Origin of the sequence: Methylobacterium amylolyticum, assembly GCF_030700245.1 — a bacterium.
Classification (GTDB): Bacteria; Pseudomonadota; Alphaproteobacteria; order Rhizobiales; family Beijerinckiaceae; genus Methylobacterium.
In genome coordinates, this window is sequence record NZ_JAUYZI010000008.1 from 1 (window position 1) to 112,236 (window position 112,236).

General features: G+C 72.6%; 102 protein-coding genes and 3 tRNA genes (1 of these 105 only partly in view). 58 read left to right on the forward strand and 47 right to left on the reverse strand.

Annotated elements, in window-relative coordinates:
• Positions 1–446 (reverse strand): OPT family oligopeptide transporter (locus tag Q8W71_RS07895; protein WP_305524800.1); only part of this gene is annotated, 446 nt, incomplete at its 3' end.
• A 107-nt stretch (positions 447–553) separates the two neighbouring features.
• Between Q8W71_RS07895 and Q8W71_RS07900 the strand changes: the two genes are divergently transcribed.
• From Q8W71_RS07900 to Q8W71_RS07920, 5 genes are all read left to right on the forward strand, one after another.
• The gene (locus tag Q8W71_RS07900; RefSeq protein WP_370875362.1) at positions 554–1,138 is read left to right on the forward strand and encodes a DUF1989 domain-containing protein; all 585 of its coding nucleotides are present in this window, start codon (positions 554–556) and stop codon (positions 1,136–1,138) included.
• A gap of 272 nt (positions 1,139–1,410) precedes the next feature.
• Entirely contained in the window at positions 1,411–2,166 is a 756-nt protein-coding gene (gene gntA, locus Q8W71_RS07905) for a guanitoxin biosynthesis heme-dependent pre-guanitoxin N-hydroxylase GntA (RefSeq protein WP_305524801.1), read from the forward strand.
• Positions 2,167–2,180: 14 nt separating this feature from the next.
• Complete coding sequence (locus Q8W71_RS07910) at positions 2,181–3,134, forward strand: class I SAM-dependent methyltransferase (protein WP_305524802.1); 954 nt, start codon at positions 2,181–2,183, stop codon at positions 3,132–3,134.
• A gap of 11 nt (positions 3,135–3,145) precedes the next feature.
• Positions 3,146–4,153, forward strand: coding sequence for an L-histidine N(alpha)-methyltransferase (gene egtD / locus Q8W71_RS07915; protein WP_370875363.1), 1,008 nt, complete (start codon positions 3,146–3,148; stop codon positions 4,151–4,153).
• Between the two features lie 98 nt (positions 4,154–4,251).
• Positions 4,252–4,488 carry a hypothetical protein gene (locus Q8W71_RS07920; protein WP_305524803.1) on the forward strand — a complete coding sequence of 79 codons (237 nt, stop codon included), beginning with the start codon at positions 4,252–4,254 and terminating at the stop codon, positions 4,486–4,488.
• 657 nt (positions 4,489–5,145) lie between these two features.
• On the opposite strand, the gene Q8W71_RS07925 is transcribed toward Q8W71_RS07920, so the two are convergent.
• The 3 genes from Q8W71_RS07925 to aroA all read right to left on the reverse strand — a co-directional run bounded on the left by Q8W71_RS07925 (position 5,146) and on the right by aroA (position 7,272).
• A tRNA-Lys gene (locus tag Q8W71_RS07925) sits at positions 5,146–5,221 on the reverse strand.
• 60 nt (positions 5,222–5,281) lie between these two features.
• Positions 5,282–5,920, reverse strand: a complete 639-nt coding sequence (gene cmk, locus Q8W71_RS07930; RefSeq protein WP_305524804.1) for a (d)CMP kinase — start codon at positions 5,918–5,920, stop codon at positions 5,282–5,284.
• 2 nt (positions 5,921–5,922) lie between these two features.
• Positions 5,923–7,272 carry a 3-phosphoshikimate 1-carboxyvinyltransferase gene (gene aroA / locus Q8W71_RS07935; protein WP_305524805.1) on the reverse strand — a complete coding sequence of 450 codons (1,350 nt, stop codon included), beginning with the start codon at positions 7,270–7,272 and terminating at the stop codon, positions 5,923–5,925.
• 264 nt (positions 7,273–7,536) lie between these two features.
• Here aroA and Q8W71_RS07940 point away from each other — a divergent pair, with 264 nt between their 5' ends.
• The 3 genes from Q8W71_RS07940 (at position 7,537) to Q8W71_RS07950 (ending at position 8,332) form a co-directional block, all read left to right on the forward strand.
• A complete protein-coding gene (locus tag Q8W71_RS07940; protein WP_305524806.1) occupies positions 7,537–7,929 on the forward strand; it encodes a TIGR02300 family protein in 393 nt (130 codons plus the stop codon).
• 127 nt (positions 7,930–8,056) lie between these two features.
• Positions 8,057–8,132: transfer RNA gene (locus Q8W71_RS07945), tRNA-Ala, on the forward strand.
• Between the two features lie 124 nt (positions 8,133–8,256).
• Positions 8,257–8,332, forward strand: a tRNA-Ala gene (locus Q8W71_RS07950).
• 272 nt (positions 8,333–8,604) lie between these two features.
• Here Q8W71_RS07950 and Q8W71_RS07955 read toward each other — a convergent pair.
• From Q8W71_RS07955 to Q8W71_RS07965, 3 genes are all read right to left on the reverse strand, one after another.
• Positions 8,605–10,179, reverse strand: a complete 1,575-nt coding sequence (locus Q8W71_RS07955) for an aldehyde dehydrogenase (NADP(+)) (protein ID WP_305524807.1) — start codon at positions 10,177–10,179, stop codon at positions 8,605–8,607.
• 99 nt (positions 10,180–10,278) lie between these two features.
• On the reverse strand, positions 10,279–11,952 hold the full coding sequence (locus Q8W71_RS07960) for a thiamine pyrophosphate-binding protein (RefSeq protein WP_305524808.1): 1,674 nt from the start codon (positions 11,950–11,952) through the stop codon (positions 10,279–10,281).
• A gap of 115 nt (positions 11,953–12,067) precedes the next feature.
• Positions 12,068–12,754 (reverse strand): GntR family transcriptional regulator, encoded by a 687-nt coding sequence (locus tag Q8W71_RS07965; RefSeq protein ID WP_305524809.1) that lies wholly within the window; start codon positions 12,752–12,754, stop codon positions 12,068–12,070.
• Positions 12,755–12,949: 195 nt separating this feature from the next.
• Between Q8W71_RS07965 and Q8W71_RS07970 the strand changes: the two genes are divergently transcribed.
• The 8 genes from Q8W71_RS07970 to Q8W71_RS08005 all read left to right on the forward strand — a co-directional run bounded on the left by Q8W71_RS07970 (position 12,950) and on the right by Q8W71_RS08005 (position 20,974).
• A complete protein-coding gene (locus tag Q8W71_RS07970) occupies positions 12,950–13,672 on the forward strand; it encodes a ribonuclease activity regulator RraA (protein ID WP_305524810.1) in 723 nt (240 codons plus the stop codon).
• Between the two features lie 138 nt (positions 13,673–13,810).
• Positions 13,811–15,175, forward strand: a complete 1,365-nt coding sequence (locus Q8W71_RS07975; protein ID WP_305524811.1) for an MFS transporter — start codon at positions 13,811–13,813, stop codon at positions 15,173–15,175.
• Between the two features lie 76 nt (positions 15,176–15,251).
• Positions 15,252–16,982, forward strand: coding sequence for an L-arabinonate dehydratase (gene araD / locus Q8W71_RS07980; RefSeq protein WP_305524812.1), 1,731 nt, complete (start codon positions 15,252–15,254; stop codon positions 16,980–16,982).
• 36 nt (positions 16,983–17,018) lie between these two features.
• A complete protein-coding gene (locus Q8W71_RS07985; RefSeq protein ID WP_305524813.1) occupies positions 17,019–18,119 on the forward strand; it encodes an SMP-30/gluconolactonase/LRE family protein in 1,101 nt (366 codons plus the stop codon).
• Positions 18,120–18,186: 67 nt separating this feature from the next.
• A complete protein-coding gene (locus tag Q8W71_RS07990; RefSeq protein WP_305524815.1) occupies positions 18,187–19,101 on the forward strand; it encodes a dihydrodipicolinate synthase family protein in 915 nt (304 codons plus the stop codon).
• Between the two features lie 218 nt (positions 19,102–19,319).
• Positions 19,320–19,673: a PilZ domain-containing protein gene (locus Q8W71_RS07995; protein ID WP_305524816.1), complete on the forward strand. Its 354-nt coding sequence runs from the start codon at positions 19,320–19,322 to the stop codon at positions 19,671–19,673.
• Between the two features lie 293 nt (positions 19,674–19,966).
• The gene (locus Q8W71_RS08000; RefSeq protein ID WP_370875364.1) at positions 19,967–20,530 is read left to right on the forward strand and encodes a hypothetical protein; all 564 of its coding nucleotides are present in this window, start codon (positions 19,967–19,969) and stop codon (positions 20,528–20,530) included.
• Between the two features lie 21 nt (positions 20,531–20,551).
• A complete protein-coding gene (locus Q8W71_RS08005; RefSeq protein ID WP_305524817.1) occupies positions 20,552–20,974 on the forward strand; it encodes a DUF2147 domain-containing protein in 423 nt (140 codons plus the stop codon).
• A 22-nt stretch (positions 20,975–20,996) separates the two neighbouring features.
• Here the strand turns inward: Q8W71_RS08005 and alaS are convergent, their stop codons facing one another.
• Positions 20,997–23,678, reverse strand: coding sequence for an alanine--tRNA ligase (alaS, locus tag Q8W71_RS08010; protein WP_305524818.1), 2,682 nt, complete (start codon positions 23,676–23,678; stop codon positions 20,997–20,999).
• A 221-nt stretch (positions 23,679–23,899) separates the two neighbouring features.
• Here alaS and Q8W71_RS08015 point away from each other — a divergent pair, with 221 nt between their 5' ends.
• The 6 genes from Q8W71_RS08015 to Q8W71_RS08040 all read left to right on the forward strand — a co-directional run bounded on the left by Q8W71_RS08015 (position 23,900) and on the right by Q8W71_RS08040 (position 29,420).
• The gene (locus tag Q8W71_RS08015; RefSeq protein WP_305524819.1) at positions 23,900–25,066 is read left to right on the forward strand and encodes a transglycosylase SLT domain-containing protein; all 1,167 of its coding nucleotides are present in this window, start codon (positions 23,900–23,902) and stop codon (positions 25,064–25,066) included.
• A 122-nt stretch (positions 25,067–25,188) separates the two neighbouring features.
• A complete protein-coding gene (locus Q8W71_RS08020; protein WP_370875365.1) occupies positions 25,189–25,788 on the forward strand; it encodes a response regulator in 600 nt (199 codons plus the stop codon).
• A 56-nt stretch (positions 25,789–25,844) separates the two neighbouring features.
• On the forward strand, positions 25,845–26,813 hold the full coding sequence (locus tag Q8W71_RS08025) for a transglutaminase family protein (RefSeq protein WP_305524820.1): 969 nt from the start codon (positions 25,845–25,847) through the stop codon (positions 26,811–26,813).
• 56 nt (positions 26,814–26,869) lie between these two features.
• Positions 26,870–27,688 (forward strand): transglutaminase-like domain-containing protein, encoded by an 819-nt coding sequence (locus Q8W71_RS08030; protein ID WP_305524821.1) that lies wholly within the window; start codon positions 26,870–26,872, stop codon positions 27,686–27,688.
• A 10-nt stretch (positions 27,689–27,698) separates the two neighbouring features.
• Positions 27,699–28,628: an isoaspartyl peptidase/L-asparaginase family protein gene (locus Q8W71_RS08035; protein WP_305524822.1), complete on the forward strand. Its 930-nt coding sequence runs from the start codon at positions 27,699–27,701 to the stop codon at positions 28,626–28,628.
• Between the two features lie 132 nt (positions 28,629–28,760).
• Positions 28,761–29,420: a L,D-transpeptidase gene (locus Q8W71_RS08040; RefSeq protein WP_305524823.1), complete on the forward strand. Its 660-nt coding sequence runs from the start codon at positions 28,761–28,763 to the stop codon at positions 29,418–29,420.
• A gap of 69 nt (positions 29,421–29,489) precedes the next feature.
• On the opposite strand, the gene Q8W71_RS08045 is transcribed toward Q8W71_RS08040, so the two are convergent.
• Both Q8W71_RS08045 and Q8W71_RS08050 read right to left on the reverse strand, forming a co-directional pair.
• The gene (locus Q8W71_RS08045; protein ID WP_305524824.1) at positions 29,490–29,834 is read right to left on the reverse strand and encodes a hypothetical protein; all 345 of its coding nucleotides are present in this window, start codon (positions 29,832–29,834) and stop codon (positions 29,490–29,492) included.
• A 133-nt stretch (positions 29,835–29,967) separates the two neighbouring features.
• Positions 29,968–30,456 (reverse strand): phasin, encoded by a 489-nt coding sequence (locus Q8W71_RS08050; RefSeq protein ID WP_305524825.1) that lies wholly within the window; start codon positions 30,454–30,456, stop codon positions 29,968–29,970.
• A gap of 232 nt (positions 30,457–30,688) precedes the next feature.
• On the opposite strand from Q8W71_RS08050, the gene Q8W71_RS08055 reads away from it, so the two are divergent.
• From Q8W71_RS08055 to Q8W71_RS08075, 5 genes are all read left to right on the forward strand, one after another.
• Positions 30,689–33,277 (forward strand): PAS domain-containing protein, encoded by a 2,589-nt coding sequence (locus Q8W71_RS08055; protein ID WP_305524826.1) that lies wholly within the window; start codon positions 30,689–30,691, stop codon positions 33,275–33,277.
• Positions 33,278–33,641: 364 nt separating this feature from the next.
• Complete coding sequence (gene acs, locus Q8W71_RS08060; protein WP_305524827.1) at positions 33,642–35,591, forward strand: acetate--CoA ligase; 1,950 nt, start codon at positions 33,642–33,644, stop codon at positions 35,589–35,591.
• Between the two features lie 113 nt (positions 35,592–35,704).
• Complete coding sequence (locus Q8W71_RS08065; protein WP_305524828.1) at positions 35,705–36,076, forward strand: DUF485 domain-containing protein; 372 nt, start codon at positions 35,705–35,707, stop codon at positions 36,074–36,076.
• A complete protein-coding gene (locus tag Q8W71_RS08070) occupies positions 36,073–37,755 on the forward strand; it encodes a cation acetate symporter (RefSeq protein ID WP_305524829.1) in 1,683 nt (560 codons plus the stop codon). Before Q8W71_RS08065 ends, Q8W71_RS08070 begins: the two co-directional genes overlap by 4 nt.
• Before the next feature lie 242 nt (positions 37,756–37,997).
• Positions 37,998–39,731 (forward strand): MFS transporter, encoded by a 1,734-nt coding sequence (locus Q8W71_RS08075; protein ID WP_305524830.1) that lies wholly within the window; start codon positions 37,998–38,000, stop codon positions 39,729–39,731.
• Between the two features lie 127 nt (positions 39,732–39,858).
• Here the strand turns inward: Q8W71_RS08075 and purH are convergent, their stop codons facing one another.
• The 6 genes from purH to Q8W71_RS08105 all read right to left on the reverse strand — a co-directional run bounded on the left by purH (position 39,859) and on the right by Q8W71_RS08105 (position 46,241).
• Positions 39,859–41,457, reverse strand: a complete 1,599-nt coding sequence (purH, locus tag Q8W71_RS08080) for a bifunctional phosphoribosylaminoimidazolecarboxamide formyltransferase/IMP cyclohydrolase (protein ID WP_305524831.1) — start codon at positions 41,455–41,457, stop codon at positions 39,859–39,861.
• 85 nt (positions 41,458–41,542) lie between these two features.
• A complete protein-coding gene (locus tag Q8W71_RS08085) occupies positions 41,543–41,950 on the reverse strand; it encodes a hypothetical protein (RefSeq protein WP_305524832.1) in 408 nt (135 codons plus the stop codon).
• A 9-nt stretch (positions 41,951–41,959) separates the two neighbouring features.
• Positions 41,960–42,406: a c-type cytochrome gene (locus tag Q8W71_RS08090; RefSeq protein WP_305524833.1), complete on the reverse strand. Its 447-nt coding sequence runs from the start codon at positions 42,404–42,406 to the stop codon at positions 41,960–41,962.
• Between the two features lie 4 nt (positions 42,407–42,410).
• Positions 42,411–43,220: a prephenate dehydrogenase/arogenate dehydrogenase family protein gene (locus Q8W71_RS08095; RefSeq protein WP_305524834.1), complete on the reverse strand. Its 810-nt coding sequence runs from the start codon at positions 43,218–43,220 to the stop codon at positions 42,411–42,413.
• Between the two features lie 189 nt (positions 43,221–43,409).
• Positions 43,410–45,155 carry a heparinase II/III family protein gene (locus Q8W71_RS08100; protein WP_305524835.1) on the reverse strand — a complete coding sequence of 582 codons (1,746 nt, stop codon included), beginning with the start codon at positions 45,153–45,155 and terminating at the stop codon, positions 43,410–43,412.
• Positions 45,156–45,326: 171 nt separating this feature from the next.
• A complete protein-coding gene (locus tag Q8W71_RS08105; protein ID WP_305524932.1) occupies positions 45,327–46,241 on the reverse strand; it encodes a metal ABC transporter solute-binding protein, Zn/Mn family in 915 nt (304 codons plus the stop codon).
• 191 nt (positions 46,242–46,432) lie between these two features.
• Here Q8W71_RS08105 and Q8W71_RS08110 point away from each other — a divergent pair, with 191 nt between their 5' ends.
• A complete protein-coding gene (locus Q8W71_RS08110) occupies positions 46,433–46,990 on the forward strand; it encodes a Spy/CpxP family protein refolding chaperone (protein WP_305524836.1) in 558 nt (185 codons plus the stop codon).
• Between the two features lie 104 nt (positions 46,991–47,094).
• Entirely contained in the window at positions 47,095–48,870 is a 1,776-nt protein-coding gene (locus Q8W71_RS08115) for an ABC transporter ATP-binding protein (RefSeq protein WP_305524837.1), read from the forward strand.
• Between the two features lie 96 nt (positions 48,871–48,966).
• Here Q8W71_RS08115 and Q8W71_RS08120 read toward each other — a convergent pair whose 3' ends face one another.
• Positions 48,967–49,884, reverse strand: coding sequence for a dioxygenase family protein (locus Q8W71_RS08120; protein WP_370875366.1), 918 nt, complete (start codon positions 49,882–49,884; stop codon positions 48,967–48,969).
• A gap of 147 nt (positions 49,885–50,031) precedes the next feature.
• Here Q8W71_RS08120 and Q8W71_RS08125 point away from each other — a divergent pair, with 147 nt between their 5' ends.
• From Q8W71_RS08125 to Q8W71_RS08150, 6 genes are all read left to right on the forward strand, one after another.
• A complete protein-coding gene (locus Q8W71_RS08125) occupies positions 50,032–51,120 on the forward strand; it encodes a branched-chain amino acid aminotransferase (protein ID WP_305524838.1) in 1,089 nt (362 codons plus the stop codon).
• Between the two features lie 155 nt (positions 51,121–51,275).
• On the forward strand, positions 51,276–52,370 hold the full coding sequence (locus tag Q8W71_RS08130) for an ABC transporter ATP-binding protein (RefSeq protein WP_305524839.1): 1,095 nt from the start codon (positions 51,276–51,278) through the stop codon (positions 52,368–52,370).
• Between the two features lie 126 nt (positions 52,371–52,496).
• A complete protein-coding gene (locus Q8W71_RS08135; RefSeq protein ID WP_305524934.1) occupies positions 52,497–53,495 on the forward strand; it encodes an extracellular solute-binding protein in 999 nt (332 codons plus the stop codon).
• A gap of 64 nt (positions 53,496–53,559) precedes the next feature.
• Positions 53,560–55,200, forward strand: coding sequence for an ABC transporter permease (locus tag Q8W71_RS08140; protein ID WP_305524840.1), 1,641 nt, complete (start codon positions 53,560–53,562; stop codon positions 55,198–55,200).
• Positions 55,201–55,356: 156 nt separating this feature from the next.
• On the forward strand, positions 55,357–56,010 hold the full coding sequence (locus Q8W71_RS08145) for an ABC transporter ATP-binding protein (protein ID WP_305524841.1): 654 nt from the start codon (positions 55,357–55,359) through the stop codon (positions 56,008–56,010).
• Positions 56,011–56,155: 145 nt separating this feature from the next.
• On the forward strand, positions 56,156–57,397 hold the full coding sequence (locus Q8W71_RS08150; RefSeq protein WP_305524842.1) for a capsule biosynthesis protein: 1,242 nt from the start codon (positions 56,156–56,158) through the stop codon (positions 57,395–57,397).
• Positions 57,398–57,436: 39 nt separating this feature from the next.
• On the opposite strand, the gene Q8W71_RS08155 is transcribed toward Q8W71_RS08150, so the two are convergent.
• On the reverse strand, positions 57,437–58,093 hold the full coding sequence (locus Q8W71_RS08155) for a hypothetical protein (RefSeq protein WP_305524843.1): 657 nt from the start codon (positions 58,091–58,093) through the stop codon (positions 57,437–57,439).
• Between the two features lie 150 nt (positions 58,094–58,243).
• Between Q8W71_RS08155 and flhA the strand changes: the two genes are divergently transcribed.
• Positions 58,244–60,382 carry a flagellar biosynthesis protein FlhA gene (flhA, locus tag Q8W71_RS08160; RefSeq protein WP_305524844.1) on the forward strand — a complete coding sequence of 713 codons (2,139 nt, stop codon included), beginning with the start codon at positions 58,244–58,246 and terminating at the stop codon, positions 60,380–60,382.
• Here flhA and Q8W71_RS08165 read toward each other — a convergent pair.
• The 5 genes from Q8W71_RS08165 to fliI form a co-directional block, all read right to left on the reverse strand.
• Positions 60,294–60,815, reverse strand: coding sequence for a hypothetical protein (locus tag Q8W71_RS08165; RefSeq protein ID WP_305524845.1), 522 nt, complete (start codon positions 60,813–60,815; stop codon positions 60,294–60,296). The genes flhA and Q8W71_RS08165 overlap by 89 nt on opposite strands.
• Entirely contained in the window at positions 60,812–61,375 is a 564-nt protein-coding gene (locus Q8W71_RS08170; RefSeq protein ID WP_305524846.1) for a hypothetical protein, read from the reverse strand. Before Q8W71_RS08170 ends, Q8W71_RS08165 begins: the two co-directional genes overlap by 4 nt.
• Positions 61,376–61,388: 13 nt before the next feature.
• Positions 61,389–62,456 carry a lysylphosphatidylglycerol synthase domain-containing protein gene (locus tag Q8W71_RS08175; RefSeq protein ID WP_305524847.1) on the reverse strand — a complete coding sequence of 356 codons (1,068 nt, stop codon included), beginning with the start codon at positions 62,454–62,456 and terminating at the stop codon, positions 61,389–61,391.
• A gap of 142 nt (positions 62,457–62,598) precedes the next feature.
• Positions 62,599–63,006, reverse strand: a complete 408-nt coding sequence (fliJ, locus tag Q8W71_RS08180) for a flagellar export protein FliJ (protein WP_305524848.1) — start codon at positions 63,004–63,006, stop codon at positions 62,599–62,601.
• A gap of 60 nt (positions 63,007–63,066) precedes the next feature.
• Positions 63,067–64,431: a flagellar protein export ATPase FliI gene (gene fliI, locus Q8W71_RS08185; protein WP_305524849.1), complete on the reverse strand. Its 1,365-nt coding sequence runs from the start codon at positions 64,429–64,431 to the stop codon at positions 63,067–63,069.
• A gap of 425 nt (positions 64,432–64,856) precedes the next feature.
• Between fliI and ctrA the strand changes: the two genes are divergently transcribed.
• A complete protein-coding gene (gene ctrA / locus Q8W71_RS08190; RefSeq protein WP_243904606.1) occupies positions 64,857–65,558 on the forward strand; it encodes a response regulator transcription factor CtrA in 702 nt (233 codons plus the stop codon).
• 106 nt (positions 65,559–65,664) lie between these two features.
• Here the strand turns inward: ctrA and Q8W71_RS08195 are convergent, their stop codons facing one another.
• The 3 genes from Q8W71_RS08195 to cysS form a co-directional block, all read right to left on the reverse strand.
• Positions 65,665–66,426 (reverse strand): trypsin-like serine protease, encoded by a 762-nt coding sequence (locus tag Q8W71_RS08195; RefSeq protein ID WP_305524850.1) that lies wholly within the window; start codon positions 66,424–66,426, stop codon positions 65,665–65,667.
• A gap of 88 nt (positions 66,427–66,514) precedes the next feature.
• Positions 66,515–67,129 (reverse strand): hypothetical protein, encoded by a 615-nt coding sequence (locus Q8W71_RS08200; protein WP_305524851.1) that lies wholly within the window; start codon positions 67,127–67,129, stop codon positions 66,515–66,517.
• Positions 67,126–68,520, reverse strand: a complete 1,395-nt coding sequence (cysS, locus tag Q8W71_RS08205; RefSeq protein WP_305524852.1) for a cysteine--tRNA ligase — start codon at positions 68,518–68,520, stop codon at positions 67,126–67,128. Before cysS ends, Q8W71_RS08200 begins: the two co-directional genes overlap by 4 nt.
• 324 nt (positions 68,521–68,844) lie before the next feature.
• On the opposite strand from cysS, the gene Q8W71_RS08210 reads away from it, so the two are divergent.
• Positions 68,845–69,204: a hypothetical protein gene (locus tag Q8W71_RS08210; protein WP_305524853.1), complete on the forward strand. Its 360-nt coding sequence runs from the start codon at positions 68,845–68,847 to the stop codon at positions 69,202–69,204.
• 99 nt (positions 69,205–69,303) lie between these two features.
• Here Q8W71_RS08210 and Q8W71_RS08215 read toward each other — a convergent pair whose 3' ends face one another.
• A complete protein-coding gene (locus Q8W71_RS08215) occupies positions 69,304–69,825 on the reverse strand; it encodes a CreA family protein (protein WP_305524854.1) in 522 nt (173 codons plus the stop codon).
• 140 nt (positions 69,826–69,965) lie between these two features.
• Between Q8W71_RS08215 and Q8W71_RS08220 the strand changes: the two genes are divergently transcribed.
• The 5 genes from Q8W71_RS08220 to Q8W71_RS08240 all read left to right on the forward strand — a co-directional run bounded on the left by Q8W71_RS08220 (position 69,966) and on the right by Q8W71_RS08240 (position 76,779).
• A complete protein-coding gene (locus Q8W71_RS08220) occupies positions 69,966–71,057 on the forward strand; it encodes a DUF2865 domain-containing protein (protein ID WP_305524855.1) in 1,092 nt (363 codons plus the stop codon).
• A 68-nt stretch (positions 71,058–71,125) separates the two neighbouring features.
• Positions 71,126–73,180, forward strand: coding sequence for an OmpA family protein (locus Q8W71_RS08225; protein WP_305524856.1), 2,055 nt, complete (start codon positions 71,126–71,128; stop codon positions 73,178–73,180).
• 225 nt (positions 73,181–73,405) lie between these two features.
• Positions 73,406–74,617, forward strand: a complete 1,212-nt coding sequence (locus Q8W71_RS08230; protein ID WP_305524857.1) for an MFS transporter — start codon at positions 73,406–73,408, stop codon at positions 74,615–74,617.
• Between the two features lie 8 nt (positions 74,618–74,625).
• Complete coding sequence (locus tag Q8W71_RS08235) at positions 74,626–75,393, forward strand: class I SAM-dependent methyltransferase (protein WP_305524858.1); 768 nt, start codon at positions 74,626–74,628, stop codon at positions 75,391–75,393.
• 105 nt (positions 75,394–75,498) lie between these two features.
• A complete protein-coding gene (locus Q8W71_RS08240; protein ID WP_305524859.1) occupies positions 75,499–76,779 on the forward strand; it encodes a hemolysin family protein in 1,281 nt (426 codons plus the stop codon).
• A gap of 3 nt (positions 76,780–76,782) precedes the next feature.
• On the opposite strand, the gene gltX is transcribed toward Q8W71_RS08240, so the two are convergent.
• A complete protein-coding gene (gltX, locus tag Q8W71_RS08245; RefSeq protein WP_305524860.1) occupies positions 76,783–78,135 on the reverse strand; it encodes a glutamate--tRNA ligase in 1,353 nt (450 codons plus the stop codon).
• A gap of 174 nt (positions 78,136–78,309) precedes the next feature.
• Between gltX and Q8W71_RS08250 the strand changes: the two genes are divergently transcribed.
• Both Q8W71_RS08250 and Q8W71_RS08255 read left to right on the forward strand, forming a co-directional pair.
• The gene (locus Q8W71_RS08250; protein WP_305524861.1) at positions 78,310–78,636 is read left to right on the forward strand and encodes a hypothetical protein; all 327 of its coding nucleotides are present in this window, start codon (positions 78,310–78,312) and stop codon (positions 78,634–78,636) included.
• 99 nt (positions 78,637–78,735) lie between these two features.
• On the forward strand, positions 78,736–80,007 hold the full coding sequence (locus Q8W71_RS08255; RefSeq protein WP_305524862.1) for an NAD(P)/FAD-dependent oxidoreductase: 1,272 nt from the start codon (positions 78,736–78,738) through the stop codon (positions 80,005–80,007).
• A gap of 4 nt (positions 80,008–80,011) precedes the next feature.
• Here the strand turns inward: Q8W71_RS08255 and Q8W71_RS08260 are convergent, their stop codons facing one another.
• The 6 genes from Q8W71_RS08260 to Q8W71_RS08285 all read right to left on the reverse strand — a co-directional run bounded on the left by Q8W71_RS08260 (position 80,012) and on the right by Q8W71_RS08285 (position 85,299).
• A complete protein-coding gene (locus tag Q8W71_RS08260; RefSeq protein ID WP_305524863.1) occupies positions 80,012–80,485 on the reverse strand; it encodes a hypothetical protein in 474 nt (157 codons plus the stop codon).
• Complete coding sequence (locus Q8W71_RS08265) at positions 80,482–80,886, reverse strand: hypothetical protein (RefSeq protein WP_305524864.1); 405 nt, start codon at positions 80,884–80,886, stop codon at positions 80,482–80,484. The genes Q8W71_RS08260 and Q8W71_RS08265 overlap by 4 nt, the downstream gene beginning before the upstream one ends.
• Positions 80,887–80,995: 109 nt before the next feature.
• Complete coding sequence (gene dksA, locus Q8W71_RS08270; RefSeq protein WP_305524865.1) at positions 80,996–81,415, reverse strand: RNA polymerase-binding protein DksA; 420 nt, start codon at positions 81,413–81,415, stop codon at positions 80,996–80,998.
• Between the two features lie 157 nt (positions 81,416–81,572).
• Positions 81,573–82,589: a hypothetical protein gene (locus tag Q8W71_RS08275; protein WP_305524866.1), complete on the reverse strand. Its 1,017-nt coding sequence runs from the start codon at positions 82,587–82,589 to the stop codon at positions 81,573–81,575.
• 2 nt (positions 82,590–82,591) lie between these two features.
• Complete coding sequence (locus Q8W71_RS08280; RefSeq protein WP_305524867.1) at positions 82,592–83,965, reverse strand: MBOAT family O-acyltransferase; 1,374 nt, start codon at positions 83,963–83,965, stop codon at positions 82,592–82,594.
• An 86-nt stretch (positions 83,966–84,051) separates the two neighbouring features.
• Positions 84,052–85,299, reverse strand: coding sequence for an Hsp70 family protein (locus tag Q8W71_RS08285; protein WP_305524868.1), 1,248 nt, complete (start codon positions 85,297–85,299; stop codon positions 84,052–84,054).
• A gap of 146 nt (positions 85,300–85,445) precedes the next feature.
• Between Q8W71_RS08285 and Q8W71_RS08290 the strand changes: the two genes are divergently transcribed.
• Entirely contained in the window at positions 85,446–86,936 is a 1,491-nt protein-coding gene (locus tag Q8W71_RS08290; RefSeq protein ID WP_305524869.1) for a helicase HerA domain-containing protein, read from the forward strand.
• A gap of 7 nt (positions 86,937–86,943) precedes the next feature.
• On the opposite strand, the gene Q8W71_RS08295 is transcribed toward Q8W71_RS08290, so the two are convergent.
• Positions 86,944–87,369: a flagellar assembly protein FliX gene (locus Q8W71_RS08295; protein ID WP_305524870.1), complete on the reverse strand. Its 426-nt coding sequence runs from the start codon at positions 87,367–87,369 to the stop codon at positions 86,944–86,946.
• A gap of 222 nt (positions 87,370–87,591) precedes the next feature.
• Here Q8W71_RS08295 and Q8W71_RS08300 point away from each other — a divergent pair, with 222 nt between their 5' ends.
• From Q8W71_RS08300 to Q8W71_RS08310, 3 genes are read left to right on the forward strand one after another with little or no spacing between them, the layout of a single operon-like run.
• Positions 87,592–88,725 (forward strand): flagellar basal body P-ring protein FlgI, encoded by a 1,134-nt coding sequence (locus Q8W71_RS08300; protein WP_305524871.1) that lies wholly within the window; start codon positions 87,592–87,594, stop codon positions 88,723–88,725.
• 12 nt (positions 88,726–88,737) lie between these two features.
• Entirely contained in the window at positions 88,738–89,106 is a 369-nt protein-coding gene (locus tag Q8W71_RS08305) for a rod-binding protein (protein ID WP_305524872.1), read from the forward strand.
• Positions 89,093–89,566 carry a hypothetical protein gene (locus Q8W71_RS08310; RefSeq protein WP_305524873.1) on the forward strand — a complete coding sequence of 158 codons (474 nt, stop codon included), beginning with the start codon at positions 89,093–89,095 and terminating at the stop codon, positions 89,564–89,566. The genes Q8W71_RS08305 and Q8W71_RS08310 overlap by 14 nt, the downstream gene beginning before the upstream one ends.
• A 71-nt stretch (positions 89,567–89,637) precedes the next feature.
• Here the strand turns inward: Q8W71_RS08310 and Q8W71_RS08315 are convergent, their stop codons facing one another.
• From Q8W71_RS08315 to Q8W71_RS08335, 5 genes are all read right to left on the reverse strand, one after another.
• Complete coding sequence (locus Q8W71_RS08315; RefSeq protein ID WP_305524874.1) at positions 89,638–89,949, reverse strand: hypothetical protein; 312 nt, start codon at positions 89,947–89,949, stop codon at positions 89,638–89,640.
• 11 nt (positions 89,950–89,960) lie between these two features.
• Positions 89,961–90,221, reverse strand: a complete 261-nt coding sequence (locus Q8W71_RS08320; protein ID WP_305524875.1) for a hypothetical protein — start codon at positions 90,219–90,221, stop codon at positions 89,961–89,963.
• A 294-nt stretch (positions 90,222–90,515) separates the two neighbouring features.
• The gene (locus Q8W71_RS08325) at positions 90,516–92,372 is read right to left on the reverse strand and encodes a hypothetical protein (protein ID WP_305524876.1); all 1,857 of its coding nucleotides are present in this window, start codon (positions 92,370–92,372) and stop codon (positions 90,516–90,518) included.
• A 2-nt stretch (positions 92,373–92,374) separates the two neighbouring features.
• Positions 92,375–94,327 carry a flagellar hook-associated protein FlgK gene (gene flgK / locus Q8W71_RS08330; protein WP_305524877.1) on the reverse strand — a complete coding sequence of 651 codons (1,953 nt, stop codon included), beginning with the start codon at positions 94,325–94,327 and terminating at the stop codon, positions 92,375–92,377.
• 163 nt (positions 94,328–94,490) lie between these two features.
• Positions 94,491–95,885: a flagellar hook protein FlgE gene (locus Q8W71_RS08335; protein WP_305524878.1), complete on the reverse strand. Its 1,395-nt coding sequence runs from the start codon at positions 95,883–95,885 to the stop codon at positions 94,491–94,493.
• A 275-nt stretch (positions 95,886–96,160) separates the two neighbouring features.
• On the opposite strand from Q8W71_RS08335, the gene Q8W71_RS08340 reads away from it, so the two are divergent.
• Together Q8W71_RS08340 and Q8W71_RS08345 are read left to right on the forward strand one after the other, a co-directional pair.
• Positions 96,161–96,628, forward strand: coding sequence for a BLUF domain-containing protein (locus tag Q8W71_RS08340; protein WP_305524879.1), 468 nt, complete (start codon positions 96,161–96,163; stop codon positions 96,626–96,628).
• Between the two features lie 6 nt (positions 96,629–96,634).
• A complete protein-coding gene (locus Q8W71_RS08345) occupies positions 96,635–97,096 on the forward strand; it encodes a response regulator (RefSeq protein ID WP_305524880.1) in 462 nt (153 codons plus the stop codon).
• Positions 97,097–97,126: 30 nt separating this feature from the next.
• Here Q8W71_RS08345 and Q8W71_RS08350 read toward each other — a convergent pair whose 3' ends face one another.
• The 3 genes from Q8W71_RS08350 to Q8W71_RS08360 all read right to left on the reverse strand — a co-directional run bounded on the left by Q8W71_RS08350 (position 97,127) and on the right by Q8W71_RS08360 (position 100,935).
• Positions 97,127–97,939, reverse strand: coding sequence for a DUF2189 domain-containing protein (locus Q8W71_RS08350; RefSeq protein ID WP_305524881.1), 813 nt, complete (start codon positions 97,937–97,939; stop codon positions 97,127–97,129).
• A gap of 251 nt (positions 97,940–98,190) precedes the next feature.
• Positions 98,191–99,804, reverse strand: a complete 1,614-nt coding sequence (locus Q8W71_RS08355) for a peptide chain release factor 3 (protein WP_305524882.1) — start codon at positions 99,802–99,804, stop codon at positions 98,191–98,193.
• A gap of 72 nt (positions 99,805–99,876) precedes the next feature.
• Positions 99,877–100,935, reverse strand: a complete 1,059-nt coding sequence (locus Q8W71_RS08360) for a threonine aldolase family protein (protein WP_305524883.1) — start codon at positions 100,933–100,935, stop codon at positions 99,877–99,879.
• Positions 100,936–101,156: 221 nt separating this feature from the next.
• Between Q8W71_RS08360 and rpsU the strand changes: the two genes are divergently transcribed.
• The 4 genes from rpsU to Q8W71_RS08380 all read left to right on the forward strand — a co-directional run bounded on the left by rpsU (position 101,157) and on the right by Q8W71_RS08380 (position 103,309).
• Entirely contained in the window at positions 101,157–101,495 is a 339-nt protein-coding gene (gene rpsU / locus Q8W71_RS08365) for a 30S ribosomal protein S21 (RefSeq protein ID WP_305524884.1), read from the forward strand.
• 207 nt (positions 101,496–101,702) lie between these two features.
• Positions 101,703–102,176, forward strand: coding sequence for a tellurite resistance TerB family protein (locus Q8W71_RS08370; protein WP_305524885.1), 474 nt, complete (start codon positions 101,703–101,705; stop codon positions 102,174–102,176).
• A 15-nt stretch (positions 102,177–102,191) separates the two neighbouring features.
• Positions 102,192–102,593 carry a CidA/LrgA family protein gene (locus tag Q8W71_RS08375; protein ID WP_305524886.1) on the forward strand — a complete coding sequence of 134 codons (402 nt, stop codon included), beginning with the start codon at positions 102,192–102,194 and terminating at the stop codon, positions 102,591–102,593.
• Positions 102,593–103,309 (forward strand): LrgB family protein, encoded by a 717-nt coding sequence (locus tag Q8W71_RS08380; protein WP_305524887.1) that lies wholly within the window; start codon positions 102,593–102,595, stop codon positions 103,307–103,309. The genes Q8W71_RS08375 and Q8W71_RS08380 overlap by 1 nt, the downstream gene beginning before the upstream one ends.
• Before the next feature lie 52 nt (positions 103,310–103,361).
• Here the strand turns inward: Q8W71_RS08380 and Q8W71_RS08385 are convergent, their stop codons facing one another.
• A complete protein-coding gene (locus Q8W71_RS08385) occupies positions 103,362–104,459 on the reverse strand; it encodes an NAD(P)/FAD-dependent oxidoreductase (protein WP_305524888.1) in 1,098 nt (365 codons plus the stop codon).
• Positions 104,460–104,822: 363 nt separating this feature from the next.
• Between Q8W71_RS08385 and Q8W71_RS08390 the strand changes: the two genes are divergently transcribed.
• Positions 104,823–105,230 carry a Ros/MucR family transcriptional regulator gene (locus tag Q8W71_RS08390; RefSeq protein WP_305524889.1) on the forward strand — a complete coding sequence of 136 codons (408 nt, stop codon included), beginning with the start codon at positions 104,823–104,825 and terminating at the stop codon, positions 105,228–105,230.
• A 39-nt stretch (positions 105,231–105,269) separates the two neighbouring features.
• Here the strand turns inward: Q8W71_RS08390 and Q8W71_RS08395 are convergent, their stop codons facing one another.
• Positions 105,270–107,930 carry an MGH1-like glycoside hydrolase domain-containing protein gene (locus tag Q8W71_RS08395; protein ID WP_305524890.1) on the reverse strand — a complete coding sequence of 887 codons (2,661 nt, stop codon included), beginning with the start codon at positions 107,928–107,930 and terminating at the stop codon, positions 105,270–105,272.
• A 230-nt stretch (positions 107,931–108,160) separates the two neighbouring features.
• Here Q8W71_RS08395 and Q8W71_RS08400 point away from each other — a divergent pair, with 230 nt between their 5' ends.
• The gene (locus tag Q8W71_RS08400) at positions 108,161–109,318 is read left to right on the forward strand and encodes a GGDEF domain-containing protein (protein WP_305524891.1); all 1,158 of its coding nucleotides are present in this window, start codon (positions 108,161–108,163) and stop codon (positions 109,316–109,318) included.
• A 33-nt stretch (positions 109,319–109,351) separates the two neighbouring features.
• Here Q8W71_RS08400 and Q8W71_RS08405 read toward each other — a convergent pair whose 3' ends face one another.
• Positions 109,352–110,824: a methyl-accepting chemotaxis protein gene (locus Q8W71_RS08405; RefSeq protein ID WP_305524935.1), complete on the reverse strand. Its 1,473-nt coding sequence runs from the start codon at positions 110,822–110,824 to the stop codon at positions 109,352–109,354.
• Between the two features lie 333 nt (positions 110,825–111,157).
• Between Q8W71_RS08405 and Q8W71_RS08410 the strand changes: the two genes are divergently transcribed.
• Positions 111,158–111,364, forward strand: a complete 207-nt coding sequence (locus Q8W71_RS08410; protein WP_305524892.1) for a SlyX family protein — start codon at positions 111,158–111,160, stop codon at positions 111,362–111,364.
• Positions 111,365–111,398: 34 nt separating this feature from the next.
• Here the strand turns inward: Q8W71_RS08410 and Q8W71_RS08415 are convergent, their stop codons facing one another.
• Positions 111,399–112,236, reverse strand: the 3' portion of a protein-coding gene (locus Q8W71_RS08415; protein WP_305524893.1) for an NAD-dependent succinate-semialdehyde dehydrogenase. It continues 596 nt past the right edge of the window; only the last 838 of its 1,434 coding nucleotides appear in the window; its start codon lies beyond the right edge, outside the window; it ends in the stop codon at positions 111,399–111,401.

Here is a 112,236-nt window from a genome sequence, read left to right on the forward strand (position 1 = left end):
ACCTCGGCGGCGGCGACGCCCTCGGGGTAGGGCAGGTCGGCCTCGACGACCAGCGCGCGGCGCAGGGGGATCGAGAACGCCACCCCCAGCCAGCCGCCGATCAGGCAGACGAGGCTCGTCTCCCAGAACGGGAAACCGTGCCAGTGGCCGATCAGCACGAGGCCGGGCAGCACCAGGATGACGTTGCACAGCGTGCCCGCCGCCGAGGCCTGGGTCTGGACGATGTTGGTCTCCAGGACCCCCGCCCCGCCCACCGCCCGCAGCGCCCCCATCGCGATCAGAGCCGCCGGGATCGAGGACGAGAACGTCATCCCCGTCTTCAGACCCATGTAGACGTTGGCCGCCATGAACACGACGGTGATCAGTGCGCCCAGCACGATCCCGCGCGCGGTCAGTTCCGGATCACGCCGGGCGTGCCGGGCCGTCCTCGGTGTGCGGGCATCCATCGGCAGCCTTCCTCGTCGCCCGGGAAACCGCGCGAGGGCCACGGGATTTCCGGGACGTACCGCCGCGCCCGGCCGCGGCCCCCACCTCATCGCGAATCGAGTCTGAGATGCGCCACACCATCCCGCCCCGCTCCGGTGCGGCCTTCACGCTCGACAGCGGCCAGCACCTGACGGTGATCGACCCAGAGGGCGAGCAGGTCGCCGACTTACTCGCCTTCGCCCGCCACGACATCGACGAGGTGATCTCCTCCGGGCGCAGCCTCGACTACGCGAGCCGCCTGTTCCTCACGACCGGCGACGCGCTCTACTCCAATCGCAGCACGGTGCTGCTGCGCATCGTCGAGGACACGGTCGGGCGCCACGACTTCCTGCTGACGCCGTGCTCCGCCGACACCTTCCGCATCATCTACGGGGACGAGCACCCGCATCGCGGCTGTTTCGGCAACCTCGCCCACGCGCTGGAATCCTACGGGATCGCACCGGACCGGATTCCAGTGGCGTTCAACGTGTTCATGAATGTCGCGGTGGACGGGCAGACCGGCGCGCTCGAAGTCCGCCCGCCGCTCAGCCGGGCCGGGGATCGCATCGTGTTCCGGGCCGAGACCGACCTGATCATCGGCCTCACTGCCTGCTCGGCGCTCCAATCGAACAACTACGCATTCAAGCCGATCCAGTACGAGATTTCGTCTTAGCGCTCTCCGGACCGGCCGTGAAAAGCAATGGCCCGCGACCGGCCGAGTCCAGAGGCGTGACGTGACTCCCGATCCCTCATCCACAACATGTGTTGTTCCCAGCTTGCGGTCGAGAGACGCGGGAACAACGCATGCTGGCGGTCGGTTCTGCGGACGAAATCCCGGACCGACATGATCCCGGATCCGCGCCCGGACCGTCACAGGCCCTGGCGAAGCCCACTCCCCTGCGCGCGGGTCCACTCGGCCCGCGCCTCCCCGCACTGCGAGTTCTGATGCGTCTTCCGAACGACGACAGCCGGCATCCGCTGGCCGAGCGCTTCCGGACCTTCATCCGACACACCCCCTTCCCCTGCGTCGGCGCCAAGTCCGCCCTCTCGCGCGGCCAGCTCCGGACGATCGTCGCCCGCGACATCGGATCCGGGTGGGACGACACCCGCATCTACCCGGCGCTGCTCGCCTTTATCTGCCGCTACCGGGAGCAGCCCGACCTGTTCCAGAGCTTCGCGGTGATCTTCGAGGGGCCGCGCAGCCTGTCCGAGGAGGCTTTCGAGGCGGCGCTCTGGGAGCGGGTCCAGTCCCTGTCGGACAAGGACGGCTGCCTCGGCCAGGACCCCGATCCCCGCGTGGCCGCCGACCCGGAGGACCCGCACTTCTCGCTGAGCCTCGGCGGCGAGGGCTTCTTCATCGTCGGGCTGCACCCGGGCGCCAGCCGCCGCGCCCGCCGGTTCGAGGCGCCGGTGCTCGTGTTCAACCTCCACGACCAGTTCGCGCGCCTGCGGGCGGAGGGGCGCTACGAGCGCCTGCGCGACTCGATCGTCGAGCGGGACGTGAGTTGGACCGGCTCGGCCAACCCGATGCTCGCCCAGCACGGGCAGAGCTCCGCGGCCCGGCAGTTCAGCGGGCGGGCGGTCTCGGAAGACTGGGTCTGCCCGTTCCAGCGCCGAGACGCGGCGGCGGCGTGGGACGCGCAGCAGGTCGCCGCCGACCTGCGCTCGGGCGCCTTCGTGGCCGGCGGCATGGACGGCTGAGGGGAGATCGGACCATGACGCGGGCGATCCCCTTCCCGGACCGGGACGACGACGCGCTCCTCGCGCTGATCCGGGCGGTGCGCGAGACCGGCTACGGCTTCACCACCGTCACCCCGGCGACCCACGCCCGGGTGAATACCCGACCGGCGAACGCCGAGGCGCGGGCGCTGCGCGACGTGTTCGGCTGGAGCCGGCTGTTCCGGCCGGGCCTGCTCCCGGACGGGCTCGTGGGCCTGATGGAGGCGGCCGGCGCGCTGACCCGCGAGGGCGACCTGCTGCGGGCCGGGATCCGGCTGTCGAGCCTCGACGGCGAGTTGTTCGCCCACTCCGCCTACCCGCCGAGCGCGGCCGACGCGGTGTTCTTCGGCCCCGATACGGTCCGCTTCGTCGGGGCGGTGCTGGAGCACCTCGCGGGGCGGGCGCGGCCGGTGCGCCGGGCAATCGATATCGGCTGCGGCTCGGGCGCGGCCGGGATCACGGTCGCCAAGCGCGCCTCAGGGGCCGCGGTGACGCTCGTCGACATCAACCCCGCCGCGCTCCGCGCCGCGGGGGTCAACGCCCGGCTCGCCGGCACCGACGGGGTCGATCTGCGCCGCAGCGACCTGCTGTGCGGCGTCGACGGGGATTTCGACCTGATCGTCTCGAACCCGCCGTTCATGGTCGATGCCGCGGGGCGCGCATACCGGCACGGGGGCGGCCCCCTCGGCGCGGGCCTCTCGCTGAAGGTGGTCGAGGCGGCCGCCGACCGCCTCGCGCCGGGCGGCAGCCTCGTGCTGTTCACCGGCGCCGCGATCGTGGCGGGCGACGATCCGTTCCGCGAGGCGGCCGGGGAGACGTGCGACCGCGCCGGGCTCGACTGGACCTACCGGGAGTTCGACCCGGACGCCTACGGCGAGGAACTGGACGACCCGGCCTACGCGGCGGCCGAGCGCATCGCCCTCGTCGTGCTGACGGCGACGCGGCCGTGAGCGGGGCAACCATGACCGAGGCAGCCATGACCGGCGCTCCCGAGAGCGCTTCGACGGAGGCGGCCGCCCATGCGCGGGAGGAAGCCGAGCGGGCGGAGTTCCTGCGCGACGCGCTCGCGGGCCTGAGCGGAGAGCCGAAGACCATCCCGGGCAAGTACCTCTGGGACGCGCGCGGCTCCGACCTGTTCGACCGGATCTGCGGCACCGCCGACTACTACCCGACCCGGCAGGAGATGGCGTTGCTGCCCCGCGCGGCCGCCGAGGCCGTCGCCGCAATCGGCCCCGGCGCCACGGTGGTGGAGTTCGGCGCCGGCGCGAGCCGCAAGATCCGCGTCCTGCTCGACGCGCTGGAGCGCCCCGAGGCCTACATCGCCCTCGACATCTCGGGCGCCTACCTGGAGGCCGCGGTCGCGCGGCTCGCGCCGGACTATCCCGGCGTGGCAATGACCCCGTTCTGCGCCGACTACACCCGGCCGGTGCGGCTGCCGGTGGACCTCGCGGGGCGGCCGGTGCTCGGCTTCTACCCGGGCACCAGCATCGGCAACTTCGCCCCCGACGAGGCGGAACGGTTCATGGCCCGCGCCCGGGAGACCCTGGGCCCGAGCCTGTTCCTGATCGGCACCGACGCCACGCAGGATCCCGAGCGCCTGCGACGGGCCTATGGCGGGGCGGACGGGCTGATGGCTGCCTTCCACGGCAACCTGCTGCACCGCCTGAGACGGGACCTCGGCGCCGAACTCGACCCGGACGCCTTCGCCCACACGCTGCGCATCGGCGGCGATCCGCTGCGCGTCGAGGCCCATCTCGCGGCGCGCGATCCCACGACGATCCGCCTCGGCGACACCCGGATCGCCTTCGCGGCCGGCGAGAGCCTGCGCACCGACCTCTCTCACAAATACGCGCCCGAGGCGTTCCGGGCCCTCGCCGTCCGGGCGGGCTGGACTCCGGTCGCCACCGTGGCCGAGGCCGGCGGCAGCTTCTGCCTGCACCTGCTCCGGACCGGCCCGGCGCGGGACTGAGCCTCTTCAAGCGGCGGAGAATTAACCGGCGATGGAGGGATCGCCCGGCCCCGGCCCGCGTTTCATGGGATCCGTCGGGCACCCGCAGGAGGATCGCCGTGGGTCTGGCCGCCTTCGTGTTCTTCGTCGTTCCCTGGATGATCTTCGCGGCGTGGCTGTTCCGCCTGCCGGACGCCCTGCGGCTCGGCGTCCCGCCGACCCCATGGCGGCCGCTCACCGATTATCCCGACCCGCCGCGCGACCAGCGCACGATGGAAAGCCCCCACAACCGGCCGCACGAGGCCGGGTCGAGTTCGGCCGATATGGACAAGCACCGCCCACTCGAGATCGCGTGACGGGCAAGCCGCGCGCGTCGGTCTTCCTCATCCCACGCGGCGCAAAATCCATTCACCGACGCTCGACGCATCGACCCGTGCCCGGATCTCCGGCGACACGGGTTTGACGCGGCGGCGCTCTGCGCGCGGACCGATGGTCAGCGCGGCGCGGGCGAGGCAACGGCCCCCGCGACGATCGCGGACAGGGCCAGGGCGAGCGCCCCGAGGAAGACGAGCGTGGTCACGTTGGAGGCCCCTGATCCCGGCGCCCTGTCGGCGCCGATCCCGCGCGGCAGTCGGATTTGCTTGAGCGCCGGCGGTTAACGCCTGGTTAAACCGGGTGCATTGATTGGGCTGAACAGCCAGGGGATTTGTTTCCGACGTTGTGGGTCGATCCCCGGCACGACGGCGCGGACGGGGATCTCCGTGCATCCGACGCGGTGCATAGGGCGCTGTCCGTCGCATGCACGACACCGACCTCGATCGCATCGATGCCCGGCCATACGCCGCTACGCGCAGCCATGCTGACGCGCAGCCTCGCCGTCATCGCGAACGACAGCGAAGCGCCCCGGGGCAGCGAGCGCTTTTCGGAGATTGGCGATGCCCTCGGTTGCTTTGCTACGCGCGCAAAGACGACCCCGAACGATCACGATGCACTCAATCGAAGAAAGTCTGATTTGGTGAGCGCGCTGGGACTCGAACCCAGGACCTACAGATTAAAAGTCCGTTGCTCTACCAACTGAGCTACGCGCTCGCGCCCGGCCCGCGGCGCGGGGGGCGACGGGGACCGCAATAGGGGAGCGGCGGGAGGGGGTCAACCGATCCGGGCGCGGGCGTCCTCGACGAGGGTGAGGGCCCGGGCGAAGGCGGCCTCGGCGTCGAGGTCGGTGGTGTCGAGCCGCACCGCGTCCTCGGCCATCCGCAGGGGGGCTGCGGCGCGGCCGGCGTCGCGGGCGTCGCGGGCCTCGATGTCGGCGCGGATCGCCTCCAGCGTCGCGGCCTCGCCGCGGCCGGCGAGTTCGCGGTGGCGGCGGCGGGCGCGCTCGGCCGACGAGGCAGTGATGAACAGCTTCACCGGCGCGTCCGGGCAGACCACGGTGCCGATGTCGCGGCCGTCGAGGACGGCGCCGGCCGGGTCGGCGGCGAAGCGGCGCTGCCACGCCAGCAGCGCGGCGCGCACCTCCGGCACCGCCGAGACCCGGGAGGCCGCCTCGCCCATCGCCCGGTCCCGCAGGCGCGGGTCGTCGAGCGAGCCGGCGTCGAGGGCGGCGGCGGCGCCGGCCGCCGCGCCGGCATCGTTCAGGGATGTCCCGGCATCGACCAGCGCCAGCGCCACCGCGCGGTAGAGCAGGCCGGTGTCGAGGTGGGGCAGGCGGTAATGGGCGGCGAGGCGTTTGGCGAGCGTCCCCTTGCCCGAGGCGGCCGGGCCGTCGATGGCGATGACGAGGCGCATCCTCAGCCTCCGATCCGTCCGCCGAGCGCCCGCATCGTCGGCAGGAAGCTCGGGAAGCTGGTGGCGATCATCGCGCCGTCGTCGACCGTGACCGGCGCCCGCGCGGCGAGCCCGAGCACGAGGAACGCCATGGCGATGCGGTGGTCGAGATGGGTGGCGACCGTGCCGCCGCCGGGCGGCGGTTCGCCGCGCCCCTCGACGACGAGGTCGTCGCCCTCGATCCGGTGGATCACGCCGTTCACGGCGAGGCCGGCCGCCACCGCGGCGAGCCGATCGCTCTCCTTGACGCGCAACTCGTGCAGGCCGTTCATCCGGGTCGGGCCCTCCGCGAAGGCCGCGGCCACCGCCAGCACGGGATACTCGTCGATCATCGCGGGCGCGCGCTCGGCCGGCACCTCGACCCCGGTGAGGCGGCTCGCGCGCACCCTCAGATCGGCCACCGTCTCGCCGCCCTCCTCGCGCTCGGCCACCCGCTCGATGTCGGCGCCCATCTCCAGCAGCGTGGTGATGAGGCCGGTGCGCAGCGAGTTCATCATCACCCCCTCGATGGTCACCTCCGACCCGGGGGTGATCAGCGCCGCCACCAGCGGGAAGGCCGCCGAGGACGGATCGGCCGGCACCACCACGTCGGTGCCGCGCAGGGTCGGCTGGCCGGCGAGGGACACCTTCCGGCCGTGGCCGCCGGGACCGTGCGGCTCCACGGTGACCGTGGCGCCGAACAGGCGCAGCATCCGCTCGGTGTGGTCGCGGGTCGCCTGCGCCTCGATCACCGTGGTGGTGCCCGGGGCGTTGAGCCCGGCGAGCAGCACCGCCGACTTGATCTGCGCCGAGGCCGCGGGCGTCTCGTAGGTGATCGGGATCGCTTCCTTGAGGCCGCGCAGCGTCAGCGGCACCCGGCCGCCCTCGGCCTCGGCGAGCACCTGCGCGCCCATCCGGCTCAGGGGATCGAGGATGCGGCGCATGGGCCGCGAGCGCAGCGAGGCGTCGCCGTCGAAGGTCGCGGTGACCGGCTGGCCGCCGACCACGCCCATCATCAGCCGCGAGCCGGTGCCGGCATTGCCGAAATCGAGGGTCTCGGCCGGGTCGCAGAGCCCGCCGATGCCGACACCGCGCACCCGCCAGCGACCCTCGCCGAGGCGCTCGACATCCGCACCGAGCGCCCGCGCCGCGGCGGCGGTGCGCAGCACGTCGTCGCCTTCCAAGAGGCCCTCGACCCGGGTCTCGCCGAGGCTCAGCAGGCCGAGGATCATTGCCCGGTGCGAGATCGACTTGTCGCCCGGCGGGCGCAGACGCCCGCGCAAGGGGGCGCCCGGCGCGGCGGTCAGGGGTTCGGGGGTCGAGGCGTGCGACACGGGCGGGTCCGTCCGGTTCTTCTCCGGCCCGCGCGAGTCGCGTCCGGATCGAGCCGGGCCTGTCGGCGGGAGGGATGGGTCGGCCGGGCGGTTATCACGGGCGCCGCCCCGCGTCATCCGGCGCGCCGACGAAGCCGCGGGCCGGCGCCAAACCGCGGCAGAATCGGCCCGAAATGCCCCGCGCGTCGCTCGATTGACAGGGGCGCCGGCCGCGACTAACGGGGCCCCTCCCCCGAACGCTGTATCGACGACGAGGTGTCCCCCGTGGCCCGACCGGAACTCGGCTTGAAGCGCCAGTGCATGAGCTGCGGCGCGAAGTTCTACGACCTCGCCCGCGATCCCGCCGTCTGCCCGAAATGCGGGGCGACCTACCAGCAGGCGGCCGTGAGCCGCGTCGCCGCCCCCGTGCTCGCGCGCGGCCCGGCGCCGGCCGCAAGCGACGACGAGGACGAGACGGACGAGAAGGGGCCGGAGCTGGTCTCCCTCGACGAGGTCGAAGCGGCCGAGGACGAGGCGGATCCGACGCCGGACGACGAGAGCGGCGAGGACAGCGACTCGGGCGGCGACGACGACACCTTCCTCGAGGAGGAGGATGCGGGCGACGACGACGTGTCCGATCTGATCGACGGGGACATCGAGTCGGACGAGGAGGGCTGAGGCGCCCGCCCGGACCGCAAAAAGGGGGTTGAGTCCCGGCCGCGAGCCGCCTATAGAACCGCCCGCACCGGTCGCCTGAGGCGGCCGATGCAGCGCTCGCGGTAACCCAAACCGCGGCGGACAATGTGGGGCCTTAGCTCAGCTGGGAGAGCGCTTCCATGGCATGGAAGAGGTCATCGGTTCGATCCCGTTAGGCTCCACCATTCTTCTTTCGACAGCGTTCCAGGCTTCGATGCACCGTTCAGGGTGACGCAGACTTGTTGCGAGACCGGTCGCCCGAGGCGGCCGATACGACGCCCGCGGGACCCGAACCGCGGCGGACAATGTGGGGCCTTAGCTCAGCTGGGAGAGCGCTTCCATGGCATGGAAGAGGTCATCGGTTCGATCCCGTTAGGCTCCACCAGTCTATTCCGAAGGACACGAAGGGCGCGGGATCCGGCCTGCGCAGTCTCGCCGAACGGGATCGTGCCGTCCCAGGATTTCGACCGAAGGATTCGCCGCCGCTCCCGTCTTTGCGAGCGGAGCGAAGCAACCCAGGCGCGCCACGGTCTGCGAGCGCGCGCTGTCCTGGGTCGCTTCGCCTGCGGCTCGCGATGATGGCGGCGGCGGGGAGTCCAGCCACCCGCCGCACAAAGCTCCTGCCTCTCTTCGACCTCCGCGCAAACCCGAAAACAATCAGCCGCCGAGCTTGCCGTCGACGCGGCGCGGGACGCCCAGCGGGTTGTCCTGGCGGAGCGCCGCCGGCAGCAGCGCATCGGGCAGGTCCTGGTAGCAGACCGGACGCAGGAAGCGCTGGATCGCGAGGCTGCCGACCGACGTGGTGCGCCCGTCCGAGGTCGCGGGATAGGGCCCGCCGTGCACCATGGCATGGCCGACCTCGACGCCCGTGCCGAAGCCGTTGACGAGGATGCGTCCGACCTTGCGCTCCAAGAGCGGCAACAACTCCCGGGCGGCCGCGTGGTCGCCGTCGTCGATGTGGAGCGCGGCCGTGAGCTGACCCTCCAGCCGCTCCAGCACCGCGCGGATCTCGCCCGCGTCCCGGCAGCGCACCACCAGCGAGGCCGCGCCGAACACCTCCTCCGCCAGATGCGGGTCGGACAGGAACGCCCCGGCCGTGGTGGCGAACAGGGTCGGCTGGCCCTGGTTGTCGCCCCCTGCCTTGCCGCGGGCGAGCGTCTCGACGGCGGAATTGCCCTCAAGCGCCGCGACCCCGGCGCAGTAGGCCCGGTGGATGCCCGGCGTCAGCATCGTCTGCGCGGCCACGCCCGCCAGGGCCTCGGAGGCACCGGCCAGGAACGCGTCGAGGCCCTTCCCCTCCACCGCCAGGATCAGGCCGGGATTGGTGCAGAACTGACCGGAGCCGAGCGTCAGCGCCGCCACGAACGCCTTGCCGATCTCGGCGCCGCGGGCGGCGAGGGCTGCGGGGAACAGGACAACCGGGTTGATCGAGCTCATCTCGGCGTAGACCGGGATCGGCACGCTGCGCTCGGCGGCGATCTTCATCAGCGCCGTGCCGCCGCCCCGCGAGCCGGTGAAGCCGACCGCCGCGATGCGCGGGTCGGCCACCAGCGCCTGGCCGACCTCGATGCCGGCGTCGAGGAGCAGCGAGAACACCCCCGCCGGCAGGCCGCTCGCGGCCACGGCCTTCGCCACCGCGCGGCCGACGAGTTCCGAGGTTCCGGGATGGGCGGGATGCGCCTTGGCCACCACCGGACAGCCGGCGGCGAGCGCCGAGGCGGTGTCGCCGCCCGCCACCGAGAAGGCGAGCGGGAAGTTCGAGGCGCCGAACACCGCCACCGGGCCGACCGCGATGGTGCGCAGGCGCAGGTCCGGCCGGGGCAGCGGCTTGCGCTCGGGCAGGGCCGGGTCGACGCGGGCTTCGAGGAAGCCGCCGTCGCGCACGACGGCCGCGAACATGCGCAACTGCCCGACCGTGCGGCCGCGCTCGCCCTCCAGTCGCGGGCGCGGCAGGCCGCTCTCGGCCATGCAGCGCTCGATCAGCGCGTCGCCGAGCGCGCCGATCTCGTCGGCGACCCGCTCCAGGAAGGCGGCGCGGGTTTCGAGGTCGGTCTCGCGGTACGCGTCGAGCGCCTCGTGCGCGAGCGCGCAGGCCCGCTCGACCTGATCGGGCGTCGCCGAGGTGAAGCCCGGGGCGATGGACCGGCCGCTCGCCGCCTCCACCGCCTGCCAGGGCTCGCCGCCGCCGGGCAGGGTCTCCGAGCCGATCAGGTTCTCGCCGCGCAGGTCCATTGGGGGTACTCCGTCGAGGAATGCGGCCGCCGGCACCGTCCGGCCGGGGCCGCTCACGCTATCGCTTCAGGGCACGCGCGGGTTCAGCCGCGCGGGCGTTCAGCCCCGAGCCTTAGCCAGGGCCTCGTCGCGGATCGCGTCGAGGGTGCGGGTCGGGGTCAGCGCCTGCGGGTCGACGCGGCAGTGCAGCAGCGCCGGCAGGCCGGATTCCAGCGCCCGCTCGAAGGCCGGGGCGAAGTCGGCGGTGCGCCCCACCCGCTCGCCGTGGCCGCCGAAGGCCGCCGCCAGGGCCGCGAAGTCGGGGTTGCGCAGGGTCGTCGCCGAGACGCGGCCGGGATACTCGCGCTCCTGATGCATGCGGATCGTGCCGTACATCCCGTTGTCGAGCACCACGACGACCAGCGCGACGCCGTACTGCACGGCGGTGGCGAATTCCTGGATGCACATCATCACGTCACCGTCGCCGGCGAGCGCCACCACGATCCGCTCCGGGTGGATCCGCTTGGCCATCACCGCGGCGGGCAGGCCGTAGCCCATCGAGCCGGAAGTCGGTGCGAGCTGCGTGCCGAAGCCGCGGAAGCGATAGTAGCGGTGGATCCAGGTGGCGAAGTTGCCGGCGCCGTTGCAGATCACCGCGTCGGCGGGCAACCGGCCGCGCAGCCACGCCACCGCCTCGCCGTACTGGAAGGCGCCGGGCTGGGGCCCGGGCGTCTCGGTCCAGGCGCGGAAGGCGGCGTGCGCCGTCTCCGCCCGGCCGGCGCCGGCCGCGCCGGCGGGCTCCAGGGCGGCGAGCGCCGCGCAGAACGGGCCGGGGGCCGACTGGATCGCCAGATCCGGCTGGTAGACGCGGCCGAGTTCGTCCGCGTCCGGGTAGACGTGGACCAGCGGCACGCCGGGATTGGGGATGCCCAGGAGCCCGTAGGATTGCGAGGGCATCTCGGACAGCCGGCCGCCGATCAGGATCAGCAGGTCGGAGCCGCGGATCCGCTCAACCAGGGCCGGGTTCGGGCCGATACCGAGTTCGCCCGCGTAGTTCGGGTGGTCGGAGGAGAACAGCCCGGCGCGGCGGAAGGAGTTGGCCACCGGCACGTCGAAGCGCTCGGCGAAGGCCGCGAGGTTTGTCCGGTCGGCCTCGCGCCAGCGGCTGCCGCCGATCAGCAGCAGCGGCGCGCGCGCGGCGCGCAGCAGCGTCTCCAGCCGCGCGAGGTCGGCGGGCGCGGGCGCCGGCTCGGCCGGCTCGACCCGGGGCGCGTCGGGGACCGCCACGAGATCGTCCAGCATGTCCTCGGGCAGCGCCACCACCACCGGGCCCGGCCGGCCTTGCATCGCCACGCGGAAGGCGCGGGCGACGATCTCGGGGATCCGGTCGGCCTCGTCGATCTCCACCGCCCACTTGGCGAAGTCGGAGAAGCTCTGGCGGTAATCGACCTCCTGAAACGCCTCGCGACCACGCATCCGGCGGGCGATCTGCCCAACGAACAGGATCATCGGCGTCGAGTCCTGCTTGGCGATGTGCACGCCCGCAGATGCGTTGGTGGCGCCGGGGCCGCGGGTGACGAAGCAGATCCCCGGCCGCCCGGTGAGCTTGCCGGCGGCCTCGGCCATGATCGACGCGCCGCCCTCCTGGCGGCAGACGATCACGTCGACGGCGGCGTCGTGCAGGGCGTCGAGCACCGCGAGGTAGCTCTCGCCGGGCACGCAACTGAGCCGGTCGACGCCCTGGATCACGAGCTGATCGACGAGCACCTGGGCGCCCGTGCGCGTCTCCGCCATGCCGTCCCTCCCGTGCCGCGCCTGGGACGCGACTGATATGTCAGGCCAGATACTGGTGCGCGGCGGCGCTCTGTCAAACCTTTTTCTCGACCCGGAGCCGCGACCGGGGGCAGCCTCAGATCAACGGCCGGCGGTCGAGCGCCTGCCGGGTGAGCGCGTCGAGGAAGACGAACAGGCGCTCGATGCCGGCCACCGCCCGGGCCTCGTCCCGGGTGGCGATCCCCTCGATCACCTCGGCATGGCAGCGGGCGCTCTCGGCGAAGCGGTCGGTCGGCTCGTAGCTGTACCAGAAGCGGCGGGACTGGGCGTGCAGCGCCGCCATCGTCGCGGCGAGCGTGCCGTTGTGGGCGGCTCGGTTGGCCGCCTCGTGCAGGTCGCGCTTGGCCCGGAAATACACCTCCCGGTCGCGGCCCTCGGCGACCTCGGACAGGGCGGCGGAGCAGATTCGGAGGCGGGCGATGTCGGCCTCGCCGCCCCGGCGGATCGCGCAGCGGGTCACCGTCTCGTCCAGCGGCCGGCGCACCTCCAGCAGTTCGAGGTGGCGGATCACGTCGACATTCGTCACCAGCACCCCCCTGCGCGGGTGCACCTCGACGAAGCCGATCGCCTTGAGCCGGGCCAGCGCCTCGCGGATCGGGGTACGGCCCAGCGCCAGCTCGGCCACGAGGTCGCTCTCCGACACCATGGCGCCGGGGGCGAGTCGGCGGCTGACGATCATCGCCTCGATCGCGTCGTAGGCCGTCTCGGCGAGCGAGGGCGGCCGCTTGCGGCCGGCCGCGACCTCACCGGCGGTCACTGTCACTGCCCACGCCTCCCCCTCTACAGACACCCCGCAGATGTCGCTGCCGACGACACTTTCGTCAACGACGCGTGTTGACAACCCGATCGGACCGTCCGCCTAATCGCGTCGTGACATATCAGAACGCGACAAGAGCCGGAACCGCTCGATGTCGCGCTGTCGGCCGCCGCAGCGCCGACGATCAGGAGGAAGACGCCCATGAGCCTGCGCCCGGAGACGCGCGACAAGCTGAAGGCCATCGCCACGCCGACGCTGATGACCGCGCTCTACAAGCGGGGCCTGCGCAACCAGTTCATCCAGAACGTCTATCGCATCAACACCCGGGTGACGGGGACGATGGTCGGCGAGGCGTTCACCCTGCGCTACATGCCGGCGCGCGAGGACCGCAACCCGATCACCATCTTCCGCGAGCGCACCCACCCGCAGCGCGTCGCGGTGGAACAGTGCCCGCCCGGCGCGGTGCTGGTGATGGACAGCCGCAAGGACCCGCGCGCGGCGTCGGCCGGCTCGATCCTGATCTCGCGGTTGCAGGTGCGCGGCTGCGCGGGCGTGGTGAGCGACGGCGGCTTCCGCGACTCGGGCGAGATCGCGCAACTCGACATGCCCTGCTACCACAGCCGGCCCTCGGCCCCGACCAACCTAACCCTCCACGAGGCGATCGACATCAACGTGCCGATCGGCTGCGGCGACGCCCCGGTCTTCCCGGGCGACGTGATCGTCGGCGACGCGGACGGCTGCGTGGTGCTCCCCGCCCACATCGCCGACGAGCTCGCCGACGAGTGCACCGAGATGACGGCGTTCGAGGACTTCGTCACCGAGCAGGTGCTCAAGGGCGACCGCTCGATCATCGGTCTCTACCCCTCCACCGACGAGGGCGTGCCGGCCGAGTTCGCGGCGTGGCGCAAGGAGAAGGGGCGCTGAGCGCGCCCGTCTCCTGGCAGATCAGCCGGCGCCCGCACCCGGCGGCGTGAACAGATCGCGGCGGCCGCGTGACGCCGCCGTGCCCGTCGCCCGGCGCGGCCCGCGGGCGGGATCCAGAACAGATTCGGAGGACGTCCCATGGCAGCGGTGATTCCGGCGGTCGCTCCGGCGCCCGAGATCGAGACGCGCACGGTCAAGAAGGTCTCGTGGCGGCTGCTGCCGCTGATCGTGGTGATCTACTTCGTCGCCTACATGGACCGCACCAACGTCGGCTTCGCCTCGTTCGGGCTGACGAAGGAGTTCGGCTTCTCGGCGACGCTGTTCGGCTGGGGCGCGGGGATCTTCTTCCTCGGCTACTTCTTCTTCGAGGTGCCGAGCAACATCCTCCTGGAGAAGACCGGCGCGCGGGTCTGGATCGCGCGGATCATGATCACCTGGGGCCTGATCGCCGGCGGCATGGCGTTCATCCAGGGGCCGGTGAGCTTCCTGGTGATGCGCTTCCTGCTCGGCGTCGCCGAGGCCGGGTTCTTCCCGGGCATGATCCTGTACTTCACCTACTGGTTCCCGAAGAAGTACCGGGCACGGGTGATCGCGGCGCTGTTCCTCGCGGTGCCGGGCTCGAACGCGCTCACGGCCGTGATCTCCGGGGCGCTGCTGTCGATGGACGGCATCCTCGGTTTCCACGGCTGGCAGTGGCTGTTCATGGTCGAGGCGGCCCCCGCGGTGCTGCTCGCCTTCGTCGTGCTCGCGAAGATGACCGACCGGCCGGCCAAGGCGACGTGGCTCCAGGCCGACGAGCGGCAGTGGCTGGAGGAGACGCTGGAGGCCGAGCGCCAGAGCAAGGTGAAGACGCACGGCCACTTCACCCTGCGGCAGGCGCTCACCGACCGGCGGGTGCTGACGCTCTCGGCGATCTACTTCACCATCGTCACCGCCACCTACGGCATCACCTTCTTCATGCCGATCATCCTCAAGAGCCTGAAGCTCTCGGATTTCGGCACCGGGCTCGCCACCGCCGTGCCCTACGTGATCGGCACGATCGGCATGGTCTCGTGGAGCTGGTCGTCGGACAAGCGCAACGAGCGGCGCTGGCACTTCGTCATCGCCGCGGTGATCGCCGCGGTCGGCCTGATCGCCTCCGGGCCGCTGCTCGGCAGCTTCCTGGCGCTCATCGCGATGAGCGTCGCCACGATCGGCCTCTACGGCACCAAGCCCGCCTTCTGGCCGCTGCCGGCGGAGTTCCTGTCGGGGCCCGCCGCGGCCGGCGGCATCGCGCTGATCAACTCGATCGGCAACCTCGGCGGCTTCGTCGGGCCCTACGTGCTCGGCTACCTCAAGGACGCCACCGGCGGTTACGAGGCGGGGCTGTACTTCCTCGCCGCGATGGCCCTGGCGTCGGGCGTCATCGCCTTCTTCGCGGTGCGCCCGGCCGCGGAGGCGATCACGCCGGATCTCGGCCAGGACGGCCCGCTCGGCTCGCGGCCGGCCCGGCCGAACGCCTGAACGCGGCCCGCCGCCAACGCACGCGCGCCCCGGCCCCGCCGGCCGGGCGCCCTCGGACACGGTCCTGGAGACGGTGATGACCGCACGCAAGAAGACCCTGGCGGACCTGCGCAGCCAGCGCTGGTTCGGCGCCACCGACCTGCGCAGCTTCGGCCACCGCTCGCGCATGCTGCAGATGGGCTACGAGCGCGAGGATTTCAGCGACAAGCCGGTGATCGGCATCATCAACACCTGGAGCGACATCAACCCCTGCCACCAGCACTTCAAGGCCCGCGTCGAGCACGTGAAGCGCGGCGTCTGGCAGGCGGGCGGATTCCCGATCGAGCTGCCGGCGCTGTCGCTGTCGGAGAACTTCGTCAAGCCGACGACGATGCTCTACCGCAACTTCCTGGCGATGGAGGTCGAGGAGTTGCTGCGCCAGCACCCGGTCGACGGCGCGGTGCTGATGGGCGGCTGCGACAAGACCACCCCCGGCACGGTGATGGGCGCCATCTCGATGGACCTGCCGTTCGTCTACCTGCCGGCCGGCCCGATGATGCGTGGGCACTTCGGCGGCACGATCCTCGGCTCGGGCTCGGACGTGTGGAAGTACTACGCCGAGAAGGAGGCGGGCACGATCACCACGCAGCAGTGGAACGACATGGAGGCGGGCATCGCCCGCTCGGCCGGCACCTGCATGACCATGGGCACCGCCTCGACCATGACCTCGATCACCGAGGCGATGGGCCTGTCGCTGCCGGGCGCCGCCTCGATCCCCGCCGCCGACGCCGATCACCCGCGCATGGCCGGCGCCTGCGGGCGGCGCATCGTCGAGATGGTCTGGGAGGACCTGAAGCCGTCCGACATCATCGACCGGCGCTCGATCGACAACGCGCTCGTCGTGCACAACGCGCTCGCCGGCTCGACCAACGCGATGATCCACCTCGTGGCGATGGCCGGCCGCGCGGGCTTCCCCGTCAAGCTTACCGAGTTCGACGACTTCGCCCAGAAGGTGCCGGTGATCTGCAACCTTCGGCCATCGGGTCAGTACCTGATGGAGGATTTCCACATCGCCGGCGGCATCCGGGCGCTGATGCTGAACCTCGCGCCGCTGCTGCACCTCGATGCGCGCTCGGTGACCGGCGGCACGGTCGGCGACGGCCTGGCCGGCATCAAGGTGTTCAACGACGACGTGATCCGGCCGCTGGACAAGCCGATCGTCTCGCTCGGCGGCACCGCCATCCTCTACGGCAACCTCGCCCCGGACGGCTGCGTGATCAAGCCGCCGGCCGCCGACCCGCGCTTCCTCAACCACACCGGCCCGGCGCTGGTGTTCGACGACTACGACGCGATGAGCGCGGCGGTGAACGACCTCGACCTCGACGTGACCCCCGACCACATCCTCGTCCTGCGCAACGCCGGCCCGGTCGGCGGCCCCGGCATGCCGGAATGGGGGATGCTGCCGCTGCCGAAGAAGCTCCTGCGGCAGGGCATCCGCGACATGCTGCGCATCTCCGACGCACGCATGAGCGGCACCAGCTACGGCGCCTGCATCCTGCACGTCTCGCCGGAATCGGCGGTGGGCGGGCCGCTCGCCGCCGTGCGCAACGGCGACCTGATCACCGTCAACGTCGCCGAGCGCAAAATCCATCTGCACGTGGACGACGCCGAGATCGCCGCGCGAGTGAAGGCGTTCAAGGGGCCGGACCGCGCCTATCCCCGGGGCTACAACCGCCTGTTCGCCCAGCACGTGCGGCAGGCGCACGAAGGCGCAGACTTCGATTTCCTCGAAGGCAAGGGCGGCATCCCGGAGCCGGAGATCCACTGAGGACCGGCCGATCCGGTGCATGGGGGAGGATACGGCATGATCGTCACGCGGCGCAGCGTTCTCGGGGGTCTCGGCGCGGGTCTGGGCGCGGGCCTCGGCGCGGCGGCGGGGGGCCGCGCCGCGGCGCAGTCGTTCCCGTTCCGGCCGAACCAGCGCTACCCCGACCCGGCGGTCGAGATCCTCGATCCGAGCTTCGCGAAGTACCGGATCTACAGCAGCACCCTGGAGCAGGTCGCCACCGGCATGCGCTGGGCCGAGGGGCCGGCCTACTTCCCCGAGGGCGGCTACCTGCTGTTCAGCGACATCCCCAACAACCGGATCATGAAGTTCGACGAGCGGGACGGCAGCGTCTCGGTGTTCCGCGAGCCGTCGAACTACGCCAACGGCAACACCCGCGACCGGCAGGGGCGGCTGATCACCTGCGAGCACTCGGTGACCCGCCGCGTCACCCGCACCGAGCCGGACGGGACGCTCACGGTGGTGGCCGACGCCTACGAGGGCAAGCGCCTCAATGCGCCGAACGACGTGGTCGTGAAATCGGACGACACGATCTGGTTCACCGATCCACTGTTCGGCATCAACGGCACCTGGGAGGGCTTCAAGGCCAAGCCCGAGCAGGCGACCACCAACGTCTACCGCATCGGCGCGGGCGGCAAGCTGACCGCAGTGATCACCGACCTCGTCAATCCGAACGGGCTCGCCTTCTCCCCGGATGAGTCGAAGCTCTACGTCGTCGAGTGGAAGGGCACGCCCAACCGCAGCATCTGGAGCTACGACGTCGGAGCCGACGGGACGGTATCCAACAAGACCAAGCTGATCGACGCCGCCGACCAGGGGGCGCTCGACGGCTTCAAGGTCGACCGCGACGGCAACCTGTGGTGCGGCTGGGGCTCAAACGGCCTCCTGAACGAGCAGCCGACCGAGATCGGCGACCGCAAGGTCTATACGCTTCGCGGCAAGCCCGAGGATCTCGACGGGGTGAAGATCTTCAACCCGCAGGGCAAGCCGATCGGCTTCATCCGCCTGCCCGAGCGCTGCCCGAACCTGTGCTTCGGCGGCCCGAAGGGCAACCGCCTGTACATGGCGTCCTCGCACTCGCTCTACGCCCTCTACGTCGAAGCCCACGGCGCTGCCTGAGGGCGCCGCGCCGGCCGGTCCGGGGCGCGTCCCCGAACCGTCCGAGCTCACACCACGGAGACCCGACATGACAGCGATCGATCCCCGGCTCGCCAAGGCGCTGACCGGCATCTCCGGCATCCTCGTGACGCCGTTCGACGCGAACGACCGGGTGGCGCCGGACCGGCTCCGGCCGATCATCGACCGGGCCGTGGACGCGGGCGTCCACATCCTCGTGGCCAACGGCAACACCGGCGAGTTCTACGGCCTGACCACCGACGAGGCCGAGACGATGGTGAAGGCGGTGGCCGAGCAGATCGCCGGCCGGGTGCCGCTGCTCGGCGGCGTCGGCCGCAGCATCAACGACGCGAAGCGCCTCGCGAAGGCCTCGCGGGCGGCCGGCGCCTCGGCGCTCATGGTCCACCAGCCGCCGGACCCGTTCGTCTCACCCCGCGGCGTGGTCGAGTACGTCAAGCGCGTGGCCGAGGCCGGCGACGGGCTGCCGCTGATGCTCTACCTGCGCAACGACGGCATCGGCCTGTCCGCGATCGAGGCGCTGTGCCGGGTCGAGGGCGTGGCCGGCGTGAAGTGGGCCGCCCCGACGCCGCTGAAGCTCGCCGAGGCGATCCGGCGGTGCAGCCCGGACATCGTCTGGGTGGGCGGGCTGGCCGAGACCTGGGCGCCCCCGCTCTGCGCGGTGGGGGCGCGGGGCTTCACCTCTGGGCTGATCAACGTGTGGCCGGAGCACTCGGTCGCGATCCACGCGGCGCTGGAGGCCGGTGACTACCCGAAGGCCAACGCGCTGATCGCGACGATGCAGGCCTTCGAGGAGATCCGCGCCGAGGAGCAGAACGGCACCAACGTGACCGCGGTGAAGGCGGCGCTGGCGGCGATCGGCCAGGATTGCGGCCCGACGCGCCCGCCCTCCGCGTGGCCGCTCACCGAGGCGCAGACCGCGACCATGCGGACGATGCTCGCCGAGTGGGGCCTCACCAAGGGCTGACGCTCCGGGCGCGGCGGCCACCGGCCGCGCCCGGCTTCCCGCAGCGACGGCGACGCGTCGTTAACCAGCCTCGCGCCGCCCCTGCTCCTCCCTCTGCAGTTCTACTTTTGGTTGTTGTGCAGGAAAATATGTCGGCGTATCTTCGATCGGGGGGCGCTCTTAACCGGTAATTAGGCCGAAGACTGCAACTTCGCGTGGCAATCTGCTTGGACGCGTCCATGTCCGACATCAACAAGAGGCGTGACGACCGCACCTCGGTCGACTGGATCGGCATGATCCGGCTGGTCGACGGGGACGAGATTCCCTGCACGATCAAGGACGTGTCGCGCAGCGGCATGAAGCTGACGGCCCCGCAGGATCGCTCCCTTCCCGAGACGTTCACCCTGAAGGTGGTGGGCCGCAACCTCGTGTTCCGCGTGCGGCTGGCGTGGCGGCGCGAGCACCAAGTCGGCGTGCAGATCGAGCGGATCGCGCGGCTTCCCAAGGACAGCGCCGCCGCGCCGGCACCGCAGGCGGCGGAGACCGCGCACAACCGGCTCGGCTCCCGCGAGCGCTACCAGCCGGGGCTGTGATCCGGAGTGCCGCGCGGGCGCGCGGCACCTCGACCCCGCCCGGCCTTTCCCCTATAGCCGCAGCCGAGAACCGGAACCGGGACCGCCGAGCCGGCACGCTCGGCCGGCAGCGGCTCCGGCGCAAGCCGTCCGGACAGCCACCCGTGCCCTCGCCAGGATCGTCGACGCCCCGTGGAGCGGACACCGATGCGCGCGGTCCTGATGCGCGCGGTGCGGCCCCCCGGCGCGCGTGGGGCGGGCCGCACGCCCGCTCGCTCGGCCGCGCGGCGCGCCTGCTGGCCGCCGCCCTGGCCGTGAGCCTCCCTCGTCCGGTGCGGTCCGAGGCGCCCGCCGTTCCGCCGAGACCCGAAACCGCGGCGCTGATCGCCGACCTGCGGACGCGGATCCTGGCCGCCCACAGCGCGACCGCGGCGCTCGAAGCGTGGTGCGCCGAGCACCGGCTGGCCGGGGAGGCGCGCCTCGTCGCCCAGCGGCTGCCCGTGGCCGACAAGCCGCCGACGCCCGCGCAGCGCGCCCGCCTCGGCGTCGGCCCGGACGAGCCCGTCCGCTACCGCCGCGTGCGCCTCGCCTGCGGCGACCGGGTCCTGTCCGAGGCCGACAACTGGTACGTGCCGGCGCGCCTCAGCCCGGAGATGAACGCCGCGCTCGACACCACTCGAACGCCGTTCGGACGCGTCGTGCGCCCGCTCGCCCCGGTCCGCAGCACCGTCGCGGTGCGCCCCCTCGCCCCGGGCGACGCCCCGGGTCCCGACGCCCCCCTGTTCGAGGTCGACGCCGTCCTGGTGACCGGGACGGGGGAGCCGTTCTGCGAGGTGGTCGAGACCTATCTCGGGGGCGCCCTGCCCTCGCCGCCCTGAACCGCAACTCCGGGACAGCCCATGCCTTCCGCCCTTCGCCCGGCCGCCGTTTCCGGCCTCATCGCCGGCCTCGCCGCGCTCCTGACCGCCGGTCCCGCCCGGGCGGCCGATCCGAGCGGCCTGTGGCTCACCGAGACCGGCAGTTCGCGGGTGCGCGTCGCCCGCTGCGGCGCCGGCTATTGCGGCACCCTGGCGAGTGCGCCGGGCAAGGGCCTCGACGTGAAGAACCCCGACCCGGCCCTGCGGACCCGCAGCGTGGTCGGCGTGCAGATCCTCGACGCGCCGCGGGCGGAGGGCGGCGGCTACGCCGGCACCCTCTACAACCCGAACGACGGCAAGACCTATTCCGGCTCGGTCAAGCTGACCGGCCCGGACACGCTCGAAGTCTCGGGCTGCGTGCTCGGCGTGCTCTGCAAGCGCCAGACCTGGACCCGGGTGCGCTGAGCGCGCCCCGGATTCGCCCCGGTCAGGCCGCCTCCGACAACGCCTGCTCGATCGCGTCGAGCGCAGCCTGGGCGCCGGCGCCGTTGGGTCCGCCGGCCTGGGCCATGTCGCGGCGCCCGCCGCCGCCCTTGCCGCCGAGTGCGCCGACCCCCGCCCGCACCAGCCCGACCGCGTCGTAGCGCCCGGTCAGGTCCTCGGTCACCCCGACCACGAGGCCGGCCTTGCCGTCCGGGCTGACGCCGACGATCGCGACGACGCCCGAGCCGAGCCGCTTCTTCTCCTCGTCGATGATCGGCTTCAGATCCTTCATGTCGAGGCCTTCGATCACCGACCGCCGGAACGTCACGCCGCCGACCTCCGTCTCGCGCGACCCGCGGCTCGATCCGCCCTCGCCGCCGCCCATCGCCAGCTTCCGTCGCGCCTCGGCCAGTTCCCGCTCCAGGCGGCGGCGGTCCTCCATCAGCGCCGAGAGCCGGTCGGGCGCCTCGCTCGCCGGGGCCTTGAGGATTCCGGCCAGCGCGGCGAGCGTGCGCGCCTCATCCCCCCGGTGCCGGCGGGCCGCGTCGGCGGTCAGCGCCTCGATCCGGCGCACCCCCGCGCCGACCGCGCTCTCGGACACGATGGTGATGGCGCCGATGTCGCCGGTGCGCGCCGCGTGGGTGCCGCCGCACAATTCCACCGAGAATTTTCTGGGACTGACCGCGACGGGATCCGCGTCGAGGCCGGAGCCCATCGAGACGACGCGGACCTCGTCGCCGTACTTCTCGCCGAACAGCGCCCGGGCGCCGGAGGCGATGGCGTCGTCCACCGCCATCAGCTTGGTCATCACCGGCGCGTTCTGGAGCAGCACGGCGTTGGCGATGTCCTCCACCCGGGCGATCTCGGCGGCCTCGATCGGCTTCGGGTGGCTGATGTCGAACCGCAGCCGCTCGGGGGAGACCAGCGAGCCCTTCTGCGCGACGTGGTCGCCGAGCACCTGCCGCAGCGCCTCGTGCAGCAGGTGGGTCGCCGAGTGGTTGGCGCGGATCGCCCGGCGGCGGGCGTGGTCGACCTTCAGCTCGACCGGCTGTTCGAGCCGCAACGTCCCCTCCTCCACGGTGACGTGGTGGACGAACAGGTCGCCGAGCTTCTTCTCGGTGTCGGTGACGCGCGCTTTGAAGCCGGCGCCGAGGATCAGGCCGGTATCGCCGACCTGGCCACCGGACTCCGCGTAGAACGGCGTCTGGTTGAGCAGCGCGAGGCCGCTCTGTCCGGCCTCAAGGGCCGAGACTTCCGCCCCCTCGCGCAGCAGCGCGGTCACGACGCCTTCGGCCGTCTCGGTCTCATAACCCAAAAATTCGGTGGCGCCGACGCGCTCCCTGATGCCGTACCAGACCGTCTCGGTGGCGGCCTCGCCCGACCCCTTCCAGGCCTCGCGGGCGGCTTGGCGTTGGCGCTGCATCGCCGCCTGGAAGGCGTCGGTGTCGACGCCGATACCGCGCGCCTTCAGCGCGTCCTGGGTGAGGTCGAGGGGGAAGCCGTAGGTGTCGTAGAGGGTGAAGGCGGTCTCACCCGAGAGGTTCTGGCCCGCGCTCAGGTCGCGGCTCTCGGCGTCGAGGATCGACAGGCCGCGCTCCAGGGTGCGGCGGAAACGGGTCTCCTCCAGCTTCAGCGTCTCGGAGATCAGCCCCTCCGCCCGCATCAGCTCGGGGTACGCCTGTCCCATCTCGCGCACCAGCGTCGGCACGAGGCGGTACATGGTCGGCTCGCGCGCGCCCAGGATCTCGGCGTGGCGCATGGCGCGGCGCATGATCCGGCGCAGCACGTAGCCGCGGCCCTCGTTGCCCGGCAGCACCCCGTCGGCCACGAGGAAGGACGAGGCCCGCAGGTGATCGGCGATCACCCGGTAGGAGGCGAGCGTGTCGGGCTCCGGCGCGCGGGAGACGGCGTGGGCCACCGCCTCGATCAGCGCCCGGAACAGGTCGGTGTCGTAGTTCGAGTGGACGCCCTGGAGGATCGCGGCCATCCGCTCCAGGCCCATGCCGGTGTCGATCGACGGCCGCGGCAGCGGGTTGCGGGTCCCGGGCTCGACCTGCTCGTACTGCATGAACACGAGGTTCCAGAACTCCAGGAACCGGTCGCCGTCCTCGTCGGGTGAGCCGGGCGGGCCGCCCTGGAGCGCCGGGCCCTGGTCGATGAAGATCTCGGAGCACGGCCCGCAGGGACCGGTGTCGCCCATCTGCCAGAAATTGTCGGAGGTCCCGATCCGGATGATCCGCTCGTCCGAGAACCCGGCGATCCTTTTCCACAGGGAAGCCGCCTCGTCGTCGTCGGCGTAGACGGTGACCAGGAGCTTGTCCGGCTTGAGCCCGAACTCCTTCGTGATCAGCGTCCAGGCCAGCTCGATCGCGCGATCCTTGAAGTAGTCGCCGAACGAGAAATTGCCGAGCATCTCGAAGAAGGTGTGGTGGCGCGCGGTGTAGCCGACGTTGTCGAGGTCGTTGTGCTTGCCGCCCGCCCGGACGCACTTCTGCGCCGTGGTCGCCCGGTCGTAGGGCCGCTTCTCCACGCCGGTGAAGACGTTCTTGAACTGCACCATGCCGGCGTTCGTGAACATCAGCGTCGGGTCGTTCTTCGGGACGAGCCCCGACGAGGGCACGACGGCGTGTCCGGCACGCGCGAAGAAGTCGAGGAAGGTCGACCGGATCTCGTTGACGCCGCTCATCGGGCTGACTCTGGCAGGGCTCGTGGGGTCCGGGTCGACGCCGTCGCGCGCCCGCATCGCGCCCTCTTAAGGAGAGGCGGGCGCCGAGTCACGGCCAGGGTGCCGCGAAATCGCCCCGGCCGCCCCAGCCTCGCCACAAGCGCGGCCGTGTTGTCGCCACATCTGTCAAGCCATCTCCGAACCACGGCGCCGGCGACGGCGTGTGGGGAACCGGGACAACCATGCAGGGCCGCGCGGTCGGAACGTCGAGGACGGTGGCGGGCAAGGCGGGCCGGTTCGGCCGGGGCGGAGCCGACGCCATCACCGCCCAGCCGATGCTGGGCCGGGTCCACGGCAGCAGCCCGGCGCTGGCGCGCTCCGTCCTCACCGTGACCCTGCTGGCCGGCGCCCTGAGCGCCGCGCTGATCGGCTCGGGGATCGATCTCGGCAAGGTCGGCCTGCCGCAGGCGGTGTCCGCGGCCCAGGCCGCCACCGAGTTCCACATGCCGCGCCCGCGCATCCAGACCGTGGCGCTGGACGACGCGCTCGCGCAGATCCCCCTGCGCGCGTCCGCGAGCTTCGCCGCCGTGCACGACCTCGACACCGATATCGGCTCGCGCGGGGTCGACCGGGTGTCCTACGACTTCCTGCTCTCGGAGAGCGCCGGCGGCGACCCGAACGACATCCTCGAATTCGGCCCGATGAAGATCCGGCGCCACCTCGTCCAGACGATCGTTCGCGCCGCCCAGGCCGTGCAGACCGATCCCGTGCTGCTGATGGCGGTGGCCGACAAGGAATCGAGCTTCATCACCGCGGTCCAGGCCAAGACCAGCTCCGCCACCGGCCTCTACCAGTTCATCGAGCGCACGTGGCTCGGCGTGGTGCGCGATTTCGGGCCCCGGTACGGCCTGGAGAAGGAGGCGGCGCTGGTGACGGCGGACGCCAACGACCGGCCGGTCGTCACCGATCCGGCCGAGCGCGCACGGGTGCTCGACCTGCGCCGCGACCCCTACCTCTCGGCGCTGATGGCCGGCGAGATGCTGAAGCGCGACGCCGCCCGCATCAGCCAGCGCATCGGCCGCGAGCTGTCGCTCGGCGAGGTCTACCTCGCCCACTTCCTCGGGCCGAGCGACGCCGAGGAGTTCCTCGCCAAGGTCACCGACAAGCCGGCCGCCGCCGCCGCCGCCCTGCTGCCGGGCCCGGCCCGGGCCAACCGCTCGATCTTCTTCGCCGCCGGCCGCTTCGTCGGCCGCGGCCGCCACCGCAAGCCCGCGAGCCTGTCGGTGGCAGAAGTGCACGAGAAGTTCGAGTCGATGATGAAGACCCGCGGGACGCGCTACCAGAACGTCCGCGCCGTCTCCGGTGTGATGGCCTACGCCGACGCGGATGCAGGGGTCGTCACGCAGTAACCCCTGCGCGAGCCGGTTAGATTTACAATCCGTTTCGCAACCGGTCCCGGGTTGCCGACTTTCCTCCCCGAGCGCCCGCCGCCGTGAGCGCCCGCGGTGCCGAGGCTTCGGGGGAAGGATTGTTGAGAAAACCGCACGCGAGCGCCGATCATCCGCCGACGGACACGCTGACGCCGGGCATTCCGCTCGACCAGATCGGCCAGACCCTGGCCTCGTTCTACGACAACCTCATCTCCGAGGGCGTGCCGGAGCATCTCGCCGGCCTCGTCCGCCGCGTGCGGCAGTCGGACGCCGAGCCCCCGGAGCCGGAGGCCGGGAACGGGATCGCCGCGGGCCCGGCTCCGCAGGCGCGCCTCGCCCTCGTCGTCGAGGACGACGCGGAGATCCGCGAGCTGGCCGAAGCCCTGCTGGAGGAGACCGAGCTCGCGGTGCTCGGCTGCGACAGCGCCGAGGCGGCGCTCGCCGTGCTGCGCGAGCGCGGCGGCGAGGTGGCCATGGTCTTCGCCGACGTGCGGCTCGCCGGCGCCATGGACGGGCTGCAGCTCGCGCGGGCCGTATCCACCCTGTGGCCGCGCGCCCGCCTCGTCGTCACCTCCGGCCACGGCGTCCACCGGCCGGAACTGCCGAACGAGGCGGTGTTCATCCCCAAGCCCTGGCGGCCCTTCGACGTCCTCGTCGAGGCCGAGCGCGCGGCCACCGATCCGGCCCCGCCGGTCTCCTGAGCCCGGCCTCGCCGGCCCGCCGCTTGCTTCCCAGCGCCGTCGAGCCGGGGGCCCGCTTGCCGATCCTGTCCGTCCGCCACCGCACGGTCTACCGCTACCGCAGGCCCGTGGCCTTCGGCGAGCACCGGATCATGTTCCGGCCGCGCGACAGCTACGACCAGCGCCTGATCGCGGCGCGCCTCGCCGTCACGCCCGAGCCGGCCTCCCTGCGCTGGATGTTCGACGTGTTCGGCAATTGCGTCGCGGTGGCGACCTTCGAGACCCGGTCCGAGACCCTGAGCTTCGACTGCGGCATCACCCTGGAGCACACCCCCGGGCACGCGCCGGTCTTCCCGCTGGCGCCGCACGCCGCGCACTACCCGTTCGGCTACGGCGCCGAGGACATGCCCGACCTCGCCCGCTCGATCGAGCGGCAATGGCCCGACCCGCGCCACGAGATCGATGCCTGGGCGCGCGGCTTCATCCCGACCGCGGGGCGGGTGCCGACGCAGGACCTGCTCGCCGCCATGACCGGGAGCGTGCGGGCGAACTTCACCTACGTCGCCCGTTTCGAGAAGGGCGTGCAGGACCCGCTGACGACGCTGCGCACCAAGTGCGGCTCCTGCCGCGACTTCGCGGTGCTGATGATGGAGGGCGTGCGGGCGCTGGGCATGGCCGCCCGGTTCGTCTCCGGCTACCTCTACAATCCGCGCAACGACCGCGCCCGCCACGTCGGCGGCGGCTCCACCCACGCGTGGCTCCAGGTCTACCTGCCGGGCGCGGGCTGGATCGAGTTCGACCCCACCAACGGCATCGTCGGCAACCGCGACCTGATCCGGGTGGCGGTAGCCCGCGACCCCGCCCAGGCGGTGCCGCTGCACGGCTCGTATTTCGGGCTGGCGAGCGACGACCTCGGCATGCAGGTCGACGTAGAGGTGACGGAGCTGGAGCGGGGCGGGCCGGGGGAGGCCGGCCCGGTGCCGCCGGGCGCGGACGGGCCGAATTCGCAGGATCCGCCGCGGACCGCGAACCCGCTCGCGCGTTGAGCGGCACGAGACTCGCGTGGCGCCGGAGCGCCGAACCCCGATAGCAGGTGCCCGCGATGAAGATCAGGACCGGATTCGAGATCGCCTTCACCCTGGCCCAGCCGACGCCGATGATCCTGATGCTAAGCGTCCACCCCTCGCGGGCGGGCGACCTGCTCACCCCGGACACGCTCGCCTTCGACCCGCCGATCCCGGCGCGGGCCTACCGCGACGGCTTCGACAACGTCTGCCACCGCATCGTCGCGCCCCCGGGCCTGCTGACCGTCTCGGCCGACCTGACGGTGCAGGATTCCGGGCTGCCCGACCCGGTGGTGCCCGAGGCCCGGCAGATCCCGGTGGAAGACCTGCCGGACGCGGTCATGGTCTACCTGCTGGGCTCGCGCTACTGCGACACCGACAAGCTCTCGCAGACCGCGTGGTCGCTGTTCGGCACCGGCCCCGAGGGCTGGGCGCGGGTCCAGGCGATCGTCGACTACACCCACGAGCGCATCCGGTTCGACTACCAGCGCGCCGACGCGACGCGGACCGCCCACGACGGCTTCATGCAGCGCGAGGGCGTGTGCCGCGACTTCGCGCATCTGGCGATCACCTTCTGCCGCTGCATGAACATCCCGGCCCGCTACGCCACCGGCTATCTCGGCGACATCGGCGTGCCGAAGGACCCGGCGCCGATGGATTTCTCCGCGTGGTTCGAGGTCTATCTCCAGGGGCCCGACGGCCCGACGTGGTACACGTTCGACGCCCGGCACAACCGCCCGCGGATCGGCCGCATCGTCATGGCGCGGGGCCGCGACGCCACCGACTGCGCGATCTCCACGAATTTCGGCTACGCCCATCTCGCGCGGTTCGACGTGCACACCGACGAGATCGCCTGAGGCGCGGGCCGTGGCCGCCGGGTTCGTGCTCGCCGTCCACGGCGGTGCCGGGACCATCCCCCGCGAGGCCGACCCAGCGCGGGCGGCCGGCTACCGCGCCGGGCTGGAGCGGGCGCTCCGGGCCGGGCACGCGATCCTCGCCCGCGGCGGCGGCGCCCGCGACGCGGTGATCGCGGCGGTGTGCATCCTTGAGGACGATCCCCTGTTCAACGCCGGCCGCGGCTCGGTCCTGACCGCCGCGGGCGGGATCGAGATGGACGCGGCGGTCATGGACGGGCGGACCGGAGAGGCCGGGGCGGTCGCGGGGGTGACCGGCCTGCGCAACCCCATCGTCGCCGCCCGCGCGGTGCTGGAGGCGAGCGGCCACGTCCTGATGATCGGGCCCGGCGCCGAGGCGTTCGCCCGCGCCCGCGGCGTCGAGACCGCCGGGCCGGACTACTTCCTCACCCCGGCCCGCCGCGATCAGTTGCGCGCCGCTCAGAGCGCGGGGACGACGGCCCTCGACCACGACGGCGCGGCGGGGACGGTCGGAACGGTGGGCGCCGTCGCCCGCGACGCGACCGGCGCCCTCGCCGCGGCCACCTCGACGGGCGGCCTGACCAACAAGCGCCCTGGGCGGGTCGGCGACAGCCCGCTGATCGGCGCCGGCACCTACGCCGACACGTCCGTCGCGGTGTCCTGCACCGGCACCGGCGAGGCCTTCATCCGGGCGGTCCTCGCCCACGACATCGCCGCGCGCCTGCGCTACGCGGCCCAGAGCCTCGACGCGGCGGTCGCGGGAGCGATCCGCGACGGCCTCGACGCGCGCGGCGGCCGCGGCGGGGTCATCGCCCTCGACCGGCACGGCGGGGCCGCGCTGCGCTTCAACACCGAGGGGATGTACCGGGGGATCATCCGGGCCGACGGACATCCCGAGACCGCCATCCACAGCGAATCGTGAGGCGTTCGGGGCCACCCCACGGGCGAGCCGGCCTGCGTATTCCGCCGCTCTACAAAATCTTCACGCCCGCGTGGAACTGTCCGCCTACGCTCACGCTTGTAATGGCAAAGGTTACTGCACAGGTAGGCCCCCATGAAGACCTCGGTCACCGCGCTCGCCGCGCTCCTCGGCGTCTGTGTTCTCGCCGCCGCCCCGGCCCGCGCCGCAAACTCCTACGACCCGTTCGGCGCGAGCGACGCCGAGGACTACTATTCCGCGCAAGGGCAGTACGGATACCAGGGCACCTACGCCCCGGGTTACGCCCCCGGCTACGGCCAGGGCGTGCAGGCCGCCCCGCAGGCGCAGGTGCAGCCGATCCCGCGCGAGCTGGTGGCCTTCAACGCCCCCTACGCGCCGGGCACGATCGTGGTCTCCACCGCCGAGCGGCGGCTCTACCTCGTCCTGGGCAACGGCGAGGCCCTGCGCTACGGCGTCGGCGTCGGCCGGCCCGGCTTCACCTGGAGCGGCGTGAAGACGATCACCGCCAAGCGCGAGTGGCCGTCGTGGGTGCCGCCGAAGGCGATGCTCGCCCGCCGTCCCGACCTGCCGCGCTACATGGCCGGCGGCGTCGAGAACCCGCTCGGGGCCCGCGCCATGTATATCGGCAGCACCGAGTACCGCATCCACGGCTCGAACGAGCCGGACACGATCGGTCAGGCGGTCTCCTCGGGCTGCATCCGCATGACCAACGAGGACGTGACCGACCTCTACGACCGGGTGAAGGTCGGCGCCAAGGTCGTCGTCCTGAACTGAATTTCTTCGGACCTGTCATGAGGACCGCGTCGCCCCCGGGCGACGCGGTCCTCGCGCGTTCCGGACCGGCTACGGGACCACCTGCCCGACCGCGGTCTGCGGCGGGCTGAACGAGGCGATCGGCAGGTCGCAGAAGCAGCGCGCGCCGAGCGGGCGCGGGCCGGGCAGCGGGCAGGAATAGGGCTGCGGACCGGTGAGGCCCTGCTGCACGGCGGCGCAGTTCAGGCCGGCCGGCTCCCGCGGCGGCGCCCGGCGCGGGGCGCGGTACACCCGCTCCTCGCCGTAGTAGGACGGGGGCCGGTCGTCGTAGTACTGGGCCCGCGCCCCGGGGGCCGACAGGGCGGCGGCGAGCGCCATGGCGGCGATCCCCGCCTTCGCGAAACGGTCGGACCGGCCGTGACGGACACCGCGCATGCACCACTCTCCCGCGTGCTTCCGGCGCGACAGGCGCCCGAGGCCGCGCCTCTCGGCGCCAATGCGGGCGAAAACGAGACGGCCCGCCCCCGTGAGGGAGCGGGCCGCCGCGCGGTCACCGGCGTTCGACGGCTCAGTGCGTCGAGCGGTCGACGGCGTCCTGGGCGTCGCGGGCGGTCTGGTTGGCGGCGTCGCGGCCCTGCTCCATCGCCTTGCGGGCCTCGTCGGCGCCCTGCTGCATCGCGGACTTGGCCCGCTCGGCGCCCTGCTGCATCGCGCTCTGGGCGAGGCCGCTGAACTCCTTGGCCTGCGACTGCATGGCGGCGAACTGGGTGCGCACGAACTCCGCCTGGAGCTGCATGGCCTCCTGGACGTCCTTGGCGCGCACCAGCCGCTTGGCGAAGTCGAAGGCCGCCGTCACGTTCTGCTCGGCGTACTCGAAGCCGCGCGAGGAGGCGTCCTGGGCGTTGGTGCGGGCCAGCTCGGCCGAGCCCTGCACGGTGTCGGCGGTCCGGCGGGCGGCGCCGATGAAGCTGTCGAACGCCTTGCGGGCCTGGTCCACGCTCTTCTCCGCGAAGTCGCGCATCTCGGTCGGGATCTCGTAGTTCGGGGGGTTGCTCATGCCACGTCTCCTCGTGTGTGCGGCTGTTGATGGTGCGTTGTGCAGTGCACAAATAACTGATTCGCTGCCATATGCCACCCGCGCCGCGGGCATTAAGGTTGACATGACGTAAACGTGTGACGGCCGCCTCCGGAGTCCAGCGTTCGGGCGCGCCGTGCTTTACAAAAGAGTGGCCGTTCACACCCATTCGGGACGAACGGTTGAAGCGGGCATCGATGCGGGATCGCAGGCGTTGCAGACGGACGTGACATCGACGGGCGGACTGACCGAGGGTGAGCTGGCCGGCGCGCTCGCGGGCTGGGCCCGGCTGCCCGGCCTCGCCGCCCCGCTCGGCGACCCGAAGGGCGTCCACCTCGTGCTGGACGAGGAGGGGCGGGTGCTGCACGCCTCCCCGGCCGCGGCCGCCCTGGCCGCCGCGCTGCGCCCCGCCGACCTCGCCCGCCAGATCGCCACGACCGGCATGGAAGATGGCGGCCCGCGCCTCGTGCGCCTGCGCCTCGACCCGCTCCGGATCGCGCCGCCGGTCCTGTGCCTCCTGGCGCGGGGGACGCGCCCGGACGGGCGCCCGCTCGTGCTCCTGGTTCCCGCCGGACCGGTGACCCTGCCGCGCCGCCGGGCGACGCCCCCTCCCCGACTCGACGAGCCGGCCGCGCCGCCGGAGCCGCCCGCGGCCTCGTCGGACCCCGCGCCGGCTCCCCTCCGCGCCGGCGACCGCTTCCTCTGGCGCAGCGACGGCGCCGGCACCCTCACCGCCGTGACCGGTGCGGACGCCCTCGCCCGCCTCGTCGGGCAGGACTGGCCCGGGATCGCCGGGTCCGGCCGCCTCGTCGGCGGGGACGCCGCGCTCGCGGCGCTGGCGGCGCGCGCCACGTTCCGCGCCGTCCCGGTCTCCCTCGACCTCGGCGAGGGTCCTGTGGAGATCGAGCTTTCGGGCGCCCCGCTGGGGCGGGGCGAGGCCGGGTTCGGCGGCTTCGGGCTCGTCCGCCGAGTGCCCGCCCCGCCCGCCGAGGCCGCCGAGCCCTCCGCCGACGCGCCTGCCGTCGAGGCCCCGTCCCCCGTGCCGTCGGCGGCGGATGCCGAGGTGGCACCGGCCATGGTGGAGGCCGCTGCGGTGGAGGCTGATGGGGTCCGGATGCCCGAGGCGGAGGCCCCGGCATCCACGGCCGACGCGGAGCCCGCGCCCGAGGCGGAGCCGGTCGCGGACGCGCCCTGGGATCGGCCCGCGGAGCCGGCGCCCGACGACGCGGAACCCGGGGGTATGCAGACCTCGGCGGACGCGGCGACCGCGCCGCCGGACCCGGCCCTTTCCAGCGACGAGCACGCCGCCTTCCGGGAGATCGCCCGGGCGCTCGGAGCCCGCTACGCCGGTGACGACGAGGTCGCGGATGCCGGGCAGCCCCGCCCGGCGGGCGCGGTCATGCTCTTCCCCGGCCCTCAGGCGGAGCCGCGGTTGGCCGGGTCCGTCGAGCCGGCGGGGGCGTCCGCGCTGCTCGAAGGCCTGCCGGTTCCAATCCTGGTCCATCGCGACGACGCGATCCTCGGGGCCAACCGAGCGTTCCTGACCCTGATCGGCCTCGCCGACCGCGCCACCCTGCTCGGACCCGGGATCAGCCGCCTGTTCCGCGGCGCACCGCCGGAGCGGCGGGCGGAGGCCGGCGCGTGGCAGACGGCGATCCGGACCGCCGCGGGAGGCACCCGCCCGGTCGAGGTGCTGCGCGGGACCTGCGACTGGGCCGACGGGCCGGCCGAGTGCCTGATCCTGCGCCCGCTCGGCGAGGACGACCCCGAGCGGGCGCTCGCCGCCGAGCGCCTCGCGCGGCAGGTCCAGGCGGCGCGGGCGCTGGGCGCAGAGGCCGCCCTCGACGCCGTCCAGGCCGGGGTCGTCACCCTCGACGCGGCCGGCCGCGTCGTCGCCCTGAATCGGGCCGCGGCGGAGCTGTTCGGCTGCGACTCCCGTGAGGTGGTCGGGGCCAGCTTCGCCGGGCTGTTCGGGCCCGGCTCCGCCGCGTCGGTGGCGGAGGCGCAGCGCGGGGCGGACGGTGCGCCCAGCAGCGTCGCCCTGGCCGGTCGCCCCGCCCTGCTCGCCTTCGGGCCGCCCCGGGCGGACGGGCACCGCGTCGCCGTGATCCAATCCGGGCCGTCCGCCCCCGGCGCGGCGGCGGCGGAAGCGCCGCGGGCGCTGGACGGGGGCACCGCCCTGCTGGCCCGGCTCGACCGCGAACTACGCTCTCCGATGAGCGGCATCGTCGCGCTGACCGACACGATGCTGCAGGAGCCGTTCGGCCCGTTCGGGAGCCCGCGCTACCGGGACTGCCTCGCCGAGATCAAGGTCTCGGGCGAGCGGCTGCTGGAGCGCGTGGCCGAGTTGCTCGATCTCGCCGCCGTCGAGGCCGGCGGCCTGGACCTCGACCCCCGGCCCCTGGCCCTCAACGAGGTGGTGGCCGGCTGCGTCGCCCGGCTCCAGCCCGAGGCGGCACGCGGGCGGATCGTGCTGCGCACCAGCTTCTCCGCCGATCTCGGCGAGTTGGAGGCCGACGAGCCGACGGTGAGCCGCGCCGCCCGCCTCGTGATCGAGCACGCCATCCGCCGCGCCGCCGTCGGCGGGCAGGTCATCGTTTCGACCGGCGCGGCCGACGGCGCGGGGATCGCCCTGCGGGTGCGCGATACCGGCGCGACCCGGCCCGCGGAGGAGACCCTGGGCCTCGCCCTGCCCCGCGCCCTCGTCGAGGCCAATGGCGGACGCCTGCGGCTCTCGGGGCGGGCCGACGAGGGGACCCTGGTCGAGATCGTGCTGCCCGCTCGCCGCGCCGCGGCCGGCTGACACCTGACGATCGGAGGTTGCGCTTCGCGGCGGGACCGGCCCGGCGCGAGCGGCTCGCCCGTACCGCTGCGCCCGGATCCGCGGCGGCGCTCCCGCGTTGCTCACGGGCAGTCGAGCGCCGATCCGGACTGGTGACACGCCTGCGTGATCCAGGTTTCGGCCGTTGAACGCCGCTTGACAGGCGCGGACCGACCGGCCAATGACACGTTCCATTGCGCCCAATTAAATGGCGGACCGGCGAGGTCCGTGCGGGAGCGGGACGGCGTTACCGTCGCCTCTATCTGTAGGCAACGCTACTTTGGAAGTCCTGGCAGCGCGGGGGGGCCCGCGATACGTTCAGGCGCCAGAACAGGGATGGAACGCTATGGACGCGAAAGTCGTCGCAGTGAAGGACGCGTGGCGTCAGGGCGCCCACGCGGATGATGCCAAGTACCGCCAGATGTACGAAGCCTCGGTGTCGAATCCGGACGCCTTCTGGGGCGAGCACGGCAAGCGCATCGACTGGATGACGCCGTACACGAAGGTCAAGGATACCAGTTTCGAACCGGGCAACGTATCGATCAAGTGGTTCGAGGACGGCAAGACCAACGTCGCCTACAACTGCGTCGACCGGCATCTGGAGGCACGCGGCGACCAGACGGCGATCATCTGGGAGGGCGACTGCCCGGACGAGTCCAAGCACATCACCTACCGCGAGTTGCACGCGCAGGTCTGCCGCTGGGCCAACGTCCTGCGCAACCGCGGCGTCGGCAAGGGCGACCGGGTGATCCTCTACCTGCCGATGATCCCCGAGGCGGCCTACGCCATGCTCGCCTGCGCCCGGCTCGGCGCGGTCCACGCCATCGTGTTCGGCGGCTTCTCGCCCGACTCGCTGGCGCAGCGCATCCAGGGCTGCGGCTCGAAGCTCGTGATCACCGCCGACGAGGGCCTGCGCGGCGGCCGCAAGGTGCCGCTGAAGGCCAATGTCGACGCGGCGATCGAGCGGCTGCCGGCCGATTCCGTCGATCACGTGGTCGTCGTGCGCCGCACCGGCGGCAGCGTGGCGATGGAGCCCGGCCGCGACGTCTACTACGACGAGGCCGCCGAGCAGGTGACCGACGATTGCCCGGCCGAGGCGGTCGAGGCCGAGCACCCGCTGTTCATCCTCTACACTTCGGGCTCGACCGGCCAGCCGAAGGGCGTGGTGCACACCACCGGCGGCTACCTCGTCTACGCCTCGATGACCCACCAGTACGTGTTCGACTACCGCGAGGGCGAGGTCTACTGGTGCACCGCCGACGTGGGCTGGGTCACGGGCCACAGCTACATCGTCTACGGGCCGCTCGCCAACGGCGCGACGACCCTGATGTTCGAGGGCATCCCGACCTATCCCAGCAACTCCCGCTTCTGGGACGTGGTGGACAAGCACAACGTCAGCATCTTCTACACCGCGCCGACCGCGATCCGCTCGCTGATGGGCGGCGGCGAGGGCCCGGTGAAGAAGACCTCGCGCAAGAGCCTGCGCATCCTCGGCTCGGTCGGCGAGCCGATCAACCCGGAAGCCTGGGAGTGGTACTACAATGTGGTCGGCGAGGGCCGCTGCTCGATCGTCGACACGTGGTGGCAGACCGAGACCGGCGGCATCCTGATCACGCCGCTGCCCGGCGCCACGGCGCTGAAGCCGGGCTCGGCGACGCGGCCGTTCTTCGGCGTCCAGCCGGTGATGGTCGATGCCGAGGGCAAGACCCTGGAGGGGCCGTGCGAGGGAAACCTCTGCATCGCGGATTCCTGGCCCGGCCAGATGCGGACGGTCTACGGCGACCACGAGCGCTTCGAGCAGACCTACTTCTCGACCTACCCGGGCAAGTACTTCACCGGTGACGGGGCGCGGCGCGACGCGGACGGCGACTACTGGATCACCGGCCGCGTCGACGACGTGATCAACGTCTCCGGCCACCGCATGGGCACGGCCGAGGTCGAATCCTCGCTCGTCGCGCACCCGAAGGTGGCCGAGGCCGCGGTGGTGGGCTACCCCCACACCGTCAAGGGCCAGGGCATCTACGCCTACGTCACCCTCAACGAGGGCGAGGAGGGCGACGACGCTCTGCGCAAGGAACTCGTGACCTGGGTCCGCAAGGACATCGGCCCGATCGCGAGCCCCGACCTGATCCAGTTCGCCCCGGGCCTGCCCAAGACGCGCTCGGGCAAGATCATGCGCCGCATCCTGCGCAAGATCGCCGAGGACGATTTCGGCTCGCTCGGCGACACCTCGACGCTCGCCGAGCCGGCAGTGGTCGACGACCTGATCGAGAACCGCCAGAACCGGGCCCAGTGAGGCCCGGCTCCCGCTGAGATCGGGTGCGAGGCGGGTGCCGGGACGGCGCCCGCCCCCAACAAGAACCCAACCGTTCAGGACGGGCGGCGCACGGCCTGCCCGGAGGATACCCCATGAGTGGAACGACGCTGGGGACCGTGGGCGGGCGCACTCCGCCCGCCGGGTCCCGTGCCGCGGACGCGGTCGACCCGCAGGTCGCGCGCATCGCCAACACCCCCGAATTCCAGCAGCTCGTCACGGAGCGCACGCGCTTCGGCTGGATCCTCACCGGCCTGATGCTGGTGGTCTATTTCGGCTTCATCGGCCTCATCGCCTTCGACAAGTCGCTGCTCGCCGTGAAGGTCGGGACCACGGCGACGCTGGGCCTGTATCTCGGCGTGTTCGTGATCCTGTTCGCCTTCGCGCTGACCGGGATCTACGTCGCGCGCGCCAACACGCGCTTCGACGCCCTGAGCGACGCCCTCAAGCGGAGTGTCGGCCGATGAACCGCATCCTCCTCGGACTGGCGCTGGCGTCGATCGCCGCGGGCGCCGCCTACGCCGCCGGCCCCGATCTCGGCGCCGTGCAGCAATCGGCCACGAACTGGCCGGCCATCGGCATGTTCCTGTTCTTCGTGCTGTTCACCCTCGGCATCACCTACCGGGCGGCGATGGGCTCCAAGTCGGCGGCCGACTTCTACGCGGCCGGCGGCGGCATCTCGGCCCGCATGAACGCGCTGGCGATCGCCGGCGACTACATGTCGGCGGCCTCGTTCCTCGGCATCTCCGGCCTCGTCTACACCTCGGGTTTCGACGGGCTGATCTACTCCACCGGCTTCCTCGTCGGCTGGCCGATCGTGCTGTTCCTGATCGCCGAGCGGCTGCGCAACCTCGGCAAGTTCACCTTCGCCGACGTGGCGAGCTTCCGCCTCGACCAGACCGCGATCCGGATCATCTCGGCGACCGGCACGCTCGTGGTGGTGGCCTTCTACCTGATCGCCCAGATGGTCGGCGCGGGGAAGCTGATCCAGCTCCTGTTCGGCCTGCCCTACCTCTACGCGGTGGTGCTCGTCGGTGCGCTGATGATCATCTACGTCGCCTTCGGCGGCATGAAGGCGACCACCTGGGTGCAGGTGATCAAGGCCTGCCTGCTCTTGGGCGGCGCCACCTTCATGGCCGGCGCGGTGCTCTACCGGTACGGCTTCAACCCCGAGACCCTGTTCGCCACCTCGGTGCAGGTGCATCCGAAGGGCGAGTCGATCATGGCGCCCGGCGGCCTCGTGGCCAACCCGATCGAGGCGATCTCGCTCGGCGTCGGCCTGATGTTCGGCACCGCCGGGCTGCCGCACATCCTGATGCGCTTCTTCACGGTGTCGGACGCGCAGGCCGCGCGCAAGTCGGTCTTCTACGCCACCGGCCTGATCGGTTACTTCTACATCCTCACCTTCATCATCGGCTTCGGCGGCATCGCCCTGCTGATGTCGGATCCGGCCTATTTCAAGCTCGGTGCGGGCGGGACCTTCGACAAGCTGAAGGACATGATCGGCGGCACCAACATGGTCGCCGTGAACCTCGCCAACGCGGTCGGCGGCCCGTACTTCCTGGGCTTCATCTCGGCGGTGGCGTTCGCGACCATCCTCGCGGTGGTCGCCGGCCTGACGCTCGCCGGCGCCTCGGCCGTGAGCCACGACCTCTACGCCCAGGTGTTCGCCCGCGGGCGCACCACCGAGGCGGCCGAGGTCCGGCTGTCGAAGATCGCGGCGGTGGGGATCGGCATCGTCGCCATCATCCTCGGCTACATCTTCGAGAACCAGAACGTCGCCTTCATGGTCGGCCTCGCCTTCTCGGTGGCGGCGAGCTGCAACTTCCCGGTGCTGGCGATGTCGATCCTGTGGCGCGGCACCACGACCTGGGGTGCGCTCGCGGGCGGCCTCGTCGGGCTGCTCGCCGCGGTGGTGATGGTGGTGCTGTCGAAGGCGGTGTGGGTGACGACGCTCGGCAACGCCGCGGCGATCTTCCCCTACGACAACCCCGCTCTGTTCTCGATGCCGCTGGCCTTCGCGACGATCTACCTCGTGTCGCTGATGGACAACTCCGCCCGGGCCCGGCGCGAACGCGCCGCCTTCGAGGCGCAGTACGTGCGCTCCGAGACGGGCATCGGGGCCGCCGGCGCGCACGCGCACTGAGGACGCGCCGTCCGGGCGCAGCGGGGGGCGCGGCCGCGGCCGCGCCCCTTGTCGTTTTTCCGTCACAGGGGTGCGAGCCCGCAATCCGAACCGTGGATTGCGGCTCTTCACGATCGCTTTACCCGTTGGGCAAACCCGGTTCGTGCGATAACGCATGACGGACCCGCGCATCGCGCAGGGCTTCGAGCGAGCGGTCCAGCAAGGACCGCCGACAAAGCGTGAATCCTGGGAGGACCCGAGACATGGCTGTGGCGACCGCTGGACCGATCAGCGCCGGATCGGCGAGGCCGATGACCCCGGCCGAGAAGAAGGTCATCCTGGCCTCGTCGCTCGGCACCGTCTTCGAGTGGTACGACTTCTTCCTGTACGGCTCGCTCGCGGCGGTGATCGGCGCGCAGTTCTTCTCGGCGTACCCGGAGGCGACGCGCAACATCTTCGCCCTGCTCGCCTTCGCCGCGGGCTTCGTGGTCCGCCCCTTCGGCGCCCTGGTGTTCGGCCGCCTCGGCGATCTGGTCGGGCGCAAGCACACCTTCCTCGTCACCATCCTGATCATGGGCCTCTCGACCTTCGCGGTCGGCCTGATGCCCTCCTACGGGACCATGGCCGCCTACGGGATCGGCTGGGTCGCCCCGGTGACGCTGCTGATCCTGCGCATGCTCCAGGGCCTCGCGCTCGGCGGCGAGTACGGCGGCGCCGCGGTCTACGTGGCCGAGCACGCGCCCCAGGGCCGGCGCGGCTTCTACACCTCGTTCATCCAGGCCACCGCGACGCTCGGGCTGCTGCTCTCGCTGATCATCATCCTGTCGACGCAGGGCTACGTGAACAACGCCTACGCGCCGACCGTGGTGACCAACCCGGACGGCACCACCACCACGCTGACCGCCTTCCAGGTCTGGGGCTGGCGCATCCCGTTCCTCGTCTCCGTGGCGCTCCTGGCGATCTCGGTCTGGATCCGGCTCCAGATGAACGAGAGCCCGGCGTTCCAAAAGATGAAGGCCGAGGGCACGCACTCGAAGGCGCCGCTCTCCGAGGCGTTCGGCCAGTGGCGGAACGCCAAGTGGGCGCTGCTGGCGCTGCTCGGCCTCACGGCCGGCCAAGCGGTGGTCTGGTACACCGGGCAGTTCTACGCGCTGTTCTTCCTCCAGAGCATCCTGAAGGTCGACCAGTTCACCGCCAACGTGATGGTCGCGTGGTCGCTCATCGCCGTCACCGGCGGGTTCCTCCTGTTCGGCGCCCTGTCCGACCGCATCGGCCGCAAGCCGATCATCCTCGGCGGCTGCCTGCTCGCGGCGCTGACCTACTTCCCGCTGTTCAACATGCTCACCGCCAGCGCCAACCCGGCGCTGTACGAGGCGCAGGCGAACGTGCCGGTGGTGGTGAAGACCAACACCGACTCCTGCTCGTTCCAGTTCAACCCGGTCGGCACGGCCAAGTTCACCAAGGAGTGCGACGTCGCCAAGGCCCTGCTCGCCCGCAGCGCCGTCAGCTACAGCACCGAGAACCTGCCGGCGGGCTCGCCCACCGTGGTGACGGTCAAGGGCAAGGACTTCCCCGTCGCCGACCCGACCTTCGCCAAGAGCGTGGCCGCGGCCCTGACCGAGGCGGGCTACCCCGCCGCGAACAACCCGACGGTGATCAAGGCGTCGAACCCGCTCGACATCTTCACCGGCCAGAAGCTCGCGGTGATCGGGATCCTGTTCATCCTCGCGGTCTACGTGACCATGGTCTACGGCCCGATCGCGGCGGCGCTGGTGGAGCTGTTCCCGACCCGGATCCGCTACACCTCGATGTCGCTGCCCTACCACATCGGCAACGGCTGGTTCGGCGGCCTGCTGCCTGCCACCGCCTTCGCGATGGTGGCCCAGACCGGCGACATCTACTACGGCCTCTGGTATCCGATCGTGATCGCGCTGTTCACCTTCGTGGTCGGCCTGATCTTCGTGCCGGAGACCAAGGACCGGGATCTGCTGGCCTGAGTGCCGGCCACCCGCCCGGGCTCGCTCCGGGCGGTCTCGGATCCTAAAAGGCCCTGCCGGTCAAGCGACCGGCAGGGCCTTTTCTCATGCGCAGACCTTCGCCGAGTGCCGTCGCGAAGGCCCGAGATCAGTGCCGGAAGTGGCGGTGGCCCGTGAACACCATCGCGAGCCCCGCCGCGTCGGCGGCGGCGATCACCTCGGCGTCGCGCATCGAGCCGCCGGGCTGGATCACCGCCGTGGCGCCGGCCTCGGCCGCCGCCATCAGCCCGTCGGCGAAGGGGAAGAACGCGTCGGACGCGACCACCGCACCGACCGCGAGGCTCTCGGCGAGCCCTGAGCGCTGCGCGCCCTCCGCGGCCTTCCAGGCGGCGATACGCGAGGAATCGACCCGGGACATCTGCCCGGCGCCGATGCCGACCGTGGCGCCGCCCTTGGCGTAGACGATGGCGTTCGACTTCACGTGCTTGGCCACCCGGTAGGCGAAGCGCAGGTCGGCGGCCTCGGCCTCGGTCGGCGCGCGCTGGGTGACGACCGTCAGCGGCATGTCGTCGACGACGGCGCTGTCGCGGCCCTGGACCAGCAGGCCGCCGGACAGGGTGCGGACGGTCTCGCCCGGCGCCCGCGGGTCCGGCAGGGCGCCGGCCAGGAGCAGCCGCAGGTTCTTCTTGCCCGCCACGATCGCCGCCGCCTCCTCGGTCGCGTCGGGGGCGATGATGACCTCCGTGAAGATCTCGACGATGCGCCGCGCCGCCTCGGCGTCCAGCGTCCGGTTCAGCGCGACGATGCCGCCGAAGGCCGATGTTGGATCGCAGGCCAGCGCCCGCTCGTAGGCGTCGAGCAGGCTCGCGCCCTCGGCCACGCCGCAGGGGTTGGCGTGCTTGATGATCGCCACGGCTGCCGTCCGGGCGGGGTCGAACTCGGCGACGCACTCGTAGGCCGCGTCCGTGTCGTTGAAGTTGTTGAAGGACAGCGCCTTGCCCTGGAGTTGCCGGGCGGTGGCGACGCCGGGGCGCGGCACGCCGGGCGCCCGGTAGAAGGCCGCCGTCTGGTGCGGGTTCTCGCCGTAGCGCAGGCCCTGCCCGAGGCTGCCGCCGAAGGCCCGGAACGGCGCCGGCCCCTCGCCGCCGAGGCGCTCCGCCATCCAGTTTGCGATGGCCGCGTCGTAGGCCGCGGTGCGGGCGAACGCCTTCTGCGCGAGTTCTTTTCGAATCTTCGCGCCGAGGGTGCCACCGGCAGCCTCGAGTTCGGCCAGGATCGCAGGGTAGTCCGACACGTCGGTGACCACCGCCACGTCGGCGTGGTTCTTGGCCGCCGCGCGGATCATAGCCGGGCCGCCGACATCGATGTTCTCGATGCAGTCGTCGAACGGCCGCTCGGCGGCGATCGTCGCCTCGAACGGGTAGAGGTTGACCACCAGCAGGTCGATCGTGCCGATGCCGTGGGCGGCGAGCGCTGCCTGGTGCTCGGGATTGTCGCGCATCGCGAGCAAGCCGCCGTGGACCGCCGGGTGCAGGGTCTTGACCCGCCCGTCCATCATCTCGGGAAACCCGGTCAGCTCGGCGACCTCGGTCACCGGCAACCCGGCCTCGACGAGCGCCCGGTGGGTGCCGCCGGTGGAGACCAGCGCGACCCCGCGCGCGTGCAGCGCCCGGGCGAAATCGACGAGCCCCGCCTTGTCGGAGACGGAGAGGAGCGCGCGGGCGACCCGCACCTGATCATGGGCCATAGAAACTTGCCGAGATTGATGTTTTCGCCGCGCCGGTAGCACGGATGCGGTGGGGCCGGCCAGACGGTCGCGCCGGTGTCCCGCCTCAGATCGCCTCCGGCCCGCGCAGAGCCGCCGCCAGGGCGTCCCCGAGCCTGCGGCCCGGGACGAGCCCGCGGGCGGCGGCCGGCCCGTTGGCGTGGCTGATGACGCCGTTCTCCCAGGTATCCCAGCCGTCGCCGATCCGCGCGGTCGCGTGGCCGACCGTGCCCGCGGCGACCCCGGCCGCCTCCAGCATGGCGAGCGCGGCGATACCGGCGCCGTCCTTGCCGACGCCGGCATCGTTGAAGAATACGCTCGCCAGGGGCACGGCGAGCGCCACCTCGCCGGCGCTGATGCCGCCGTGCGAGGCCGAGACCACGTGCGCGCCGGCATCCTCCGGCGCGAGCTTGGTGATCGAGTCCATGATCACCACGCGCCCGCCCGTCCCCGTGAGGACCGTGGTCTTCAGCATGCGCGATCCTCACGGCCGGTCGGCTTGCGTCCTCAGGTAGGCGATGATGTCCGCCCGGTCGAGCGGGTCCGCCACCCCCGGGAACGCCATCCGGGTCCCGGGGGCCATCTTGGCCGGCGCGGCGAGCCACGCGTCCATCCGCTCCGGCGTCCAGGTTCCGCCGAGCGCCCGCAACACACCGGTGTAGGCGAAGCGCGGGCTGTTGGCGGCCACCGGCGCCCCCATCACCCCGAACAGGTTGGGGCCGTCGCGATCCACCGCGCCCTTGCCGATGGCGTGACAGACGGCGCACTGGCGAAAGAGGCGCCCCCCTCGCCCCGCATCCGCGGCGCGCAGGGCCTCGCCCGGGCTCGGGTGCGGCCCGAGTGCCCGCCGCCGCTCGGCGGCATCGTCGGAGCACGCCGCGACGGCGGCCGCGAGCGCGAGGCCGGCGCAGTACCGCCCGATCCGCCGCAAGGGCTTACAGGACACGCCGGGACGCGAGGCGGGGCGGGATGGGCGCGTCCGCGCGATCCGCCGCCCCGGACAGATCGGCGTCGAGCCGCGCGGCGAGCGCGAAGAAGCGGCCGCGCACGTCGGCCGCGAACGGGTTGTCGCGCTCGATGGCGCGAAACACCTCCGGCGCATCGTGGCGCACCATGCCCACCGCCTGCATGATCAGGTCGAAGCTGCGAGTGGTCATGCGGGTCGGCAGGGGCTCCATCTCGACGAGCACCTTGGCGATGAGGTGGGTCAGGCCCTGCACCGCCGCCATCTCACGGTCGTGCGCCTCCGGGGTGGTCAGGATCACGTCGAGGCCGAGCACCCGACGCAGGAAAGCCGCCGCCCGCAGGCCGCGCCGGCCGCGGACCGGGCAGACGGCGATCTTCAGGCCCCGGATGCCGGCCGCGGCGCTCTGCGGCCCGAACAGCGGGTGGGTCGCCAGGATCTCGACATGGGCCGGGAGCCCCTCCCGCAGGATCCCCGCGGGGATCGTCTTCACCGAGCCGACATCCACCACCAGCGTGCCCGGCCGCAGGTGCGGCGCCAGCGCGGCGACCGCCTCGGCCAGGGCGGAGACGGGCGTCGCGAGGATCACGACCGGGCAGCGGGCGACCTCACGCAGCTCTGCGGCAACGGCGTCGGGACCGAAGGCGGCGGCCGGCACGCCGGGATCGTGGGCCCGCACGGCGACGTGCGGCGCGAGATGGCGGGCGATCAGCCGGCCGAAGGCTCCGTAGCCGACGAGGCCGACCGGTGGCCGCAAGGGGACGATGGCGGAGGACGACACGGGAAGAACCTCGGGAAACGGGCGAGGCCGGCGGTGTCCGATCCCAGGTCAGCCGCCGACGACGCGAGCGGCTGAGACATGACGAGCCCGACGCCGCTAGGGATGCGGCGCGTAATACGATCCGGACGGGCGGGCGCTGGTCATCCCGTGGCCGTAGTCCCGGGGCCGTCCGCCGTCAAGCTCGGCCGCTCAGGCGGCGCCCCGCAGCGGCGCCGAGGCGAGGCGGGCGAAGGTCCAGCGGACCTCGGTGTCGTCGGCCACCCGCAGGTGGAGCACGATCTGGTCGGTGCGCCGCGGGCCGGTGAGGCCGGAGAAGTAGACGCTCTCCTCCACCGCGACGGCGGCGCCCTCGGCCGAGAACAGCCAGACCTCGCCGAGCGCCGAGGCCAGTTCCAGCCCCTCCGGCACGCCGCGCACGGCGATGCCGGGGTGCAGGTGAAAGCGGATCGCCACGTCGTGGCCGCGCAGGCGGCCCGCGCCGCGGCCCTTGCCCGCCTGCCGCAGGAAGGCGTCGCGGCCCTCCAGGCGTCCGGCGGCGGGGAAGAGCTGCCAGCGCCGCTCGTGGACGACGCCGTAATCGGGCCCGTAGCCGTCGTGCCGGCCGGCGAGCAGGAGGCTGTCGCCCTCCTCCACCCGCTCGGCGGCGACCGAGGCGGGCCCGCGCAGGACCACCGGGCCGCGGCGGCGGATCAGCCACGCGGCGGCGGCGTGCTCCAGCCCCCAACTGGCCGGGGCCAGGAAGCGGCAGGAGGAGGCGTTGGCGACCGAGGCCGTCGAGTGCGCGGGGGTGGAGCGGGCCAGCCGGCGCAGGTCGCCGCCGCTCGCCGGCAGCCCGCAATTGACGACGATGCGCTGCGGCCCGCTCGACATCTCGAAGGAGAGGCAGCCCGCCCCCGCATTGGCCGAGTAGGGCAGCGGCGGGCTCCCGCCGACGTCGGCGACGACGACGACCCGGCCGCCCTCCAGGCGCTCGTAGCCGGAATTCGGCGCGTGCATCATCGGCCGGGCGAGCGCGCCGTCGTAGACCAGAAGGGTGGCGAGGTGGTCGGCGTCGGTGGCGCCCATGCCGTTGAAGTGGCTGAGCGAGGCGTCCGGGTGCCGCAGGAGCCGCAGCAGCGGCAGCATCCGGTCAACCGCCCGCAGCAGCGCGGCGGGCGGCTCGACGCTGCGGCTGAGGTAGCTCTGGCGGAGCGGCAGCAGGTCGAGGAGCAGGTCCATCGCGAAGCGCGGGTCGCGGGAGCGGTGGCCGCCGTCGGGCAGGATCTGGCGGTCGAGTTCCCGCGACAGCACCCGGGTCGCCCGACGCAGGATCGGCTGGATGCCCTCGCAGCACAGGCCGGCGTAGCAGAGGGCGACCGCCGCCGTGAGGCGCCAGTGCGGCGGCACGCCCCGGCGCAGGTCGCGCTCCAGTTGCTGGGCGTTGCGGGCGATCGCCCGGAGGAAACCCTGGTAGAACGCGTGGTCCGCCCCCTCCAGCACCAGCGGCGACTGGCACAGGAACGAGACCAGCCGCCGGGCCGCCACCGGCGTCTGGCGGGCGAGCGCCGGGTCGCCGCGGCCGGCGATGAAATCGGCCACGAAGGCCCGGGCGTTGGCCCGGGCCAGCGCCGTGTCGGCGGCGCGCAGGTGGCGCAGCCAGCCGAAGCCGTAGAGTTCGTCCGCCCATTCCGGCGAGGGCGGCGCGTAGTCGAAGGGCGAGCCGCCGCTGGCGGTCAGCGAGCGCCCGGCGAACACGAACAGGCCGGCGTAGATGTCGTCGGCGAAGGTCGCGTCCGAGGTGCGCAGGTCCTGCGGGGCGATCACCAGCCCGCTCACGCGGACCCGGGCGAGGATGTCCGGCGGGGCGCTCACCCGGGCGGCGGCGGCGCGCACGGTCCGCGCGGCTTCGCGGCCGACGAGCCGATAGAAGCGCCAGCGGTCAGGCCCCCAAGCCATCCGGCCCCCAAGCCACGCGATCTCCGAATGCCACAAGGCCCGGAGACCGCGCACCCGCGGATCGGCCGGCCCCCTCCCGTTCCAGGCTAGGGCGGGCGTCTTAACCGTCCGTTTACGCTGTGTCATGCGGCGCCGGCTCGTCCCGGCCCGGAACGGACGTGGCCGGACGGCCTATCCGGGGGCGAGCGCCGCGTCGAACGCCCGCAGGTTGGCGCGCATCATGTCGAGATAAGTCGGCGCCGGCCCGTCCGGCCCGGACAGCGCGTCGGAATAGACCTTGCCGCCGATCCGGGCTCCGCCCTCGCGGGCGATCTGCTGCATCTGGCGCGGGTCGGCGACGTTCTCCAGGAACACCGCCGGCACCCGCTCGCGCCGGATCTGCCGGATGATCGCCGCCACGTCCCGCGGGCTCGCCTCGCTGTCGGTGGAGACGCCCTGGGGGGCGATGAAGCGCAGGCCGTAGGCGTCGGCGAAGTAGCCGAACGCGTCGTGGGTGGTGATGATCCGGCGCTTCTCCGGCGGGATCTTCTCCACCGCAGCGCGCACCGCCCGGTCGAGCTCGTCGAGCTTGGCGGTGTAGGCGGCCGCCGCCGCGGCGTAGTCGGCCGCGTGCGCCGGATCGACCTTGGCGAGGCCGTCGCGGATGTTGGCCACGTAGATCTTGGCGTTGGTCACGCTCTGCCACGCGTGCGGGTCGACCGCGCCGCTCGTTCCTTCGGCGCCGTGTCCGTGGCCGTCATGGTCGTGGTCCGGCGGGCCGGCGATCGTCCGGATCCCGGTCGAGGCGACGATCACGGGCGCGCGCGTGCCCGAGGCGCGGATCAGCCGGTCGATCCAGCCCTCCAGGCCGAGGCCGTTGACGAACACGATGTCGGCCTTGGCCAGCGTCTTCGCGTCGCCCGGCGCCGGGCTGAAGCTGTGGGCGTCGGAGTTCGGCCCGACCAGAGTGGAGACGGCGACGTGCGCGCCGCCGACCTGCCGGACGAGGTCGCCGAGGATCGAGAAGCTCGCCACCGCCCGGATCGGCGCGCCCGCCGGCTCGGCCCGCGCGGCCGCGCAGAGCCCGAGCCAGAGGGCCAGCGCCATCAGCACGCCCGCCCGAAAACCTGTCACCGCGCCGCGCACCGCAGGCCTCCTCGCACCGTCCGACCCGGCGTGTAGTGTAACAGTGTTACATACACAAGCGGGATACACGGCGGGCGCGTCATCCGGCCCGCGGGGTCGCGGCAGGCCGTCAAGGCGGCCGCCTCCGGCGCGTCCCCGCCACGGAGAGTTCGATGTTCCGACGCACCACCACGGCCCTCCTCGCCACCGGCCTGATCGGCCTCGGGCTCGCGGGCGCCGCCGCCCACGGCTGGGGCCCCGAGGGCTTCCGCGGCCATGGCCGCTGGAGCGCGCTCACGCCCGAGGACCGCGCCGCCTTCACCGACGCGCACATCGCCGCGCTCCACGCCGGGCTGAAGCTGACCCCCGACCAGGAGAAGCTGTGGCCGCCGGTCGAGGCGGCCATGCGCGACATGGCGCGGATGCGCGAGACCCGCCGCGCGACCCTGCGCGACCGCCCGAGCTTCGAGACCGACGCCCCGGGCGCCCTGCGCGCGATGGCGGACGCGGCGAGCGCCCGCGGCGACGCCCTGCGCAAGCTCGCCGACGCGACGCAGCCCCTCTACGCCAGCCTCGACGCCGACCAGAAGCGCCGGGCGCTGATCCTGTCCCGGCCGATGGCCGGTCCCGGCCATATGGGCGGCTCGATGGGGGGCCGGATGGGCGACCGGCCGCGCGGGCCGGACGGGGGCCCCGGGATGGGCCCGGGACCGGGCGATGGGCGGCGCTGACCCGCAAGGGTCTTGATCGGCGGCGGCGGCGGCGGCACAGCACCGCCGTCGCCCGTCCCGTCCGGGCCGCGGCGGACTCAACCGGACGTGACACCGGACGTGACATGGCGCGCCTGCCCGGCGACACGGTCCCCCTCCTCGCCCGACTCTGGCGCGCGTGGCTCTTCCCGCACCGGGCGACGCTCGCCGTGGTGCTGGTGCTGATCGCACTCGTCGGCGCCTCCACCGGGCTCTACCCGGCGCTGATCAAGGCCGCCTTCGACGCCTTCGACCGCAAGGACGCCGCGGCGATCGCCTACGGGCCGGTGGTGGTGATCCTCGTCACCAGCCTGCGCGGCTTCGCCCTCTACGGCCAGACCGTGCTGACCAACCGGGTCGTCACCCGCGTCGAGGCCGACATGCAGGCGGCGCTCTACGGCCACCTGATCGAGTCGGACCTCGCCCAGCTCGGTCGCGAGAGTCCGGCGGCGCTGACCCAGCGCTTCACCACCGATTTCGCCTTCATCAAGGAAGCGCTGACCCGCATCTCGACCGTGCTCCTGCGCGATATCGCGATGCTGATCGGCCTCGTGGCGGCGCTGCTGTGGATGGACCCGGTGCTGACCCTGGTGGCCGGGCTCACCGTGCCCTTCGTCGCCGGACCGATCGGCCGGATCGGCCGGAAACTGCGCCGCGTCTCGACGACGACGCAGGAGCAGATGGGCGCCACCGCCAGCCTGATCTCCGAGAGCCTGCAAGGGGCCCGGGTCGCCAAGGCCTACGCCCTGGAAGGCTACCTCAAGGGCCGCACCGCGGCCGCACTCGACGAGGTCCGCCGCCTCAAGATGAAGGCCGCCAACGCCCGCGCGCGGCTCGATCCGCTGCTCGAGGTCGGCGGCGGGATCGCGGTGGCGGGGGTCCTCGTGCTCGTCGGGCAGCGGGTGCTGAACGGCGACAGGACGGTCGGCGACTTCACCGGCTACGTCGCCGCGCTGCTGCTGGCCGCCCAGCCGGCCCGGGCGCTCGGCAACCTCAACGCCATCCTCCAGGAGGCGGCGGCGGCGCTGCGGCGCACCTTCGACCTGATGGACGAGGCGCCGACGATCCGCGAGGCGCCGGGCGCCCCCGCCCTCGCGGTGGGGCCGGGCGAGATCCGCTTCGAGGACGTGTTCTTCCGCTATCGCGCCGACGCGCCGGCCCTGGAGGGGATCGCGCTGACGGTGCCGGCGGGCGGGGTGACGGCTCTGGTCGGGCGCTCGGGCTCGGGAAAATCCTCCCTGCTCAACCTCGTGCCGCGCCTCTACGACGCGACTGGGGGCCGGGTGACGATCGACGGTCAGGACGTGCGCGGCGTGACGCTCGCCTCCTTGAGGGCGGCGGTCGCCGTGGTCTCGCAGGAGGTGACCCTGTTCGACGACACGATAGCCGCCAATATCGGCTTCGGCCGGCCCGGGGCGACGCCGGAGGCGATCGAGGCGGCCGCCCGGGCCGCCGCCGCCCACGGCTTCGTCTCCGCCCTGCCCGAGGGCTACGCGTTCCGCGTCGGCCCCGGCGGCGGCCGGCTCTCCGGGGGCGAGCGCCAGCGGATCGCGCTGGCCCGGGCCTTCCTGAAGGACGCGCCGATCCTGCTCCTCGACGAGGCGACCTCGGCCCTCGATTCCGAGTCCGAAAGGCTGGTGCAGGAGGCCCTGACCCGGCTGATGCGCGGGCGTACGACGCTGGTGATCGCCCACCGGCTCTCCACCGTGCGCGAGGCGGACCTCATCGCCGTGATGGAGGCGGGGCGCGTGATCGAGACCGGCGGGCACGCGGAGCTGATCGCCGCCGACGGCGCTTACGCGCGGCTGCACCGCCTCCAGCTCGCGGAGCCGATGTCCGCGTGCGGGGGTCTCACAGGATGAGGCTTCCCCGGTAGCTGTCCCCTAACCCCGGCTGCCGCCTCGCCGCGGTCCCCGCACGGCGGGGAGAGGGGATGCGCACTGCCTCCCTTCGCCGCCTCAAGCGATCGGCGGGCGCGGCAGGCGGCTCTCGCCGGGCTCCATCACGAAAGTGTGGTCGAGGCTGTACCACGGGGCGGCGATATCGGGCTCCGGGGGCGCCTCCCCGGGCCCGTGCTCGACGAAATCCCCGATCAGGGCGGCGGTGACGCCGAACACCGCGTCGCTCGCAAGGTACGGGTCGTGCGGGTCGAACACTTGGCTGACCAGCGTCTTCCAGCCGGGCTTGGCGCAGAGCACGTGCAGGTGCGCCGGCCGGTACGGGTGCCGCCCCTGCGCCCGCAGCACGTCGCCCGCCGGCCCGTGGGTCGGCACCGGGTAGCCGGCGGGGCGCACCGAGCGGAAGGCGAAGCGCCCGTCCGCATCCGTCGTCAGGATGCCGCGCAGGTTCATGTCGGCCTGATCCGGATCCTGGTTTTCGTAGAGGCCGACCGGCGAGGATTGCCAGACGTCGACCCGGGCTTCCCCGATCGGGGCCCCGTCCGGCCCGGTGACGCGGCCGCGCACGAACAGGGCCGGCCCCGGCGTCGGCGAGCGCAGCAGGCTGCCGCCGTTCGCCACCCTCGGCGCGCCGTCGCGCCAGAACGGCCCGAGCAGGGCCGCGGCGGTCTCGGTGGCGCCGGCGTCGCCGTTGTTGAGCAGGCAGACGAGGGTGGAGAGGCCGAGCACGTCGGACATCAGCACGCCCTCGTTGTGCCGGTCGTCGGTGGTCCGGCCGATCCGGTTCAGGCATTCGACCCCCGCCTCCCACTCCGCCTCGGTCAGGCGGACCTCGCGGGCGAAGGCGTGGAGGTGGCGCACCAGCGCCGACAGGATCGCGTGCAGGCGCCGGTCCGGCATGGCCGCCATGGCGGCGAGCACCGCGGGGGTGACGCCGTCGGCGCCGGCGATGATCTGAGGCTCGCCCGTCCCGGCCATCGCCCCCTCCCGGAATGCAGCCTCGCGCCATGGTCGGCCACCCCTCTCGCGCGCGCAAGGCGTCCGCGGTGACGCGGATATGCGCGGCCTCCGTAGATTCGCGCGCCGGAGCGCGCCATAAGACTCGGAGACGAGAGGACGAGACCCGTGAGCGACCTGACGTTCGAGATCCAGAGCCACCCCGCCCCGCGCTCCGCCGAGGAGCGGGCGGCGCTGATGGTGAATCCGGGATTCGGCAAGGTGTTCACCGACCACATGGTGACGGCGCGCTACACCGCCGCCCGCGGCTGGCACGACGCCCGGGTGGAGGCCCGCGCGCCGCTCCAGCTCGATCCGGCCGCGGCCGTGCTGCACTACGCCCAGGAGATCTTCGAGGGCTTGAAGGCCTACCGCACGGTCGACGGCGGCGCCGCCCTGTTCCGCCCGGAGGCCAACGCGCTCCGGTTCCGGCGCTCGGCCGAGCGGATGGCGATGGCGCCGCTGCCCGAGGACGCCTTCGTCGAGGCGATGCGCCAGCTCGTGTCGATCGACCGCGCCTGGATCCCCGACACGCCGGACGGCAGCCTCTACCTGCGGCCGTTCATGATCGCGAGCGAGACCTTCCTCGGGGTGAAGCCCTCCTCCGAGTACCTGTTCGTGACGATCGCCTCGGCGGTCGGCTCGTATTTCAAGGACCCAACCGGCACGGTGACGGTGTGGGTCTCCGAGCACTACACCCGCGCCGCCCCCGGCGGCACCGGCGCGGCCAAGTGCGGCGGCAACTACGCCGCGAGCCTCGCCGCCCAGGCCGAGGCCGCGAGCCACGGCTGCGAGCAGGTGGTGTTCCTCGACGCGGCCGAGCGCCGCTACGTCGAGGAACTCGGCGGGATGAACGTGTTCTTCGTGTTCGATGACGGCACGCTCGTCACTCCGCCGCTCTCGGACAGCATCCTGCCCGGCATCACCCGCGACTCGGTGCTGACGCTGGCCCGCGAGGCCGGCCTCAACGTGAAGGAGACGCCCTACACGATCGACGCGTGGCGCGCGGACGTGAAGGCCGGCCGCCTCACCGAGGCCTTCGCCTGCGGCACAGCGGCGGTGATCACGCCGATCGGCCGGGTGCGCGGGCGCGAGGACGACTTCACCATCGGCGACGCGGTGGCCGGTCCGGTGGCGCAACGGCTGCGCGCCCTGCTGGTCGACATCCAGCGCGGCAAGTCGAACGACGCCCACGGCTGGTTCCAGAAGGTCTTCTGATCGGGCCCAGATCGGGCGAGCGCCGTCCCGCCGGGGTCCGCGCTCGGCCCGGGACCGGCCCGGCATCCGGCGGATGCGGACCGGCGGCGCGACGCCGGATATCGGTCCCGCCCGGTCCCGGGATGAACGGAGGGACCTCAGCCGTTCCTTCGACGATGCCGCATTCCGCCCACCCGTTCATCGCCCACACGATCGCCCACCCGCGCCTCAGCGTCCGGGACGCCCGCCTGCGCTACGGCCGGCGGCAGGCCCTCGACGGGGTGTCCCTCGACCTCGCGCCGGGGGAGATCGTCGCGGTGCTCGGCGAATCCGGCTGCGGCAAGAGCAGCCTGCTGCGCCTCGTCGCCGGCCTGGAAGCGCCGGACGCGGGCGAGATCCGGATCGACGGCCAGGGTGTCGCCGGTGCCGGCCGGATGGTTCCCGCCGAGCGGCGCGGCGTCGGCCTGATGTTCCAGGACCACGCGCTGTTCCCGCATCTCGATCTTCTGGACAACGTCCGCTTCGGCCTGCACCGTCTGCCGCGTGCTCGGGGCACGGCCCTCGGCCTGGAGCGGCTGCGCGACGTCGGCTTGGCGGACCGGGCCCGCGCCTACCCGCGCACGCTCTCCGGCGGGGAGGCGCAGCGGGTGGCGCTGGCGCGGGCGCTCGCCCCGGACCCGAAGCTGCTGCTTCTCGACGAGCCGTTCTCCAGCCTCGATCCCGGCACGCGGGAGCGCGTGCGCGCCGACACCCTGGCGCTGCTGCGTTCCGGCGGCACCACGGCCCTGCTCGTGACCCACGATCCCGACGAGGCGATGGGGTTCTCCGACCGCGTCGTGCTGATGCATGCCGGGCGGATCGTGCAGGCCGGCACCGCCGAGGACCTCTATCGGCGCCCGGCCTCGCCGCGCGCGGCCCGGGCGCTGGGCCCGGTGATCGAGCTGGAGGGCCGAGCCGGAGCCGGGCGGATCGAGACCGCGCTCGGCACGCTGCCCGGCGCGCCCGGTGGGTCGGGTCCGGTGCGGGTCTGCCTGCGTCCCGAGGCGATCCGGACCGGGGCGCCGGGCGAGGGCCGGCCGGCGCGCGTGGTCGGGCACGTTCTCGGCGGCGCCGGACCGCGGGTGCGGCTCGCCGTGGAGGGGATCGACGCGGCGATCCTCGTGCCGGTCCCGGCCGGGGCGCTCCCCGCCAAGGGCGCGACCGTCGGCCTGCGCCTCGATCCCGCGGGTGCCCACGTCTTCCCCGCGGCCCTGGACCGCACCGGGCCATGATCACAGTATAATTATAGTAATTCTAAAACTTGCGACTTGCATGCGCAGTATATCTGCGGCATCTGGCACGCATAATTCAATCCAAAGGATCGATCCGCCGTGAAGCGATTCCCCCGTGCCCGCCGGATCGCGTGCGGCATCCTGGCCGGTTCGGTCCTCTCGGGCGCCGCGGGCGCCGCCGAGATCAACCTGTACACGACCCGCGAGCCGGGCCTGATCAAGCCGCTGACCGACGCCTACACGGCGGCGAGCGGCGTCACGGTGAACACCACCTTCGTCGAGAAGGGCTTGGCGGAGCGGGTCGCCGCCGAGGGCGCGCGCTCGAACGCCGACGTGATCATGACCGTCGACATCGGCAACCTGATCGAGCTGGTCGACAAGGGGCTGGCGCAGCCGGTCGCCTCGCCGGTCCTGGACGCGGCGATCCCGGCAACTCTGCGCGACCCGGCGGGCCAGTGGTACGCGCTGTCGATGCGCGCCCGGGTGCTCTACGCCGACAAGGACCTGGGCCTGACCTCCGCGACCTACGAGTCGCTGGCCGATCCGAAATGGAAGGGCAAGGTCTGCATCCGCTCGGGCCAGCATCCCTACAACACGGGGCTGATCGCGGCCTACCTCGTCAAGCACGGGCCCGAGAAGACCGAGGCGTGGCTGCGCGGCGTCAAGGCCAACCTCGCCCGCAAGGCGGCGGGCGGCGACCGGGACGTCGCCCGCGACATCGCCGCCGACCTCTGCGAGGTCGGGCTCGCCAATTCCTACTACGTCGGGCTGATGCGCTCCGGCCGCGGCGGTCCCGACCAGCAGAAGTGGGGGGAGGCGATCAAGGTGGTGCTGCCGACCTTCGAGGGCGGCGGCACCCACGTCAACGTCTCCGGAGCGGTGGTGGCCAAGTCCGCGCCGCACCGCGACGAGGCGGTCAAGTTCCTCGAATTCCTGGTCTCCGACCCGGCGCAGGCTCTCTACAGCCGGACCGATTACGAGTATCCGGTGAAGCCGGGGGTCGCGGTGGACCCGGTGCTGGCCGCGTTCGGGCCGCTCACCGTCGACAGCACGCCGCTCCCCGAGATCGCCCGCAACCGCAAGGCCGCGAGCCTGCTCGCCGACAAGGTCGGCTTCGACAACTGAGCATCGGCGGCCCGCGCACCCGGCGGCGGCCACCGGGACCCACCCCGGATGGGGACGCACACGCATGAGCGCCGCGCCGAGGCTCGCCGGCTGGGCCGCGGCGGCGCTGCTCGCGGCCTGCCTGCTCGCGCCCGTCCTCTCCCTGGCGGCGGAGGCGATGGGGGGCTCGGACGTGTGGCCGCATCTCACCGCCCACGTCCTTCCGCAGGCCCTGCGCGACACCGCGCTGCTGCTCGCGGGCGTCGGCCTGATCGTCGCCAGCCTCGGCACGGGCTGCGCGTGGCTGGTATCGGCCTTCGAGTTCCCCGGGCGGCGCTGGCTGGAGCCGGCGCTGCTGCTGCCGCTGGCGGTGCCGACCTACGTGGTCGCCTACGCCTATCTCGACCTGCTGCACCCGCTCGGACCCGTGCCCTCGGCCCTGCGGGCGGCGCTCGGCCTCGCCCGCCCGCGCGACCTCGCCCTGCCGGACCTGCGCTCGCTGCCGGGCTGCACGGTGCTGCTCGGCCTGGTGCTCTACCCCTACGTCTACCTGCCGGCCCGCGCCCTGTTCGCGATGCGCGCCGGCACGTTGCTGGAAGCGGCGCGGATCCTGGGCGCCGGGCCCGTCCGGGCGTTCGTCCGGGTCGCCCTTCCGCTCGCCCGGCCGGCGATCGCGCTCGGCACCGGCCTCGCCCTGATGGAGGCGCTGAACGACGTTGGCGCCGCCGAATTCCTCGGGGTCCGGACCCTCACGGTCCAAGTCTACGCCACCTGGGTCAACCGTTCGGATCTGGCGGGCGCGGCGCAGATCGCCCTGGTGATGCTCGCCTCCGTCGTCGGCCTCATCGGGCTCGAGCGGCTCGCCCGGGGGGGACGCGACTACGCCGGGACGGGACGGCGCGAGCGCCCGGCCGCGCGGCGCAGCCTGCGCGGCTGGCCGGCGGCGCTCGCGCTGGGGCTCGGCGTCCTGCCGGTGGCGCTGGGCTTCCTCGTGCCGGCGGGCTACCTCGCGGTCGAGGCGGTCCGGCGGCTGCGGTTCTCCGGACTGCCGGCCTCCCTGCCGCGGGAAGCGCTCTCGACCGTCCTCTACGCCGGCCTCGCGACGGCGCTCACGGCGGCGGTCGGGCTGCTGGTGGCGGCCGCCCCCGGTCTCCTCGGGCGCCGGGCCGGCGGCGCGTTGATCCGGCTCGCCGGCCTCGGCTACGCCATGCCCGGCACGGTGCTCGCCGTCGGGCTGCTGGCGCCGCTCGCCGCCCTCGACGCGGGGCTGGCGGCCGCGGGCGGCCGGCTGATCGGGGACGTGCCGGCGCTCGTCGGCCTCGGCACCGGCACGGCTCTCGTGGCGGCCTACACCCTCCGGTTCCTGAACCTCGCGGTCGGCGCCACCGAGGCCGGCCTCGCTCGGATCCCCGCGGCGCTGCCCGACGCCGCCCGCGTGCTCGGCCGCTCCCGCCTCGCGACGCTCGCCCTGGTCCAGGTCCCGCTGGCGTGGCCGGCCTTCGCCGCCGGCGCGCTGCTGGTGTTCGTCGACTGCGCCAAGGAGCTGCCGGCGACGCTGCTCCTGCGCCCGCTCAACGTCGAGACCCTGGCCACCCACCTCTACGGCGAGGCTTCCCGCGGCACCTACGAGGACGGGGCGGTGGCAGCGCTTCTGATCGTCGCCCTGGGCCTCCTGCCGGTGGCGCTGCTGACGCGGCTGCCGCGGACCGGGCTCGGCGGCGGCTGAGCCGCGCCCGGATCCGCATCGCGACGCGGTCGGGCGGCCAGAGCCGCGGACGCCGCCGCCGTTCTCAGATTCGCCGCTTTCCCCGGGCAGGAGCCGTCCCGGCCCCCGATCCTGCGGTGCCGTCCCGCCGCGCGGACGGCCTGGAGACCTGACCCGGTGATCCGCTTCGAGAACGTCAGCAAGGTCTACAGCACCAACGGCAACCGCCGAACGATCCTGGAGCAGGTCTCGTTCACCCTGAAGCCCGGAATCTCCTACGGGGTCCTGGGCATCAACGGCGCCGGCAAGTCGACCACCGTGCGCCTTCTGGCGGGTACCGAGGAGCCGACCCGGGGCCGGATCATCCGAGGCCGCCGGACCTCCTGGCCGCTGGGCTTCTCCGGCGGCTTCCACCCGATGATGACGGGCCGCGACAACCTGACCTTCGTGGCGCGCATCTACGGTGAGGATCCCAAGAAGGTGCTCGAGTTCGTCGAGGACTTCTCCGAACTCGGCAGCTACCTCGACGTGCCGATCAGGACCTACTCCTCCGGCATGGCCGCCCGCCTCGCCTTCGGGATGAGCATGGCGATCCCGTTCGACTGCTACCTGATCGACGAGATCACCTCGGTGGGCGATGCTCGGTTCGCCAAGCGCGCCGACGAGGTGTTCTCGCAGCGCCTCAAGCACGCCGACGTGATCATGGTCTCCCACTCGATGGACACGATCCGCAAGTGGTGCACGCAGGGCATCGTCCTGCTGAACGGCCGCGCGATCATCTACGAGGACATCGACGACGCGATCGAGGTCTACCGCCGCCTCAACTCCTGAGCGGGCACCGGCCGGGGATGCGGGTGCGCCGCCCCGCCCGCGACATGGTTTTGCCGTCTGCGCGTGGGAGAGGCCCGCGATGCGGGCTCGGCGCCGCCGGCCACGGGGCCGGGGCCCTCGGAACCGGAAAGCCGGGATACGGTCGATGAACATGGAGATCCGGAAGGTCGAGGGCCAGCCGCTGACGACGGCCGATCGCCAGAAGGCGATCACCGAATCGCTGCGCCAGATCGCCCGCACCTCGCGGTTCGCCGACCGCAAGAAGGGCATCCGGTCCTATCAGACCCAGGCCAAGAACGACCCCTGGGTGCCGATCCTGTTCCTCGTCTGCTTCGTGCTGCCGACGCTGGCGGGTCTCGCCTACTACGGCTTCATCGCCTCCGACCGCTACGTCAGCGAGGCGCGCTTCGCGATCCGCCCCGCGATCGGCTCCTCCGACAAGTCGACAGCCGAGATGGCGGGCGGCACGTCGAGTTCGTCGAACCCGATGGTCGCCCAGGACACGCAGATCACCTACGAGTACATCCTCAGCCGGCCGATGCTGGAAGCGATCACGGCCCAGTTGCCGATCCGCGACTGGTACAGCCGGGACAGCATCGACTACTTCTCCCGCTTCGATCCCGAGAAGCCGATCGAGAAGTTCCTGCGCTACTGGAAGCGCATGGTCGGGGTCGAGATCGAGCCGAACTCCAGCATCATGTCGGTGACGGTGGCGGCCTTCGACGCGAACGAGGCTCTGGCCATCGCTCAGGCGGTGATGAAGGAAGCCGAGCGGATGGTGAACGACCTCAGCGTCACCTCCCGCAACGATGCGCTCTCCGAGAGCACACGCGAGCTGAAGCGCGCGGAGGAGCGGATGACCAAGGTCCGCCTCGAAATGCGCGATCTGCGCAACCGGGAAGGCATCCTGGATGCGCAGAAGACCAACGACGTCAACATCAAGATGGTGAGCGAGATGCGCGCCGCGCGCATCAACCTCGCGGTGCAGCTCGCCATCGGCCAGCGCGACCTCGGACCGGATCACCGGCGGATCATCGACATCAAGCAGCAGATCAAGGATATCGACGACAACATCGCCCGGATCGAGAAGGCCTCGACGAGCCAGAGCGCGGACGAGAAGCGGCTGCTCTCCGACGCGCTCACCCGGTTCGAGGCGCTGGAGACCGAGCGCAAGAACGCCGAGAAGCACTACCAGCAGGTGATCGCCGCCTACGAGCGCGCGCGGATCATCTCGGCCCGGCAGATCGAGTTCTTCAGCCCGATCGTCCAGCCGGTGAAGGCCGAGTCCTCCACCGAGCCCCGGCGCCTGCTGATGATCGGCCTGATCACCGCCGGAGCCGCCGCGCTGTTCGGCGCCGCCGTCTTCGCCCGCAAGCTCATGGCCTGACGCGTCCCCGGACGAGCGGTCCCCGGGCTCGCGGCGCTCTCAACCCTCCGGCGTCCCGGTGGGCCAGATCGTGACGGCCGGTCTGCCCGCCTCGCTCCGCCCCGCGGCCCCCTCGCTCGCAACGGCCGGCCCGGCGGTGCCGCCCGTCCAGCCCTGCGCCCGCCAGTTCTCGGCGCGCTCGTCGAGGTCGATCGAGCCCGCCGCGTCGAGGATCTCCAGAACGCGGTCCGCGCGGTCCGCATCGACCCGCACGGTGACGAGGGTGCCGCCCCGGCGCACGCCCTCGGCGTAAGTGCGGGCCTCCCCTTCGCTCAGGCCCGTGCCGGTCAGGCCGCCGATGAGACCGCCGGCCGCCGCGCCGACGCCGGCACCCGTAACCGCGGACACGAGCCACCCCGCCGCGACCACGGGCCCGAGCCCGGGGATCGCCAGCAGGCCGAGACCGGCGAGCAGCCCCGCGCCGCCGCCCAGAACCGTGCCCACCGTCGCCCCCGCCCCGGTGCTGCCGGCGGCGCTCGCCTCGGCCTGCCCCGCAGGCGCGGTCGTACCGGGGGCAGACCCCTCGGGCGCGTCCTCCGAGCGGTTGCCGACGATGCTGATGTCGGCGTGCGGGATTCCGGCGGCCTCCAGCCGCTCGATCGCCGCCGCGGCAGCCTCGTAGCGGTCGAACAGGGCGGTGACGGCGCGTGCGGCCATGATGCTCGCGATCCTTCCGGTGACGGGGATTCAAACACCGGGGCCGGCGCGGGTTCCGGATGACCCGCCTTAACGCCCCGCTAACCATCCGCCCGGCAGGAATTGCCGGGTGCGGGGCACGGACGGCGCGGTTCGGGAGAGGATGCCGGGATGAGCGAGGCGGCGGGCGCGCCGGCGCGTGCGGGGGCTGCGGCGGCGCTGGCCCAGTTCTCGCTGCCGAGCCGCGGCGATCTCCAGGCGCTGACGAAGCGCTCGGACCTGCTGTTCGCCACCGGCGTGATGGGCATCCTCGCGGTGCTGATCTTCCCCCTGCCGGCGGTGCTACTCGACCTCCTGCTCGCCGTGTCGATCATCATCTCGGTGCTGATCATGATGACCGGCCTGTCGATCGACAACCCGCTGGAATTCACCGTCTTCCCGACGCTGCTGCTCATCGCGACGATGCTGCGGCTGGCGCTGAACCTCGCCTCGACGCGGCTGATCCTCGCGCACGGCCACGAGGGCACGGCGGCCGCCGGCCACGTCATCGAAGCGTTCGGCAACTTCGTGATGGGCGGCAACTTCGTCATCGGGATCATCGTGTTCGCGATCCTGATCATCGTGAACTTCGTCGTCATCACGAAGGGCTCGGGCCGCATCGCCGAGGTCGCCGCACGCTTCACCCTCGACGCGATGCCCGGCAAGCAGATGGCCATCGACGCCGACCTCTCGGCCGGGCTGATCGACGAGAAGGCGGCCAAGACCCGGCGCGCGGCGCTGGAGGAGGAATCGGCCTTCTTCGGCGCGATGGACGGTGCCTCGAAATTCGTGCGGGGCGACGCGGTGGCGGCGCTCCTGATCACCTTCATCAACGTGGTCGGCGGCATCATCATCGGCGTCGCGCAGCAGGGGATGAGCTTCGGGGACGCCGCCAAGAGCTACACCCTGCTCACCATCGGCGACGGGCTGGCGAGCCAAGTGCCCGCGCTGATCGTCTCGACGGCGGCGGGCCTGCTCGTGTCGAAGGCGGGCGTGCGCGGCGCGGCCGACAAGGCGCTCGGCAAGCAGCTCGCGCACTACCCGAAGGCGCTCGGCATGTCGGCGGGGGTGATGCTGCTGATCGGGCTTCTGCCCGGCATGCCGATCCTGCCGTTCCTGCTGCTCGGCGGGGGAGCGGGCTACGCGGCCTGGAAGATCGCCCGCACGGTCAAGGAGGCGCCCGCGGTCGACGCCCAGGGCCAGCCGGTGGCCGCGGCCGCGGGCGCCGCCGAGAAGGAGGAGACGGTCAGCGACCTCCTGAAGCTCGACGACCTGAAGCTGGAGATGGGGTACGCGCTCCTTCCGCTGGTCAACGGCGAGGGCCAGGACCGGCTCACCGACCAGATCAAGGCCCTGCGCCGCCAGCTCGCCGCCGACCTCGGCTTCGTGATGCCCTCCGTGCGCATCCTCGACAACGTCCAGCTCGACGCCAACGCCTACGTGGTCCGCGTCAAGGAGATCGAAGCCGGCACGGGCAGGATCTTCCCCGGCCAGTTCATGGCGATGGACCCGATGGGCGGGCAGGTGCAACTGCCCGGCCAGCACATGCTGGAGCCCACGTTCGGGTTGCCCGCGACCTGGATCGACGCGGCTTTGCGCGACGACGCCCAGCTCCGGGGCTACACCGTCGTCGACGCGGCGACCGTGGTCTCGACCCACCTCACCGAGATCATCAAGGCCCACGTCTCGGAGCTTCTTAACCACGTCGAGGTGGCCAAGCTCCTGCGCGAGTTGCCGAAGGAGCACGGCGAGCTGCTCAAGGAGGTCGTGCCGGCGCAGATCTCGACCACCGGCATCCAGCGGGTGCTGCAGTTCCTGCTCGCCGAGCGGGTCTCGATCCGCGACCTCGGCACGATCATCGAGGGCGTCGCCGAGGTCGCGGGCGCGGTGAAGAACCCGCGCGACGTGGTCGAGCACGTCCGCGCCCGGCTCGGCCGCCAGATCTGCGCCCAGTACCAGGGGCCCGACGGCACGCTGCCGATCATCACGCTCTCCCCGGCCTGGGAGCAGGCGTTCCTCGAATCGATCGTCGGCGAGCGCGAGGAGCGCTACCTCGCGATGCAGCCCTCGAAGCTCTCGGAATTCGTCAACACCGTGCGCGACCGGTTCGAGACCGCGGCGCGCCAGGGCGAGATGCCGGTGCTGGTCACCTCCGCCCAGACCCGACCGTTCGTGCGCTCGATCATCGAGCGCTTCCGCCGCGAGACCCCGGTGATGAGCCAGGCGGAGATCCACCCGCGGGCGCGGCTGCGGACGGTGGGCTCGGTGTGAGCGGCGCGGGCGGATAGTCGAACGGCAGGGTGAGAACCCCGCGGTGGTAGGGGAAGCGGGCGCGCTGGAGCGGGTCGGGGCCGGTGAAGATCAGCCGGGCGCGGAAGGAGACCGGGCTCACGCACAGGAGGTAGCCGCGCAGGTTGCGCTCGTCGGGCAGGAACCACGCGGCGTCGAGATAGCGCGCGTCGTCCCGCACCCAGCGCGGGATCGGCAGGCACCAGCGCCGGGCGAGATGCTCGCCGACGCCGCCGAGATAGGCATCCGTCCGCGCCATGCCGACGAAGCCTGGATCCTCCCGGATCATCGCGGCCTGCCGGTCGCTCTCGCCGTCGGCCGTGTAGAAGCCGTCGAGGAACTCGCAGGTGTGGTGATCCCAGTCGCCGTCCCCGCGAATCCGGTCGGCGACCTCGCGGAGACTCGCGGGCCTCACCGGGGCGGGACCAGCACGGAGGTAAATCGCGCCAGCGCCTCGACCGGCGGCTCCTCGCCGTAGATCGAGCGGTAAAGGCACGCCAGATCTTCGACCGCATCCAGCCCCAGATGGGCTGCCAGCGCGCGGGCGTCGCTCATGTCGCGGTCGCCACGGTCGAGGCTGCGTAGGGCCTGAAGCTTCATGGCGAGCAGGTAGTGCGGACGCGCCACGAAGGTCCGGAGGCCCGGCGGCCGGCCGGACGGATAGCTGCCCGAGATCTCGAACAGCGCCTCGTCCTCGTCGAGCGGCGTGAACATGCCGACGGCGTTGTTGAGCCAGTTCGGATCGAGATCCATCCGCTCCGCGACGCGTGCCACGGACGGCGCGATCACCGCCTCGTCGTACCCCTCACGGACGACGGCATCGACGTCCCAGGTGGAACGCCGCCACGCGAATTGCAGGATGAGGGCGCCGCCGCCGTAGACGGCAAGCTCCACGAAGACCCCGCGCGCCGCCAGATCGGCCCCGAGCCGTTCGAGCGCCTCGCGCAGGCGTTCGGCGTCGAGCGGGCGTCTCACGGAGGATTCCTCCTCACACCGCCTTGCGCTTCAGCTCCCGCTCCATCTCGTGCGCGTCGAGGCCGGGCACGGTGACCGGCGCCTCCGGCACGGGGCCGGGCTTGCGGCCGTGGGCGGCCGAGCCGATCGCCGCCGCGAGGCGCGCGCGCTCGAAGGCGACGACCACGATCACCGAGATCAGCGCCGGGATCCAGAAGTAGAAGATCCGGAAGATGATCACAGCGGCGATGATCGCGTCCTTCTGCGCCTCGTCGGTGATGTTCATCGCGGTGATGAACACGATCTCGAACACGCCGAGGCCGCCCGGGGCGTGCGAGGCCAGCGCCACCGAGAACGAGGCGAGGAAGATCGCGAGCACCGGGATGAAGCCGGGATTCATCCCCTCGGGCAGGGCGAAGTAGATGATGCCGGCGGCGCCCAGCAGCTCCAGCGGCGCGGCGACGAGCTGGCGCCCCATGATCGCCGGGCGCGGGTACTCGAGCTTGAACGACCGGATGTGCAGCGGCCGGAGATGCAGGATGGAGCCCGCCACGTAGAGCGCGACGAACGCCAGGAGGCCGATGCCGACGATCAGCGCCGCCTTCGGATCGGTGAGGAAGCCGGGGAGCTTGCCTTCCAGCCGGCTGAGCAGGGTCGGGTCGACGACGAGGGTGAAGCCGCCGAGCAGGATCGTGCCGAGGAAGAAGGTGAAGGAGCACAGCGCCACCAGCACCGCGACCTGCGCGGCGGTGAGCCCCTTGGCCGTGTAGGCCCGGTAGCGCACCAGCGCGCCGGAGAACACCGAGGCGCCGATGTTGTGCGAGAGCGCGTAGGTGGTGAACGAGCAGAGCGAGACGAACAGCCACGAGATGTGGCGCACCCCGAGATGCAGCAGGGCGATCCGGTCGTACCACGCCAACGCTGCGTAGGCGACGAGGGTCGAGAGCGCCGCGAGCAGGATGCGGTGCGGCGGGATCGCCAGGATCGCCGTCCAGATCGCCTGGAGCGAGGTGGTCTTCAGTTCCTGGTAGAGGAAGTAGCCCGACACCACCACGGCCGCGAGGCCGATCAGGGGCCAAACGAATTCACTGATCTTCTTCATGGACACCGGCGCCTCGGGAGAGCCCCTGATGCGCCAGCGAGCGGCGCGCCGCAAGCGGTGCCCCCCGGCCCGCCGCGGGCTCCCCTTGTCAGCCGATCGTGACGGTTTCGTGCCGCGACATCGGTGCTCGCGGGTCCGCGCGTCAGGCGCGCACCCGGGAGAGGCCGATGCCGTCCATCGCCGCCTGGTCGCGGGCGGCCTCGGCGGCGCGCTCGGCCGAGCGCTCGCGGTCTTCCAGGATCTCGACCTTCTTGAGTTCCTCGAACGCCTCGCCGAGTTCGGCCTTCGCCTCGGCGAGCTGGCCTTCGAGCGCCTCGGCCGACTGGCGCATGTTGTCCCGGCGGGTGGCGGCGGCGCGGGCGTAGGTCGGGTAGGCGAAGTGGGCGGCATCCGAGATGCCGGCGCGGGCCTCCTCCAGGGCGACCTCGCGGTCGAGTTCCACCGCCATGCGCTGGAAATCGGCCATCATCATCTCGATCTGAGTCACGCGGCGGCGCTTCTCGTCGACCTGGAAGCGGCGCAGGCGGATCAGCGTGTCACGCGATTTCATGGGGGACGCTCACTCCGACGCAACGCGCGCGCCCGGTCTGTCCCGTCCGGTGCGCGACTTTCAAGCCCCGCCGACGATCTCGGTGAGCCTCGCGTAACCTTCGCCGATGGACGTTGCTTCTTCCTTACCCTGCCCCAGAAATGCCTCAAGCCGGGGCATCAGCGCCACTGCCTCGTCGACCTCGACCGAGGAGCCGGCACGGTAGGCGCCGAGCCGGATCAGCTCCTCCATGTCCGCGTAGGTGGAGAGCACCCGGCGCGCCCGGCGCACGACCGGCAGGTAGGCCGGGTCGCAGGAGCGCGGCATGGTGCGCGAGACCGAGCGCAGCACGTTGATCGCCGGGTAGCGCCCCCGCTCGGCGATCGCCCGCTCCATGACGATGTGCCCGTCGAGGATGCCGCGCACCGCGTCCGCCACCGGCTCGTTGTGGTCGTCGCCCTCCACCAGCACGGTGAACAGGGCCGAGATCGTCCCCTGCCCGACCCCGGGCCCCGCCCGCTCCAGGAGGCGCGGCAGTTCCGAGAACACGGTCGGGGTGTAGCCCTTGGCGGTCGGCGGCTCGCCGGCGGCGAGGCCGATGTCGCGCTGGGCCATGGCGAACCGAGTGATCGAGTCGATCATGCACAGCACGCGGGCGCCCTGGTCGCGGAAGTGCTCGGCCACCGACAGGGTGACGTAGGCCGCGTTGCGGCGCATCAGCGCCGGCTCGTCGGAGGTCGCCACCACCACCACCGAGCGGGCGAGCCCCGCCGCGCCGAGGTCGTCCTGGAGGAACTCCTGCACCTCGCGGCCGCGCTCGCCCACGAGGCCGATCACCGCCACGTCGGCGGCGGTGTAGCGGGCAAGCATGGAGAGCAGCACCGACTTGCCGACCCCGGAGCCGGCGAAGATGCCCATGCGCTGGCCGGCGCACATCGTCAAAAAGGTGTTGATGCAGCGGATGCCGAGATCGAGCGGGCCGCCGACCCGGGTGCGGGCGTGCGCCGGGGGCGGGTCGGCCCGCAGCGAGTAGATCTGGCCCCCCTGCGGCAGCGGCCCGAGCCCGTCGACGGGCCGGCCGAGCGCGTCGATCACCCGCCCGAGCCACCCTTGCGTCGGCCGGATCGCCCCGGCCGCCTCGTCGCGCACGTAGGCCGGGCAGCCGCGGCGCACCCCCTCCAGCGAGCCGAACGGCATGGCGAGCGCCCGGTCGCCCTGGAAGCCGATGATCTCGCAGGGCACGAGGGCGCCCGCGCCCGCCGGTCCGGCCGCCCCCTCGATGTCGAGGCGCCCCCCGAGCCGCATCGCCGCCACCGGCCCGGCGACCTCGACGAGGAGGCCGCGGATCGCAACCACCCGCCCGTAGGTCTCCAGCACCTCCACCCGCTCCAGGGCGGCGCGGGCCGCCGCCAGACCGGCGGCGGTCCTTGCCGGATCCTGTGTCATCGGCCCCGCCCTCAACGGTTCGTTTACCGGCCTCCTTAACACTGCGGGCATCGGGCTTGTAGCGGCCCGGTCCTCGGGGGTCCGCCGAGCGATCCGCCCTTCGAACGCGCGAGGGTGTGACCGCCCGGTCACGTTCGGGGGCCGGCGCGTTGCGGGCGAGACACTTAGGAGACGGGTCGCGTGCGGTCCGGCCTGTGCCGGGCTCGGGGGCGTTGCGCCGGGCGAGAACGGAGGGGCAACATTCCTCCGGCCAAGCTCGAAGGCGGTCCCTCAGGACGCTTGCGGCCGGGAATCAGGTTTTGTTAACGATTAATCCATAGCGTTCCACGTCAATGGCGACGGAGCGCCCGTCCACAGGCCGGTGGCGGGCGATCGGTGGGGACGTGTCTGCGCGCTGATGCGGCCGCTGGGGCTGGGGACGGACGATGCGGGTACTTCTGATCGAGGACGACAGCGCGACAGCGCAGAGCATCGAGCTGATGCTGAAGTCCGAGAACTTCAACACCTACACCACCGACCTCGGCGAGGAAGGGGTCGATCTCGGCAAGCTCTACGACTACGACATCATCCTCCTCGACCTGAACCTGCCCGACATGTCGGGCTACGAGGTGCTGCGCAGCTTGCGCGTCGCCAAGGTTAAGACCCCGATCCTGATCCTGTCGGGCATGGCCGGCATCGAGGACAAGGTGAAGGGCCTCGGCTTCGGCGCCGACGACTACCTCACCAAGCCGTTCCACAAGGACGAGCTGGTCGCGCGCATCCACGCCATCGTCCGCCGCTCGAAGGGCCACGCACAGTCGGTCATCACCACCGGCGACCTCGTGGTGAACCTCGACCAGAAGACGGTGGAAGTCGGCGGCGCCCGCGTCCACCTCACCGGCAAGGAGTACCAGATGCTGGAACTCCTCTCGCTCCGGAAGGGCACGACGCTGACCAAGGAGATGTTCCTCAACCATCTCTACGGCGGCATGGACGAGCCCGAGTTGAAGATCATCGACGTGTTCATTTGCAAGCTGCGCAAGAAGCTCGCCAACGCCAGCCAGGGCAAGAACTACATCGAGACCGTCTGGGGCCGCGGCTACGTGCTGCGCGAGCCGATGGACGGCGAGGAGCGCATGGCCGTCTGATTGTCTTCGAGACCCCGTCCCTCTCAGAAAACCCCGTGCGGTGGTCCCGCGCGGGGTTTCTTCCATTCTGCCGCCGCCGCCCCGCCGCGAGGCGCGGCTTGGCCCCTCAGCGTGCGGCCGCCCCCGAGAACACCTGCGCGGCCGGGGCGACGATGACGTAGCCGCCGCAGGGGGCGGTGCGGGTGATGACCGCGCTCGCCACGCCCCACACGTAGGTGCCGCGCCGATCCTGCGCGACGACGGGGCCGCCGGAATCGCCGAAGCAGATCCGGGCGCCGTCGGCCCGGGCGATGGTGAGCCCCGTGCTCGTGGCCGCCACCGGCGTCAGGGCCGCGGTGCGCAGCCGCCCGACCCCGCGCCCCGACAGGCCGGCCCCCGCCACCCGCAGCCGGCCCGGCACGCGGCTCGGGTCGCTCGCCAGCGGCACGGGCTTGCGGTCGCGCACCGGCTCGGTCAGCCGCAGCACCGCGAGGTCGAGGGACAGGTCGGCGAGGCTGAGGTTCGGGGCGGCGTTCGGCAGCATCTCCCCGGGATCTGGGCTGTAGCGAGCCGCCACCCGGGCGGCGTAGACCGGCCGCACCGGCTCGGTGCCGCGGAAGAACACGATCAGCGCGCCGAGCGGATCGCCGTTGACGCAGTGCGCGGCGGTCAGGATCAGGTCGGGGGCGATCAGGATCCCGGAGCAGCGCGTGAGCTTCAGCGCGTCCTCGGGCTGGGTGATCGTGCCGATGCCGACGGTCGCCTGACTGAGCGCGTCGCGCCCGGCCGGCGCCCCGCCGTCGATCGCCGCCACCGGCGTCGCCGCGAGCAGCCCGGCGGCCAGAGCGAGGCCGCGCAGGCAGCCCCCGATCTTCGCGTGTCCGCTCACGTCCGCGCCTCTCCGCTCCGGTTACGATTCCAGGCCAGGATGACCGCCGGAGGGGCTGCCGCCAAGCGGGCGCGGAGCCGCGGACGGGTCAACTCTCCCGCATCGGGGCGGGCAGCGTGCGCAGGTCGACCGGCATGTCCGGATCGATCTCGCCGACGAGCGCGGGCTTCGGGTCGTAGCGGTCGGCGATGCTCTCAAGCGCCGCGACGGCGTCGGCGTTGACGCCCCAGCGGGAGACCGTGGCGGCGAAAGCCCGCGTCGTCATCAGCGTCACGGGGAAATCGACGTCGAGGAACAGGGTGGCGACCTTGCGGTCTTCGTAGAGCACAACCGCCGAGGCCGTCTCCGTCGGCTGCCACCGGCCGACGAATTCGCGCAGCGCCTGCTCGCCGGAATTGCGCAGCGCCGATTTCAGCAGCGCGTCCCGCTCCGGCGCCGCCGGCCGGGCGCGCAGGGCCTGCACGCCGATCCCGGTCACGGTCTCCACCCGCTGCACGGCCTCCCCGAGCGCGGCGAGCCACGCGGCGATCTCCGGCGCGAAGGGCTTCGATGCGTCGCCGATGACCTCGTCCTCGATCCGGTCGACGAGGACGATCCGGCGGTTGAGGCCGCGCAGGGTATCGAGCAGCCCGGCCGCGGCGAGCCGGATCAGCGGCCCGGCATCCGCGACGACGATCGGCTGGCGGTCGGCGTGGGCGATCACGGCGCCGGCTTGTCGACGACCGTCCACGTGGTGGTGCCGTCCTTGTTGTCCTTCACGGCCACGCCCATCGCGGTCAGCGCGTCGCGGGCCCGGTCGGAGGCAGCCCAATCCTTGGCGGAACGGGCGGCCCGGCGCTCGGCGATCAGCGCCTCGACCGCGGCCACGTCGATCCCGGAGGCCGCCACCCGCGCGCCCTCGCGTTCGGAGCGCGTCTGCCCGAGGAAGCCGAGCAGGTTCGCCCCGGCCCGCAGCGCGCCGGGTGCGTCGAGCCGGTGCAGCTCGGCCAGCGCCGCCGGGGTGTTGAGATCGTCGAGCAGCGGCTCCAGCACGGCGTCCGGCACTGCTTGGTCAGCCGGCACGTCCCCGGCCAGCGCGTACCAGCGCTCCAGCGTCCGTCCCGCCTCGTCGAGGGCGCGCAGGGTCCAATCGATCGGCTGACGGTAGTGCGTGCGCAGCATCGCGAGGCGCACCACCTCCCCCGGCCAGTCGGCCAGCACCTGCCGGATGGTGACGAAGTTGCCGAGGGATTTCGACATCTTCTCCCCCTCCACCTGGAGGAAGCCGTTGTGCATCCACACGTTGGCCATCACCGGCGTGCCGAAGCAGCAGCGCGACTGCGCCACCTCGTTCTCGTGGTGGGGGAAGATCAGGTCGATGCCGCCGGCGTGGATGTCGAAGGTTTTTCCAAGGTGCTTGGCCGACATCGCCGAGCACTCGATGTGCCAGCCCGGACGCCCCGGCTCGGCGATCCCGCAGGGCGAGGGCCAGGACGGCTCGCCGATCTTCGACGGCTTCCACAGCACGAAGTCGAGCGGCGAGCGCTTGTAGGGCGCGACCTCGACCCGGGCGCCGGCCTCCATCTCGTCCAGCGGCCGCTTCGACAGCCGGCCGTACTCGGGCATCGACGGCACGTCGAACAGCACGTGCCCGTCCGCGACGTAGGCGTGGCCGGCGGCCACCAGTCCCTCGATCATCGCGGCCATCTCGGCGATGTGGTCGGTCGCCCGCGGCTCGACGAACCGGGGCGGCTGGCCGGGCACGTTCACGTCGTCCGGCATCAGCACGCCGAGGTCGCGCACGTCGCGGTGGAACTGGGCGAGCGTCCCGTCGGTCAGTTCGCGGATCGAGATGCCGCGCTCGGCCGCGCGCGCGTTGATCTTGTCGTCCACGTCGGTGACGTTGCGGGCGTAGGTGACGTGCGCCGGCCCGTAGAGGTGGCGCAACAGCCGGAACAGCAGGTCGAAGACGATGATCGGCCGCGCGTTGCCGATATGGGCGGCGTCGTAGACCGTCGGGCCGCAGGCGTAGAGGCGCACGTTGCCGGGCTCGATCGACGCGAACGCCTCCTTGGCCCCCGCCAGCGTGTTGTAGAGCCGCAACATCGGCGCCATGAAACCCATCCTCCCGGCGCCCGGAGCCCGCCCGGCCCGGCGCCCCGGCCCGAAAAACCGTCCCTGCCCGCAACGACCTAACCGCCGGCCGCGCCCGACCGCGGCGAAACCGTGGCGGCGCGCGCGGGCTCCGCCGCGGCCCCTGTTGCGCCGCCGCGACGGTGCCGGGTGCCCGACCGGGCTAACCCAAATGCGTGAGGATTTCGAGAAGGCCCGCGGCCCGGAAGCGCCCCGGACGGATCGGTAAGGCTTCCTTAACCGCGCCGTCGGAGCGTCCCGCACCGAGATCGTCACGCCGCTGACACCGAGAAGTAAGGACAGTTCATGCGACGCCCGGTTGCCGGACCCTTCGCCCTCGCCGCCGCCCTCGCCGCGGCCTGTCTCGCGCAGCAGGCGCTTGCAGGCGGCGACGGCGAGACCCCGGCCAGGACCGCGCCGGCCGCGCCGCACGTCGAGAAGACCTTCCTGATCCCGTCGAGCGACGGCTACGGGGTGGGCGAGTGCCTCACCACCCCCGGCAGCGAGTGCGGCCAGACGGTCGCCAACGCGTGGTGCGAGGCGCAGGGCTACGCCGCTGCCGGCTCCTACGGCGTCGCCGCCGCCGACGAGTATACCGGCGCCATCGACCGGCCGGCCGTGACCAAGCCGGCCGATCGCCCGATCCGCATCACCTGCCAGGACTGATGTTTCCGCGACTTTCGCGCCCGGCTTGCCGGGTGCGTCAGGGCCGATCCACACCGTCGATCCCCCGGCGTCGATGACACGACACCGGAGCTCGGCCGCTCACCCCTTCATGAAGTCCGCGCATTTCGGCGCCGCCTCGGTGCCCCAGGGCGCCAGCGGCACCGCCGAGGTCGAGTTCTTGGGCGAGCCCTGGATCACCTTGTCGGAGTAGACCATGTAGATCAGCGTGTTGCGCCGCGCGTCGCAGCCGCGCACGATCTGCATCGATTTGAAGATCAGCGACCGCCGCTCGCTGAACACCACCTCGCCCTGCTTGAGCTTGTCCTTGAACTGGATCGGCCCGGTCTGTCGGCAGGCGAGCGAGATGTCCGAGACGTCCTCGGCGATCCCGAGGGTGCCCTTGATGCCGCCCTTCTCGGGCTGGGTGTACCAGCAGGCCACCCCCGACACCGCCGGGTCGTCGATGCCGTAGACGACGAGCTTGTCGTTGGGCGTCAGCGGCCGCCAGACCGTGGACTTGTCGAAGATCCGATCCGGCTCCTGCGCCGCGGCCGGCCCTGCCGCGAGCGCCGTCGCGAGCCCGAGAGCGACCCCAACATAGGTGAGACTGCGAAACCACATGCCGACCGATTCCCCGCCCAAGCTTGTGCGGGGGGATGTAGGAGGGGTGTCGCCGGTCCGCGAGGGGGGGTAAAAACAGCGGGCTTCGTCCGAACCGCCCCGGCGGCCCGGATGGAGCCGCGCAGCCAACGAAACCCGCCATGCAGCCGACGCGTCCCCTGCCGTTCGTCCGCACCCTCCGCCGCGCGGTGCGCGCAGCCCTGGCGCTGGGCCTGTCCGCGGGTCTCCTCGCCGCGGCCGCCACGACGCCCGTCCGGGCGCAGACGGAGCCCGCCGAGCCGCCCGCGGCGGCGCCCGCACCCGCGCCGCAGCTCCCCTCCCCCGCCTGCCGCCGCTACCGGGCCGAGTTGGCCTCCGTCCAGAGCGGCGTCAGCGCCACCCGGGCCCTCCAGGACGAGATCGGCCGCCTGCAGGCCTATTTCCGCAGCCTCAACTGTGAGGGCGGCAAGTTCCTGTTCTTCGACACGCGGCCCCCGCAATGCGCGGCCGTGGAGCAGCGCATCCGGGCCCTGAATGCGACCTACGGCGGCGCGGTGATCGAGGACAACGGCGCGCGGCGGCGCGAATTGCAGGGGCTCGTCGCGGCCCATTGCCCGGCGCGTGAGACCGTGGCCGGATCCGGAGAGGCCCATGCCCGCGGCGGATCGCAGGTGATCTGCGTGCGCACCTGCGACGGCGGCTTCTTCCCGATGAAGAACCTGCCCGAGGGCCGCGGCGGCGCCGACGAGATGTGCCAAGCGCTCTGCCCCGGCACCGAGGCGGTCGCCTACTCGATGCCGAACGGGGACGAGGCTCTGCGGCAGGCGGCCACGATCAAGGGCAGCCACGCCTACACGAGCCTCGCCAACGCCTTCAAGTTCCGCAAGGCGTTCGTGCCGAACTGCTCGTGCAAGCCGGACGGCAAGAGCTGGGCGCAGTCGCTGGCCAAGGCGGAGAGCATGCTGGTCCGGCACAAGGGCGACATCTTCGTCACGCCGATGCAGGCCGAGGCGCTGTCGCGGCCGAAGGTCCGCCTCACCCTGGTCGGCCGCGCCGACCGGACCGCCGCCGAGCTCGCCGCCGACGCCGCCGGCCGCGCCGGGATCGAGGCCAAAGGGGATGTGAAGGGGGATGCGAGGGGCACGACCGGGGATGCCAAGCCTGCGGGCGACGGAGCGGCCAAGCCCGATCACGTCGCCGTGCGCCTGATCGCTCCCGACGTGGTGGCGGTGCCGGCGCGCCTCACGCCCTGACGGGCATCCGGGGAACCCATCTCGACCGCACGGGGTTCGGGTCGGCTCGTTCCGAACCGAGAGTCCCGATGCGACGCTCCCGCCTGATCCTGCTCGCCGGCACGGTCCTGCCGGGCCTCGTCCTGACGCAGCTCGGCGCGCGCGCCGACCGGCTCCTGCTCGCGCAAGGCGGCCCGGAGGAGCGCGGCCCGCGCGGCGGCGAGCCTCCGCACGGCGGCCCGCGGCCGGGTTCCGACCGTGCCGGACCCGAGCGCGGTCCCCCGCCCGCCGCCCGCGAGCGCCCCGAGCCGCGCGAGCGTCCGGAGCCGCGCGAACGTCCGGAACCGCGGCCCGAGCGGCCGGCCCCGGCTCCGCGGGAGCGATCGGCCCCCCGCGAGGAGGCGCCCCGGCCACCGTCGCAGGAGCGGCCTGCCCCGCAGCGCCCGGCGCCGCACGCCCCGGACCCGGAGCGGCGCGCCCCGCAGGAGCGTCCCGACAGGCCCGAGCGACCGGATCGTCCGGAGCGGCCCGCGCCCGAGCAGCGGCGCGTCCCGGATCGTCCCGCGCCCGACCGGCAACCCGCCGAGCGGCCATCCAGCGACCGGGACGAGCGACCGCCGGCGCCCCGCGCCGCGCCCGAACGGCCGGACGCCCCGGCGCCGCGCGCTCGCGAACCGGACCGCGCCGCCCCGCCCTCCGCCCGCGAAGCCCAGCCCCCGCGCGACGCGCCCGTCCCGCGCACGGCGCCCGCGCAGCAGACCCCGGATGCCGCGCCGAATGCTGCTCCCGGCCGCCCGGCCCAGCGGCCCGAGGCGGAGTCGGGCGCGCGCCCGAATACCGGGCCGGGACAGCCCACGCCTCCCGGCACGGAGCCCGGCCGGCCGACGCCGCCCAACATGGCCCCCGGCGTTCCCGGTCGCCCCGTCCAGCGCCCCGATGCCGAGCCCGGCCGGCCGCGCCCGAATGCCGGGCCGGGGCAGCCCACGACCCCCGGCGCCGAACCCGGCCGGCCGACGCCGCCCAACATGGCCCCCGGCGTGCCGGGGCGGCCGTTCCAGCCGCCGGGCGAGCCGCCGCAGGGGCTTGGTCCGGGAACGATCCCGGTGCCGGGACAAGGTGCCGGCCAGACACCGCCCCCCGGAGCCGCGCCCGGCGCGCCGATCGGCCGCGGCGGCTTCAACGTGCCCGGCCGGCCGGGCTACGTCCCCGGCGGCTTCGGCCCGAACGACGACGTGCGCAGCTACGAGCAGATCCGCCGCGACCGGCGGGAGTTCAGCGTCGACGGGCGCACCTACATCCGCGAGCCCGGCCGCATCATCGTGCGCGACCGCGACACTTACTTCATCCGCCACGACGAGAACGCGCGGTTCCGCGACCTCGACCCGCGAGGCTACCGATCTGAGCGGCGCGGGGCCGACTACGTCAGCGTCATCGACCGGCCGGGCGGCGAGCAGATCGTCACCCTCACCGACGACGACGGCCGGCTCCTGCGGCGCTATCGCCGGTTCCGCGACGGGCGCGAGGTGGTGATCATCGACAACGCCTACGGCGGTCCGCCGCGCCCGATCTACGAGGACGTGGTGGTCCTGCCGCCCCCGCCGCTGCGCATCCCGCGTGACCGCTACGTCGTCACGTATGACGGGGCGGACGAGGGCGCGGTCTACGAGGCGCTGACCGCCCCGCCGGTGGCGCCGCTCGAGCGCCGCTACAGCCTCGATCAGGTCCGCTACAGCCCGGATCTGCGGGCGCGGATGCGCTCGGTCGACATCGACACCATCACCTTCGACACCGGCTCGTTCACGGTGACGCCCGATCAGGCCGCGCGCCTCTCGATCATCGCCGCGGCGATCAACCGGGCGATCCGCGCCAACCCGCAGGAGGTGTTCCTGATCGAGGGCTACACCGACGCGGTGGGCTCGGACCTCGACAACCTGTCCCTGTCGGACCGGCGGGCGCAGTCGGTCGCCACCGTCCTGACCCAGCAGTTCCAGGTGCCGCCGGAGAACCTGACGACCCAGGGCTACGGCGAGCAGTACCTGAAGGTGAACACCCAAGGTCCGTCGCGGGAGAACCGGCGGGTGACCGTGCGGCGCATCACGCCGCTGTTGCAGCAGGGCCCCGCGCAGGAGGCGCCGCCGCGGTGAGCGCGGCAAACACGGCGCGCTTCCCTCCCGCCTTGCGTGGATGGGTCAGGGTGGAGTGGTGCCGGCCGGGGCTCGGCCGCTCCTCCTGACGTGCCCCCGACCTCAGCTCCTCGCCGCAAGTGGCGGGAGAGAGGCGTGGCGTCTCGCGTGTGACACCGCCCAACTGCCGGTTGACCTACGCCGCGTGCCGCCGCACCACCGAATGGACGGGGGAGCGGGGCGGCGATGGACGGGCGGGCGGACGAGCGGTTGATCCGGTCCGGCACGCCGGCGTTCCGGCGGACCGCGCTGGCGCTCGCCGCGGCCGGGTTCTCGACCTTCGCCGTCCTCTACGCGGTGCAGCCGCTGCTGCCGATCTTCGCCGACGATTTCGGGGTGTCGCCGGCCGAGAGCAGCCTCGCCCTGTCGCTGCCCTGCGCGCTGCTGGCGCTCGCGCTGCTCGTGGTGAGCCCGCTCTCCGAGATCTGGGGCCGCAAGCCGGTGATGCTGGCCTCGCTCCTGGCCTCGGCGGTGCTGACAATCGTCGCCGCCCTGGTGCCGGGCTGGCACGGCTTCCTGCTGCTGCGCGCGCTCGCCGGCCTCGCCGCCAGCGGCCTGCCCGCGGTGGCGATGGCCTACCTCGCCGAGGAGATGGACGCGGAGGCGATCGGCCTGTCGATGGGCCTGCTGGTGGGGGGCAACGCGCTCGGCGGCATGTCCGGCCGGCTGATCAGCGGGGTGATGGCCGACCACGTCTCCTGGCGGATCGGGCTCGCCACGATCGGCGCCCTCGCGTTCGCCGCCGCGATCGCCTTCTGGCGCTGGCTGCCGGCCTCCCGCCGGTTTCGCCCGCACCGGATGGCGTGGCGCGAGGTGCCGGGCAGCTTCGGCCACCATTTCCGCGACGCGGGCCTGCCGTGGCTGTTCGCCGAGGCCTTCCTGCTGATGGGCGGTTTCGTCTGTATCTACAACTACATCGGCTTCCGGCTGCTCGACCCGCCCTTCTCCCTGAGCCAGACGGCGATCGGCCTGATCTTCTCGGTCTACGTCGCCGGCATGGTCAGCAGCCCGGTCACCGGCGAGGTCGCCAGCCGCCTCGGCCGGCGGCGAGTGCTGTGGCTCGCCATCGGCCTCGGGCTCGCCGGTATCCTGGCCACGCTCGCCGACAACCTCGTCCTGATCGTCGGCGGCGTGGTGGCGGTCACGATCGGCTTCTTCGGCGCCCACTCGGTGGCGAGTTCCTGGGTCGGCCGCCGCGCCCTGCGCGATCGGGCGCAGGCCTCGTCGCTGTATCTCTGCCTGTACTACCTCGGCTCCTCGGTGCTCGGCACGGCCGGGGGCTGGTTCTTCGACCATGCCGGCTGGACCGGGGTGGTCGCCTTCGTCGGCGGCCTCTACGGATTGGCGCTGTTGATCGCGCTGCGCCTGTCGCGCCTCGCTCCGCTGCCGACCGCGTGAGGATCCCGATGACCGAGCGTACCCACACCGCCCACGTCGCCGAGCAGTTCGGCGCCCAGGCCGCCGCCTACGTGGCGAGCGCGGTCCACGCCGCGGGCGCCGACCTCGACCGGATCGGCGTGCTCGTCGGCGCGATGCCGGGCGCCGCGGTGCTCGACCTCGGCTGCGGCGGCGGCCACGTCGCCTTCACCGCGGCGGCGGCGGGGGCCCGCGTCACCGCCTACGACCTCTCCCCCGACATGCTCGCGGCGGTCGCGGCCGAGGCCTCCCGGCGCGGGCTCACCGGCATCGAGACCCGCCAGGGGGCGGCCGAGAGCCTGCCCTTCGCGGACGCGGCCTTCGACGCGGTGTTGACCCGCTACAGCGCGCACCACTGGCGCGACGTGCCGGCCGCCCTGGCGGAAGTCCGCCGCGTGCTCCGGCCCGGCGGGCTGCTCGTGGTCAGCGACATCGTCGCGGCGGAGGATCCGCTCCTCGACACCCATCTCCAGGCGGTGGAGCTGCTGCGCGACACCTCGCACGTGCGCGACTACCGGCTCTCCGAGTGGCGGGCGATGCTGGGGGCGGCGGGCTTCGCGCCGGGCGCCGTCCTGGAGAGCCGTCCGTACATGGAGTTCGCGACCTGGATCGCGCGGATGCGCACGCCGAACGCCCACGTCGCGGCGATCCGCGCCCTCCAGGCCGTGGCGCCGGCCGAGGTCGCGGCCCATTTCCGGATCGAGCCGGACGGCAGCTTCCTTCTGGACTCCGCGCTGATCGAGGCGCGGCCGGCCTGAGGCCGGTCCGTTGACCGGCGGGGGACACGGACCCATCTTCGGTCACGCCCGCGCCATCAGAGGAGGCCCGGCCCGCGGCCCGGGTCCGGCCGTGATACCCGCTCCTTGCTCGAACTCGTCATCGTCGCGTTCCTGATCGCGCTGAACGGCGTCTTCGCCCTCTCGGAACTCGCGGTGGTCTCGGCTCGCAAGAGCCGGCTGCGGGCGATGGCGGGGGAGCGCCGGCCCGGGGCCAAGGCGGCCCTGGCGCTCGCCGAGGAGCCCGGCCGCTTCCTCTCGACGGTGCAGATCGGCATCACCCTGATCGGCGTGCTGTCCGGGGTGGTCTCGGGCGCCGCGCTCGGCGACCGGCTCGCCCACGCCCTGATCGGGCTCGGTCTGGCGAAGGGCTGGGCCGAGCCCGTGGGCTACACCCTGGTCATCGGCACGATCACCTACCTGTCGGTGATCGTCGGCGAGCTGGTCCCGAAGCACCTCGCCCTGCGCAACCCGGAGGGGATCGCCTGCGCGGTGGCGCCGGGCATGGGGTTCGTGGCGCGGGCGGCGGCCCCGGCGGTGTGGCTGCTCGACGCCTCGACCCGGGCGGTCTTCCGGCTGATCGGACAGCACACCGACAGCGCGAGCGCCGTGACCGAGGAGGAGATCCGCAGCCTCGTGGCCGAGGCCGAGACCGCGGGGGTGATCGAGGGCGGCGAGCGGGCGATGATCGCGGGCGTGCTGCGCCTGGGCGACCGGGCGGTGCGCGGCGTGATGACCCCGCGCACCGACGTGGTCTGGATCGACTTGGCCTGCGACGAGGCGGAGATCCGCGCGCAGCTCATCGGGAGCCCGCACGCCCGGCTGCCGGTGGCCGATGGCGGCCCGGACGCGATGATCGGCGTCGTGCAGGTGCGGTCGCTGATCGGGCCGCTGTCGCGGGACGAGCCCTTCGACCTGCGCGCCCATATCCGTCCCGCGCCGGTCATCCCCGACACGGTCGACGCCCTCGATGCCCTCGACGTGCTGCGCAGGGCGCCGGTGCCGATGGCCCTGGTCCACGACGAGTACGGGCATTTCGACGGGCTCGTGACGCCGGCCGACATCCTCGACGCCATCGCCGGCGCGTTCCACTCTGAGCACGACGAGCCGGAGGCGGTGCGGCGCGCCGACGGATCGTGGCTGATCGCCGGCTCGATGCCCGCCGACGAGATGGCCGACCAGCTCGGCCTGCGCCTGCCGCAGCCCCGCGACTACGAGACCGCGGCGGGCCTCGTCATCGCCGCCCTCCAGCGTCTGCCCGCGACCGGCGAGAGCTGCGAGGTCTCCGGCTGGCGGTTCGAAGTGATCGATCTCGACGGGCGACGCGTCGACAAGCTTCTGGCGACGCGGATGGAGGAGGCGGCCTGAGCCTCAGGCCGCCTGGCCCGAGAGCCGCGCGAGCGCCCGCGCCCGCCCGATCAGCGGCAGCAGCCCGGCGAGGTCGGGCCCGTGGTCGAGGCCGGTCAGCGCGAGGCGCAGCGGCATGAACAGCGCCCGGCCCTTGGCACCGGTGCGCGCGCGGACCTCCCCCGTCCAGGTCTTCCAGGTGTCGGGGCCGAACGGCTCCGGCGGCAGGGTCTCGCGGGCGGCGGCGATCACCGCCGGCTCGGTGAGCGCCGGCTCGACCGGCCCCGCCACGACGCGCCACCACTCGCCGGCCTCCGCGACCCGGCCGAGATTGGCCCGCACCGCGAGCCAGAACGGTTCCGCGATGGCGTCCGGCACGCCGAGCGCCGCCAGCCGTCCGGCGGCCTGCGCGTGGGGCATGGCGTGCACGAGGCGGGCGTTGAGGCCGTCGAGTTCGGCCGGATCGAACCGGGCCGGCGCCCGGGAGATCTCGCCGAGATCCACCAGATCCGCCAGCGCGTCGAGGCTCTCCACCGCCCGCACCGCCTCGGCCGAGCCGGTCAGCACGGCGAGCGAGCGCACGGCCGCCGGCTCGTAGCCAGCCTCGCGCAGGCCGCGCAGCGACAGGTGCCCAAGGCGCTTCGATAGACCCTCCCCGTCCGCGGTGGTGAGCAGGTTGTGGTGCCCGAACACCGGCACCGCGGCGCCCAGCGCCTCGAAGATCTGCACCTGCACGCCGGTGTTGGTGACGTGGTCCTCGCCGCGGATCACGTGCGTGACCCCGAGGTCGGCGTCGTCCACCACGGAGGGCAGCGTGTAGAGGTAGCTGCCGTCGGCGCGGATCAGCACGGGGTCGGACAGCGAGGCGCAATCGACGTGGGCCGGCCCGCGCACGAGGTCGTCCCAGGCGACGGTGCGCGGCTCCAGCAGGAAGCGCCAGTGCGGGCGGCGCCCCTCCGCCTCCAGCGCGGCGCGCTCCTCCGCGGTGAGCGCCAGCGCGGCGCGGTCGTAGATCGGCGGCTGGCCGCGGCCGAGCTGGCGCCTGCGGCGGCGCTCCAGCTCCTCCGGCGTCTCGTAGCAGGGATAGAGCCGCCCCGCCGTCCTGAGGCGCTCGGCAGCCGCGTCGTGCGCGTCCTTGCGCGCGCTCTGGCGGGCGAACAGGTCGGGCGTGATGCCGAGCCATGCCAGATCCTCGCGGACGGCCTGCGCGAACGCCTCCGTCGAGCGCTCCGCGTCGGTGTCGTCGAGCCGCAGCAGGAAGCGGCCGCCGGTCCGGCGCGCGAACAGGGCGTTCAGGAGGGCCGGCCGGGCATTGCCGATATGGAGGTAGCCGGTCGGCGACGGAGCGAAGCGGACGAGGGTGGTGGCGAGAGTCATGGGCCGCTCTCTACCGCGCCCGCCGCCGAAGTGGATGCGGGTTCGGCCCGCATGCCCGAAAAAACCGGGCTCGACCATCCTCGCTGAAACGTGAGGCGCGGGCGGGCGTTGAGCGATCAGGTTGCGGAACCGAGAGGCCCGCGCCGCCCCCGAGACGCACATCCGGAGAGCCCGATGAGAACCGCGCTTCTCGCGATCCTCGCCTTGTCCGCCGCGGGCGCGGCGCAGGCGCAGAACGGTGAGAACACCTCCAACAAGCCGGCGCCGATCCAGCAGCCGCGACCGCCGCAGATCACGACGCCCGGCACCCCGCCCTCGACTGTCGTCGTCGGCCGGGACGGCCAGAACAGCGGTCCCGGGGCGAACGCCACGATCGCCCGGAGCGGCACTGGCGCCGAGACCGTCACCACCGATTCCGCGGTCGGCGGCAACACCCAGCAACCCACCCGGGCCGTGCCGCAGGAGGGCGGCGGCGGCGGTGGCGGCGGGGGCGGCAGCTAGCCTCCCCCGACCTGGGGCATACCGGCCTCCCCCGCCGAGCCCCTACCGTGCGGCCCCGGCGTCCGGCACAAGGCTCCCGCGGGACGACGAGGGGGTACGATGGACGAGACGGCCGACATCGCGGTGGTGGGCGGCGGCATGGTCGGCCTCGCCAGCGCCATCGCCCTGCGCGACCGGGGCCTCGACGTGGTCCTGTGCGATCCCGGCGAGGCGCGGGCACGCACCTCCTACGGCAATGCCGGCGTGGTGAGCCGCGGCTCGATTCTGCCGATGGCGAGCCCGGCCCTGTGGGGCAAGCTGCCGGCCTACCTGCGCAACGCCGATTCCGCCCTGCGCCTGCGCTACACCCACCTGCCGCGCATCCTCCCCTACGCCCTCCACTTCATGGCCGCCGCCCGGGAATCGCGCTGGCGCGCGGCCGCGGCGGCGCTGCTGCCGCTCACCGGCGCGGCCTACGGGGCGCACGAGCGTTTGGCTGCGCGGGCCGGCACCACGGACAGGCTCGGGCGCACCGGCTGGCTCAAGGTCTACCGGACGGAAGATGCCTTCGCGGCGGCGGCGCTGGAGCGGGACATCCTCGCCGGCCACGGCATCGCCTTCGAGATCCTCGACGGCGGCGCCCTGCGCGAGGCCGAGCCTGCCTTGGTGCGCCCCTTCGCCCGGGCGATGCTGCTGACCGAGACCGGCTCGGTGCGCGAGCCCGGCCGGCTGGTCGAGGCCTGCGAGGCGCTGTTCGCGGGGCTCGGCGGCCGCCGCGTGCGCGGGGCCGTTTCCGCGCTGGCGCCGGAGGGCGGGGGCTGGCGCGTCGGGCTCGGTGATCGCGCGGTCCGGGCACGGCAGGTGGTGCTGGCGGCGGGCGCCGCCTCGGGTGGCCTGGCCCACGGCCTCGGCTACCGCTTCGCGGTGGCCGCCGAGCGCGGCTACCACCGCCACTACGCGCTCCACCCGGACAGTCCGCCCCTGACCCGGCCGGTGCTCGACACCGGCGCCGGCTCGATCCTGTCGCCGATGGGCGAGGGCCGGGTGCGGGTGCTCTCGGGGGTGGAGCTGAACGCCCGCGGGGCGGCCCCCGACCACACCCAGATCGAGGCCGCCTCCCGCGAGGCGGCCGGCACCCTGCGCCTCGGTGGGCCCCTCGACAACGAGCCCTGGCTCGGCTCGCGCCCGGCGACGCCCGACGGGATGCCGGTGATCGGCCGGGCGCCGCGGCACGACGGGCTGATCTTCGCCTTCGGCCACGGCCATATCGGCCTCTCCACCGGGCCGATCACCGGCGAGATCGTCGCCGACCTCGCCACCGGCCGCGATCCGGCGATCCCGATCGCGCCGTTCGCGCCGGAGCGGCTGCTGCGCTGGCCGCGGCTGCTCTGAGGGCTCAGCGCCAGTCGTAGGGATCGTAGGGGTCGAGCGCCGCCCGCAGCCGCCGCAGGAGTTCGGGCTGGCGCTGGAGGGAGACCTCCCGGGCGAGCGCCCGCAGGAAGGCCCGGGGCCCGTGCTCCAGGTCGCGGCCCGGGCCGTCGTAGCGGTCGTCCGGCTCGACGTGGACGGGATTCACGGCGACGCGGTAGCCGAGCCCGCAGGTCGGCGGGTCGACGCCCAGCCGGTAGCAGATGCAGACCCGGGCGAAGGGATCCTCCGGCCGCCGCTCCACCCGGTAGCCGGCGAGGGTAAAGGCGCCGCCGCTCGCGCGCTCGGCGTAGGCCAGCGTCGCCGCGACGGTGACGTAGCCCCCGGTGCGCCGGCCGCGCACCAGCTCGACCGCCTCCCTGTCGGCCGGCACGAAGGGTTGCGCGGCGGCCGGGCCGGCGCACAGGGCCGCGAGGAGCAGGACCGGGAGCGGGCGGGTCACGGCTTCCTCATGCAGACGGCGACCGGCTGGGCGTCCTTGGCCTGCTTGGCGGTGAGGTCGATGCAGGCGACGGTGGCGACGCCGTCGGTGACGCTGACGGAGGGGACCACCGCCATGCCGCGGCAATAGGCGCCGATCAGCTCCTCGTCCCGGCGGCAGGCGACGTCGAGGCGGACCTGCGCGTTCATCGCCGGCCCGGCGGGACCGCGCTCGCCGGCAGGACCCTGGTCGCCGGTGGCCCCGCGCGCACCGGTGGCGCCGTTGAGGCCCGGCGGCCCCTGCGGCCCGGGCGGGCCCTGCTCGCCCTTCGGCCCCTGCGGCCCGGCCGGCCCCGGCTTCGACTCGCCGCAGGCGCCGAGCGCGAGCGCCAGGAGCAGGGTGGCCGCCAGGACCGGTCTCATCGCCACTCCGGAGCTTTTTCTGGATGAGCGCCCGGCATTCGCGGATCGCCCTTCCGGCGAAGTGGCACCGCCGACCCAGCGGTCAAGCTGCGGAAAAAATCCGAACCGATCAGTCGTCGCGGTAGACGCGCTCGCGGCGCTCGTGGCGCTCCTGGGCCTCCAGGGAGAGGGTGGCGATCGGCCGTGCGTCGAGGCGCTTCAGCGAGATTGGCTCGCCGGTCTCCTCGCAGTAGCCGTAGGAGCCGTCCTCCAGCCGGGCGAGCGCCGCGTCAATCTTGCCGGTGAGCTTGCGTTGCCGGTCGCGGGCGCGCAGCTCGATCGCCCGGTCGGTCTCGGAGGAGGCGCGGTCGGCGAGGTCGGGATGGTTCTCGTTCTCGCTCTGGAGCGCCACCAGCGTGTCCTGCGCCTCGCGCAGGATCTCGCCTTTCCAAGTCAGGAGCTTGCGCCGGAAGTATTCGCGCTGCCGGTCGTTCATGAAGGGCTCGTCGTCGGACGGAGCGTAGCCGTCCTCCAGCGTCACCTTCGCCATGCGTCGCCCTCACTCGAAAGGAACAGCCGGTGTGCGGCGATAACGTGAGGTGCCGTATAGTCGACGCGCTGTGCTGCTACAACGCGTGCCGGCGTCAACGCGGGACTGGTGATGCACTGCGCCGACGCGTGCGGCATGGCTGCCACGGTGCGCCGCCTCAATGTCCCCGCCCCTCGCGCAACCGGTTGACGTCGGCGGCGATCTCGGCCGTCAGGACGCGGGCCACGGGGAATCTGTAGTGGCTCTGGTCGAAGAACTGGTCCGGGTCTCGCGCCTCGGGCCGGCCGTCGCGCCAGTCGACGACGGCGCTGAGGGGATGCGCGGCGAGCGCACCGCGGATCGCGGCACGGCAGGCCGTCTCGGCCGCGGCGCGGGGGCTGCCGGCGGGGGGCTCGGCCGCGGCGTAGACGGGCGGGAACACCAGCACCACGGGCGTTGCGGCCGGCACGCGCGCGAGCTCGGCCCGCAACCGCGCCGCCACCGGGAACGGCCCGGCGCGATGGGGCTCGGTCTCCCTACCCACGGGCCGGTCGAGGCGCGCCTTGAGGGCGGGGTCGAGGCCGAAGCCCTGGCGGAGGTAGTCCGGCTCGTAGTTCCACCAGCCGTCGGCGGCGGCCCGCTTGGGCTTCGCGCGCAGCAGCCAGCCGATGCGGTTGACCGTCTCCTGGGCGGCCGAGAAGCGGGCGAGCCCGCGCAGGTAGGCCGGCCAGTCGCCGACCAACCAGAACGGGAACGGGTGCTCGCTCGGGAAGGCCGGGTCGTCGGCGCACCAGAAGGCGTCGGCGGCGAGCACGATCGCGTCCGGGCGAGGATGGTGGCGCAGGAACCAGCCGAGCAGGGCGAACTGCTCGGCCGGCCCGGTGGCGGGAACGCTAAGCTGGACGAAGGGCACACCGGTGAGCCGTGTCAGCTCGGCGGGCTCAACGAGCTGGATGTGCGAGTTGCCGATCACCGCGCCCGCGTAGGCCGGGTCGCGCCCCCGGACGGCGGAGGCGGTGCGCGGCCCCTGCGGGCGCACGGCCCCGCGGGAGAGCAGGCCGACGCGGCCGGTGTCGTAGGGATCGACGAGCACGGCGAGCGCGAGGTAGCCCGCGAGCAACCCCAGGGCGGTCAGCACCAGAGCCCGCGCGAAGCCGCGCCAAGCCCGGTCGGAGGGGGGCGCCGCGCCGCTCATCCTTAGAACTGGAAGTAGATGAACTCGTAGTTCGCGTCGTCGCCGATCTTCAGCAGGACGAGCACGAACAGGAGCGCGAAGCCGAAGGCGAGGCTCCGCCGCGGCGGGAGGCGGTGCACCGCCGTCCAGGCGGTGGGGCCCAGCATGGCGACGAGGGCCGCGACCGCGATGGTGCGCCACTTGAAGCCCGACCCCGCCGGGGCGAGGCCGAACAACCCCTTGTAGATCGCCAGGGCGGCCTCGAAGGAGGTGGCGCGGAACAGCACCCAGGTCAGCGCGACGAAGGCGGCGGTGAGCGCCCAGCCGAGGGGCGTCGGCACCCGCAGCCGCGCCCGGTGGGCGAGCACGCCCGCGCCGAGGCCGGCGCCGTGCAGCGCCCCCCAGGCGAGGAAGGTCAGCCCCGCCCCGTGCCAGAGGCCGCCGAGCGCCATGGTCGCGAACAGCGCCCCCACCTGCCGCGGCAGGCCGCGGCGGTTGCCGCCGAGCGGGATGTAGAGGTAGTCGCGCAGGAACCGCGACAGGGTCATGTGCCAGCGCCGCCAGAAGTCGCGCAGCGACGTGGCGCGGTAGGGCGCGTCGAAATTCTGCGGCAGAACGAGGCCGAACAGCAGCGCGATCCCAAGCGCCATGTCGGTGTAGCCGGAAAAGTCGAAGTAGATCTGGAAGGTGAAGCCCAGCGTCGCCTGCCACGCCTCGGCCACGGTGACGGCCTTCCCGGCCGCGGCCGCCTGGAACACCGGGTTGACGTAGCTGGCCAAGGGATCGCCGAGGAACACCTTCTTCGACAGGCCGACGATCAGCAGCATCAGGCCGCGGGCGAAGCGCTCGGCCGCGTCCGGCCGCGCATAGGGGCGCTCGTCGAACTGGTGCAGGATCTCGCTCCAGCGCACGAGCGGGCCGGCGAGCACCTGCGGGAAGAAGGCGATGTAGAGGGCATACTTCGTGAGCCCGAAGGACGGCGCCCGGCCGGCCCTCAGGTCGGCGAGGTACATGATGTGATGGAAGGTGAAGAACGAGATGCCGAGCGGCAGGGCGAGGCCGAGCCGCGGCGCCTCCAGCCCGGGGATCAGGTTGGCGAGATCGGCGAAGAAGTCGAGGTACTTGAAGAGTGCGAGCAGGGCGAGGTTGGCAGCGATCGCCGCCGGGATAAGCCAGCGGCCGGGATGCCGCCGGCAGAGCCGCGCCACGAGCCAGTTCGCGAGGATCGAGCCGGCCAAGAGCGGCACGAAGCGCGCGTCCCACCAGCCGTAGAAGGAGAAGGACAGGAGGACGAGGAGCGGCAGCCGCCACGTCGGCGCCGCCCGCTCCACGAGGACGTGGAGCAGCAGGGCGGCCGGCAGGAAGGCGAGCAGGAAGACGAAGGAGTTGAACAGCATCGGGCGGGCGCCGCGCTCCTGTCGCCCGGGGCGGCGCCTTGTCGGGGATCGGGCCGCCCCCGTCAATTGTGGACCTTGGCGCGGTCTCAGGCGGCCCGGCGCACCGCTTCGATCGTCAGGCCGAGACCGACCGAGCCGAAGGTATCGCCCGCCACGACGCGCGCGCCGGGCAAGGCCGCGTTCAGCGCGGCGCGCAGGTGCGGCAGGCCGGTCGAGCCGCCGGTGAGGAACAGGGCGTCGACCCGCTCCGCCGGGATCCCGGCCTGCACGAGGCAGCGCCCGATCCGCGCCGCCACCGCCCGGGCGAGGTCGCCGGTCTGCGCGGCGAGGCTGTCGCGGTCGACCCGCGCCACGAGGTCCGGCTCGATCAGTCCGAGGTCGAGATCCGCCGCGCCCGCCTCGGAAGCGCCGATCTTGGCCCCCTCGACGATCCCGGCCAGCGCGTGGCCGCGCTCGCCCTCCACCGCCTCGCGCAGCCGCCCGACGAGGTTCGGCCGGGCGCAGTCGCGCACCACCTCCTCGATCTCGCGCAGGGTCTTGCCGTTGTAGAGGCGGTTGATCGCCGACCACGTGGCGAGGTCGTGATAGTAGGCGTTCGGCACCGCGAGGTCGCCGCGCCGCATCGGGCTGCCGAGGCCCAAGAGCGGCATCACCGTGCCGAGGCTGAGCTGCCGGTCGAAATCGATGCCGCCGATGCGCACGCCGTCGTTGGCCAGGATGTCGCCGGCCCGGTCCGGCCGTCCCCGGCGCTCGGGGGACAGGCGGACGATCGAGAAGTCCGAGGTGCCGCCGCCGATATCGGCGATCAGCGCGATCTCCTCCGCGCTCACCGCCCGCTCGTAGTCGAGGGCGGCGGCGATCGGCTCGTACTGGAAGGAGACGTCGCGAAAACCCACGTCCCGGGCGATGGCGCGCAGGGTCTCCTCCGCACGCCGGTCGGCCGCCGCGTCGCTGTCGACGAAGTGGACCGGGCGTCCGTGCACCACCGTGTCGAGGCTCTGCCCGGCCTGCGCCTCTGCCCGCGCCTTCACCGCGGCGAGGTAGCGGGCGATCACGTCGCGCAGCCGCAGGCGCTCGCGCCCGAGCGGCGTCGTCTCCTCCATCAGCGGCGTGCCGAGCACCGATTTCAGCCCGCGCATCAGCCGCCCCGGCCGCCCGCCGGCGTAGGCGGCAGTGGCCGCGCGGCCGATCTCGGGCTCGCGGCGGGGCTCGAAGAAGATCGCGCTCGGCACCGTCAGATGCGCATCCTCCAGCGGCAGCAGGACCGGTCCGGTTGGACCGAGGTGACCGAGCGTCGTGTTCGACGTGCCGAAGTCGAGGCCGCAGGCCGCCATCGCGCTGTGCTGTCCGGTTCGTGTCGGGAGGGGCGTGGCGCTTACAGGGCCGGGGCCGTGCGGTCCAGCGCGGGATTGCGTGCACAGGCTGTGGGCGACGGATGCCCGCCCGCCCCTCGGCGCGTTGCCCGTGATAGGAGGGCCGGATGCGCTGCGACATCGATCTCGGGCTGACGGGCGACCGCCCGGCGCTCCTCGACCTGACCGAGCTGCTCGCCACGCGGCTCCTCGTCCAGGGCAATTCCGGCTCCGGCAAGTCGCACCTGCTGCGGCGCCTGCTGGAGGAGAGCGCCGGCCACGTGCAGCAGGCGGTGATCGACCCCGAGGGCGACTTCGCGAGCCTCAGTGACCGCTACGGCCACGTGGTGGTCGAGGCGGACGGCGACGAGGCGAGCCTGCAGCGCATCGCCGCGCGGGTGCGGGTCCACCGGGTCTCCGTGGTGCTGTCGCTGGAGAACCTCGACGCCGACGGTCAGATGCGGGCGGCGGCGGCCTTCCTCGGCGGCCTGTTCGACGCCGACCGCGACCATTGGTATCCGATGCTGGTGGCGGTGGACGAGGCGCAGCTCTTCGCTCCCGCCGCCGCGGGCGAGGTCTCGGACGAGGCCCGCCGCCTGTCGCTCGGGGCGATGACCAACCTGATGTGCCGCGGGCGCAAGCGGGGGCTCGCCGGAATCATCGCCACGCAGCGGCTCGCCAAGCTCGCCAAGAACGTCGCGGCCGAGGCGTCGAATTTCCTGATGGGGCGCACCTTCCTCGACATCGACATGGCGCGCGCCGCCGACCTTCTCGGCCTCGAACGGCGCCAAGCGGAGACCTTTCGCGATCTCCCGCGCGGCCACTTCGTCGCCCTGGGCCCGGCGCTCTCCCGGCGACCGATGACGATCGCGGTCGGGCCGACGCAGACGGTGAGCCGCTCGTCCTCGCCGGTGCTGGTGCCCCTGCCCGACCCGACCGAGGATGTCCGCGCGCTGATCCTCGCGGCGGATCCGGCGGCGGAGGCGCTGCCGCCGCCGCGCCCGCGTCCCCGGCCGACGCCGACACCGGACGTGCTTGTGCAGCTCGCCAATTACCGCCCACCGACTCCGGCCGAGGAGCCGGAGGAGGAACCGATGGACCCGGCCGAGCGGGAGACGATCCTGGCCGAGATCCTGGCCTCGGTGCTGGCCGACGCGGACGCCGCCGCCTGCACGCCGGCGACCCTCTACCAGGACTTCACCGTCCGCTGCCGCATCCGCCGGGTGCGCGGCGAAGCGATGGGGCTGCCCGAGTTCAAGCGCCGCCTCGCGGTGGCCCGGGCCGAGGCCGGCGGCACGGTGGCCGACGGCTCGACCTGGGAGCGGGCGCAGAGCGTCGCGGCCGGGCTGCCGGACGACCTCGCCGGCCTGTTCCTCGTCGTCGCCCGCGCGGCGATCGAGGGCGCCCCCTGCCCCACCGACACGGCGCTGGCGGAAGCCTACGGCACCAGCTCCGGCGGGCGCGCCCGGCGGATGCTCGCCTACTTGGAGGAGCGCGGCGCCATCGTCACCCGGCGCGACCTGCGCGGTGCGCCGATCATCGCGGTGCCGGATCTCGGGGTGGAGACGGGACCGGGCGAGCCGCAGCCGGCGGCGGGAGGCCTGCGGCGGCGCGCCTGAGCGCGGCTCACGCGCCGCGCCGGGTCTCCAGCTTGGCGAGTTCCACCGCGGCGCGCAGCTCGATCTCGGCCATGAGCCCGTCGAGGCGCGGGTCGCCGGAGGAGCCGGCGCGCTCGGCCAGCCGCCCGGCCACGGCGCGCAGGTCCGAGGCCGCCACCCGGCCGCCGAGGAGCGCGGCCTTCAGCCGGTCGAGCCCGTCGAGCAGGTCGTGGCCGCGGCGGGCGGTGCGGCGGCGGCGCTCCTCCGGCGTATCGGCCTCGGCCTGGAGGAGCAGCACCGCGTCGAGGCCGGCCAGCGTCGCCGCGGCGGCGGGCGCGGCGCTGCCGGCCGTCTCCAGCGCCGCGCCGAGGCGGAAGCCGCCCCCGCCCGCGGCCGGGCGCCCGCCCGCGACGGGGCCCGCGTTCCGGATCGGCTGGCGGGAATCGACGCGCATGGCTCTTCTGACGATGTCCGGTGAGGCGCCGACACTCGGCCGACACGGTTAAGCGCGGGTAAACGGGCCGGCAGAAGCTGCCGGGTCGGCAGGAACGGTGCCGGCCGGACATGGTCCGTCCCGCGCACCACATCCAACGACATCAACGGCTTGCGCGGACGGAGCGGTTGGCACGGGGCTGGCAGACGATCATCGGACCCTGCCACCGCCCAGACCCACGGCATGCACGCGAACCTCAGACGACGCTCAGCCGGCCTCTCCGCCCTCGCGGCGGCGCTGCTGTGGCTCGCGGGCCTGGCCGGGCCGGCGCTCGCCCTGTCGCGGGTGAAGGACCTCGCCTCGGTGGAGGGCGTGCGCCAGAACCAGCTCGTCGGCTACGGCATCGTGGTCGGCCTCAACGGCACCGGCGACAGCCTCAACAACATCCCGTTCACCAAGCAGTCGCTCCAGGCGATGCTGGAGCGGCTAGGCGTCAACACCCGCGGCGCGACGATGCGCACCCAGAACCTCGCCGCGGTGATGGTGACGGCCAATTTGCCCCCCTTCGCCGCCCAAGGCACGCGGATCGACGTCACCGTCTCGTCGCTCGGCGACGCCAAGTCGCTCCAGGGCGGCACCCTGCTGGTGACGCCGCTGCTCGGCGCCGACGGCGAGGTCTACGCGCTGGCGCAGGGGTCGGTGGCCATCGCCGGCTTCTCCGCCGAGGGCGAGGCGGCCAAGATCACCCGCGGCGTGCCGACCAACGGCCGGATCTCGAACGGCGCCAACATCGAGCGCGAGATCGCGTTCAAGCTCAACGACGCGCGCGGCCTGCGCCTGTCGCTGCGCAACCCCGACTTCACCACCTCGAAGCGGATCGCCGCGGCGATCAACGACTTCATGGGTGCCGACACCGCCGAGCCGACCGACCCGGCGACCGTCACGATCCAGATCCCGGCGCGCTACCACGGCAACATGATCCGCCTCATCACCGAGGTGGAGCAGTTGAAGGTCGAGCCCGACCAGACCGCCCGCGTGGTCGTCGACGAGCGCTCCGGCATCATCGTGATGGGCCGCGACGTGCGCGTCTCCACGGTGGCCATCGCGCAGGGCAACCTCACCGTCACGATCACCGAGACGCCGCAGGTGAGCCAGCCGCTGCCGTTCTCCGAGGGGCAGACGGTGGTGGTGCCGCGCAGCAGCGTGAAGGTCGATACCGGCGACGGCAACAAGCTGGCGCTGGTCAAGGAAGGCGTCAGCCTGCGCGAACTCGTCGACGGCCTCAACGCCCTCGGGGTCGGCCCGCGCGACCTGATCTCCATCCTCCAGGCGATCAAGGCCGCGGGCGCGCTCCAGGCCGACATCGAACTCATGTGACGGGAGAACCCCATGCTGCCGCTCGCCAACATCGCCGCCACCGCCGCCATCGGCGTCGGCAAGGCGATCGCCGGGAACGTCGCCGAGACGGTGGCGAAGTCGACGCTTGGAAGCGGCGACGCCGCCAAGGCGAAGAAGACCGCCACCGACTTCGAGAAGATGTTCCTGGAGAACAGCCTCGACCGGATGACGCAGTCCCAGGGCACCGACGGGCCGCTCGGCGAGAACGGCACCGGCGGCGGCGTCTACCGCTCGATGCTGACCAAGGAATATGCCGGGCAGATCGTGAAGAGCGGCGGTGTCGGCATCGCGGACTCGGTGTTCCGCGAGATCCTGAAGCTTCAGGGCGCGAGCGACGGAGCGAGCCATGGCAAGGTCTGAACCCCTGCGCGTCGCGGACCGGATCGGCGCGGAGGCGCTGGTCGCGGGGATCCTGGCCAACATGGCGGCGCTGGAGGCGGTGCTGGGGGAGGAGGCCGGGCACATCCGCGCCGGCCGCCTGCGCGAGGGACTCGGCGCGGCGGAGCCCAAGGCGGAGCTGGCGGCGGCCTACATGCAGGGCCTGGAATCGGCCAAGGCGAACGCCGTCGCCCTCGCCCGCTTCCACCCGCAGGGCGTCGCCGCGCTGCGCGAGGGCCACCGCCGCTTCACCGCCGCGGTGGAGGCGAACCAGACGGTGCTCTCCGCCGCGCGCACGGTCTCCGAGGGCCTGATCAAGTCGCTCGCCGACGAGATCGGCCGCGCCCGGGCACCGGTCGGCTACGGCGCGGCAACGCCGGCCCCCTCCCCCTACGGGCGGGGCGTGCGCAGCGGACCGCTGGTGCTCTCGCGGAATCTGTGACGGCGGCTCCGAGCCCGTGTTCTGACGCGCTCCCTTGCGCCGAACCGGCATCCGCTCCGGCGGCGAGCGCCCTAGCGCCGGCCGTCGATCCGCAGGTAGGTCCGGACCTCGCCGAGGTCCGTGTCCGTGCGGTTGTCGATCGCGATCCGCCCCGCGGCCCGGGGCAGGAACGCCGCCCCGTCGTGCCCGGTGCGGGCGTCTATCCCCGCGGCGACCCGGCCCGAGACGCGCGTGCAGTTGCGGCTGCCGGGGGTGCGGACGAAGCCCGCCCGTCCCGGGCACGGCTCGAGGGTCGGGACCGCCTTCTGGAGGTCGAGGGCTGCGGCGGGCGACGCGAGCAGGAGGGCGGCCAGCGCGGCGCGCGCGCCCCGGTGCCGCGCCATCGCGGACTGCCTCACGCGGCGCGGCGGGCGAGATCCCGGTGCAGCAGGTCGATGTAGCTCTCGACCTCGGCGATGAAGCCGTCCAGTGCCGGCTCGCGCGCCCGCAGGCGGGCGAGGTCCCGGAGCAGGATGTCGAGGGCGATGCAGCGGTCGTCGGGGCTCGCGTAGGCGGCGACGTGCAGGTCCACCGCCTGCTCGGCCATCACGATCGCGCCGATCCGCGCCGCGGCGCCGAGGCGGCGGATCTCGCTGACGGGCCCGGAGAGCTGCATGCTGGAACCTCGACCGGTCGAACGGGTGACGGGAACCCGCGAAGCGGTTGAACAGCGCTGAAAAGCGGCGAGACTATGTTCACCGCAGACCGTTGCGTTTCCGTTTACCGTAATCCGTTTCCAGGACGATCGCCTTCCTACCAACACGCAATATACATCGGTAATACGATTCTGGCACGCATGCCTCGATCGGCGCGTCACACCGGATCCGCTCGATCGCCCGGATGCAGGCCCCGATCCCGCTCAGGCGTCGCGCGGGCCGGTCGATACGCGCTCCGCATCGATCGCGGCCTATCAACTGATGTAGTTGACGAGCGACAGCTTCGAGAGCGAGGCCGTGATCTGGTAGCTCGCCTGGAGGCGATTCTGCACGTCGAGGAGCTTGGCGGCGACCTCCTGGGTCGGGGCCTGCTCGATCCCGTCGAGGGTGTTCTGGAGCGTGTTCTGGGTCGCCTTGTTGGTGGTCGCGGCGTCCGACAGCCGGGCCGAGGCGAGGCTGAGCTCCGTCACGATGTCCTGCACGCTCGGGCTCGTGTCGGCCGACGACAGGAGCGCCTGCGCGCGGCTGCTGACGGCCGCGTAGGCGGCGTTCACGTTCGCGTCCGTGGCGCTCGGCATGCCGAGCGCCACCGTGGCGAGGCCAGCGAGCACGTTGCGGATCGCCGGCTCGTCGGCCCGCGCGCCGATCTTGACCGAACCGGTCGCGCTGGTCTGGACGGTCTGCGTGCCGCGCGGATCGGTGGTGCCGTCCTCGCCCTGATACCAGACCACGGTGTCGCTCCGCGGCGCCTGCGCGTAGCCCGTGGCGGTGCCGCCCGCGTCGAAGGTGATCCGGCGCGGGGTGAGGCCGGGCGTCGCGGAGCCGGCGAAGAAGTCCTGGGCGGCCCGGGCGGTGGCGCTGGCCGTCAGGGTGCTGCCGGCGGCCGTCCTGAGGGCGTTGCCCAGCGCCGCCGACAGGTTCGCGGCGGTCGTGTCCGGGTCGGCGCCGATGGCGAAGCTCGAGACCGAAGCCGGGGCTGTGCTCGCGGCCGCCGTCAGCGTCAGCGTGGTGGTCGTTCCGTCGTGCAGCTTCAGCGTCACGGTGAGCGTGTCGCCGACGGCGGGCTGCCTCGGAGGGGTGCCGGCGAGTTCGACGGTGGTGCTGGCGGCGGTGCCCCCTGTGAACGCCAGCGACAGGCCGGGACCGGGGGGCGTGTCGGTGGGCGCGGCGCTCTGGACGCTCGCCAGGGTGCCGGGCGCGATCAGGCCGGCCAGCGCCGTCGCCGCGTCGGCGGCGGCGGTCGCACCCGGCGGGATGACGGGGAACGGCGTCCCGACGTCGACGGTCGCGGCGCTCGTGGTCGTGAAGTCGATCGTCCTCTGGCTTCCGTCGGGCTGGTTGACGACCACGCGGAAGCGCTGCCCCTCGGTCGGCGCCTCGGCAAAGGTCGCGGTCGCGGTCGCCGCCGTGGCGGGGGTGGAGGTCACGGTGAGCGCGCTGCCGGTGGTCGTCATCGTGCCGATGGAGAAGCCGAAATTCGCCCGCGCCTCGGCGCTCGGGTCCTCCGTCAGCGAGACCGACGTCGCCGTCGGCTGCGCCACGCTCAGCCGACCCTGGCCGTTGCTGCCGAGATCGGCCCGCACCTGCTCCGACACCACGGTCTTGAGCCCGGCGAGCGCTTGGCCCGCGGCATCCCGCGTTCCGTTGAGGATCGTGTCGCCGTCGACGACCGGCTGCGCCGCGGCGTTGCGGCCGCCGAACAGGTAGGTGCCGCCCGCGGACTGGTTCAGGGCGTCCAGGGCGGTCTGGAGGTTGCTCTGCGCCAGTGCCTTCGTCGCGGTCAGGTTGAGCGCCGTGCTCTGGGGTCCGTTCAAGAGGCTGGCGCGGGCGCTCGTGCCGAGGGTCGCGACCTGGGTCAGGCTCGTCACCGCGAGCTGCGTGCGGGTCTGCGCCGAGCCGATGCCGGCGGCGTATCCGGCCAGAGCGCTGATCGTCGCCTGCGCCGCGAGCGCGGTCGTGCGGCCGCTGCCGAGCCCGCCGTAGGTCTGCGCCGCCTGGCCCGTGGAGAGCTGCGTCGACAGGGTGTCGAGCTGGCTCTTCAGCGCCGTGAGCTGCTCGGTATTGCGGGTTCTCGTGAAGGTGCCGGCCGCGAAGGGCGTGATCGTGGTCATGATCAGATCTGCAGCAACTGGTTGAGCATGTCGCGCGCCGCCGTCAGCACCCGCGCGTTGGCGCCGTAGGCGGTCTGGAGCGCGATGAGGTTCGACATCTCCGCGTCGATGTTGACGCCCGCGCTCGACGCGTAGCGGCCCTGGGCGGTCGAGAGCGCGACCTGCTGGGTGTCGTCCAGCGACGACGCCGTGGCGGCGGCGGCCCCCTGCGTGGCGATGATCTCCTGGGCGAAGCCGACCACCGTGGCGCTGTGGGGCGCCGTCACCCCGCCGATCCCGCTCGACGACGAGAAGGTGCGCGGCGTCCCGGTCAATGCGGTGAAGAGCGTCTGCGCGCGGGCGCCCGAGGCGGTCGCGGCGGCCGTATCCGTCGCGCTCGACGCGGTGAGGACGGCGGTGTTGGCCGCGATCTTCGTGTTGACGGCGATGCGCTGCGCGAAGCCGGTGAGCTGGGAACCGGTATCGAGCGAGCCGGTGTAGAGCCCGTTGTTCAGGCCATCGACGAACAGGGCGATCTGCGGGTAGCCCGTGGCCAGGTTCCCCGACGAGACCGGCTGCGTGACGGTCGCCGTCGCGCCCAGGACGGGAGCGGTGGCGTCGGCGCTGGTGATCGCGACGACCGCGCCGCTGGCATTCGCCGCCGCGCTCGCGCCCGGGCTGGTGCTCGCCGTCACGTTCAGCGTCGGCAGGTTCGGGTTGGCCGCCGTCAGACCGTCCAGGGCGGCCTTGATCGCGGCCGCGTAGGAGGCCGGACCGCCCGCGATGCTGAAGGACGCCGTCAGCGCGCTCGCGTCGGCGGTCTGGCCCGCCGGCACCGTCGGCAGCGGTGTGCGCGCCGAGGCGACCAGGATGACGTTGCGGGCCACGCCGTCGAGCCCGGTCACCGGGATCGTCAGCGTGTTGCCGGGCTGAAGCCCCGCGCCCGGCGTCGCCCCGGCCGCGGGCGCCGCGCCGCTGAGGTCGATCGTGGCGGTGCCGCCGGCGACCGTCGCGCTGCGCGGCGCGTCGGTCAGCGAACTCGCGAGGCCCGCCGCCAGATCGTCGAGTTGCCGCTGCGCCTGCGGCAGGATCGCGTCGCGCAGTTCCAACTGGGCGGCGAGACTGCCCGAGCGCAGGGCACCCACGGTGCCGAGATCGATGGTGGCGCCGCTGATCGTCGTCGCCGTGATGGTGCCGACGGTCCGCGCGTTCGGGTCCGTGCTGTAGGCCGACTGGGCCGTCAGGGTCCCCCGCCCGTCGAAGCTGAGGGCGACCGCGCTGCCGCGATCGACCAGCGTCACGCCCGACCGGGTCATCACGGAGACCGTCCCGTCGCCCTGGGTGACGGTCTGGATGTCCATGTAGCCGGCCAGATCGTTGATCGCCTGGTCGCGCTGGTCCTGGAACCCGGCCAAGGTGGCGTCGTCGGTGGTGTTCTGCATCTGGCCGTTGATGGCGGCGATGCGCGACAGCAGGGAGCTTGCGCTCCGGGTGTCGGTGCCGAGCTGGGCCTCGATGCCGGTGCGCAGGTTCTGGACGCTGGCGGCGGCGCCGTTGATCTGGCCGGCGAGGGCCGACGCCCTGCTGAGGACGGTGGTGCGGGCGGCGGCCGAGGTCGGGTTGGCCGACAGCTCCTGCAACGACTGAGTGAAGCTGTTCAGCGTGCCGTCGAGCGCGGTGGCGCTGCCGGGCGTGCCGTAGAGCTTGTCGAGCTGCGCGACGATCTGCGCCTTGGTGCCCGTATAGGCCGCCCCCGAGGTCTCCAGCCGGAGCTGGTTCAGGGCGGCGGCGTCGAAGCTCCGGGTGATCGTCCCGGCCGCCACGCCGAGGTTGTTGGTGCCGCCGGCGACCGGCGCCAGCGTGCGCTTGACGTAGCCCACCGTCCCGGCATTGGCGACGTTCTGCGAGACGACGTTGATCGCCGCCTGGGTCGCCGCGAGGCCTGCTGTCGCGTTGGACAGCGCGTTCATCGACACGTGCGGCCTCCTCTGCGGGCCGAGCCCGCTCGACCTTCGCGCTCCCTGCCGGGGCGGTCGCCGCCAGCGCTTCGAGGAGCGCGTCGCGACCGGGCCCGGCTCCCATCCCGCGTTCCGGCGCGCTCGCGCGCCGAACCGCCCTCCGCCTCGGCGCGCGAGCGCGCTAGCGGATCACGTTCATCAGATCCGACATCATCGTCTGCGCGGTCGACATGACGCGCGTGTTGGCAGAGTAGGCCTGCTGGGTAACGATCATCTTAGAAAATTCGCTCGCGATGTCGGTATTCGACTGCTCCAGGCTCGCCCCCGAGATCGTCCCGCCGTTGAGGCCGGAGAGCGGCCCGCCGGACGCGTCGGTCTGGAGGTAGTTGCCCCGCGAGTCCGGCTTCAGCCCGTCGGGGTTCGTGAAGCGCGCGATCCCGACGGTGGCGACCGTCGCGACGGTGCCGTTCGAGAAGGTGCCCTTGATGTTTCCGTCGCTGCCGACCGCGACGCTGGTCAGCGTGCCGGCGGAGTTGCCGTTCTGCGTCAGGGTGTTGGTGGTCGCCGCGCCGCTCGTGTTGGCGTACTGGGTGAGCCCGCCCGTACCGATGTTGAGGCTGACGCCGTCGAGTTCGATCCCGTTGACCTCCAGGTCCGGGATCGGGATTGGGCCGGTCGCGGTGGTCGTCGGCTGGCCCGCGGCATCGAACGTGAAGGCCGCACCGATATTGGTCCACACGGGCGGCGTGCTCGGCGTCACCCCCGCCGCCGAACCCGAGGCCGACTGGTAGAACAGGTTCCAGACCGCGTCCTGAGCCCCGTCGGGGGTGGCGTCCTGAACCTTCGCCCAGCGGGTCGTGATCGCCACCGGGGCACCGTTCTCGGTGTACGCGGTGACCGAGGGACCGACGATGCTGTTGTCCATCAGCGCCGCTACGTCCGCCGCGCCGCCCGTCGAGGCCGGCGCGCCGGTGGCGGTCATCGCCAGGGCTCCGGTGTAGAGATAGGCGCCCGCCGCGGTCGACTTGACCGAGGCGTTGGTGATCGGCGTCGCGGGCAGGTTGGCGGCGTAGTTGATCGTGGTCGTCTGCTTGGCCGGCAGCGTCATGTTGCCGATCTTGATCGGCCCCGTGCCCGTGACCTGGCCGCTGTTCGGGTCGACGTTGCTGCCCGTCAGGAACGCGCCCGCCCCGTTGACGAGGTAGCCGTCCTTGTCCTGCGCGAAATCGCCGCGGCGGGTGTAGAGATTGGTGGCTCCGAACGTTGCCTGGCCGCCGGCGTCGCCCGTCTTCAGCGCGACGGTGAAGAAGCCCTGGCCGTTGATCGCCATGTTGGTGGGGATCTGCGAGGCGATGACGTTGCCCTGGAGCGAGTTGGTGAGCTGAGCTTGCGCCAGCACCGTGCCCGCGACCTCACGCTTCGGGGTCGTCTCGGCCATGAGATCGACGAAGCTGGTGTCGATCCGCTTGTAGCCGGTCGTCTGCGAGTTCGCGATGTTCCCGGAGATGTTGCTGATGGCGTAGGACTGGGCCTGCAGGCCGGACACGGAGGTCTGCAGGGCGGAGAAGATGTCCATGACGTGCGATCCCGACGCACCGCGTGAGGCGGCGGCGACGGGATCCGCAACCGCCGTGCCACCGGCAAGGCCTTGATTCGCATGGCGGAGCGGTGCGGGAGCCCGGCAAAACACGCCCTCCCCCGCGCCGGCCGGGCAAATCCTGCCGGGTCCGGCGGCGGCATTTACGGCGCGTTATGTCCGACCGGCGAAGATGCCGGTGAACGCCGGAGGGTGCGTCGCGGTCCGGATCATCCGGCCGGACGCGCCGCCGGAGGGGAACCCGGGCATCGGTCATGCGGGCCAAGCGGACGAGCCTCGTCCACATCATCTACTTCTCGCGCCTCTCGCTCGCCGCCGATCCGGCGCAGCGCACCGCCCAGATCGGCGACATCGGGCGCGTGGCGCAGAAGAAGAACGAGTTCTCGGTCATCACCAGCTTCCTGGTGATCGAGGGCAGCTTCGCCGCGCAGGTGATCGAGGGCGAGCGCATGTCGGTCCAGGAGACCTTCGCCCGCATCGGGGCCGACCAGCGCCACCGCGACGTGCAGATCTGCGAGTGGCGCGAGATCACCAAGCGGGAATTCGTGCACTCGTTCAAGAGCGCGCAGCGCGTGACCGGCACCGAGGCGCTGTTCGCCAAGGCCAACCTCCTGCCGATGCTCCAGCGCGGCACGCCCAAGGCGTCCGCGATCCACGGCCTCGCCGTGGCCCTGCAAGCCGACGCGATGTCCCGGCAGGGCATCGACCATCTGTTCGTCTGAGGTCCGATGAGCGAGCCCAGCGATACGCCGCCGATCCTCGTGGTCGACGATCAGGAAAAGCTCCTGCGCCTCGTCGTGATGCTGCTGAGCCGCCTCGGCTTCCCGGACGTCGAGGGGGTGACCACAGGCGCCGAGGCGCTGGAGAAGCTGCGCGCCCGCCGCTACGCCCTGGTCATCTGCGACCTGGAGATGGAGCCGATGGACGGCCTCTCGCTGCTGCGCGAGATCCGCGGCGAGGACGAGTTGATGAACACGCCGTTCATCCTCACGGAGACCTCGTTCGACTTCGAGGACATCAACCTCGCCCACCAGGCCGGGGCCGACGCGTTCATCCTCAAGCCGTTCGACGTCGCGGCGCTGAAGACCAAGCTCAAGCAGGTTCTCAACCGGAGGCCGCGCAAGCGCGAGGGACCGGTCGCCGCCGAGTCCACGCTGACCACGGATTTCCCGATGCTGGGGAAGTTCTGAGGCCGCGGGCTCCGGGGGGCCGGGCGCTCCTCAGGCCACGATGCGGCGGTAGAGATGCCACGTCGCGTGGCCGAGGATCGGCATGGCCACCGCGAGCCCGACGAACAGCGGCAGCGTCCCGGCGACGAGGACGGCGGCGACGAGGACGCCCCATCCGAGCAGGGTGCGCGGGTTGCGCCGGAAGGCGGCCACGGAGGTCGCCACCGCGGTGAGGGCGTCGACGTGGCGATCCACGATCAGCGGCACCGAGACGATGCTGAGCGCCAGCGCCAGCAGCGAGAAGGCGAAGCCCACGAGATTGCCGATCACGATCAGCGCCCAGCCGCGCGGCGTGGTCAGCACGTCCGCTGCGAAGGCGAGGATGCCCCCGGGGGCCGCCCCAGGGGAGGCTCCTGGCGCTGCGGCGCCGTAGATCCCGGCGTAGAGCGCATCGGCCACCACGATCCAGGCCAGGAAGATCGCGCCGAGCAGGCCGCCGATCGCCAGCAGCGCCCCGGCATCCCGGCGGGCGAGGTCGCGGAACGCCGCGTTCCAGCCGGTGCTCTGCCCGAGTTGGCGGCGGCGGCTCAGCTCGTACAGGCCGACCGCGGCGAACGGGCCGATCAGCGCGAAGCCCGAGGCCAGAGGGAAGAGCAGCGGCAGCACGTCGTTGCCGAAGCTCAGCGTCGCCAGCACGAGGCCGATCAGCGGGTACATGAGGCTGATGAAGACCACGTGGGTCGGCATCGCCAGGAAGTCGTCGAAGCCGGCGCGCAGGGCCGCCTTGAGGTCGTCCGCGCCGATGTCGCGCACGGCGAGCCCGGCCGCCGCGCGGCCTGAGGTGAGCGCAGTCAACGTGGCCATCGCAACAACCCTCCCATGGGCGGCGCGCGACGATCCGTTTCGCGAAGAAGACCCGCACGGGCCTCGCGGCGCCTGTCGATCATCTGATGCGACAACGCGCGCCCGAGAATTGGGTTTCAGCAGGATCTAGGTACGATCCCCGGCCTCTAATCTTTCCGGATCGTACAGGACAAAGATCTCAGCGCCGGACACCTGCCGCCGCGAAGCGGAGAAGCACCCCGGCCGGGAGCCCGGAGCCGTGCGCCCAGCGTTCAGGCCGCGCGCTTCTGGTAATCCTTCACGTCGGTGAAGCGCACCGCCGGGTAGCGCTCCTCCTCGTAGCGGAGCGAGAATGCCGTGGACGCCATGAAGACCGGGGCGCCGTCGAGGTCCTTCGCCATCGCCGAGCCGTGCGAGTCGATGAACTTGTCGAGCTCCGCATCGGAATCCGAGGAAACCCAGCGGCAGACCGAGAAGCGCGAGGTCTCGTAGTCCACCGGCAGACCGTACTCGGCCTGGAGGCGCTCCTTCAGCACGTCGAGCTGGAGGGCGCCGACGACGCCGACGATCGCCTGCGAACCGTCCTGCGGCACGAACACCTGGACGACCCCCTCCTCGCCCATCTGCTGGAGGGCCTCGCGCAGCTTCTTGGCCTTCATCGCGTCGGTGAGCTTGATGCGGCGCAGGATCTCGGGGGCGAAGCTCGGCACGCCGCGGAACAGGATGTCCTCCCCCTCGGTGAGCGTGTCGCCGATGCGCAGGGTCCCGTGGTTGGGGATGCCGACCACGTCGCCGGCGAACGCCTCGTCGGCGATGGCGCGGTCCTGCGCGAAGAAGAATTGCGGCGCCGAGAGCGAGATCGGCTTGCCGGTGCGCACCAGCCGGGCCTTCATCCCGCGGCTGAGCTTGCCCGAGCAGACCCGCATGAAGGCGATGCGGTCGCGGTGGTTCGGATCCATGTTCGCCTGGATCTTGAACACGAAGCCGGTCATCTTGGCCTCGGTGGGCTCCACGAGACGCTTGTCGGCGTCCTGGCCGCGCGGGGGCGGCGCCACCTTGGAGAGGCCATCGATCAGGTCGCGCACGCCGAAATTGCGCAGGGCCGAGCCGAAGAACACCGGCGTGAGGTGGCCCTCGCGGAAGGCGTCGAGGTCGAAGGCCTTCAGGCCCCCCTCGGCCAGTTCGACCTCGCCGCGCCACGCGTCGGCCGCGCCGTCCTCGGTCAGGAGCTGGTCGAACAGCGGGTCGTCGGGGCCGGAGACGGACACGGTACCGGCGTCGTCGGCCGCGTCGAGCCGGCGCACGCGGTTCATGCCGAGCTCGTAGGTGCCGGAGAAGCTCTTGCCGACCCCGATCGGCCAGGTGATCGGCGCGACGTCGAGCGCGAGCGTCTTCTCGATCTCGTCGAGCAGCTCGAACGGGTCGCGCGCCTCGCGGTCGAGCTTGTTCACGAAGGTGACGATCGGGATGTCGCGCAGGCGGCAGACCTCGAACAGCTTGCGCGTGCGCGCCTCGATGCCCTTGGCCGCGTCGATGACCATGACGGCGGAATCGACCGCGGTGAGCGTCCGGTAGGTGTCCTCCGAGAAGTCCTCGTGGCCCGGCGTATCGAGCAGGTTGAACACGCAGTCGCCGTACTCGAAGGTCATCACCGAGGTGACCACCGAGATGCCGCGCTCCTTCTCGATGCCCATCCAATCGGAGCGGGTCGAGACCCGGTTGCGCTTGGCCTTGACCTCGCCCGCGAGCTGGATCGCGCCCCCGAACAGCAGCAGCTTCTCGGTGAGCGTGGTCTTGCCGGCGTCCGGGTGCGAGATGATCGCGAAGGTGCGCCGCCGCGAAACCGGGTCCGCCGGCCTCGCCTCGGTCTTGGTCTGCATCAGCATGGTTCAGCTAGGTCCGCGAAGCGCTCGCGCCGAGCCTGTAACGCAACGGGCGGCGATGGCAAAAGAGGGGGTTCAGGCCGCCGCGGCGGCGAGCGTCCGCAGGTCGGCCGCCAGCGCGTCCACCCGCTCGGGCCGCGCGTCCCAGGCGAACATGAAGCGGGCGCCGCCGCCGATGAAGGTGTAGAAGCGCCAGCCCCGCGCCCGCAGGCCCTCCATCATCGCGCCCGGCATGGCCAGGAACACGGCGTTGGCCTCGACCGGGAACAGCGCCCGCACGCCGGGCAGGCCGGAGACGGCCTCCGCGAAGCGCCGGGCGCAGGCGTTGCCGTGCGCGCCGTTGGTGAGCCACGCGCCGCTCTCGATCATCCCGACCCAGGGGGCGGCGAGGAAGCGCATCTTCGAGGCGAGCTGTCCGGCCTGCTTGCAGCGGTAGCCGAAATCCTCGGCGAGCTTCGAGTCGAAGAACACCACCGCCTCGCCCGCGTGCATGCCGTTCTTGGTGCCGCCGAAACACAGCACGTCGACGCCCGCCCGCCACGTCATGTCGGCGGGGGTGCAGCCGAGGCTCGCGCAGGCGTTGGCGAAGCGCGCCCCGTCCATGTGCAGCGCCAGCCCCAGTTCCCGGCAGGTCGCCGAGAGCGCGCGCAGCTCGGCGAGGCTGTAGACCTGCCCCGTCTCCGTGGGCTGGGTGACCGTGACGACGCGCGGGCGCGGGAAGTGGATGTCGCTGCGGTTGGCGGCCAAGCCCCGCACCGCCTCCGGCGTGAGCTTGCCGCCCTCGGTGCGGACGGTCAGCAGCTTGGAGCCGTTGGAGAAGAATTCCGGCGCACCGCACTCGTCGGTCTCGACATGGGCGGAGTCGGCGCAGATCACGCTGTGATAGGACTGGCACAGGGCGGCCAGAGCCAGCGCGTTCGCCGCCGTGCCGTTGAAGGCGAAGAACACCTCGCAGGGGATCTCGAACAAGGCCCGGAACGCGTCCGCCGCCCGTTGCGTCCAGGGGTCCTCGCCATAGGCCGGGGCGTGGCCGCGATTGGCCGCCTCCATCGCCGCCCAGGCCTCGGGGCAGATACCGGAATAATTGTCGCTGGCGAATTGCTGCGCGCCGTCGGGCTGGGGGTCCTGTGCCATCCCGGCAACCTAGCACGGGACCGCCGCCCGCGGGCGCGCGAAGATGTTGGAACTGGCCCGCGCTTGGTGTAGAAGCCCCGCCAAGGCACGGCCTCCGTGCCGATTCGGATACCGATCGTTCCCGTCCCTCTCGGGTGCAGCCCGGGCGAGGGATTTTGTCGGTTTCCGCATCGGCGGCGGGCCGCGCGCGCCCCAAAGCCCAGGTCCAGAGGTCAAGTCCGTTGCAGGTACTCGTTCGCGACAACAACGTCGATCAGGCGCTCCGCGTCCTCAAGAAGAAGATGCAGCGCGAGGGCATCTTCCGCGAGATGAAGCAGCGCAAGGCTTACGAGAAGCCGTCCGTGCGCAAGGCCCGCGAGAAGGCGGAGGCCGTGCGCCGCGCCCGCAAGCAGGCCCGCAAGACCGCGATCCGCGAGGGCCTGATCGCCGCGCCGAAGCCGAAGCCCCGGGTGCCGGGCCGCGGCCGTCCGGGCTTCCCGTCGCCGTCCCCCTCCGCCGCGCAGAGCCAGGGCGGCAACGCCTCGGGTCAGGTGCCGGTGTCGCCGGCGCCCGCCGCCTGATTCTTCGGGACCTCGGATCCCGGGAAGGCCCGGCCGCCCGCGCGGTCCGGGCCTTTTTCGTGCCGGCCGGCAACGCCCGAGACGATGCAGCCGGGCCACGCCCCGCGCTCCGCGTGCCGGGTCAACCTTGACGGCAGGGCGGCGGGACCGAATGGTCCGGTCGCGGCGGGACCGGACGGTCCGGCCGAGGATCGGCCCGGAGCGGACATGTCCCTGATCGCACGCCTGCGCGCTTACGCGGCCGAGGCCCTCGGCGTCGGCGCGCAATCGGGCGGGCGCGGGCCCGCCGACGACGCGCATCTGGCGGCCACCGCCCTCCTCGTCCACGTCGCCCGGGTCGACGGCATCCTGGCGCCGGCCGAGAGCGAACGCCTCGCACGCCTCGTGGAAGGTCACTACGCCGACGGGCCGGAGGCGGCGCGGGCGCTGATCGCCCGGGCGACCGCGATGGACGCCGAGACCCGCGACGTGGCGAGCCTCGTCGAGATGATCCCGCACGAGGCCGACGGCGCCGAGCGCGAGGAACTCCTGGCGATGGCGTGGTCCGTTGCGGCCGCCGACGGCAAGGTCGACGAGTTCGAGGAGGCGCTGGTCGAGCGGCTCGGCCGGCTGCTCGGCTTCGACGAGGCCGGCGTCGCCGCGGCCCGCCGGAACGGGCCGCGGCAGCCGGCGGGCGCCTGACAGGGCGGGTCCGCGATGGTCGCCAGCCTCGCGCTGATCCTGCTGGCCCAGCTCGTCGGCGAAGCGCTCGCCCGCGGCGCCGGCGTGCCGGTGCCGGGTCCGGTGATCGGGATGGGGCTGATGTTCCTCTTCCTGCTCGCCCGCGACACCGCGCCGGGCCTGCCCCGCCTGCTGCCGAAGCCGCTCACCGACGGCACCCTGGAGGGGACGGCCCGGGTGCTGCTCGCCAACCTGTCGCTGCTGTTCGTGCCGGCGGGCGTCGGCGTCGTCGGGCGGCTCGACCTGCTGCGGGCGCAGGGTGTCAAGCTCGCGCTCATCCTGCTCGTCTCGACGGCCGCCTCCCTGCTCGTGACCGTGCTGGTGTTCCGCGCCGTCGCCCGCCTCGTCGAGCGGCGCGGCGGGGATCCGGACGCCTGATGGGCGGCGACTTCTCCCTCTGGGTCTACCTCACCGGCACGCCCCTGCTGTGGCTGACGGTGACGCTGACCGCCTACGTCGCCGCCGACCGGATCGCGGCGGCGACCAACCGCCATCCGCTGGCCAACCCGGTGCTGATCTCGGTGGTGTTCGTCGGCAGCGTGCTGGCGTTCACCGGCACCCCGTACCCGACCTACTTCGAGGGCGCGCAGTTCGTGCACTTCCTGCTGGGGCCGGCGACCGTGGTGCTCGCCATGCCCCTCTACGAGCGCCGGGCGACGGTGGTGCGCGCCCTGGTGCCGATGCTGGCGGCGCTGGCGGCGGGCGCGGCCACGACCCTCGCCTGCGTGATCGCGCTGGCGCGGCTCCTCGATCTGCCGGCGCCGATCATCGTCTCGCTGGCGCCGAAATCCGTCACGTCGGGGGTGGCGATGGGCATCGCCGAGACGCTCGGCGGCGACCCGACGCTCACCGCGATCCTGGTGATCCTCACCGGCATCATCGGCGCGATCCTCGTCACGCCGATGATGGAGGCCCTGCGGATCCGGGACATGCGCGCCCGCGGCTTCGCGGCGGGGCTCGCCGCCCACGGCATCGGCACGGCCCGCGCCTTCCAGGTGAGCGAGACCGCAGGCACCTTCGCCGGCATCGCCATGGGCCTGAACGCCTTCCTCACCGCGATCCTCGCGCCGCTGGCGCTGCACCTGATGTCCTGACGGCGGAGAACCCGCGCGCGCGCCGCCGGGCGGTCCCCAAGTCCGAAAAGTGTCAGGCGGCGAGGCGGTCGGCGACATCCTCGGCCAGCGACAGGCTGGAGGTCAGGCCCGGGCTCTCGATGCCGAACAGGTGGACGAGGCCGGGCAGGCCGTGCTCGGCCGGGCCCTCGACCCGGAAGTCGGCGGCGGGCTCGCCGGGCCCGGTGAGCTTCGGGCGCAGGCCGGCGTAGTCGGGGTAGAGCGCCCCGTCGGGCAGGGCCGGCCAGTAGCGGCGGATCGCCCCGTAGAAGGCCTCGGCTCGGCCCGAGTCGACCCGGTAATCCGGCGCCTCGACCCACTCGACGTCCGGCCCGAAGCGGGTCCGGCCGTTGAGATCGAGAGTGAGGTGGATGCCCAAGCCCCCGTCGATCCGCGGCGCCGGGTAGATCAGCCGCGAGAAGGCGGGCTTGCCGGTGCAGCCGAAATAGTTGCCGCGGGCGAGGTGGAGGCGCGGCACCCGCTCGGCCGGGTAGTCCTCGGTCCGGGCGGCGAGGCCCGGGGCGCCGAAGCCGGCGGCGTTCACCACCGCGTCGAAGGCGATCGCGCCCGGCTCGGCCCCGCCGAGGCGCGCCTGCCACTGGCCGTCCCGCCGCGACAGCGCCTCGACCGGGCTGCGCAGCGCCAGGGCGCCGCCCTGGTCCTCGATCTCGCCGAGCAGCGCCAGCATCAGCGCGTGGCTGTCGACGATCCCGGTGCGCGGCGAGTGCAGGGCCAGGGCGCAGGCGAGGTTCGGCTCCAGCCGGCGCGCCGCGGCGCCGTCGAGCAGTTCGAGGCCCCGCACGCCGTTCGCCTCGCCCTGCGCGCGGATGGCGGCGATCTTGTCCGCCTCCGCCTCGTCGGCCGCGACGATGAGCTTGCCGCAGGCGCGGTGCGGCACGCCGTGACTCTCGCATAAGTTGTACAACCTGCGCGCTCCGTCCACGCAGTGCCGCGCCCGCAGCGAGCCTGTCGGATAGTACATGCCCGCGTGGATGACCTCGGAACTGCGCGACGACACGCCGGTCCCGAACGCGCCCTCGGTTTCCGCGACGACGACGGCGTGACCGCGCAGCGCCAGCGACCGCCCAATAGCCAAGCCGACCACGCCGGCCCCGACGACGAGAACGTCCATCCCGCTTCCTCTCATAGGGCCGCCCGGCGCAGGCAGCTCTATCCCCTTGTACGACCACGCGGTTCCGGTCGACGGGCACCGATCGCCCTCCGGCATCGCGGTCTCGTTCGACTCGGAGTGAGTCCCGAATACCGCAGCGCACGGCCAGGGACACGGTGGGCAGGAATTGCCCGTTGATCTTAAACTTCAATCCTAAGTAGATTAAATCGCGCAGTAGATGCATCCAGTGATTGTAACACCCGCGCGCCGCCGCATAATGCCGGCACGCGCTCCCGGTCGGAGGCGCTGTGTGGCCCTAAACGGCCGCCCGGATCGCTTCGAGACGTCACCGTTGCCTGTATTCGTGAGCCAAGGAGACGACAGATGCAGACCACATCCCCCACCGTCGAACTCGCCGCCAGGATCCTGAGCGCCTACGTCACCAAGAACAGCGTGCCCGCCGGCACATTGCCGAGCCTGCTGCACGACGTCCACCGCTCGATCACCGAGCTGGACCGTCCGCAGGCGCCGCAGATCCGGCGGCCGACCGAGGCGCAGATCAAGGCCTCGATCCGCCCTGAAACCATCATCAGCTTCGAGGACGGCAAGCCCTACAAGGCGCTGCGCCGCCACCTCACCCTGCGCGGCCTGACGCCGGAGGCCTACAAGGCCAAGTGGGGCCTGCCGATCGACTACCCGATGGTCTCGGCCCATTACAGCGCCCGCCGCTCGCGGATCTCCCGGGAGATCGGCCTCGGCCAGAAGCTGCGCATGCAGCAGGCGGCGGAGTAGGGACGGGACCGGCGAGCGGGTCCGGGCGAAGCGCCCGCGTCACGGCGTCCCCGCGGCGACCTCGGCCGTGGCGATCTGCTGGATGAGGAGCGCCACCAGCCCGGACCAGCCGGTCTGGTGCGAGGCGCCGACCCCGCGGCCCGTGTCGCCGTCGTAGTACTCGTAGAACAGGATATGGTCCCGGAAGGCGGGGTCCTCCTGCTCGATGCGGCTGTCGCCGTAGACGGGACGGCGCCCGTCCGGCCCGCGGGTGGAGAGGCGGATCAGGCGCCGCGACAGGTCGTCGGCGATCTCGCGCAGCGACTGCGTCTTCCCCGATCCGGGCGGTGACTCGACCTGGAAGTCCGGGCCGTAATAGTCGTGGAAGCGGTGCAGCCCGGTGATGAGCAGGTAGTTCACCGGCATCCAGACCGGACCGCGCCAGTTGGAATTGCCCCCGAACAGCCGCGAGCGCGATTCGGCCGGCTCGTAGCCGAGGCCGAGATCGTCGCCGTTCCAGGGAAAGCAGAACGGCGCGTCGGCGTAGGCGCGCGACACGGCGCGCACGCCGTGCGGCGACAGGAACTCGTCCGGATCGAGCATCCGCCGGAGCAGCGCCTTGAGACGGTGACCGCGCAGCAGCGAGAGCAGCGCCGAGCGCCCGACCCCGGGCTCGTTCCAGCGCGAGACCAGGGCGGCGAGATCGGGCCGGTTACGCAGGAAGAAGATCAGCCGGCCGCGCAGCGCGGGCAGCCCGGCGAGATCCCCCTTGCCCAGCACGGCCACCGCCAGGATCGGGATCAGCCCGACCATCGTGCGGGCTCGGATCGGCAGGCGCCGGCCGTCCGCGGTCTCGATCACGTCGTAGAAGAACCCGTCATCCTCGTCCCACACCCCGTCGCCGGTGGCGGCAGCGATCAGCAGGAAGTGCTCGAAGAACTTCTGCGCCATGTCCTCGTAGGTCGCGTCGTCCTGCGCCAGCGCGATGGCGATGCGCATCAGGTCGAGGGCGTACATCGCCATCCAGGCGGTGGCGTCCGACTGGGTGAGCGTCGCGCCCGCGCCGATCGGCTTGGAGCGGTCGAAGATGCCGATGTTGTCGAGCCCCAGGAAGCCGCCCTGGAATAGGTTGCGACCGCCCGCGTCCTTGCGGTTCACCCACCACGTGAAGTTCAGGGTGAGCTTGTTGAACACCCGCTTCAGGAAGGCGTGGTCGGGGGTGCCGGTGAGCGCCCGGTCGAGCTCGAACACCCGCCACGCGGCCATCGCGTGCAGCGGCGGGTTCGCGTCGCCGAAGCCCCACTCGTAGGCCGGCAGCGCCGCGTTCGGGTGGGCGTAGGCCTCGTCGACGAGCAGCAGGAGCTGGCCCTTGGCGAAGTCGGGGTCGATCATCGCGAACACGATCGCCTGGAGCGCGAGGTCCCACGAGGCGAACCACGGGTACTCCCAGGCATCCGGCATCGAGATGATGTCGTTGGCCCGCACATGCGTCCAGTCGCTGTTGCGGCCGCCGCGGCGCTCGGGCGGGGGCTTGGGCTGGGCCGGGTCGCCCGCCAGCCACTCGCGCACGTCGTAGTGGTAGAGCTGCTTCGACCAGAGCATGCCGGCCAGCGCCTGCCGCTGCACGCGGCGCATCTCGGGGTCGGTCACCGCCGCCTGGAGGGCGGTGTAGAACGCGTCGGTCTCGGCCTCGCGCGCGGCGAACACCGCGTCGAAGTCGGCGAAGGGATCGCCCGCCGCCTCCGCTGGCCTCAGGCGCAGCCGTAGGGTCCGCGCCTCGCCGGGGGCGAGGCGCAGGTCGTAGCGCGCGGCGCATTTCGTGCCGCCGTGGGCGTTGGCCGCCCCGGCCTCGCCGCCCACCACCCGGCGGTCGATCCCGTCCTTGAAGTAGCCCTCGGCCGGACCGGTGCCGAACAGGCGATGCGCGTTGGTCTCGTTCTCGGTGAATAGCAGGTCCGCCGCGCCCTCGGCGTGGAAGCGCAGCGCCGGCACGTTCGGGTGGTTGGCGAGCACCGCGCCGCCGCCCTCGGCCGTCAGCTCCGGCTTGGCGATCCCCGCGCACCACGACCAGTGATTGCGCGCCCAGAGCTGCGGCAGCAGCGTGAGGTCGGCGGCCTCGGGCCCGCGGTTGATGGCGGTGATCCGCATCAGGATGTCGTCGGGGCCGGCCTTGGCGTAGGCGATCTCGACATCGAAGTAGCGGCCGCCGTCGAACAGGCCGGTGTCGAGGAGTTCGAATTCCGGGGCGTCGAGGCCGCGCCGCCGGTTCTCCTCCACCAGTTGGGCGTAGGGGAACGCGCCCTGCGGGTACTTGTAGAGCATCCGCATGAAGGCGTGGGAGGGCAGCCCGTCGAGGTAGTAGTAGAGTTCCTTCACATCCTCGCCGTGGTTGCCCTCGGCGTTGGTGAGGCCGAACAGGCGCTCCTTGAGGATCGGGTCGCGGCCGTTCCAGAGGGCGAGGGCGAGGCACCAGTGCAGGTGGCGGTCGCCGAAGCCGCCGATCCCGTCCTCGCCCCAGCGGTAGGCGCGGGAGCGGGCGTGGTCGTGGGGCAGGTAGTCCCAGGCGTCGCCGCCCGCGCTGTAATCCTCGCGCACCGTGCCCCATTGCCGGTCGCTGAGATAGGGCCCCCAGCGCCGCCACGCCGGGTCGGTCCGGGCGGCGGCGAGGCGCTGCCCCTCCGCGGTCCCGAAGATGCCCGGCCCCCCGTTCGGCCCGCCCATGCGCCCGCCGCTCCCACCCTGGAAACCGTCGCGCGGGGCGCTTGGCGCCCGGACCCGCCGGAACCGGCGCAGCGGCGCCGGCCCGCGACTGTAGCCCGGCATAAGCTGAGCTGTTAAGAGGAAAGCCCCACGTTGCATCTCGATCGGATGCAGGGCACGCGTGTCGTGCAGCGAGGAATGCCCCCGCCCCCGTGGCGGCGATGGACCCGGCAGGAGACGGATCGCGAGCGGTGCCGCGCCTCGACCCACCCACGCTGCTGACGGTGAGCTTCGTGACGACCTTCCTGGTCGGCACCCTGTTCCTGCTGTCGTGGCGGCAGGCTCCGGCGGTGCGGGCGCTGGCGCTGTGGGGAGTGGCCCATCTGGCGGGATCGCTCGCCTCCGCCGGCCTCGCCCTGCGCGGCCTGATCCCGGACCTCGTCTCGATCGGCGCGGCCAACGCGGTGATGCTCGCCGCCTACGGGCTGATCTGGAGCGGGGTGCGGGTGTTCGAGGGGCGCGCCGCGCGCCCCGGGATCGCCCTGTCCGGCGCGGCCCTGTGGTGCGCGCTCTGCCTCGTTCCGGCCTTCTACGGATCGATCGCGGCGCGGATCGCGTTCGCCTCGGCCGCGGCGGGCCTGTTCTGCTGCGCCTCCGCCTACGAGATCTGGCGTGGCCGCGGCGAGCGCCTCGCCTCCCGCTGGCCGGCCTTCGGCCTGCTCGCCCTCTACGGCGCCTGCTACCTAGTCCGGATCCCGGCGAGCGTGATCGCGCCCGTGCCCGGCGACCGGCCGCCCCTCGACTCGCCCTGGGTGACGATCCTGTGCTTGGCGGCGATGCTGTTCTCGATCGCCTGCGCCTTCACCTTCATGGGCCTGATCAAGGAGCGGGCCGAGCGCGAGCAGCGCCTCGCCGCCCGCACCGACCCGCTCACCGGGGTCTGCAATCGGCGCGCCTTCGTCGAGGGGGCCGAGGCCGTGCTCGCCGCCCGCGGGCGAGGGGCCCTGCTGCTGTTCGATCTCGACCGGTTCAAGGCGATCAACGACACCCACGGCCACGCCGTCGGCGACGCGGTCCTCGTCGGCTTCTGCACCGTCGCGGCGGCGCTGCTGCCGCCGGGGACCCTGCTCGGCCGCCTCGGCGGCGAGGAATTCGCCTGCCTCCTCGCTGCCGCGTCGCCCGCGGAGGCGCACGCACGGGCCGACCAGGTGCGGCGGACCTTCGCGGCGCTGGGCGTCCCGCAATTGCCGGATCTCCGCCTCGGCGTCAGCGTCGGCGTCGCCGAGATCCGGGAGGGGTGCGGCTTCGACGGGCTGATGCAGCGGGCCGACGCGGCGCTCTACGCCGCGAAGGCCAACGGGCGCGACCGAGTCGAGATGGCCGCGCCCGCGCTGGTGCGGGTGGCCTGACGGCGGCGCGGGCTGTCGGAGACTGGCCCGCCTCTACACCAGGGCCCGGGCCGCCGCGGAGACCTTGCGCACGGAGGCGTCGACGTCGCCCGCGGCGCGGGTGATCTCGGTGATCGCGGTTCGGACCACGTCCACGCCCGTGGCCGCCGACTGCATGTTCGCGGTCACGTCCCGGGTCACCGCCGTCTGCTCGGTGACCGCGGAGGACACGCTGAGCGAGATCTCGCTGAGCTGCGTGATCGTCCGGCGGATCGTCTCGATCGACTCGACCGCCCGCCCGGTCTCGTTCTGAACCGCCGAGATGTGGGTGCCGATCTCCTCGGTGGCGCGCGCCGACTGGGCCGCCAGGGTCTTGACCTCCGCGGCCACCACCGCGAACCCCTTGCCCGCCGCCCCGGCCCGGGCCGCCTCGATCGTGGCGTTGAGGGCGAGCAGGTTGGTCTGGTCGGCGATCGACCGGATCAGGTTCACCGCCGCGCCGATCCGCTCGGCCGCGCCGGTCAGGCCCACGACGATCGCGCCCGCCTCCTCGGCACGGACCACCGCGTCGTCGGAGGCGGTCTTCGCCTGGAGCGCGTGGCGACCGAGTTCCTCGATCGAGGCCGTGAACTCCTCGGAGGCCGCGGCGACCGCCTGGACGTTGCCGGCGGTCTGGACCGCGGACGCCGCCGTCTCGGCGATCTGCCGGCTGACGCCGGCCATCACCTCGGTGATCGCCTGGATGTCGGTGTCGATCGCGCGCTGGCCCTCGGCCCGGCGCAGGCGGTCCTCGACCTGGGCGGTGACGTCGGTGGCGAACTTGACGACCGCGAAGGGCTTGCCCTGCGCGTCCAGCAGCGGGTTGTAGGCGCCGAAGATCCAGATCTCCCGGCCGCCCTTGCCGATCCGCCGGAACTCGCCGGCCTGATAACGGCCGTCCTTGAGGGCCCGCCAGAAGGCGGCGTAATCCGCGTGGGCCGCGGCCTCCGGCGCCATGAACAGGCTGTGGTTGCGGCCGCGCACCTCGTCGAGGGTGTAGCCCATCGTCTTGAGGAAGTTGTCGTTGGCATCGGTGATCGTGCCATCGAGGTCGAAGCGGATCACCGCCTGCGAGCGGTCGAGGGCCGCAGCCTGCCCCGCGAACAGCGCGTCCCGGTGTTTGCGCTCGGTGATGTCGGTGGCGAACTTGACCACCTTCACCGGCTTGCCGCGTCGGTCGAGCACCGGGTTGTACGAGGCCTGGATCCAGACGTGCCGGCCGTCCTTGGCCACGCGCAGGAACTCCCGGGCAGCGTGGCGACCGGCCCGCAGCCCGTCCCAGAAAGCCGCGTATTCGGGGGCCTCGCGCTCCGCCTTCGTCACGAACAGGCGGTGATGCTGGCCGCGCACCTCGGCGAGGGTGTAACCGACGAGGTCGAGGAACAGGGCGTTGGCATCCGTGACGCGGCCTTCGAGGTCGAACTCGATCCGACCCATCGACGTATCAATCGCCGCGAGCAACGCATCGCCATTGCGTGCACCGAACATCATGGGATTCTCCAAGACCTTCCGATTCCGGGCGAAGACGGCAACCGGATGCCGCAGATATTGCAACCGCACCGAGCCGTCCGACCCAGGACCGGCGTTCGCCATCGCGAAACCGCCTGCCTTCGTGCGAGATCTTGCGCCGAAACTCTAAACAAAGATTTTCCCTCTCGGTGAATCGGGCAGTCGCTGGATCGATAGATTTGCACCTATTGAACTAAGAGTTGCATTACTCGGATATTTCTTCCTAGGTTGCATTGCGTGCCCCCCCGCCGCGCTCCCCAAAGGCTCGGCTTATCGGGGCGGATGGGCTATCGCGCTGCGGGGAGACACGCGATGGACGACACCGCCCGCATCGACCGCCTGGAGATGCGCCTGACCGAGCAGGATGCCACGATCGAGGACCTCAACCGGACGGTCACCGGGCAGTGGCGGCTGATCGACCGTCTGACCCGCCAGATCGACGCCCTGCGCGAGCAGGTGGAGGAGGCGGCCGCCCGCGCCGCGCCGCGGGGTCTGGAGCCGCCCCCGCCGCACTACTGAGCGGCGCGCCGCCGCGGGCGCGCCGGGCGGATCCTCAGAAGTTCGCCTGGGTGACGAACTTGGTGACGAGGTAGGCGTCGAGCGCCTCGGGGCCGCCCTCGCTGCCGTAGCCCGAATCCTTGACGCCGCCGAAGGGCGTCTCGGGCAGGGCGAGACCGTGGTGGTTGATCGAGATCATGCCGCTCTCGACGCCGGAGGACACCCGCGCCGCCCGCGCCGTCGAGCGCGTGTAGGCGTAGGCCGCGAGGCCGTAGGGCAGGCGGTTGGCCTCGGCGAACGCCTCGTCGTCGTCCGAGAACCGGTTGATGGCGGCCACCGGCCCGAACGGCTCCTCGTTCATGATGCGGGCGGTCAGCGGCACCTCGGTGAAGACGGTCGGCTCGAAGAAATTGCCGCGGTTGCCGATGCGCTTGCCGCCGGCCCGCAGCGTCGCGCCGCTCGCCTCCGCGTCGGCCGAGAGGGCCTCGATCGCGTCGAGGCGCCGGCCGTGGACCAGCGGGCCCATCTTCGTGTCGGCCTCAAGCCCGTCGCCGACCTTCGCGGACTTGGCGAAGGCGGTGAAGCCCTCGACGAACCGGTCGAACACCGAGTCGTGCACGAGGAACCGGGTCGGCGAGACGCAGACCTGCCCGGCGTTGCGGTACTTCGAGGGGGCGAGCACCGCCACCGCCTTCTCGACGTCGGCGTCGCCGAACACGATCGCCGGGGCGTGGCCGCCGAGTTCCATCGTCGCCCGCTTCATGTGCTCGCCCGCGAGCGCGGCGAGCTTCTTGCCGACCGCGGTGGAGCCGGTGAACGAGATCTTGCGGATCACCGGGTGCGGGATCAGGTAGGACGAGATCGCCCCCGGATCGCCGTAGACGAGCGACAGG

What these genes read in the sequence shown, in the direction of transcription:
- Q8W71_RS08175 (WP_305524847.1), bottom strand. Translation starts at nt 62,456, where the DNA reads ATGAAGAAGATCAGTGAATTCGTTTGGCCCCTGATCGGCCTCGCGGCC.
- Q8W71_RS08105 (WP_305524932.1), bottom strand. Translation starts at nt 46,241, where the DNA reads ATGGCGCTGGCCCTCTGGCTCGGGCTCTGCGCGGCCGCGCGGGCCGAG.
- gltX (WP_305524860.1), bottom strand. Translation starts at nt 78,135, where the DNA reads ATGACTCTCGCCACCACCCTCGTCCGCTTCGCTCCGTCGCCGACCGGC.
- Q8W71_RS08335 (WP_305524878.1), bottom strand. Translation starts at nt 95,885, where the DNA reads ATGGACATCTTCTCCGCCCTGCAGACCTCCGTGTCCGGCCTGCAGGCC.
- Q8W71_RS08275 (WP_305524866.1), bottom strand. Translation starts at nt 82,589, where the DNA reads ATGAGCGGCGCGGCGCCCCCCTCCGACCGGGCTTGGCGCGGCTTCGCG.
- Q8W71_RS08150 (WP_305524842.1), top strand. Translation starts at nt 56,156, where the DNA reads ATGAACATGGAGATCCGGAAGGTCGAGGGCCAGCCGCTGACGACGGCC.
- egtD (WP_370875363.1), top strand. Translation starts at nt 3,146, where the DNA reads ATGACCGAGGCAGCCATGACCGGCGCTCCCGAGAGCGCTTCGACGGAG.
- Q8W71_RS08220 (WP_305524855.1), top strand. Translation starts at nt 69,966, where the DNA reads ATGCAGCCGACGCGTCCCCTGCCGTTCGTCCGCACCCTCCGCCGCGCG.
- Q8W71_RS08030 (WP_305524821.1), top strand. Translation starts at nt 26,870, where the DNA reads ATGAAGATCAGGACCGGATTCGAGATCGCCTTCACCCTGGCCCAGCCG.
- Q8W71_RS08230 (WP_305524857.1), top strand. Translation starts at nt 73,406, where the DNA reads ATGGACGGGCGGGCGGACGAGCGGTTGATCCGGTCCGGCACGCCGGCG.
- purH (WP_305524831.1), bottom strand. Translation starts at nt 41,457, where the DNA reads ATGGCCCATGATCAGGTGCGGGTCGCCCGCGCGCTCCTCTCCGTCTCC.
- dksA (WP_305524865.1), bottom strand. Translation starts at nt 81,415, where the DNA reads ATGGCGAAGGTGACGCTGGAGGACGGCTACGCTCCGTCCGACGACGAG.
- Q8W71_RS08350 (WP_305524881.1), bottom strand. Translation starts at nt 97,939, where the DNA reads ATGGCCACGTTGACTGCGCTCACCTCAGGCCGCGCGGCGGCCGGGCTC.
- acs (WP_305524827.1), top strand. Translation starts at nt 33,642, where the DNA reads ATGGACGCGAAAGTCGTCGCAGTGAAGGACGCGTGGCGTCAGGGCGCC.
- Q8W71_RS08390 (WP_305524889.1), top strand. Translation starts at nt 104,823, where the DNA reads ATGCAGACCACATCCCCCACCGTCGAACTCGCCGCCAGGATCCTGAGC.
- Q8W71_RS08210 (WP_305524853.1), top strand. Translation starts at nt 68,845, where the DNA reads ATGCGACGCCCGGTTGCCGGACCCTTCGCCCTCGCCGCCGCCCTCGCC.
- Q8W71_RS07910 (WP_305524802.1), top strand. Translation starts at nt 2,181, where the DNA reads ATGACGCGGGCGATCCCCTTCCCGGACCGGGACGACGACGCGCTCCTC.
- Q8W71_RS08320 (WP_305524875.1), bottom strand. Translation starts at nt 90,221, where the DNA reads ATGCAGCTCTCCGGGCCCGTCAGCGAGATCCGCCGCCTCGGCGCCGCG.
- Q8W71_RS08215 (WP_305524854.1), bottom strand. Translation starts at nt 69,825, where the DNA reads ATGTGGTTTCGCAGTCTCACCTATGTTGGGGTCGCTCTCGGGCTCGCG.
- gntA (WP_305524801.1), top strand. Translation starts at nt 1,411, where the DNA reads ATGCGTCTTCCGAACGACGACAGCCGGCATCCGCTGGCCGAGCGCTTC.
- Q8W71_RS08015 (WP_305524819.1), top strand. Translation starts at nt 23,900, where the DNA reads ATGCAGGGCCGCGCGGTCGGAACGTCGAGGACGGTGGCGGGCAAGGCG.
- alaS (WP_305524818.1), bottom strand. Translation starts at nt 23,678, where the DNA reads ATGAGCGGCGTCAACGAGATCCGGTCGACCTTCCTCGACTTCTTCGCG.
- Q8W71_RS08140 (WP_305524840.1), top strand. Translation starts at nt 53,560, where the DNA reads ATGAGCGCCGCGCCGAGGCTCGCCGGCTGGGCCGCGGCGGCGCTGCTC.
- Q8W71_RS08235 (WP_305524858.1), top strand. Translation starts at nt 74,626, where the DNA reads ATGACCGAGCGTACCCACACCGCCCACGTCGCCGAGCAGTTCGGCGCC.
- Q8W71_RS08295 (WP_305524870.1), bottom strand. Translation starts at nt 87,369, where the DNA reads ATGCGCGTCGATTCCCGCCAGCCGATCCGGAACGCGGGCCCCGTCGCG.
- Q8W71_RS08265 (WP_305524864.1), bottom strand. Translation starts at nt 80,886, where the DNA reads ATGAGACCGGTCCTGGCGGCCACCCTGCTCCTGGCGCTCGCGCTCGGC.
- Q8W71_RS08285 (WP_305524868.1), bottom strand. Translation starts at nt 85,299, where the DNA reads ATGGCGGCCTGCGGCCTCGACTTCGGCACGTCGAACACGACGCTCGGT.
- Q8W71_RS08410 (WP_305524892.1), top strand. Translation starts at nt 111,158, where the DNA reads ATGGACGACACCGCCCGCATCGACCGCCTGGAGATGCGCCTGACCGAG.
- araD (WP_305524812.1), top strand. Translation starts at nt 15,252, where the DNA reads ATGACCGCACGCAAGAAGACCCTGGCGGACCTGCGCAGCCAGCGCTGG.
- Q8W71_RS08395 (WP_305524890.1), bottom strand. Translation starts at nt 107,930, where the DNA reads ATGGGCGGGCCGAACGGGGGGCCGGGCATCTTCGGGACCGCGGAGGGG.
- Q8W71_RS07955 (WP_305524807.1), bottom strand. Translation starts at nt 10,179, where the DNA reads ATGGACCTGCGCGGCGAGAACCTGATCGGCTCGGAGACCCTGCCCGGC.
- Q8W71_RS08040 (WP_305524823.1), top strand. Translation starts at nt 28,761, where the DNA reads ATGAAGACCTCGGTCACCGCGCTCGCCGCGCTCCTCGGCGTCTGTGTT.
- Q8W71_RS08385 (WP_305524888.1), bottom strand. Translation starts at nt 104,459, where the DNA reads ATGGACGTTCTCGTCGTCGGGGCCGGCGTGGTCGGCTTGGCTATTGGG.
- Q8W71_RS07995 (WP_305524816.1), top strand. Translation starts at nt 19,320, where the DNA reads ATGTCCGACATCAACAAGAGGCGTGACGACCGCACCTCGGTCGACTGG.
- Q8W71_RS08050 (WP_305524825.1), bottom strand. Translation starts at nt 30,456, where the DNA reads ATGAGCAACCCCCCGAACTACGAGATCCCGACCGAGATGCGCGACTTC.
- Q8W71_RS08280 (WP_305524867.1), bottom strand. Translation starts at nt 83,965, where the DNA reads ATGCTGTTCAACTCCTTCGTCTTCCTGCTCGCCTTCCTGCCGGCCGCC.
- Q8W71_RS07985 (WP_305524813.1), top strand. Translation starts at nt 17,019, where the DNA reads ATGATCGTCACGCGGCGCAGCGTTCTCGGGGGTCTCGGCGCGGGTCTG.
- Q8W71_RS08370 (WP_305524885.1), top strand. Translation starts at nt 101,703, where the DNA reads ATGTCCCTGATCGCACGCCTGCGCGCTTACGCGGCCGAGGCCCTCGGC.
- Q8W71_RS08110 (WP_305524836.1), top strand. Translation starts at nt 46,433, where the DNA reads ATGTTCCGACGCACCACCACGGCCCTCCTCGCCACCGGCCTGATCGGC.
- Q8W71_RS08065 (WP_305524828.1), top strand. Translation starts at nt 35,705, where the DNA reads ATGAGTGGAACGACGCTGGGGACCGTGGGCGGGCGCACTCCGCCCGCC.
- ctrA (WP_243904606.1), top strand. Translation starts at nt 64,857, where the DNA reads ATGCGGGTACTTCTGATCGAGGACGACAGCGCGACAGCGCAGAGCATC.
- fliI (WP_305524849.1), bottom strand. Translation starts at nt 64,431, where the DNA reads ATGACACAGGATCCGGCAAGGACCGCCGCCGGTCTGGCGGCGGCCCGC.
- Q8W71_RS07970 (WP_305524810.1), top strand. Translation starts at nt 12,950, where the DNA reads ATGAGCCTGCGCCCGGAGACGCGCGACAAGCTGAAGGCCATCGCCACG.
- Q8W71_RS08100 (WP_305524835.1), bottom strand. Translation starts at nt 45,155, where the DNA reads ATGGCTTGGGGGCCTGACCGCTGGCGCTTCTATCGGCTCGTCGGCCGC.
- Q8W71_RS08290 (WP_305524869.1), top strand. Translation starts at nt 85,446, where the DNA reads ATGCGCTGCGACATCGATCTCGGGCTGACGGGCGACCGCCCGGCGCTC.
- Q8W71_RS07900 (WP_370875362.1), top strand. Translation starts at nt 554, where the DNA reads ATGCGCCACACCATCCCGCCCCGCTCCGGTGCGGCCTTCACGCTCGAC.
- fliJ (WP_305524848.1), bottom strand. Translation starts at nt 63,006, where the DNA reads ATGAAATCGCGTGACACGCTGATCCGCCTGCGCCGCTTCCAGGTCGAC.
- Q8W71_RS07990 (WP_305524815.1), top strand. Translation starts at nt 18,187, where the DNA reads ATGACAGCGATCGATCCCCGGCTCGCCAAGGCGCTGACCGGCATCTCC.
- Q8W71_RS08085 (WP_305524832.1), bottom strand. Translation starts at nt 41,950, where the DNA reads ATGCTGAAGACCACGGTCCTCACGGGGACGGGCGGGCGCGTGGTGATC.
- Q8W71_RS07960 (WP_305524808.1), bottom strand. Translation starts at nt 11,952, where the DNA reads ATGGCGGAGACGCGCACGGGCGCCCAGGTGCTCGTCGATCAGCTCGTG.
- Q8W71_RS08355 (WP_305524882.1), bottom strand. Translation starts at nt 99,804, where the DNA reads ATGCTGATGCAGACCAAGACCGAGGCGAGGCCGGCGGACCCGGTTTCG.
- Q8W71_RS08310 (WP_305524873.1), top strand. Translation starts at nt 89,093, where the DNA reads ATGGCAAGGTCTGAACCCCTGCGCGTCGCGGACCGGATCGGCGCGGAG.
- Q8W71_RS08315 (WP_305524874.1), bottom strand. Translation starts at nt 89,949, where the DNA reads ATGGCGCGGCACCGGGGCGCGCGCGCCGCGCTGGCCGCCCTCCTGCTC.
- Q8W71_RS08325 (WP_305524876.1), bottom strand. Translation starts at nt 92,372, where the DNA reads ATGACCACGATCACGCCCTTCGCGGCCGGCACCTTCACGAGAACCCGC.
- Q8W71_RS08005 (WP_305524817.1), top strand. Translation starts at nt 20,552, where the DNA reads ATGCCTTCCGCCCTTCGCCCGGCCGCCGTTTCCGGCCTCATCGCCGGC.
- Q8W71_RS08375 (WP_305524886.1), top strand. Translation starts at nt 102,192, where the DNA reads ATGGTCGCCAGCCTCGCGCTGATCCTGCTGGCCCAGCTCGTCGGCGAA.
- Q8W71_RS07975 (WP_305524811.1), top strand. Translation starts at nt 13,811, where the DNA reads ATGGCAGCGGTGATTCCGGCGGTCGCTCCGGCGCCCGAGATCGAGACG.
- cysS (WP_305524852.1), bottom strand. Translation starts at nt 68,520, where the DNA reads ATGGCGCCGATGTTGCGGCTCTACAACACGCTGGCGGGGGCCAAGGAG.
- cmk (WP_305524804.1), bottom strand. Translation starts at nt 5,920, where the DNA reads ATGCGCCTCGTCATCGCCATCGACGGCCCGGCCGCCTCGGGCAAGGGG.
- Q8W71_RS08380 (WP_305524887.1), top strand. Translation starts at nt 102,593, where the DNA reads ATGGGCGGCGACTTCTCCCTCTGGGTCTACCTCACCGGCACGCCCCTG.
- Q8W71_RS08075 (WP_305524830.1), top strand. Translation starts at nt 37,998, where the DNA reads ATGGCTGTGGCGACCGCTGGACCGATCAGCGCCGGATCGGCGAGGCCG.
- Q8W71_RS08360 (WP_305524883.1), bottom strand. Translation starts at nt 100,935, where the DNA reads ATGGCACAGGACCCCCAGCCCGACGGCGCGCAGCAATTCGCCAGCGAC.
- Q8W71_RS08305 (WP_305524872.1), top strand. Translation starts at nt 88,738, where the DNA reads ATGCTGCCGCTCGCCAACATCGCCGCCACCGCCGCCATCGGCGTCGGC.
- Q8W71_RS08405 (WP_305524935.1), bottom strand. Translation starts at nt 110,824, where the DNA reads ATGTTCGGTGCACGCAATGGCGATGCGTTGCTCGCGGCGATTGATACG.
- Q8W71_RS08115 (WP_305524837.1), top strand. Translation starts at nt 47,095, where the DNA reads ATGGCGCGCCTGCCCGGCGACACGGTCCCCCTCCTCGCCCGACTCTGG.
- Q8W71_RS08130 (WP_305524839.1), top strand. Translation starts at nt 51,276, where the DNA reads ATGCCGCATTCCGCCCACCCGTTCATCGCCCACACGATCGCCCACCCG.
- Q8W71_RS08155 (WP_305524843.1), bottom strand. Translation starts at nt 58,093, where the DNA reads ATGGCCGCACGCGCCGTCACCGCCCTGTTCGACCGCTACGAGGCTGCC.
- Q8W71_RS08070 (WP_305524829.1), top strand. Translation starts at nt 36,073, where the DNA reads ATGAACCGCATCCTCCTCGGACTGGCGCTGGCGTCGATCGCCGCGGGC.
- Q8W71_RS08225 (WP_305524856.1), top strand. Translation starts at nt 71,126, where the DNA reads ATGCGACGCTCCCGCCTGATCCTGCTCGCCGGCACGGTCCTGCCGGGC.
- flhA (WP_305524844.1), top strand. Translation starts at nt 58,244, where the DNA reads ATGAGCGAGGCGGCGGGCGCGCCGGCGCGTGCGGGGGCTGCGGCGGCG.
- Q8W71_RS08045 (WP_305524824.1), bottom strand. Translation starts at nt 29,834, where the DNA reads ATGCGCGGTGTCCGTCACGGCCGGTCCGACCGTTTCGCGAAGGCGGGG.
- Q8W71_RS08120 (WP_370875366.1), bottom strand. Translation starts at nt 49,884, where the DNA reads ATGGCCGGGACGGGCGAGCCTCAGATCATCGCCGGCGCCGACGGCGTC.
- Q8W71_RS08340 (WP_305524879.1), top strand. Translation starts at nt 96,161, where the DNA reads ATGCGGGCCAAGCGGACGAGCCTCGTCCACATCATCTACTTCTCGCGC.
- Q8W71_RS08300 (WP_305524871.1), top strand. Translation starts at nt 87,592, where the DNA reads ATGCACGCGAACCTCAGACGACGCTCAGCCGGCCTCTCCGCCCTCGCG.
- Q8W71_RS08255 (WP_305524862.1), top strand. Translation starts at nt 78,736, where the DNA reads ATGGACGAGACGGCCGACATCGCGGTGGTGGGCGGCGGCATGGTCGGC.
- Q8W71_RS08345 (WP_305524880.1), top strand. Translation starts at nt 96,635, where the DNA reads ATGAGCGAGCCCAGCGATACGCCGCCGATCCTCGTGGTCGACGATCAG.
- Q8W71_RS08250 (WP_305524861.1), top strand. Translation starts at nt 78,310, where the DNA reads ATGAGAACCGCGCTTCTCGCGATCCTCGCCTTGTCCGCCGCGGGCGCG.